This window comes from Rothia sp. HSID18069 (genome assembly GCF_003989155.1).
Lineage (GTDB): Bacteria > Actinomycetota > Actinomycetes > Actinomycetales > Micrococcaceae > Rothia > Rothia aeria.
In genome coordinates this window covers 1,153,433-1,268,775 of sequence record NZ_RBMG01000001.1, presented here as the reverse complement: position 1 = coordinate 1,268,775, position 115,343 = coordinate 1,153,433, and the positions used below count along the sequence as shown (strand labels likewise).

Here is a 115,343-nt window from a genome sequence, read left to right as displayed (position 1 = left end):
CCGAGCTTGCGGCGTGCACCTATGAGACCGGTGAACTGTATTCTCACAGAGCGTTCACTCACGGGTCTCGACCCGCAGGGCGTATCGCAGGGCTAGTGTGGCTTAGCGCCGCATCGGAGGAGAAGGAAGAGACCACAAACTAGCTGTCTCTTAGGGGCATCTTTGCAGGCTGCTAGAGGTATAGGTGCCTTCTGTAGGCTATCTTCGGCCTATCTATTTCGGGTCATTGGGGAGGAAATAATGAGCACTAATTCTCTAACATATACTGCCGATCGTGCGGAACAGCTTGCCAGCGGTTACCAGCGGGTGGTTGAACGTATTCGGGCAGCTGAGCAAGATACTAGCGGCGCCCGCTCCGCCCAGAGTGAAACGGTGCAATTGGTGACCGTGACAAAGTTCTTTCCGGCCTCCGACGTGATGGCCCTCTACGATGCTGGTGTGCGGCTTTTTGGGGAGAACCGCGATCAGGAGGCTGCACCAAAGGCGGCGCTGGTGAGCGAATCCGTCCCGTCCCATGACCCGGCTCGTTGGGCTTTTATTGGCCAGCTGCAGACCAATAAGGCGAAATCTGTGGTGCGGTACGCCCAGCAGGTGCAGTCAGTGGACCGCCCGTCGTTAGCGGATGCCTTAGCGAAAGCCTATGCGCGGCAGATAGAGCGCTTTGAGACTGAGCATGCTCCTGCCCCCGCAGCATATAAGGCTGGGAAACTGGAATGTCTTATTCAGGTGTCTCTGTCGCAGGGACAGGCTACGGCGGGTCACGCCTCAACCGGTGCCCGCGGCGGGGCTGACCCTGAGCAGGTGTTGGCATTGGCCGAACATATTGAAAACTATGAACAGCTACACTGTGCGGGAGTGATGGCCGTTGCGCCTTTAGGATCTGAGCCAGATATGGTATTTGAGAAACTATGGAATATTTCTCAGATACTTCGAGAGTCTTTTCCCCAGGCCACCCAGATTTCGGCGGGAATGAGCGGGGATTTAGAAGCGGCTATCCGCTGGGGGTCGACATGCGTTCGAGTGGGGTCTGACATTATGGGGCCACGCCCAAGCGCATAGTCCTGGTGACGCGTTCGTTACCAGCTGAGGGGCTTCCCGTACCAACTATTCAGGAACCATGGTTTTGAAGGTGTCTGAAGCCTGCAGCGAGGTGTTGTAGCGCGCATCACTGGAAAAAACCAAGGTCTGGGCGCAATTTATGCGTAAGATACGCAAATCTATAAGGTTTAGCGGCACATCCACTGATAGAATAGTGAACAGCAACGCACCCGCGTGACGGAGTGCTCACCCGGCATCCGCCTCCTGGATGTGTTTTAAACGGGATTATTTCCATCTGACTGACTGCGAAGCGAGATTTATAGTATGGCTAAACAGGGCGGCGGTATAGCCCGAATTACCTCGTTCTTTGGTGTTGCGGAGTATGAAGGTGCTCATGAACATCAGGGGAATAGCGAGGCTGAGGGAGCTGCTACTTCCGCCCAGCCTGAAGAGTCGTCGGCACGTCTGAACGCTCTGCCCACCCCGTTAGATGGAGGGCATAAACGTCGCTACGCGCGTCAGGAGTCTTCCGCGGCCGCGGATCGGGGGTATGATAATTCCGCAGATAACCACTGGGAGGATGATACGGTGCAGGACAACGCAGAGGTCGAGTACACGCAGGATCAGTACGGCTACGAAGACGGCGAGCTGGCCGAGGAGTATCCCGAGGACTACGGTGCTGACGATTACCCCAGTGAGGAAGAAGAGGACGAATTGCGCCGCATCACTACTATTCACCCCCGATCCTATAATGACGCCAAGATTATTGGTGAGGCATTCCGTGAGGATATCCCCGTCATTATGAACGTTGATGATATGCCGGATGCGGACGCGAAACGCTTGGTGGATTTTGCCTCGGGGCTGGTGTTCGCGCTTAACGGTCGTATTGAGCGGGTGACTGCCAAAGTCTTCCTGCTCACTCCTTCTGACCTAGAGGTTCTCGGTATTACCAGTAGTGATGATATGCCGCAGGCCTTTGACGATGAGGGACTAGTTCCCTTCGACCAGGGTTAGAGGATCTTGCCCGATGGGTTATCTTTTTGCGGTGCTGACAATCGCCCTGTACGTATTGTACATTGGGCTTCTGCTGCGCATGATGTTTGATTGGGTGCGTATTTTTTCCCCCACGTGGCGCCCACGCGGGCCAGTGTTGGTCGTGGCTTCTGCGGTGTACGGGGTGACTGACTGGCCAATGAACCTTCTGAGGAAGGTAGTGCCTCCGCTTCGGCTGGGGAACGTGGCCCTTGATATGGGTTTTTTGATTCTTATTATTGCGGTGAGTTTTTTGTTGAATGGGCTACAGTATCTGACGGCTATTACGTCGTAGGGGATACCAGTCCGATAGGGATCTTGAAATTTTGGACTTAAAACTCCTAAATCTTAAGGTGATATGCCTCTCTTTGACGGGTCAGTAAAAACCCTGGAATAGCGTCAAGTTTTGCTTTAGGTGTAAATGGTTTTCGCTTATCGGCCCGTTAAAGGCGATTTTGCCACCCAAAGGGGGGTAGAATAATTACGGTATACCGATTTCGTGCGGCCCATCCGTGCGGATTCATTGTTTAACTTCCGAGGAGAAACCCCAGTGGCTATTACCCCCGAAGACCTGATTAACAAGAGTTTCAAGGTCGTTAACGTTGGACCCAGCTACAGCATGAATGAGGTCGACGATTTTCTTGACGAACTGGTAGGCGAGCTGCGTCGTCTGAATGCTGAGAATAATTCACTCAGGCGCAAGCTTGAAGATTGTGAGTCGCGTAAGGGCGGCGCATCGACCTCCGAGACCACTGCAGCAGCGGCTGCCCCCGCCGGCGGTGGTTCTCAGGATGCTGCTGGCCTGCTGGCCATGGCTCAGAAGGTTCACGATGATTACGTGAGCCAGGGTGAGCGCACGAAGGCTGAACTGATCGCTGAGGCCGAGAAGAAAGCTAACCAGCTGGTAGTTGAGGCCGAGATTAAGCGTGAGAAAGCTCTGTCGGCTCTGAAGGAGGAGCAGGCAAATCTTAAGAGCAGCGTTGAGTCGCTACGTGGCTTTGAGTCCCGCTACCGTACTCAGCTCCAGGAGCACCTGAACAGGCAGCTAGACGATCTGCGTCACCTGAAGAGCATCGAGGCTGAAGCGAGGTACTAAAAGAAGAGGTACTGGTTACGGTACCTATGGTACCCGCGCCTCTTACTGTGACGCGTGGCGGCCGCCTGTGTTCCCTAACCGCCTTATGGCGGGCGAGTTTATGAATTGGGGATGCGGGCGGTCGGTTATATTCTGGTCAATGTTTTAAGCGGTTGAGCATTCTTTGTGCCGCACAATAGTGAATATTTTTTCGCCTGCTTCTATATGTAACCTTTATGTATACCTTAATCGTTGCTTAATGATACGTTCGAACGTTTTTAATGCACGATAATAAGAGAAAAGACTATTCTTAATAACCGTATTATATGCATTATGAGAATGCTGCTGGTGCCAGACCTTATTAATAGCTCGCAGGTCTATAAAGAATTAATAGGGGAGTAGCTATCTGCAGTTAGTATCTGTATTGCTGCTGCCCGGACCCCTGAACTCTATAGGTTACTGGTGCAGTAGTTAAGATGCGATAAGCTAGAGGGTGCGGGGCCACCCCCGTCAGTTACTGAACGAGGAGCCGCATGAAGGACGAGCACACACACGCCGCAACCACCTCCAAAGAACAAGCCGCAGAATCCGGCAGCGGATCTACCGGCAGCCCGCGACCGCACGTCATATCCCGCCGCGTTTTTAGTACACGTAGTGCTTGGACGCTGGCTCTTCTTCTAGCAGCTACCGTTTTTATTATCGACCAGGGGACCAAATATTTAGTGGTAACCCGCATGGAGATAGGGGAGCGTATCCCCGTTATTGAGGGGCTGCTGTGGTGGTACTCAATCCGTAATTCCGGTGCGGCATTCTCGTTCGGTGAAGGGGCCACCTGGGTGTTCACCCTTATTATGGCTATCGCAGCGGTAGTGGTGGTGTATACGCTTCGTAAAACCCGGGCTCTGGGGTGGGTACTGGCGCTGGGAGGCCTGCTCGGTGGGGTCCTGGGAAATCTTTTTGACCGTCTTTTCCGTGAGCCTGGTTTTGGAACCGGGCATGTAGTGGATTTTATCTCAGTACCAAACTTCGCCATTTTCAATATCGCTGACTCCGCGATATGCGTATGTATGGCATTGATCGTGCTTTTGAACTTTAGGGGGATGACCCTCGCCGGAACTCGTGCCGAAAGCCCTCAGCGCACCACACCGGAACGCCACACTGATGACACCCCCAGCGACCTGGAGGAAACGGCATGAGCGGTACAGGGCATATGCGAGAGAACGAAGAAGGCATTCACGCTGAATTTGAAGTGAGCGAACCCATCGCTGGAATGCGCCTAGATGCAGCGCTTGCGGGGGTCTTTGATGTTCCCCGCACCCGAGCCTCCGCATGGATCCGAGATGGGCATGTGCGCCTCACCCGGGCTCACCAGCCAGTTAAAATCGGCAAATCTCATAAATTGTCGGTGGGGGAACTGGTGAGCGTAAACGCTCCCGCACCGCGTGATTTAGCGGATATTCGCCCCGAAAAAGTAGACGGCTTCTCCATCATCTACTGCGACGACGACATTGTGGTAGTTGATAAACCCGCCGGGGTGGCGGCGCACCCTTCGCCGGGATGGCACGGGCCAACCGTACCGTCGGCCCTGCTGGGAGAAGGAATTAGCGTAACAACCTCCGGTGCCGCCGAGCGGCAGGGCATCGTACACCGGCTGGACGTGGGAACCAGCGGACTTATGGTACTCGCCCGCAGCGAGCGCGCCTACACCGAGCTTAAACGTGCCTTTAAAGAACGCACAGTGGAGAAGGTGTACCACACGCTAGTGCAGGGGCTGCCCGACCCGCTGCGAGGAACTATCGACGCCCCGATTGGGCGTCACCCAGGCAGTGAATGGCGGTTTGCTGTGGTAGAGGACGGGCGAGAATCCATCACCCACTACGAAACGCAAGAGGCATTCGGGCCAGCCACCCTGGTTGAGGTGCACCTTGAAACCGGACGCACCCACCAGATCCGTGTGCATTTTTCAGCGCTCCACCACCCCTGCTGCGGGGACCTCACCTACGGGGCAGACCCCACACTGAGCGCGGAGCTGGGGCTAACCCGCCAGTGGCTGCATGCCCACCGGCTGGGTTTTACGCACCCCGCCAGCGGTGAGAGAATGAGCTTTGAGAGCCCCTACCCGCGTGATTTGACCTACGCGTTAGAAGCGCTCCGTGAGGGGAATATTCGGCGAGGATAAGGCGACGAGTGCGGCACAGCCTCTGAGCCGCACGAACAACCAGTGACGTACTAGATAGCGAACGAACGGAGAGACCGTGGCGAAAAAAGGCTTCGCACACCTGCATGTGCACACTGAATACTCCATGCTGGATGGTGCCGCGCGACTGAGTGACCTCTTTACGCACACCCGTGAGCTCGGTATGGACTCCATCGCCACCAGTGATCACGGTTTCTTATTCGGCGCCTTCGACTTCTGGCGGCAGGCAAAAGCTAATGATGTGAAACCCATTATCGGGGTGGAAGCGTACCTGACTCCCGGAACGCATCGTAGTGACCGTTCCCGTGTGCGGTGGGGAGACGGCTCCCGCGATGATGTTTCTGGTGGTGGCGCATACACACACATGACCATGTGGGCGGAAACCACCGAGGGTATGCACAACCTATTCCGGGCTTCCTCTATCGCCTCCCTGGAAGGGCAGCTGTATAAGCCGCGCATGGACCGTGAGGTGCTGCAAACTTACTCCAAAGGTTTGATTGCCACCACCGGGTGCCCTTCAGGTGAGATTCAGACGCGTCTACGCCTGGGACAGTATCAGGAGGCGGTTGCTGCCGCCGCAGAATTCCGCGATATTTTCGGTAAGGGTAACTTCTATTGTGAAGTGATGGATCACGGCCTGTCTATTGAGAAAAATGTGGCTGCTGATCTGATGCGCCTCGCTAAAGAACTTGACCTGCCGTTTGTGGCAACTAACGATCTGCACTACACCAAACACGAAGACTACAATGCGCACGCGGCGCTGCTGTGCGTACAGTCAGGCTCAACCCTGGAAGACCCCAACCGCTTCAAATTTGATGCGGATAACTTCTACCTGCGCTCACCCGAGGAAATGTACTCCATCTTTGGCGATATTCCCGGGGCGTGCGAGAACACCCTCGAAATCGCTGAGCGGTGCAACGTTGAGTTCAACACCAAAGCGAACTATATGCCGAACTTCCCGGTGCCTGAGGGGGAGAGCGAAGAATCATGGTTCGTGAAAGAAGTTGAGGCGGGGCTGCATTACCGGTTCCCCAACGGCATCCCTGATGAGGTACGTAAACAGGCGAATTATGAGGTTGAGGTTATTACCTCAATGGGCTTCCCCGGCTACTTCTTGGTGGTGGCGGACTTCATTAACTGGGCGAAACGCAATAATATTCGTGTGGGTCCGGGGCGTGGCTCCGGTGCGGGGTCGATGGTTGCGTACGCTATGCGCATCACCGAGCTGAACCCGCTGCGGCACGAACTGATTTTTGAGCGGTTCCTGAACCCTGACCGCGTCTCAATGCCTGACTTCGACGTGGACTTTGATGATCGCCGCCGCCCCGAGGTGATCCACTATGTGACTGAGAAGTACGGTGAAGATAAGGTCGCGCAGATCGTCACCTTCGGCACCATTAAAGCGAAGCAGGCGCTCAAAGACGCCTCCCGAGTGATGGGGTACCCTTACTCGGTGGGGGAGCGGCTCACCAAGGCAATGCCGCCGGATGTGATGGGAAAGAACATTGCCCTAGCGAACGTCTACAACAAAGACGATAAACGCTACGCCGAAGCTGGAGATTTGCGTGAGCTCATCGAAACCGATGACGTTTCGGGCAAGGTTTTTAAAACCGCTCAGGGCCTTGAAGGCCTAAAACGCCAGTGGGGCGTGCACGCCGCCGGTGTGATTATGTCCTCGGAGGTACTCACCGAAGTCATCCCTGTGATGCGCCGTGAAGCAGATGGGCAGGTGATCACCCAGTTTGATTACCCCACCTGTGAGGGGCTGGGTCTGATTAAGATGGACTTTCTGGGGCTGCGTAACCTCACCATCATCTCGGACGCTATTGAAAACATTAAAGCTAACCGTAATTTTGACCTCGACTTAGAGACGCTTGAGCTGAGCGATAAAGCATCCTACGAGCTGCTGGCGCGCGGTGATACGCTGGGTGTGTTCCAGCTTGATGGCGGGCCGATGCGTTCGCTTCTGAAGCTTATGGAGCCTGAAGAGTTTGAGCATATTTCTGCTGTGCTTGCTCTCTACCGTCCCGGGCCGATGGGGGCGAACTCGCATACGAACTATGCGCTGCGCAAGAATGGTAAGCAGGAGATTACGGCTATCCATCCCGAGCTGGAGGAGCCTCTTTCCGATATTTTGGGTACCACGTACGGTTTGATCGTGTACCAGGAGCAGGTGATGGCGATCGCCCAGAAGGTGGCGAACTACACCCTTGGTGAGGCAGATCTTTTGCGCCGCGCAATGGGTAAGAAGAAAAAGGCTGAGCTGGATAAACAGTACGCCACGTTCCATGATGGCATGATTTCGAACGGATACTCTGAGGGTGCGGTAAAAGCCTTGTGGGATATTCTGCTGCCTTTCTCCGATTACGCGTTTAATAAGGCTCATACGGCTGCTTACGGGCTGGTTTCATACTGGACCGCATACTTGAAAGCGCACTACCCGCAGGAGTACATGGCTGCGCTGCTGACCAGTGTGGGCGATAACAAAGATAAGCTTGCTATGTACCTGAACGAGTGCCACCGTATGGGTATTACCGTGCTGCCGCCTGATGTGAATGAATCGGAGCTAACGTTCGCCCCGGTGGGTGACGATATCCGCTTCGGCATGGGCGCAGTCCGTAACGTGGGCGCGAACGTGGTGGATGGTATGATTACCGCCCGCAATGAGAAGGGCCGGTATGAGTCGTTCAGCGATTTCCTGCAAAAAGTGCCGTTGAGCGTGTGCAATAAGCGCACCATTGATTCGCTCATTAAAGCGGGTGCGTTTGACGATCTGGGGCATACCCGCCGTTCTCTTGCGCTCATGCATGAGGAGGCGATTGACGCGGCTGTCTCGGTGAAACGTAAGGAAGCCGCCGGGCAGTTTGACCTGTTCGGTTCCCTCGGGATGGGGGAGGAACTGGGCGAGGATCTGTCGGTATCGGTACCTGATGTTCCCGAGTGGGAACGGCGCGATAAGCTCAACTTTGAGCGTGACATGCTGGGGCTGTACGTCTCGGATCACCCGTTGCGCGGGCTGGAACGCGCCCTTTCTGATGCGTCCAGCACCTCGATTCACGACATTATGGAGGAAGAATCCCACATTAAAGACGGCGAGTTCGTCACAATCGCCGGGATGCTCACGGGCGTGTCACGGCGTATCGCTAAGTCAAGCGGTAACCAGTACGCCACTGCCGAGCTGGAAGACCCCTCAGGGGTGACGATCACCGTCATGTTCTTTGCCCGCACCTACGAGACGGTGGGCGGGGTACTCGCTGATGACCTGATCTGCTCAGTGCGTGGACGTGTACAACGTCGAGACGACGGCAGCGTGAATATTAGCGCCCAGGAGCTGACGATCCTGGAGCTTACCGAGGATGGGCGTACCGGACCGGTGACGATCGCTATCCCCGAGTATCGTGCCACCGAATCGAACCTGGTGCACCTGCGGGATGTGCTGCTTGATCATCGGGGTTCGACGGATGTGCGCCTGGCCCTGCGCGGTCGGGAGAAAGAACAATTGGTGCTGCTGGAAGCTAAGCTGCGGGTGGAACCAAACCCCAGCTTATTCGGTGAGATTAAGACGATTTTCGGCCCCGGGTGCATCCGCCGCTAGGCTGTTGAACCCTCATGAGGCAGCTGACGTGAGATGAGGTCGGCAGGGGCTTGGCTCTGCTCAAGCAGATGCGTTCAGGGCATATATACAGCAAACTATGCGGTTAGGGCCCCCTGTAGCGGGGTACACTGGGAATAAGTATGCTCACAGTGGGCGGTTATACCCCGTCCGACCGAGGAGGCTCCCTGTGTATTGCCCCTACTGCAAACACACCGATTCCCGAGTGGTTGACTCCCGCACCACCGATGACGGTGCCGCAATCCGCCGCCGCCGCCAGTGCACCGACTGCGGGCGCCGGTTTACCACGGTCGAAACAACCAGTATTTCTGTTATTAAACGCTCCGGGGTTACCGAGCCGTTCGACCGCGCTAAAATCGCCTCGGGTGTGCGTAAAGCCTGCCAGGGCAGGCCGGTCGGTGAGGATGACCTGGCGAAGCTCGCCCAGGAGGTAGAGGAACGTATCCGCGCCAAGGGGCTTGCCGAAATTAACGCGCATGAGGTGGGGCTGACTATTCTAGAGCCGCTATCGAAGCTGGATGCGGTGGCGTACCTGCGGTTCGCCAGTGTGTATCAGGCGTTTGAAAACCTTGAGGATTTTGAGGGGGCCATTGCTTTGCTCCGTAAAGATGCTGTGGGGGATGCACTGCCCGAGGCTGAAGCACCTGCACCGAAACCCCGCAAGGCCAAGACGGAGACGGCCAGCACCAAAAAACCTAAAGAAGCCCCTCTGCAGGACACCCTGTTATAGGGCCACTCTGCACCACGTATACTAATGTGCCCTACCGGTTGGAACTTGAACACCGGTAGGGCACACCTCTTTCTTATTGGCAGGTTTTCCCGGCGGGCTCTTTACGCCTCTCCACGGCGTTGACGTTCGGGCAGCATACCGCCAGCCCACAGTGCCGCCCCCACAATACCGGCATTATTGCGCAGGGTTGCCATGACCATGGGGGTGCGAATCTCGTCCTCAAAATAAGGCATGAACTTTTCGGGGTTCTTCGAGATACCACCGCCGATAATGAAAAGGTCAGGGGAGAACAGTGCCTCAACATGCTGGAAGTACCGGCGCAGACGTTTACTTGCGTACTTCTTCCAGGAGAGCTCATGGACTTCGCGTGCTCGGGCGGACGCGCGGGATTCTGCATCGTGCCCGTCAATTTCAAGGTGCCCAAGTTCGGTGTTCGGCACCAGCACACCGTTATTAATGAGGGCGGAACCAATACCGGTCCCCAGGGTGATAACGGCGATGAGCCCCATCTTGTCTCGCCCCTGCCCGTAGGTAGCTTCGGCAAGGCCAGCGGCATCGGCATCATTAATGCCGTAGACAGCTCTTGAATCCAGGGCGTCACTGATGAGCTGCTCAAGGTTAGTGTTAATCCAGGTCGGATCAACATTCGCGGCTGAGAACACCACACCGTTCTTCACCACAGCGGGGAAATCAACGCCAATAGCCGAGTGAGGCTCGGGAGCCAAGTCGCGGGATTGAAGCTCATCAACAATCTGGCGCGCCACCTGGGCAATGGCCTGCGGGGTTGCCGGTTGCGGGGTGGGGATGCGGAAACGCTCAGACACCAGGTTGCCGGTGCGCAGATCAACGATCCCGCCTTTCATCCCGGTGCCGCCAATATCAATACCGATCATTAGGTCTTTCGGCGTGGGCGCCGGGATATCGACATACTCTACTGACTCTTCGGCTGCGGAATTTGCCGCTGTACTCTCGCTCATGGGTTTCTCTTTCCTTGTTGTGTCTGCGTTATGGAGGGAATGCTGAATTAAGGCAGGGTGAGAACATCCACGCCGTCTGATGTGACAACCATGGTGTGCTCAAACTGGGCGGTACGTTTACGGTCACGGGTGACCACGGTCCAATTGTCGTCCCACAAATCCCACTCAATGGTGCCTAGGGTCAACATGGGCTCAATAGTGAAGATCATGCCTTCTTTAATCTCGGTATCGTAGGCGGGCGCCGCATCGTAGTGGGGAATAATAAGGCCTGAATGGAATTCGCGGCCCACACCGTGCCCGGTGTAGTCACGCACCACACCGTACCCAAAACGCGCCGCATATTTTTCAATCACGCGGCCAATAACGTTAATCTGACGGCCCGGTTTAACTGCTTTCATCGCACGGTTAAGGGCCTCTTCGGTGCGTTCAACCAACAGGCGGGACTCCTCATCAACGTTGCCCACCAGCAAAGTCTTATTGGTATCGCCGTGCATTCCGTCAAGGTAGGCGGTGACGTCAAGATTCAGAATGTCGCCATCCTCAAGCACCGTAGAATCGGGAATACCGTGGCAGATCACCTCATTCAGCGAGGTACACACCGACTTCGGGTAGCCGCGGTAGTCCACGGTGGAGGGGTAGGCGCCGTGATCACAAATATACTCATGAACCAGCACATCAATCTGGTCGGTTGTTGTCCCCGGGACGGCAATCTTCGCCGCTTCCACAATGGCACCGGCGGCGACCTTACCGGCTGCACGCACCCTCTCAACCTCTTCAGGGGTGTACATATTTGAATCGTTGCCCTCATTGGCGGTAGGTTTCCCCACGTACTCGGGACGAACAATGTCTGCCGGTACTTTACGCATGGGGGTGATGGTACCGGGGGCCAAGCACCCTACGGGTGCGGTACCCGGTTCTGCGGGAAGATTATGAGAAGTAGCCATACCTAATATTTTAGCGGCGCCCGCCCGCACTGGGACCGGGCAGACACCCAAATCCTGAACCTTTTGCCAACTGGTGTATTATTTTCCGCGCTGTTTTCAGCGGTGCGGGGGTAAACACATGCGAAGCGAGCACGGATAAGATACCGTGAAAGGTACATACCGTACATATAGATACACTCATGTGGTGTGAGACTAAGGAGAGACTGTGAGCCTGAAAAATGATATGACCCCCGGCCCCCACGAGACCGAATACTGGTACAACACCTCCACTGGGGAGGTTGAAGAAGGGCAGCAGAGCAAGATCACTCACCTGTGGGGCCCTTATAAGACCCGTGAAGAGGCGGAACACGCTATGGAAACCGCCCAGAAACGCAACGAAGAATGGGATAACCAGTGGAAGGACTAGATCCCACCAGCGGTAGGGGTGTCCCTCAATGATGCGTTAAATATTTCCGGCTGGCCCATACACATGATGCGTACGGAACCAGCCGGAAAAACATGCTGGCTGTGGGCTGGCCTTAGTTGAATGTGTGCTCATCGGCTGGGAATGAGCCAGCCCGCACCTCAGAACGGTAAGCACGGGCTGCATCCTCCAGCAGCTGCCCCACTTGGGCGAACTGCTTCACGAAGGTAGGCATCCGTCCTTGACGCACGCCCATGGCGTCCTGCCACACCAGAACCTGCCCATCAGCAGTATTACCCGCACCAATGCCGATGGTGGGTACCGCACCCACCGCCTGGTTAACACGTTCAGCGGTTTCTGCGGTTACCATCTCCATGAGGATGCAGAAAGCGCCAGCAGCGGCGAGTACCCGAGCGTCCTCAACTACCCGGTCGGCGGTACCGTGACGGCCCTGAACCCTGAAACCGCCCAGGGCGTGCTCAGCCTGCGGGGTGAACCCCACGTGCGCAACTACCGGGATGCCAGCGGTTACGAGAGCCTGCACCCAGTCGGCCATGCGTGCATCGGCCTCAATTTTTACGGCGTGCGCCCCGCCTTCTTTCATGAGGCGCGCCGCAGAAGCAACCGCCTGCTGCGGCGACTGCTCGTAGGTGCCAAACGGCAGATCGGCGACTACCATTGCCCGTTTCGCCCCGCGTGATACTGCGGCCACCATCGGGATTATCTCATCAAGGGTGATGGCTAGGGTGGAGTCGTAACCAAGCATCACATTCGCGGCCGAGTCACCAATAAGGAGCATCTCAATGCCTGCGCGGTCAAAAACCTGCGCTGTGGAAAAGTCGTAGCAGGTGAGCATTGAGAACTTCTCACCCTCAGCCTTAGCCCGCTCCAGGTGGATGGTGCGGATTTTTTTCACCGTATCAAGGCTAAAGGGCGTTTGGGCCATGCCGGGTGTCTCGGCAGTATTCGTTACAGTGGACGTTGCATAGGGTGCGTTTTCGTTCTCACTCATGCCTATAGTTTATCCTGCCTAACCCCTGGCACCGGTACCTGCGTTAGCGTTTAGTGAACGCCGCGCGTGCCGCCTCTAGGGCACTGGTAGAACGCTGGTATCGTTCTGCCAGCGGTTTCTTGTGTGTCGATAGAGGCTGAGTAGCTCTCTGGTACAGCCACTGAGCACGTTCCAAGCGGTTTGTTGAAGCAGGTTTTGTCTTCTGCTTATCTTGCACGGGTTGCGTTTTGGTGCTTATGCGCGCGCATGCGATATACTGCTCGGCCAGCGCCACATGTGCACCTATTAGGTTTTCCTGGGTTTTTGTGCGCGCCTTTGAACCGATGAGTTTCTGCTCCTGAGTCAGCAGGGAGGCGGTGTCCTCCAGAACGCGGGACATATAGTCTAGCGGCGCGAAATCTTCGGTTTCTAAACGGTCACGCAGGGTGCGGCGAAGCGCCGCCCGCTGTTGTTCGGCAACCGAAAAATTATGGGAAACTTCCTCAGATAAGAAAGCATCCAGCAGGGTATTTGCCGCCGTCTCACATTCGCGCACGGCCAGAGGCAGACGGCCCAAAACTTCCAGAGACTCAAAGAGAGAATCCAGAAGATCATTCGCCTCATCCACCCAAGAGCGTAGCTCTTTGAGCTTCTTCCGGGTCTTAGGGGTATTCACCGGCTGGTCGGTTGTGGAGGATGCTTCTGCCAATTCTGTGTGCTCACTGCTGGCACGTTTCAGCAGCTTTTCAGCACGGCTGTTTAGGGCCTGCAGATCGTTAAGCGGCAGGCCCCGGTACGCCAGCAGGGCACGTTCTATGAGCGCAGCAGCTTGGGAGCGGCGGTTGTGGGCTGCGGCAATAGCTGCGCCTAGGGTATCTACCTCATTCTTCACTACGGAATCTTTATGTGAGGGCTCACGCTTTGAGGGTGCTTTTGACGTATCCTCATGTTTTTGCGTCTTGTGTGTGCGCTGTTTTCTTCTCACCCAGAGGTAGCGGAAGATAATCCATGCGCCGTAAGGCCCAAACAGTATGGCTAGCGCGGTGAGGATAATCCCTACCTTCCAGGATTCGTTCCCAGAGGATTGTGAGGAAGTACCTGGTTTTACACCGATATCGGCTTCAGCCGATGCCTTGGCGGAGGCCTCTTGATCTCTCTGATAACGGGCGAGCTGGGGAGGCTCTTCCCTGCCGGGGGAACCAAAAAGAGTTGAAGCATTTATCCCTGCCTGCTCGATAGCATCACTATTTCTATGATGCTGTGCCCAATCAGCGGCAGATTTATCGATCTCCGCATACTTGTACAGGTATTGCGCATCCTCATCACTGAGCCACGAGGGGTCTTTAGCTACCAGAGAGATCTGATAGTTATCGGCGGTCGCTACCAGCAGTACTGCATGATCGGGGGCGTTATTACGCTGCAGAAAATCACGCCCCCACCGTATGCGTTCCGCCTGCAGCTCTTCATCACTGCGTTGCTGGCCGGACTGTTGTTTGGGGCTGCCGCCGTCAGTATTATCGATTACCACAATATACAGGTGACCGTTGTACTTGGCGGCAATTTTTTGCGTCATACTCTCAAGATATTTAAGGTCATTGTCGGTGAGAATAAGACCGGTGCGGTCAATAACTGCGTGCTGAGAATCCAGCGGAGTGGAGAAAACCTCTGTTGCCTGTGCAGCACCAGGGGACAACACACCAGCGGCTACAGTACAGGCGGCGCCTAAAAGTACTGTGAGCACGACAGAAAAGAGCAGACGCAATAACTTTAACCCTGTTCTTACCACGGGCACCTCACTATCAGGCTGCGGTTACAAAACCTACAAATACAAGACATAGACAAGGCCACCCGCACACTAATTTTTCGGGGTGTTGAGTGTGCGGGCGCGGCGGCGACGCATCCACATATAGCCAATAACCCCTGCCGCAACTACAGCGCCGAGAACCGCAAGAATCACTGCACCGTCTGGTGAATCTTGTGAAGAACTTCTCTGCGCCGCCTCAGCACTGGGGTTGGGGCTCCACTTACCGCCCGCGCCCGGGCCCTCCCCGAAACCCGGGTTATACGCGGGGCCGAACGCGTGCGGGGAGGGCCGTGCCGCAATAATGCGGTCGTACAGGCCGTCTTTCTGAAGTGCAGCTTCGAGGCTGGTAAGAGCGGCATCCCATTTGCCCTCATGTACAGTGCTTTCGATGGAGGGCACCCCGTCTGCCGGGTGCTCGGAGTATAGCTTTTGAGCTTCATCATTCTGCAAAGGACCGTGTGGAGAATGGTAGAGGCTCGCTCGATGGGTGTCCGTTTCTACTACCAACAGCACATCGCTGGATTCGAGATGATTCTTCTGAGTAAACTGATACGCCCACAGTAGCCGTTTCTTATCTTCCGGGGTTTGACCCGTAGGCTTCGGGGCGGCATCGGGGGATGCACTCGAGGGGGCCGAAGGAACCTCTGTAGGGGAAGCATCCGGCACCGCAGTTTTTACAAACACAATATAAAAACGGAACGGGCGTTTTGAATGAATATTTGTCAGCTTTTGTGAGGCCTCCTGTACCTGCTGCTGGCTCAGCACGTCCGCCTTATCAACAATAGGGTGCGAGGGGTCAAACCGGTGCTCGAAAACGCTTTCAGCATGGGCGGCAGGTGCGGCGGGAGAGGGGAGGAACAGCGGGGCACCTGAGCCACCCAGCCCAAGAGCCACAGCTAAGGCAATTTGAGTGATTCGCTGTGACCACTGGGAATGGCACGCGTTGCCTGCGCCCGCACGCGTACATGTGAGCGGGGCGTCCTGCAGACTGCGGTGGGAAGAATAGCGAGCAATAACCCTGTTCAATAAGCTACTCATTAAGACTGTATTTCTCCCAGTTTTCTATGGCCAACTTGTCGATATTCGGAATATTAGTGCGTGATTGGTCGAGATTGTTGCTATCTGCCAGCGTGTTATTTTTTGGTGCGCCAGCAAAAATGCGGGATAAGCCGCGATATACCTTAATAATAAAATTGCCGAACCCTATAATAGCGGCGCATATAAACGCGATAAAAAGACCAATAATTAAAAATACTAATACGGTATCTAAAAATCCTTTACTTTCTTTAGGGGCGGCTTTTGTCTTGGTGTCCAGCGATTCTTTTCTGATGCCTTCTAAGGCGGCTCTTATAATGCCCCCGAAATCGTTGTAGTTTAATTTCTCTTTAATGTAGTCATTATTAATCTTATGTAATGAGTCATCGCTAATGAAGCCGCTGTCATTAGTGGTTACCAAGCATTTCCGCGGATCATCACGTGTCCCGTCTCCCTGGCAGACAAGCACCGCAGTGCGTGCGGGGGCATTATTAACGCGTAAGAACTCTTTGCCCCACTCCTGTAAATCTGATGGGTTTTCTGGTTTGGCCAGCAGCACAACATACAGCTGGGCGTCGTTGTTTTTATTAAAACTTATAAGTTCGGGCCATAATTTCGGGTCGGCGAGTGAGTATGATGTGAGACTAAAGACTGGGTCTTCAGGATTAAGCTCTGTTTTCATAACAGACTGGCCCGCTGCTGTGGGCGAAGGTGTAGGTGATGGGGTGGGTGTGGATGTTTGCGGAGCGGGCTGAATATTATATGTATCTGGGTACCCTGTGCTATTGTCAAAAGCTTTAGCCATAGCTTGCGCTATACCTGTAAAATCACGTTTTTCAAGAAGTGGGTTTATTATTTTATTTCTTATTTCAGAGCCCTCAGTGGCACCCAGATAATGCATATTAAGAGAGTGGAAACTGGCTTCTGGGGTGGCGTTTTTATCACCAGTACCCTGCGGGTCTAGTTCTATGAGAAGCAGCGCAGTTTTATCATCGGGGCCTGCACCATTCTGCCGCAAAAATTTATGCCCCCAGTCACCCGCCCATTCAGGGGCGGCCCTGTCAATCACCACAACCTGCAACGAGACTCCTCGTCGTGCGGAAACATCCGCAAGAGGAACACTCATCTGTTGGATTTGTTCTGTACTGAGCGCACCTGTTTTATCAATGACTGGATGCGCGGGATCCAGCTGTGAGTCAAAAGTGCGGGTGCCTACTACAGCAGAAGATGCAGGCGGAACAATAACGCTGGTCACCGCAGTATTCCCAACACCTAACGCGGCAGCGAGCGCCATTGCCAGAAGGGTGCGGTGCGTCCTGCGGAATGTGCGGCGGATGCGCTCAGTGCACGTGCGGGTGGGGAAAGTATTCACTAGCGCCTGTTCCTCACAAAAGTTCGGAGAATAAATACTTTAAATAAGTATAAAGTACGTTGATTCTGCGTTGGTTGCGAGGGTTACCCCGTGCACGCTGTCTGCAAAGTGTAGTACTGGGTTTGCGGTGCAGCTCTGGTGGGCGGCACCTTCCCCGCTACCCCTAGAAGAAATGAGCGTGTGGCTATGCGGCGAAACCTTCTCGTGTGGCCTTGGAGAGCACATACTCCAGCTCTTGCAGGATCGTATGGTTCTTATACCCCAAATGAGGCAGCAGCTCCTGGCACCAGTCAAAGTGCTCCCAAATATCCGTATTTGCCTTGTCCCAGAAGAGCTGGTGCATGAACCGGATGGCCGCTGATTTGCGGATAGGAGCATATGTTAGGTTGTGTGAATCTAGATATTTCCAGATAAGCACCCGGGCGTTCTCAAGGGCTTGAGGTGATACGTTTCCTGCGTGCCAGTACCCTTCGGCAACCTCAAGATGTGCCCTGAGCTTTTCGGGGATTTTATGCTCGATTCGTGGGATAAAACGGAAGCAGAACTCAATGTAGATTCTGTATGCTTCCTGCTCCGTAAAGTTCTCTTCTAAGCCATCAATAATATCTAAGATACGCTGTTCATCAGCCACGGGTTCCCTCTTTTTCCCTCGTTTAGTGCGGGAGGTTAGTAGTGTATGGGCATGAGGATTTAGCGCATTTTCCAGACTGAGTTTTCCTAGAGCTCCGCGCACGTTCCGCATATTCTACAGGCCCTATTGTATGCGCATCAGAGAAGAAACCTGGGGCGGACTGTTGCACACGAATTGATGTGGCGGGAATTAGAAACGTGAACTGGTGGCTGTGGCTGCCTGCACAACGATGGGAACCTGCACACCGCAGAAGCAACACGGGCGCACAGAATTTACATAAACGAAACCTGCACCCTGGGCGTTCCGCCGCAGAACCCGATAGGCTAGAGAAGAGACAAACCGTGACAGCGCACGCGTGTGCGCCCGGTACCGCTCACCGCCGACTCAACGACCGCCCGGATCGAGGGAGAAACATATGGACCGTCAGCAGGAATTCGTGATGCGCACCATTGAGGAGCGTGACATCCGCTTTATTCGCCTCTGGTTCACCGATGTGGTTGGCACCCTCAAATCTGTGGCGCTCGCCCCCGCCGAGGTTGAAAGCGCCTTCGAGGAAGGGCTGGGGTTTGACGGTTCGTCCATTGAGGGCCTCTCCCGGGTGTACGAGTCAGACATGCTGCTGCAGCCTGACCCCTCAACATTCCAGATCCTGCCGTGGCGCGGCGCCGAATCCCACACCTCCCGCATGTTCTGCGACATCCTCACCCCAGATGGGGAAGCGAGCGCATCCGACACCCGCGGCGTTCTTAAACGCACCCTGAACCGTGCCGCCGAAATGGGGTTCACCTGCTACACCTCACCCGAGATCGAGTTCTACCTCCTTAAATCCACGGAGCTGGGGGCTGACGGGTTCCCCGTCCCGGTGGACTACGAGTCGTATTTCGACCACACACCCGGCGGGATTGTGCAGGATTTTCGCCGTAATGCGGTGACCATGCTGGAAGAGGTCGGTATTTCGGTGGAGTTCAGCCACCACGAAACCGGCCCCGGGCAGAACGAGATCGACCTGCGTCACGCCGACGCCCTGCAAACCGCCGATAATGTGATGACGTTCCGCACCGTCATTAAAGAGGTGGCGTTTACCCGAAACATGTACGCCACATTCATGCCCAAACCTTTCACCAAATATGCTGGCAGTGGGATGCACACCCATTTCTCCCTGTTTGAGGGGGACACCAACGCATTCTTCGAGGCGGGTGCCGAATACCGGCTCTCAAAAACGGGGCGGCATTTTATTGCCGGGGTACTCAAGCATGCCCCCGAATTCACGGCGGTCACCAACCAGTTCATTAACTCGTATAAGCGCCTGTGGGGCGGCGGGGAAGCACCCAGCTACGTTTCGTGGGGGCACAATAACCGGTCTGCGCTGGTGCGGGTTCCGCTGTATAAACCAAACAAGATGCAGTCGGCCCGCATTGAATACCGCGGCCTTGACTCGGCCTCTAACCCGTACCTGGCGTATGCGGTGATTCTTTCTGCCGGGCTGAAAGGCATTGAAAACGAGTATGAGCTGATGCCAGCGGTGACCGAAGATTTGGCGGCAATGACAACCGCTGAACGCCGCGCCATGGGGTACCACCCGCTGCCAGCGTCGCTGCGGGAAGCCATTAACCTGACCGAGGACTCCGAGTTCATGGCTGAGGTGCTGGGGGAGCAGGTGTTTGAGCATTTCCTGCGGAATAAGCGGGCTGACTGGGAAGACTACCGGGCACAGGTGACCCCGTACGAGCTTAAACACAACCTGGGCATCCTCTAACGCTGCTTGCGGGCAGGCTATGAGGGAAACGGCGGGTACTACGTACCGGGAAGGTGAGTATGAATCAAGCGGAACCAGGGCATACACCCCAGAACGGGCGGGAAACGCACCCCAGAGGCACCGCATCTGGCACCGAGAGCCACCTCACCAGTGCTGCCCATGCGGTGGGAACAGCAGATGCAGCCGACGCTGATGTATCTAAACCCGCTGATACCGAGCAGGCTGAGGAGCAGCGCCGCACCCGCACACGGTTACGGGCGCAAATGGTCAGCGCGGGTTTCTACGACTCCGGCAAAAGCGAACGCTGGCTAGAGGCCCCTGAGCTTGCCTCCGTGGACCGGGTAAACCTGTTCGCGGGGCTGCGGTACGCGCCTTCACCGGATACCGCCCTACCAGCGTTAGTGCGGCTGATTGAGAAACACCCGCCGGTTGCTGAACGGGCTAATTGCGGCGAAAAACAGATGGGCCTGTTCCGGCTGCTGGGCGCATCCCAGGCGGTGGGAGATTTTCTGTACCGCCACCCGCAGACGATCGACCCGCTCTTTGACACTGATACGGTGCGCGGCGAGACGGAGCTGGCGGCAACTGAACACCCGGAAACAGTACTAGATACCCCCGAAACAGACACGTCGAATAAAACACCGGAACAGGCACAGAAGAACCCCCTTCCCCAAAGCGCCCCGCTTAATACCCCGTATCGAACCCGTCTGCTGCACGCCGTCGGCGCCGACCCGGACGCTGAGCGCCCGCGCGCCCGCGCAGAACTCACCGGCAAAGACGGGTACGTGGCTTTACGCGTGGCCTACCGCGCGGAGCTGGCAAAAATAGCGCTGATTGACGTATGCTCACCCGACCCGGTGGAGCTCATGCCCACCATTGGGCGGCACCTTGCTGACCTGGCCGCAGCCGCCCTGGAGGGGGCGCTCGCTATCGCCCGCACCGAAGTCGCTGAAGGCGCTGGCGGGGGGCTGTGCGCCGCCCCCGCGCGTGGCGCATCCGTGGACGCCCTGGATCTGGCAATTATTGGCATGGGCAAGTGCGGGGCACGTGAACTGAACTATATTTCTGACGTGGACGTGGTGTACGTGATCGCCCCCGCACCCGCCAGCGACCTGCACGAGGGGGCTGAGCCGCTCACCGAGCAGGAGTGCGCGCAGATCGGCACGGAACTGGTGCACGCCCTCACGAAAGCAATCATGGCCCCAGCCCCGGAGCCGCCCCTGTGGGAGGTGGACGCAAACCTGCGCCCCGAAGGTAAGGACGGGCCGCTGGTGCGCACCGTCGAATCCTACGTGAGCTACTACAAGCGGTGGGCGGAGAACTGGGAGTTCCAGGCGCTGCTGAAAGCCCGCCCGGTTGCAGGTTCGGCGCACCTAGGGCGGCGTTTCGCCCACGCGATCGACCCGTTCGTGTGGGACTCAGCGGCGCGGGAATCCTTCGTTGAGTCGGTGCAGGCGATGCGCGCCCGCGTGACCAACAACATCCCCCCAGCACAGGTGGAACAGCAGATAAAGCTCGGCCCCGGCGGGCTGCGTGACATTGAGTTCACGGTTCAGCTGCTGCAGCTGGTGCACGGGCGCACCGACCCCACGGTACGCACCAAATCCACCATCGAATCTTTAGAGGCGCTGACCGGTTCAAGCTACATTAGCCGCGCCGACGCGCAGACATTCGCGCTCTACTACAAGAAACTGCGTCTGCTGGAGCACCGCATCCAGCTGTCCCAGCTGCGCCGCACCCACCTGATGCCCGCCAAAGAGCACGAGAGGCGTGCCCTGGCCCGTTCGCTTGTTTCCCCGGAGAGGCTGGGCACTCTCTCGGCGGAGCAAATGTATAAGGCGTGGCAGAAGCTCAAACGGAACGTGCGTTCCCTCCATGAGCGTGTCTTCTTCCGCCCGCTGCTGGCGGCGGTCTCAACCTTGAGCCGTGACGAAGTGGTGCTCACAGAATCAGCCGCCCAAGACCGCCTGGCTGCGCTCGGGTACCGCGACCCGCGCGGCGCTATGCGGCATATTCAGGCGCTCACCAGCGGGGTGAGCCGCCGCGCCGAAATTCAGCGGCACCTGATGCCTGTGCTCTTGGGGTGGTTCGCTGACGGGGTGGACGCGGACGCCGGGCTGCTGGGGTTCCGCATTGTTTCTGAGTCGCTGGGAACCACCAGCTGGTACCTGCGCATGCTGCGCGATTCACCTGCCGCTGCGGAGCGGCTGTGCCACATACTTTCAAGCTCCCGGTACATCACCGACCTGCTGGAGGATGCGCCCACCTCCATCACCTGGCTTGATAAGGTTGCCGACTTGCAGCCACTGGGTGCGGCTGCGCTCAAAGCCGAGATAGCCTCACTGCTGTCACGGCATGACGACTCTGCGGAGGCGATGCGTGCCGTGCGGTACCTGCGCCGCCGCGAAATTTTACGCATCGCCATGGGGGACGCCCTGAACCTGCTGGGCGTGCAGCAGGTGTGCACCGGGCTGGCGACCGTGGACGAGTGCACTATCGGTGCGGCGCTCGCCCTAGCTGAGCGTGAGGAAATAACGGCGAAAGAACGTGAAGAAGCCGCCGGGATTAGGGAAATCCCCGAGGAAGAACCAGAGAACCCGCTGCTGACTGAGATCACGGTAATTGCCATGGGCCGTTTAGGCGGCGCCGAGAACGGCTTCGGTTCCGACGCGGACGTGATGTTTGTGCACCGCCCCGTGGAAGGCGCCGGTGAGGAGGAAGCCCAGTCGCAGGCGAACCGTATTGTAAACCGGCTGATGCAGCTGATTAAACAGCCGGTACGCCCGGCGATCCGTGCCGAACGCCCGCTTGAGGTGGACGCGGATCTGCGCCCGGAAGGTAAGCAGGGGGCGATGGTGCGCTCGTTGGATTCATACCGAGCCTACTATGAGCGCTGGGCTGAGACCTGGGAGTTTCAGGCGCTTTTGCGGGCGCGCCCTATCGCCGGTTCTGAGGAGCTGGGGCGTGCGTTTATTGAGCTGATTGACCCGTACCGGTACCCGCGCGAGTTCACGGCTGAGCAGGCGCAGCAGGTGCGGCGCATGAAGGCGCGCGTGGAGCATGAGCGCATGCCGCACGGGGCAGACCGCACCCGGCAGCTGAAACTGGGGCGCGGCGGGCTCTCTGACGTGGAGTGGTTAGTGCAGCTGATTCAGCTGCAGCACGCCCATGAGGTGCAGGGACTGCGCACCACCTCAACCCTGGAAGCGCTGAACGCCGCCGTGGAAGCAAACCTAGTGGCTGCCGAGGACGCCGAGGTGCTGCGAGACGCGTGGCTGCTGGCGACCAAGATTCGCGGCGGCAACGTGCTGCGCGGCGTGCGCCAATCCGATCTGCTGCCTACCCTGCGCGATGCCCTGGAGGCGGTCGCCCGCTGGAGCGGCTACACCCCAGGCAACGCCCGCCAACTAGAAGAAGACTATCTACGGGTTACCCGAAATGCCAGGAAAGTTTATGAAAGGCTTTTCTTTGAGGGGTAACTATTTCTTAAGAAAATAATATAAATCACATTCAAATGAGTTTGACAAAATTTTTCGGGGGGGGGGGGTAGTCTGTGGTGTATGAGTATTGAAAATTATATAAAAAAGATTAAAGACTACTGGGTGTTAATCTCTGTTGGTTCTTTTGCTCTGATGATTGCACTTTTGGTTGGCGGGTACTCTTCTGTTTTCTCCGGAGATATTGGGGCTTCGATAGAGTATGTCCAAGCTTATATATCTTCAATGGGTATTACTAAGATTGCTGTAATCTTAGTGGTAGTTATGTTATCTTTTACCGTCTTATTCTTTGTACCAGCACATGCATCTCGATGGTGGTTTGAGGAAAAGTGGCAAGGGAAATCAATACTAAAGGGAATTCTCTGGGCGGGTGTTGTTTATGCTATATGTATAGTAGGTGCTCTTTTTGCTGGTCTTATATTCACTTTTCTATCAGGTGGGTATTCGACTGATCCACGTACAACAGCATATTATTTTATATTTTTTCTAATTTGGACATTTATTCTTGCAACTTTGTTTATTATTGCGACACCGATTTTATCGGGCTTCATGGAGATGTTTCATGTTAAAGAAAAAAGGCATCGCCGTTCCTGGACTACCACAATAGTTGTGGTTATTGCGATGGGTGGTTTTTTGTGGAATCCAGGAAATATATTGTCAGTCATTAATAGTGGTAATGATAAGGGATATATAGCGTGTGTATCTGGTGATAGGGATATTAACGGAAAATCTGAATTTTTTGCAAAAACTGTAATTCCTGTATCCTATGATAGTAGGGGAGTGCAAGTATTTGCGGGAGATTTTAATGATAAAACTAAAAATTGGACTAATATTCGGCGAGAGTATCTATATTTTAATGAAGGATACGAAGTAAAGCTTGGGGAAACGTGTCCTGGATGGGCTGAAGGTAAATAAAGAGCGGATAGCTATATAATCTAACTGGTCTTATTCAGAAAATTTATTTCCTGAATAAGGCCAGTTTTAGAATGCTTTTCTGATTATATGTTAATATGGGTATTCGTTAATACTGTTTTAAAATTATTCACCTAAAATTCAAGGATAAATCTATACTAAAAACTGGCATAAAGAATTTATTATCACTTGTGTCGGGAATGAGTCTGCTGTGATTCTCCCTTTTTGAGTATAAGCCGTTTCGTGAGACTATGTATCTAATGATTTCCCCGATGAACGCGCTTTTTATGGCTTCTGTCGCCCGCATTGAACCACAAAAGAGCTTAAAACAGTAGTTTCCTTAAAGACCTAGTTCAGGGTATTGCTAACAAAGTGGGCACAAGGGTACAAACAGTATTTCTCATCCATCAGGAACTCTGCCTCCCAGAGCTGAAGCTTCCTCTGCGTCTGCGTGCCGTATCCTTAATAGACACGTTCTGTGGCGCCGTCCATCCGTTGGGTTGCAGCCTCGAACATGCCTAAATTATTCACCAAATATGTTGATAGGAAGGCGCTGTTATGGATACGAACATTGAGCACATCATCAAAGTAGATGAGATTATCCACAGCATGGGCGCGTTACAGGCCCTCAAACGTAAACTCCAGGACGGGGAACGCGACCCCGAGAAGCTGGGGGAGGTGTGCGACCGTATCGTGGCCGCCACCCAGAAGGTTATTAGCGAGTCCGGGGACGAGGGGGAGGCTATCGCCGAGCTGCTGCGTGACTCCGTTTCAGACACCGTCTACTTCTTCCTGGAAGAGCACAACCTTGACGACGATTTCGATATCCACGCATTCGTCACAGACCGCAGCTGGTAGGCGGCCCGCCCCTCACAGAACCCGCGATGACCGATCCGGTTGCCTGCCGTCTTTGGTGCGTGGGATTATAAAGCTCAGCTCCGGTACACGCCGGGGCCACACCTCACAATTTTTGAAGGAAAAACTATGCTGAAAAACGATGACTACGTCTACGACATGCGCGACGACGACTATTACCCGCCCCACCTGGTGCAGAAAGTCGCTGACGAGCTGCGGAAATTTGATGAGCTTCTGGACGCGGGAGAGCGTGACCCGCAGAAAATCCAGGCCCGCGCCGACGAAGTCACCAAGAACATTAACACCCTCGCAGATGAGTTCGATGAGGCAGACAGCGAGATTGAGACCGTTGCACGCGAGTCTATCGCTGAGACCTTCTACCTCATCCTCAAAGAGTACGGGCTTGAGGAAGACTTCGATATTGAAGAGCTCATCGCAGAGCGTGACTGGTAAATTAGACCCGCTTTACACATAAAGCTTCGTCATCTCATGGATTCTATAGCTCGGCTTGAGTAGCATATATAAAAAACGGGAGTGGTTTCTTGATCTCAAGAGCAGCTCATACGCTCTTGGATCAAGAAACCACTCCTATACATTAGTGACAACCCTATGTCTACGTCTCTGCTGAACGTTACACCTGGTGTCCGCTTAGATTCTGACCGATGGGGTTCTCCGTGAGGTATTGCTGAGCGGCTGCTAGTGAAGCTTCTGGTGCTAACACCTGCTGATCTTCGGGGCTTGTGGGTGAAGGCCAGCGACCATTAATCTGACGGAAAACTAGCGTGCACATCACCCGCTCGCCCCTGAGAAAACGGGAGGTAAAAGCAATCTTGCGCTTATCCTGCGCTTTGAGAACCAACCATCCGCCGGGATGACTTGAACTATAGGCGTACGAGTCAATCTCATGGAAGGGTATACGGGTAACCTTGCCGTACCAGGTGCACTGCTCAATATAATCTAGACCGGTCTCAACATACTGGCGCTGACCCATGAGAATTGCCCAGATGCCAAATATTAGGCAGATCCCGATAATCCCAAACGCCATATATGGCGGCATCGGATTACTGCCTGAAAGTAGGGTAGGGGTGATGAGAGTGAAGAGTGCTCCCACCGCGACGAGGAAGTAGCCGCAAAATTTGTACCAGCCGGGCATTTTCGCCCTGATCGTCCCATCGGGTTGGGGCTTGATGCGGGCGGCATGTTTTCTGTAGAAGTAAGTGCTGATCGCACCAATGCACACCAGCAGAACGGCAGTAGTAATAAAAGTCATATACCCATCATACGTGTTCAAAAACTAAGAAAGGGGAGCCCAGATATTTGGGGATCGATCTTAGAATATTTGAAGATACGGTTTTCTTAATTGCTTTCCCGTCAAGTTTTCTGTACGGTATACTGTACAGAGAAGGAGAGCGCTTATGAAAACCATGTCTTACACTGAGTCTCGGGCTCGGTATGCTGAAGTACTTGATCACGTTGAAGACCACCGCGAAGAAGTTGTCATCACTCGATCCGGGCATGAGCCTGCAGTTATTCTCTCATTGTCTGAGTACGAATCTCTTCAAGAGACTGCTTACCTTATGCGTTCCCCGGCTAACGCACGTCGTCTTATGGAGTCTATTTCTCGTCTTGAAGCTGGTCTTGGAACTGAGCAGCAGCTGATTGAGGAATAGCCGTGAGAATCATATTTGATGATTCAGCATGGAGCGACTATCTCTGGTGGCAGGCTCAGGATCGGAAGGTTCTCAAACGTATTAATCTACTCATTAAAGATGTTGAGCGAAACGGTAACGAAGGCATAGGGAAGCCTGAAGCTCTCAGACACCAATTCTCAGGTTGGTGGTCACGCAGAATTACCGATGAACACCGTCTCGTATACAAGCTTACTGACGACTCTATCGTTATAGCTTCATGCCGATATCACTATGGAGCCTAGAAGGGCGTATTGTCACAAGATTCTGAACCTTGTGACAACATGCAATCCTTTTTAAGCACGAAACCCCAGATAGAGCCGCCGACAACCTACTTCTTCACCTGCTCCAGCGCCTCGCGCTGCGCCTTAGCGATGCGCTTCTCTGAGACCGTGTACGCCGTGCCGAGTTCCTGGGCGAAGAAGCTCACACGCAGCTCCTCAAGCATCCAGTTCACGCGGGCGAGCGCATCGGGAATAAGAGTCCCCTCGGGCAGCGACTTGATAGCGGAATCGTAGGAGTCCTCCAAATCCTGCACCGTGAGCATGAGCTGATTATCTCGGTTCAGGTTCGGTCCCAGCTTCGTCAGGCGTATCTGCGCGGCTTTCAGATAGCGCGGCAGGTGAACCAGCTGATCGTACCCGGTGCCCGCCACGAATCCGGGGTACACCAGGTTATCAAGCTGCCCCTTTACGTCTGAGACGGCGTGCATGGTGCTCAACGAGGTCGCCTTCTTAACGGCTTTGCGCAGCGCCGCCGCCTCTGAGAGGATTTCGGCAACCAGCTTGGTGACCTCAAAGACGGTATCGATCAGCTCGGCGCGCACATGCTCGAACAGCTCCCGGTATTCGGCGCGTGTGAACACGGGCGTGTGCGGCACCAGCTTGTCGAGCGCGGCAACCGTGCAGTCCCGAATCAGTTCGTCAATCGAGCCGTGCGGGTTCTGTGTGAACACAATCTTCTCTTTATTTGACAGGTGATCGCTCACGTACCGTTCGGGGGAGGGCACCTGCAGCTGCAGAAGACGAATAATACCGCGCCGCTGCGAATGTACCTGCTCGGCCTCGGTGGGGAAAATACGGATGCCCACGCTCGTTTTTTCGTCCACCAGCGCCGGGTATCCACTGACTGCCTGGGTCGCAATAATGCGCTGTACTTTGCGTGGAATCTCCTCGCCAGGAAAATCGGTCAGGCCCGTGGTTTCACGGATAGAATCTTGAGAATCTGCGCCCTGAGTGGCGGTTTTCCCGGGTTTTGCGCCCGAGCCCGCACTGTTTTTCTTCACGCCCTGCTGCGCCGAACCGGTTCGCGATGAGGTACCCTGGGCGGAGTTCCCACCTGCGAGCGCCGCCATCTTCGCCACCGTATCCTCCGAAGCGCCCAGCGAATCTGCCAGGGCTGAGCGAATCTGCGCATGGAGTTTTTGCTGCAGCTCACGAATATCTTTGCTTTCGCCCAGAATCTTATTGCGGGCATCGCGCACCTGGAACGTGAACTTCAGATGATCCGGCACGGAGTCCCAGTCGAAGGCATCCGGCTCAACCACCACGCCGCGCAGACGGCGCAGCACCAGCGCGAACGAGGGCAAAAGCTCGTCAGTCGCGGGGGAGTAGTCCGCCTCCAGAGACTCCAGCGCCATGCGTGCAACGTCCGGGGCGGGCACAAAATTACGGCGAATCGCCTTCGGAAGTGACTTAATGAGCGCCGTTAAAAGTTCGTGGCGCATCCCCGGAATCTGCCAGCGGAACGGCTCGGGGGTCAGCTGGTTCAAGAACAGAATCGGTACCTGAACCGCCACGCCGTCGCGTTTTGCCGCATCTGTGCGGGTACCGCCCACCCCCGCACCCGGGGCGTATTCGTACCGTAAATCCAGGGTGAGTTCGCCGCCGTCGGTACGCTGTACCCACTGGCGCGGGAACTGCGAATCGTCATAATCGGCGGCATCCTCATTAATAAGGTTTTCCGGGTTGAAATCGAGCAGGTTATCGTTTTCTAAACGCGCGTGCTTCCACCATTTATCGAAGGACCGAACGTCCGTCACATGCTCGGGGATGCGCGCATTATAGAACTCGAAAAGCACTGAGTCATCCACTCGCAGATCGCGGCGGCGCAGGCGGGCCTCAAGCTCCTCAACCTCAGCCAGGGCACGCAGGTTGCGCTTGTAGAACTTGTGCTGGGTGCGCCAGTCGCCCTCCACCAGGGCGGAACGAATAAAAATCTCACGTGCAGCGGCGGCATCTACCCGGGAATACTGCACAGCACGGTCGGCATAAATCGTCAGTCCGTACAGGGTACCTTTCGTATACGCCACGGCAGCACCCCGGCTTGCCGACCAATGCGGCTCGGAATACTGCTTTTTCAGCAGGTGCCCGCCCACTTCTTCAACCCACTGCGGCTCAATCGCGGCGTTTGTGCGCGCCCATAGCCGGGAAGTCTCCACAAGCTCGGCAGAGAGCACCCAGTCGGGGTTCTGTTTGAAAAGCCCGGAACCTGGGAAAATAGCGAATTTTGTGCCGCGCGCGCCCAGATATTCGCGCGGGCCACGCGGGGCTTTGCCGTAGGTTTTCTCACGCTCCTCTTTAGCGCCCACATGCGAGAGCAGACCCGAAAGCAGGCTCTTATGAATCTCAACCTCACGCCCCGACGCGTCAATATCGCGCCCGTTCGACACGCGGATATTCGCGGTGCGCCCCATCTCACGCAGCTGGGCGAAAAGATCCTGCCACTCACGAATACGCAGAAAGTTAATAAACTCGCGGTGGCACATCTTTCGCAGCTGTGAAGAGGAAAGCTCAGCCTGGCGCTCATTAATGTACTGCCACAGCAGCAGGAATGACGAAAAATCAGATGTATCGTCCGTGAAACGGGCATGCATCTCATCGGCGGTGCCACGCACCTCAGCCGGGCGTTCGCGCGGATCCTGAATCGTCAAAGCAGCGGCAAGAACCATCATCTCTTTAGCACAGTCACGGCGCGAACCCTCAATAATCATGCGTGCCAAGCGCGGATCGACCGGGAACGCACTCATTGCACGCCCCGTAGCAGTCAGCGTCGAGGCAGCACGATGATGCTTCCCCCTTTTATCCGTGCGCGCCGGTTTTTCAGAAAGCGCCCCAAGCTCACGCAGCAGATTCACGCCGTCATTAATCGCGCGCGATGCGGGCGGCTGCACAAACGGGAAACGCGCAATATCGCCGGGCTCACGCACCACGCCGATCGCAATCATCTGCAAAATAACAGCCGCCAGGTTCGTGCGCAGAATCTCCGGGTCGGTAAACTCGCTACGCGACGCGAAATCCTCCTCAGAATACAGCCGAATTGCAATACCATCGCTCACACGGCCGCACCGCCCCGAGCGCTGGTTCGCGCTTGCCTGCGAAATCCGCTCGATCGGCAGGCGCTGCACCTTCGTGCGCGCCGAATACCGCGAAATGCGGGCGGTACCGGTATCGATCACATACTTGATACCCGGCACCGTCAGCGAAGTTTCCGCAACGTTCGTCGCCAGCACGATGCGCGGCCGACTCCCCGGCGTAAACACACGATGCTGCTCCGCGAGAGACAGACGCGCATATAGCGGCAAAACCTCATAGTTCATACGTGGGGACTTGGCGACCAAAGACTCCAAAGCATCGTGAGCATCGCGAATTTCACGCTCGCCCGAGAAGAAAATCAGGATATCGCCAGGTGCTTCCTTCGACAGCTCCTCGACGGCGGCAAGGATTCCATCGGTTGGGTCACGGTCTTCGTCGCCTTCATCTTCATCAGCGTAGCCGTCCCCATCGAGCGGGCGGTAGCGAATCTCCACCGGGTAGGTGCGCCCCGAAACCTCAATAATCGGGGGAGCATCATCGGGAAGAATCTGCTCGGCAAGCTCACGTTCCTCATCGCTGAGAGAATCGTCTACCACACCCTTACCGGGCACGAAACTCGGTGCGAAATGCCGCGCGAACCGTTCAGGATCAATGGTTGCGGAGGTAATAATGACCTTCAAATCGGGGCGCTTCGGCAGAATCCGCTTCAGGTACCCCAGAATAAAATCAATATTTAGGCTGCGCTCATGTGCCTCGTCAATAATGAGCGTGGAGTACTTGCGCAGCAGCTTATCGTGCTGAATTTCGGCGAGCAGAATACCGTCGGTCATGAGTTTAATGGCGCTGTTCTCGCCCACCTCAGAGGTGAAACGCACCTGGTAGCCCACGGTCTCACCAATTTTCTGTCCCAGCTCTTCGGCGATGCGCTCCGCCACCGAACGTGCGGCAAGGCGTCGCGGCTGGGTGTGCCCAATCATTCCCTTTTCAGCAAGACCTAGTTCCAGGCACATCTTGGGCAGCTGCGTGGTCTTACCCGAGCCGGTCTCGCCAGCGACAATGATGACCTGATGATCACGAATAGCCGCCTTAATGTCTTCGCGGCGCTCGCTGACGGGCAGCTCTTCGGGATAGGTGATTACGGCGGGAATCAGCGGGTTATAGGGGCGCTGTTCGGCCCGGTCCCGGTGGTTCTTGCGGCGTTCGCGTTTTTGCGGGTTTTTGGGGCGTGAAGCGTTATTTTTACGCGAAGAATTTTTACGGGAAGTATCCCGCGTTGCACCTGACTCTGTTGTGGAAGTATCGCCGGGTTTCTCACCAGATGTTTGGGAAGCGCGCGCGGGCTTTTTGGGTGCGCGCATCGGCGCTGCATGAATAGCAGCCGCCATACTCGCCATACTGGGCGCGGTTCGAGCGGTCTTAGGAGTATCTGTGTGTTCGGTGGGTTTCTGCTCAGACATATCGTTACTAGTTTACTCTTCTGTATTTGGTACCCAAGAAACCCGTTTTTTCGGCGAAGTCTTGTGTAATCTTGGAGCAGATACTAATAACCTCAAACGCGGAGGAAGGTCATGAAAATAAAACTGCGGGCTTGGCGGGAAGATGATGCCGCAAGACTCTATGACATATACCGTGCAACGCCCGATCTTGTACATCAGATGCCAGCTCTCGGTGGTGTAGAAGATGCGCGAACTCTCATCTGCGAAGAGCTTCTTCCGTCTTCTGAACACATAGCATGGTGTCTGGAAGCTGATAACCAAGCTGCCGGGTGCGTAGGTTTCAGATGTATGGGGCGCCAGCCTTCTGGAACCTGGGATAGAGCTTGGGTTTATTACTGGATGTCGGCAGAAACCCGTGGGCTCGGTATAACACGTCGATGCGTGCGTGCGGCGTGCGACTGGGCACAGAATATAGACGCGTCGGATGATAGCGCTGTATCACCTGGAAAACCCGCAGAACAAGCCAAGATCAGCTACGATTTCTCAGCTCTTACATCCGCGAGGTCCCCACGTGTTCGCCGTTTAGAGCTTGGGTACCGTACCAATAACCCGGCATCAGCGGCAGTGGCGCGCCATACGGGGTTCGTGGTTGAAGGCGTAGAACGTGAAAAGTTCTGCTACAACGGCGTGCTCTATGATGCCGCCATAGCCGCGCGTCTTCACAGAGACGTGGACCATATGCTGGCAGCCACCTCATCGTCTGGAGCATCAGCAGCCCTATAAAGATTCAGGATCGTCTTCTTCCAGAGAACACGTGGAATCTAAGGAACAAGCACCACTTTGCCGCGCACATGACGGGAACCCACAAGTTCATGAGCCTTTGCCGCTTGCTCTAGCGGGAAAGTCTGATCCACGTGAACCTTCACGATCCCCAGCGACATGAGTCGAGCAATCTCACCCAGCTGATAACGGTCGGGATGCACCGTCAGCCACTCTGCCGTAAACCCGCGCTCGCGTGCAGTCTCTAAAGGATCGGGGCTTGTGAGGGTCACGATTCGACCGCCCGGAACCAGCACATCCAAAGAATCTATGAAGGTTTGTGCACCCGTAGAATTCAGTACCACATCAAGGGTAGAACCTAGAACCTGCCGGAAATCCTGGGTTGTATAGTCGATAAATTCTGCGCCCAAAGACTGTATAAAATCACGGTTTTTCTCAGAAGCCGTGGCGTAAACTGTAGCGCCAGCGTTGAGGGCAAGCTGAATCGCGAGATGACCAACACCGCCGGCGCCCGCATGGATCAGCACGCGCTCGCCTGCAGCAAGGCACGCCACCTCAAAAAGCGCCTGCGTCCTGGGGTTGTGACCGATGCCAAGGCGGCGTTTAGTTCCCTCGACTGGGCGTGTGCCGCCGGTGCCGACCCGCGATGCATCGCCATGTACGCCAACCACGACCCGGAGGTTGACCCCGGTACTCGGGTGCTGAGGTAATAGTGGACGCAGCATCTGCATAATAAATAGTGAAGGTATCATCCCATATTTCGAAAATTTCGAATATATGATAAGGTGGAGGCACAGAAATATCGTAAATTGGCGAGAGAGTGTGATCGTATGAGCACCAGAGGGCAGGGGCGATATTACGAAGAGGAGCCCGATCCAGCTGGCCAGCACAGCACACCCAGCGAACTATTCGACATGCTTTTAAACGCCCAGCGTAAACGGGACGCTGAGCACCACACAGAAGAAGCCGATACCCTCTACATTGCAAATAGCAAAGGGGAAAAAATACCCCTGAGCCCTGATATGTACGCGCCGCTAGAAACCATTCTGCGGGCACAGCTGGAACACAAAGCAGTCACGCTTGTGCAACAGGATAGAATGATGACCACCCAGGAAGCCGCCGATTATCTGGGAATGTCACGCCCCACGCTTGTTCGGCTTCTTGAAGACGGGAAAATCCCCTTCGAAAAACTGAAAAAACACCGCCGTGTAGCGTTTGCCGACGTAGAAACATACCGGGCGCACCGGATGAATAAAAAGTAGGGCATAACCCGGCTCGTACCTTAATTATTTCACCCGGTTAAGGCGGCTTACGCTGACTCCGTGGGACTATCGGTACTGTCTGTGGGCATGTGCTGTTGCAGAAACTCTAAAAATTGTGCGGTAATCCTCGGGCTGAAACAGTTCGGGTCCGCATGTTCCGCACCGGGAACTAACACCAGATCGGTGGGTATTCCGTGCGCCTTTAAAGCGTTAAAGACGCGCACCGACTGCTGATACGGCACACACGAGTCGGCTATGCCATGCGCCAAAAACAGGGGCACGCGCGGGCACCTCTGGCCTTCAGCCCGCACCATGTCAAGAGGATGCGCCCGCGCCCAGTTCACCCGGGCTGGCGCATCCGCCGCAGTATCAGCCGGAACCGGGTACACGCTGCCCAGCAGGCGCCACTCAGCGCCATCATCATCACGATGCGCCAGTCGGCACCCCGCCAACGGCCTATCGCTAAAAATCGTGCGCACATCACTGACCCCGTAGAACGACCCGGCGCACACCACCGACGCTGAAACATCAGGGTAGGTGCTAGAGCCAAAACCCAGATAATACTCGGCCAGCTCAGCGTCCAGAGAACCTGATGCGGCGCTATCGGCGGCGAACGCGCAGAGCATCGCCAAATGCCCGCCCGCACTGCCCCCAGCGATAGCGATACGCCCAGCATCCACCCCAAACTGGGCCGCATTCGCCCGGAAAAACCGAACCGCCTCAGCCACATCATGCAACGGGGCAGGGAACAAACCCTGATGCGAATACCGGTAATTCACCGAAGCAACCGCCCACCCCGCCCACTGAAACAGCGCCCTCATGGCACCCTGGGCGCGAGAAATATCGCGTAAACCATGGTTATCACCAAACCGCCAGGCACCGCCGTGCACCCACACCAAAAGGGCAGAGCGAGCGTCGGAAGCCGCGGGTGAGACAGCGGGAAAGAAATCGTAGGCAAACGCTTGCCGCTGCTCAAAAGGGAACGAATCCGGGCGGTAAAAACCAGTCACATAATCAGGCATACCACCATTAAACGGCCTCCAAGCCTTAACCACCCAACCGTTCACCCACACCGAAGCGTACAAGCACGAGCCGCAGCGCCTACGGAACGAGCACTAGCTTACCGCGCGCGTGCCGCTGCTCAATATACTCGTGGGCCGCCGCAGCCTCAGCCAGCGGAAACACCCGGTCAAGGTGAACCCGCAGCGTGCCCTCCTGCAGATAATGCGCGATCTTAGTAAGCTGCCCGGCATCAGGGTGCACCGTCAGCCACTGTGCCGTGAAACCGCGCTCCCGAGCCGTCTCCAAAGGGTCGGGGCTGGTGAGCGTCACAATACGCCCCGCCGGTGCGAAAATACGGTCGGCGGGGGCCAGCACATCCAACGAGTCCAGGAACGTCTGCGCGCCGGTTGAATTCAGCACCACATCAATATGCTCACCATCGTCGGCAAGAGCCTCACGAAAATCTCCCGAGGTGTAGTCAATACACACCGCACCCAGGGACTCCACAAATTCACGGTTCCGCGCAGATGCGGTGGCGTACACCTGCGCCCCGGCAGCTGCCGCCAGCTGAATCGCCATATGGCCCACCCCGCCAGCGCCAGCATGAATGAGGATGCGCTCGCCCGCAGCAAGGCGCGCCACCTCAAAAAGCGCCTGGTATGCGGTGAGGGCGGCAAGGGGAGCGGCCCCCAACTGCTCCATTGGAACATTATCTGGGGCGTGAGCCAGCTGGTAGGCGGGAACCAGGGCGTACTGTGCGTAGGCGTTCCCCAGAACCGGGAAATTCACCATCCCGAACACCCGATCACCCACTGCGAACCCGGTGTAGTCACCCGCAGCGGCGGTTACCACCCCGGCAATATCCCAGCCCAGAACTACCGGTTTGCTGGCATCTGCCAGCTGCGCGGCGGGGCCCAGCCCTTTACGGGTGGTGGTATCAATCGGGTTCACGCCCGCCGCCTGAACCCGTACCACCACATGCCCGCGCACCGGCTCGGGGACGGGAACCTCCGCAAGGTGCAGCACCTCAGGCCCACCCCACTCCACGAGCTGCACCTGCTGCATGGTATCTGTCACGGTTACCTCCCTAGATGTTCTGTTACTGAACCTATTACCCAATTCTCTCAGCGTCACAGCGGTAAGAGCCAGCAGAACCATGAGAAAAATAGATAAGAGCCGTGCCGCCGTCGCGTATTAAACGCTCGGATACAGGCAGCAATAATACGCCGACTAGGGGCTTTAGAAAGGGCTGTGATTAGTGGCAGCTAGCCCCGGCGCATCCGCAGCTAAAAGGCCGTACTATTGGTGTACAACAACCAACCACCAGGGAGCGAGAATTGCCTGAAAGACCATCTGAAACGGCGAATGCAACAGCTATGAGTGTTAAGGAACGCACCGCCGCGATCCGCATGATTCTCACCGGCTCAGATACCGAGAACTGGCATATGCTAGAGACCTACTTGATTGAGACAACGGAAAAAGACCGAACCGCTATCGCCCGCAGTCTTGGTGGGATGTACGGGCTGTATGAGGCCGAAGGCCCCACCCTGCGGATGCTCTACCTGTGGGCGGCACTGGCTTCCAACCCCGAGTATCTTGCCGGGGGCGGTTGGGCAGATACCCTGGACTACTGGGGGAAACAACGCAGAAAAACCGCCTACCCCGTATACACGCCCGCCGTCATGCGCGCCGATAAGCAAGCCCTCAACCGTGCGGTACACGCCTACACTGCGGGTCTTATATCGCGAGGGGACATTGCGAAACGATTAGAGACAATCTGCGCCTCTGTGTGGAACAGGCGCGAATGGGTGTGGCGGGTATGCCGCACGCTCGCCGGGCACCTCACCCCGGACCAGTACCCGCTGCCTTATTTGCGGATGGTGCGTAACTATATATCTGGTGACGGGCTGAACCTGCCGCCGCAGCCCATGACGGAGCGTATAGTGCGTATACTCACGGACGATGAGGCGCTGCGTAAGAAAGAATTCTGGGCGTTTTTTACCGTCGAAGGGATGGGCGATGAGCAGTCCCTAGAGCATCGCAACGATACGGCACTCATCTGGGATGCTGCGCGTGCGAAAGAAGCCCGAGAGAAGATTAAAAACGCCTACCTGTGTGCGTTTAGTGAGCTGTGTGAGCGTATTCCCGGGTTCCGTGACCGCCTGCTGGAGGCCACTCTCACGGGAACACTCAGCGACTTTTCGGCCCGCAACGTTGCGTGGTACGTAAATATTCACCGTTACCTAAAGCCCACCAGCACTGAGATTTCGGTGCGAGAACCACGCTACGCGGCGCTTCTTACTGTGCCCTCCGGGGCGGCTGTTGCCCTGGGGCAGAACGCCTATAAAACCCTCATGAAAACCGGGGAGCTGGGGGAGGTAAACGGGCTGATAGAAGCAAGCCGAACAGTACTTGCCCGCACCGATAAGAAAAGCGTTAAAGCGCAGCTGAGCCTGCTCCGCTCACTTAATAATTATGCAAAGAAAAATGGGCTTTCTGAGGTTCCCCAGAAAGTATCTGCACTAGTGAACGAGTTTCTGCCATCGTTTCCGGTAGATACGGTTGAGCCCGCTAAAAGACTCATCATAGCCGCCGATAATAGCCCCGCAGATAGCGAAACAGAGGCCCTCGACGCAGAGAATGCACCGGCTGAAGCCCCCATTGTTCCCGAACCACGTGCCGTACCGCTACCGGATAACTATGCGCCCGAAGCCCCTGTTACTGATGCTGCCGAACTCAACGAACTAATGATTGAGCATCTGCTTAATGTCGGCAACGGGGCAGATCTGCCGCGTATTCTCGACGCGATCATCACCTTAGGTATTGACGCAATAAGCGCACCAACTCTGACCCGCATTAAACGCCTAGCCCGGCAACAATGTAAGAACCAAGATAACTCCCACCATGCAGGAACCGGGCAGACAACAGGCCAGTGGGAGCTCGTCCCGTACGGAACGCTCCTAGCGTGCGCGCTCGCTACAGTGACCGTGAACGCTAGCGAACCTGAACACGCTAGCTGGGATGCTCTAATAGCTGCCATGACTTCAGGCCGGGGAAAGACACTAACCGCCACATCTCACCTGCCGAATCGTGCAGCAAGCACCCTGCTCATCCGCGAACTTGACCGGTTCACCCGTCAGGTTGCTGGCGGGCAGGCAACAGTACCGTTCATGCGGCCAGTTCCCCAGCAGCAGCGCCAATGGACGCGTAAACGGTATAAATTATCGTCACTGGCGCGTGCCTGGGAAGGGCACGGGTGGAAAGCCCCGCTGTGGTTTGCCCCGGCTATTAAAGCCGGAAAAAATATTAGCCCTGTGGAGTCCGCTCTTCTGGGTGGCCCGTTCACCCGCACCAACGGCAATTTTGGGGTGGCCGACTACGTTGATTTTAAAGGCGAGCAGCGGGTGTATGAGTGGATGGTGTGGGCCCTGAGTCATAACCTAGACACCCTCGCGGCGCACGCACATATGAGCCTCATCGCTGGGATGAACTACCCGCACCGCCCTGAGATTCGGGTTTTTCTGAATACTTTTGAACGCACCAGGTGCATACCGGGTGAGCCTGTATATTCGGCCTTGGGGTACGCCTGCCGGGCTAAAAACGATGCCGACTGTGCTGCTGCCGCGGAGGCGATTGCTGGGCTGTGCGCCTCGAACCTGCTTGACCCGCACGTGTTTGCCGAACAGCTCAAACTGCTCATGGCTGATGGGGCGATGATTGTGGGGCGCCTTGCCAAAACCCTCAACGATGCGGCGCAGCTGAACGAGCTGGCCGGGTATCGGGTGCTTCAAACTCTGCACGCTATGCTGCAGGAATCCACCGACGTGGTAAATGAGTACCCGCTGGTTGCTCTTCTGGCCCAGTTGTGCGTGCAGTACGGTGTGAGCGTGCCAATACCCGACCGTCTGATCCCGGCACCGAAAGCCCGCGGCACGGTGGCAACAGCGCTGCGTACCATTCTGGCTCTTGAACCGCACCCCACCGAACTATTGGCGAAAGCGGCGCAGCAAGCAGAGACAGCGAACAGGCTGCAATACGATGATGAGGACAAATAAATGACCGACCCTGTGCATCTGCCGCCGCATACCTCACAAGTAAAAAGCCTGGCCGAGATGATTCGTGCAATCCTTACTGCACCAGAGACCGGGAACTGGCAGAGACTAGACGAGATTCTGGTGGGGACGGGCGAGAAAGAACGCTCCGCTGTGCTGCGTACCCTAGGTGGTTTTACCGCAGTGTATGAGAGGGAAGGGCCAACCCCGCGTATGTTCTATCTGCGGGCGGCTTTGGCGGGGCGTAAGAAAGTGGGCGAAATATTCGTGTGGCCCTCCGCCAACGACCCATGCACTTCGTGGATTGCCCGGCACCCAGGCACTAATTACCCGGTGTACTCCGGGGAACAGCTATGCACAGATGCGTCGGTACGGGAAGCAGCGGCTGAAGCATTCGCTGTGGGTATTCTGCATCGTGGGGGCGCGTGGGTTCAGCGAGTAATGGACGATATGCTCGGTGTGAGAAACCTGTGGGCACTGCACATCATGCGCCTGCTCATGCGGGACGTACCAGCCGAACGGTACCACCCCAACTATTTACCAACAATCCGCGATTATCTGCGTCGCCCCTACTATGGGGAACCCAAAAAACGTGAGCCCCGCCCAGAACGTATCGCCCGCATCCTTACCTCAGATGAGCGGCTGTACCAGCGGGAATTTTGGGAATTTTTCTCCGTTGAAGGTATGGGAGATACGCGCCGGTTCGCAGAGATCGGTTCAGATGTTCGTGGTATGAACGCGCGAAAACGCGCCGAGGCGTGCAGCAGGGTCGAGCACGACTTCACCGCCGCATTCGATATTCTGTGCCGTCAGGTGTCGGGTTTCCGTGACCGTCTCTTAGATGCCGCGCTCGCCGGGATGCTCAGTGACTTCTCAGCGCGAAACATCACGTGGTACGTGAATATTCATCGGCACCTGCACCCCGATAGCCGTGAGCTTTCCCGTCGGGAAGGAAGCTATGCGGCGCTTTTAGCAGCACCGTCTGCGGTAACGGTGAGTGTGGGACAAAACGCCTATAAGAGCCTCATACAATCAGGGAGCCTAGAGACTATGAGCGGGCTCCTTACAGCGAGCGAAGCGGTACTGAGCCGAGTCGATAAAAAGAGCGTCACGACCCAGCTGAGTCTGCTCCACGCCCTGAATAGCTATGCAAAAAAGCACGGCTATGCAGAGGTGCCTGAGAAAGTCAGCACACTAGTGGCAGGACATCTGCCAACATTCCCCGTAGACCTCGCTGAGAAGGCACAAAAACTTATAACACTGGAGGGGACGCAGGGTGCAGGCATCACGGGTGCTATAAAAACAGATGCTGATTCGCTGGAAGTACCCGCCCCACGCGCCACACCAATACTGCATTATTATGCACAAAAGGTGTCTGTCCCATGCGTAACCGAGCTGAACGAGCTTATCGCTGAACACCTCATTGATGCCGGAAACGGGGCGGATCTGCCGCGCATCATTGACGGAGTTATTACGCACGGTATAGGCGCGGTAGATGCGCAGAATTTTGACCGTATTCGGCAGCTGGCCCGCCAAGAATACGTGGGCAGCTACCGTGAGCGCAACGACCGTACAGACGAAGGGGCCGAAGCTCACCTGTGGGATAACATTCCGTACAGCTCCCTAATGGCGCTTGCCTTCGCCAAAATCGCGGGGCTGCCTAAGCCAGCGGGTGCCGCATGGGATAGGCTCATAGCCCATATGACAGTCGGCGGGGATACCGGGTTGTTCCTGCCCAACCGCGCCCTCAGCACCGTGCTCATCCACGAACTCAACCGGTTCGTTGAATGCATCATCGCAGGCGAAGAAGGCGCCCCGTTAATGGTTGCGGTACCCCCGCAACAGCGGTCGTGGGAACGCAGGCGCTACCGGATCCCCTCACTGGGATACGGCAGGGATGAGAACCGTGAAGCCGCATGGTGGTTTGCCCCTGTACCGCAGGCCTACCGCAAAGACCCAGCCGTGAGTGCGCTCCTGGCGGGTACCGCAGATCGTATAGACGGTAACTTCGGGATCCACGACGCTATGGTTTTTAATGGCCGCCAGCGGGTGCGCGAATGGGCGGGGTGGATGCTTCAGCACAATAATGATACCTACGCGGCCCACGCCCACATGGAGCTGGCCCACGGTATGCAGCCGGTATTGTTTCTACGCTCTCTTGAACACACCGGACGGGTGCTGCAGGAGCCCGTTTATTCTGCATTAGCGCACGCCTGCGGGGCGGCGCAGGCCGAAGGAAGAGCCGCCGCTGCTGAGGCACTTGCCGGGCTGTGTGCTTCGAACCTGTTTGACCCGCAGTTTCTCGCGAAAGAGCTGATACTCCTTTTTGATGAGAAGGCGATTATTGCATCTCGTATCGCGAAAACCCTTGACGATACGGCGCAGCTGAGCGCCCTAGCCGGGTACCGGGTGCTTCAGACTCTAGCTGCGGTAGTAACGGGGGAAACCACGATTCCTAGAGGGCATCAGCTGACCGTTCTGCTGGCCCAATTGTGCGTGCAGTACGGTGTGAGCGTGCCAATACCTGATCGTCTGATTCCCGCGCCGAAAGCCCGCGGCACGGCTGCAGCGGCGCTGCGTACTATTCTGACTCTTGAACCGCACCCCACCGAACTATTGGCGGAGGCGGCGCAGCAAGCAGAGGCAGCGAACAAGCTATAACCAGCACCAGCCCAGCCCCAAGTACCACTGAATAAATATGAGGAAGATTATGGCCGGTAATACCACCGCAGAACCGGGTCTTGTCACCCCACCTAGCCAGAACCGCTTCGAGGCGTTACGCACTGCTCTAGCCCATAAAAACACCGAAGACTGGCACACGCTTGATAGCATCCTAGCTGACGCAGACGAAAAAGAACGCACCGCCATCATGCGCGCCCTAGGCGGGTTTGCTGCGGTGTACGAGGCTGAAGGGCCAACCCTGCGTATGGTTTATCTGCGTGCGGCCGTTGCACGCCGCGACCACGTGACATACCCGAAAGGGCTATTCGCGCACTCTACCGGGCAGGAAGACGCAGACGACCGTTGGGTGAAACACCACCCAGACCCCGGGTACCCGATCTACCCCCAGGAGAGCTTTCACACCGACGCAGCGGCACGGCAGAAAGCGGGTGAAGCGTTTGCGGCGGGGATTATGAGCCGCGGCGGAACCTGGGTTAATAAAGTTTTTGAGGACATTCACTGGTGCCACGATTTGTGGAGCCTGCACATTATGCGCCGCCTCATGCGGGATGTACCGCCCGAGCAGTACCACCCGGAGTATCTGCGTGAAATCAGGTACTACCTGTGCCGCCCCTACCAGGATGAGCCGTTCACCCGTGAATCACACGCGGAACGTATAGTGCGTATTCTCACGGAGGATGAGGGGCTGCGTGAGAAGGAATTCTGGGCATTCTTTACCGCCGAAGGGATGGGGGACACGCAGGCAATACTCACCTCTTCCACTGGCACCCGCGCCGGCGATGCGCAAGAAAACCAGCTGCTCGAAAGCCAGCTCATGGCTGCCTTCGATAGTCTCTGCGCGAGGCTGCCGGGGTTCCGTGACCGTCTCTTAGACGCCACACTGACGGGGATGCTCAGCGATTTCTCGGCGCGTCATATTGCCTGGTACCTGAATATTCAGAAGCATCTTGCCCCCACCGTGGGTGAGATACTTGCCCGTAAAGATCAGTACCTGAGCTTGCTCAGCACCGAGCCTGGCCCAGCTGTCGCTTGGGGCCAAGCCGCCTATAAAACCCTCCTAGCTGAGGGTACACTCGATAACCCGTATGAGCTGATAAACGCCAGTGGGGCCGTGCTGAGCCGTGCCGATAAGAAAAGCGTCAAAGCCCAGCTGAGTCTGCTCCGTGCCCTGAATAATTATGCTAATAAGCATGGTTACTTAGAGGTGCCTCAGAAAGTGTCTGAGCTGGTGCGGGAGTTTCTTCCGTCGTACCCAACGGATATTTCCCAGAGTGCCCAAAAACTCATACTTGAGAAGCCTTCGGGGGAGAGGATGCATCATACGCAGAGCAGCTGTGAGTCGGCACCACGGGGCGCTGAAATCCCCCTTATTCCTGCCCCGCGCACCGCACCGTTACCGGATAACTATGCCCCCGGTGAGCCTATTACAACCCCGGTGGAACTTAACCGGCTTCTTGCGGAGCACCTCAGTGAAGTATCCGGGGAAACACACGGCATGGGCGCAGGTGAAGAGCTGGCACGTATCCTTGACGGAATCATTACCCTGGGAACTGAGGCGATTGATAAGCAGAACCGGGAGCTCATGCGCCGCACAATACGTGAGATTCAGGGTATCCACACCCCAGAGGCGAACTGGAGTGTTAGCTCGTGGGGGTTTCTCTGCCGGTACAACGTGATTCTTGGGCTTGCCCTCGCCGAGCTGGCTGAGGTTAAAGATAATGACGGCGCCCTTTGGCAGGAGCTTATTGCTACTATTACCGGCGGCACCATGGCAATTACCCGAAATGCCCGCCTTGAAAACCGGCGGGTGAGCCTGCTGCTGATCTTTGAGATGATGCGTTTTATTGACGAAATGCGCTCAGGCTCCGCAGCCGCCCCGTTCATGCGCCCCATACCTGCACAGTCCCGTCCCTGGACGCGGATACACTACCCGCAGTCGCATCTGGGCATGTGGTGGGACTCAACGCGGGATGAACAGGAGCTGCCCATCTGGGAAGCCCCCATGATGACCGAAGAGCAGGGGGTAGGAGCCATGCAGTCGGCGGCCCTTGGCGGCCCGTGCACCCGCATTGACGGCAGCTGCGATACGCACGAGAGGGAAGAATGGACGCACACCCAGCACGTGCCTGAATGGTTCGCCTGGCTTATGCAGAATAACCCGGATACCTATGCCGCTCTCTCTCACATTCGTTTAATGCGCGCCCTGACCCAGAACCGGGTGCCAGAGGTTCAGCGAACCATGCGGCTGCTTGAAGCTAGCCGCCAAGTGCCAACGGCTCCGGTGTACTCCGCGTTGGCTCTTGCCAGCAGTGCGAAGAGCGCTGAAAACCGGGCGGCTGCGGCGGAGGCGATTGCGGGTTTATGCGCCTCGAACCTTTTTGACCCCGCCGGGTTTGCGCACCAGGTGCGGCTGCTGCTGGCGGAGAAGCTGCTGACGGCCGGGCGCCTCGCTCAAACCCTTGAGGATGCGGCGCACATGAGCGCCCTGAGCGGCTACCGGGTGCTGCACGTTTTAGCTGAACTGCTGAATGAGACAAAGCCCGCCCACCAGCTCCTTGACCTGCTGGGGAAGCTCTGCGTGTACTACGGGGTGGCGGTACCGGTTCCTGAGCATCTTACCCCCGCACCGAAAGCACGTGGTGTTGCAGCATCCGCCCTGCGTACTATTGCTGCCGTTGAGCCGCATGCTACGGATGCCCTCATAGCTGCCGCTGACGAGGCTGCTGCGGCAGAAGCATAGAAAACACAGAATAGGGTAACCGCCACGAAGCGGCACTAGCTGTGCTTCGTGGCGGTACAGCCACCTATTCCAAGGGGCCGCGCATATATGTATCGAGAGTGGGGCCAATGAGCCGCGCCGTCTGCTCAATAGAGAGCTCGGTCAGGGGCGGAATCTTCAAAATGTACCGGGTGTAAATCAGCCCAAAAATCTGGGTCCCTGCGAGGGCAAGTCGCGTTGTGGCGTTTTCCACCGGAAGCTGCGGGGCGAGGCGCTCTAAAAGTTCTTCGTTAATAAAACGAAGGAAAACCTTTTGTGATTCTTCGTGGGTGCCAAGGCAGCGCAGCAGCCCGGTGAAAGCTGACTCTACAGGGGAGGGAACCTAATAGCGGGGGAGCGCTTGCGCAACCAGAAAGAACGGTTAAGCGTATTACGCAATTTTTTGGATTAACGTTTCAATCTTTCCTGAGAGCCGGTAAAGCATCTGTAGGTTAATAAGAACCACAGCGCTCAAGACCACGGTCAAAATAACTAATGTGAGGTAATCGATATGCTGGGTGGCAAAGATAGCGTATAAGGTAATAGCGTTAAACGGCATGGTAAATACTGCGGTCCTGCTGCCTGGTGCCCATCCCGGGAAGATTATTGCCTCACGAATATGGATGATGAGATGCAACGTGTAGGCGATAAATATAGCTGCCACAACCTCAACGGATTCAAGGATAATCCCGGTACACAGGATGAGGCAGGCAACAACGAACTCTTCAGCGATCATGGCCGCAATAGTCGCGGTTGAGGGGTAATGATCTTGCCCAGCCACGAAAAGCTCGTCATGATATCGGTTATCGTCGGCATGTTTATCAATGTAACGGCGCACAAAAATAATCTCTTCAAATTCGTGCACCATAAACAGCACAAGGGTGATTAAAGCAAAACCGCTAATAGTCATTGCAGCCTCCCGAGTTTCCCGTGTAATTTCATGCTACAACCATGGGTGCACGGGGGAGAAGGGGACAGCGGGTGCTGCTCTGTGCCTCAAGCCGTGGTTTTACGTGTTGTCTTCTTTGCTGCTCTGATGGTGTGGGTATTATTGCGGGGGTACTTGGGCGATGGGAAAGGGCGGTTAACCCTTAAACAAGTGCGGTCTGTCTAAATTACTGTTTAGACAGACCGTTTTTGTGCCCTTGAAAGGATTCGAACCTTCGACTTCTTGCTCCGGAGGCAAGCGCTCTATCCACTGAGCTACAAGGGCTAACATATGAAATTTTAGACGCCCCCAGCAAAGTTGCAGATGATAAAAACCTTCGACTTCTCAGACTCACTAACGTTCGTCTGCTTCGGCACGAAATATAATTCCTTGTGCGCTCGGAATTTCGTGCCGCAGCGGAGAATCAAGTGCTCTATCCGCATCGGTTACAAGGGCGAACCTCATCTATCCTAGCAGAGTATTGCTAAACTATTAACTTATGACTCCAGAAGAACTCTCAGACGCTATCACTCACGTTCTTAAAGACACCATTGCCGCCGGTCAGCTGACCCTCGTTGATGGTGCCGACCTGCCACAGGTTCGTGTGGAGCGCCCCAAATCTCGCGAACACGGTGACTGGGCGACTAATATTGCGCTGCAGCTCGCCAAGAAAGTTGGCAAGAACCCTCGCGAAGTAGCAACCGTTCTTTCCGATAAAATTGCCTCAATTCCGGGGGTGTCAACGGTAGATATTGCTGGCCCTGGCTTCCTCAATATCACCCTGGATGCGGCAGCGGCAGGCACACTAGCCGCAACTATTGTAGAAGCAGGCGAATCTTACGGTACGAGCGATAAGTTCGCGGGGAAAACCATTAACCTCGAGTTCGTTTCGGCTAACCCCACCGGCCCCATCCACTTGGGCAGCACCCGCTGGGCGGCCGTGGGTGACGCGTTAGCGCGTATGCTCAACGCCGAAGGGGCGAACGTGGTGCGTGAATACTACTTCAACGACCATGGAACCCAAATTGACCGGTTCGTCAACTCACTATTGGCCGCCGCCAAGGGAGAGCCTACCCCTGAAGACGGCTACGCGGGCGACTATATTACCGATATTAAAGATCAGATTCTCGCCCAACGTCCAGACGCGCTTGATGCCGAGAATCCCGCAGAGATTTTCCGTGAAATCGGAACCGAGCTCATGTTCGCGCAGATTAAAGAGTCCCTGCACCGTTTCGGCACCGACTTTGATGTCTTCTTCCACGAAAACTCGGTATTTGAGTCTGGCGAGGCCGACCGTATCATTGAGCAGATGAAACAGGACGGTCAGCTTTTTGAAGCTGAAGGCGCCTGGTGGATGCGCACCACCGACTACGGTGACGACAAAGACCGTGTGGTCATTAAATCTGACGGCAACCACGCCTATGTGGCTGGCGATATCGCATACTATAAAAACAAAATGACCCGCTCCGAAAACCCCGCCGACGTGGCTATTTATATGCTTGGCGCAGACCATAGCGGCTATGTGGGGCGGCTGAAAGCTATCGCCCAGATCCTTGGGTACCAGCCCGAGCAGATTGAGGTCATGATTGGGCAGCTGGTGAACCTCGTTAAAGACGGTAAACCCGTGCGCATGTCAAAACGTGCCGGTAATGTCGTCACCCTCGAAGACCTGGTAGAGGCTGTGGGGGTGGATGCGGCACGCTATGAGCTCACCCGCTACTCAGTGGACAGCACTATCGACATTGACCTGGACCTGCTGGTGCAGAAAAGTAACGATAACCCGGTCTACTATGTGCAGTACGCGCACGCCCGCGCATGCGCCGTTGCACGTAACGCCGCCGACGCCGGGGTGGATACCGCAGCCGGGGTGGATACCGCGCTGCTGGATTCCCCTGCGGACACGGAACTGCTTGCAGCACTGGGGCAGTACCCGGCGGCCGTGCGCACCGCAGCCGAATTCTATGAGCCGCACCGTGTTAACCGTTATCTCGAAAACCTGGCAACCGCATACCACCGCTGGTACGGTATCTCACGGGTGGCCCCGAAGAGTGATGAGCCGGTGACCGATCTGCACCGCACCCGTTTGCTTCTCAACAATGCAGCCCGGCAGGTGCTTGCCAACGGATTGGGTCTGCTGGGAGTCACCGCCCCCGAACGTATGTAACGCTAACCGGCCCGAAGCCGCGTACCCCTCCCATCTTGGTGGGGTACGCGGCTTTTGTTGATCGGAGGCTCATCCGCTATCTGAACACCGCCCATCAGCAGCATCGTGGCGGCGCGGCGTTCCGATATAGTGGTGATGGCATCACGAATCTGTGACCGTGACACAAGACCCGAGGACTATGCATGAGCGACGCGCAATCTCTGTACGCCCCCAACTGGCTTACCCGCCCTGACCATCCCGCTGAGCTGAACCGCACCATCTGGACGGACTCATTTCAGCGTAATCACGGGGGAGAACTCACCATTGACGGCATTGCAGCGAGTGAGCTTGTCGAAGAGTTTGATACTCCGCAGTACGTATTTTCGGAAGACACATTCCGGGCTAGGGCACGCGGGTACCGCCGAGCATTCGAGGATGCCTTCGCCCGGTATGGGGCGCAGGCGAGTGTCTACTACGCGGGAAAGTCATTCCTGTGCACCGCCGTGGCGCGGTGGGCGCATGAAGAAGGATTGTGCCTTGATACGGCATCGGGCGGGGAACTGGCGATTGCCCTGCGGGCACAGGTTCCCGGGCAAAATATCGCGCTGCACGGTAATAACAAGTCGTATGACGAGATTAAGCGCGCCATCAAACACGGGGTAGGGCGCGTGGTGGTGGACTCCATTGATGAGCTTAAACTCATTACGGATGTGTATGCTGAGCTGTGCGCAGAAAGTGTCGCAGAGGGGCTGGAGCCGTATCCGGCGGTTCCCGTGCTCATCCGGATTACGCCCGGTGTGCACGCATCCACGCACGAATCTATTGCCACGGCGCATGAGGACCAGAAGTTTGGGATGTCGCTTCAGCCGGGAACTGCACGTCTTGCCGGGCTGGAGGCCGACGAACTTGAATATTGGTCAACCACCGAGGACGAATCCTACGCGATGCTCGCCGCCGGTATTCTTGCCGTCACGGATTCCCTGGAATTTAGGGGGATTCACTGCCATATAGGTTCGCAGATTTTTGAGGCTCAGGGCTTTGAACAGGCGGCAGATACTGCCCTCACTTTTATGCATGCCGTGAACCAGAAATACGGTCTTAGCCTGCTGGAGCTTGACCTGGGCGGCGGTTACGGCATTGGCTATACCGAGGCCGATACTCCGCGCAGTATTGAGCAGATTACTGTCTCGATTGCGGATGCGGTCGCGGCAACCTGTGAGCGTCTTGGCATGACGATTCCGCACATGTCTTTTGAGCCTGGCCGCTCGATTTCCGGCCCCTCGGGGGTGACGCTCTACACCGTCGGGACCATTAAAAACGTGAGTATTGAGGATGAGCACGGTCAGATTCGAGTGCGTCGGTATGTCTCGGTGGACGGCGGTATGAGTGATAATGCGCGCCCGGTGCTCTACGACGCCGACTACACGGTAACCCTGGCAAACCGCGCCCCGGTGGGGGAGCAGGTGCTTTCTCGTGTGGTAGGTAAACACTGCGAATCGGGTGATATTGTGGTGCGGTATTGCTATCTTCCCGCTGACCTTCAGGCGGGGGATATTCTCGCGGTGCCAGCCACCGGGGCGTACTGCTATGTGCTGGGGTCGAACTATAACTACCTGAGCCGCCCGCCGGTTATTGCTACGTCGGCGGGGGAGGCGGCGCATCCTATTATTCGTCGACAAAGCGAAGATGAGATGCTCGCTCTGGACACGGGCTTCTAGCGCGGGCGCCGCAAATCTTTTCCGTGCGATGACCCCGCAATCGCGAGTTCGGCCAGGAAGCCGCCCGTAATATAACGACACCCCCGTAAATGGCGGTAATGTTGGCGTCTTGACCGCGCCCAGGTGCCGCTCTCTTGATACAGTTGATGATGACGTTGCCCGTTTGTACAGGCGCGTTCACCACTCGGTCAAAATGTAGGAGATAACGTGACTGACACCATTAAGGTTGCTCTGCTCGGCGCTGGGAATGTGGGTTCCCAGGTAGCGCGTATTTTCAGTGAAGATAGCGCGGTTCTCAAAGAACGGATAGGTGCGCCTGTTGAGCTGATTGGTATTGCCGTGCGTGATACTGCGGCTAAACGCCACTGGGACGCTAACCCAGCACTGTACACTACCGATGCGGACGCCCTGATTGATGCCGCCGATGTGGTGATCGAGCTGACCGGCGGTATTGAGCCTGCACGAACCCGCATTCTGCGTGCCCTAGAGGCCGGTAAATCGGTGGTTTCGGGTAATAAAGCGCTTCTGGCAAAACACGGTGTTGAGCTTCAGGCTGCTGCCGATAAGTCCGGTGCACAGCTTTCTTATGAGGCGGCTGTCGCCGGTGCAATTCCGATTCTGCGCCCCCTGCGCGATTCTTTGGCAGGCGATACTGTCACACGTGTGCTGGGCATTATGAACGGCACCACCAACTACATTCTGGATCAGATGGATACCACCGGCGCAACCTTTGCCGATGCGCTCAAGGATGCCCAGGAACTCGGCTACGCCGAAGCAGACCCCACCGCCGACGTTGAAGGCCACGATGCCGCATCAAAGGCGGCTATTGTAGCCTCATTGGCGTTCCATTCTGATTTCACCATTGATGACGTTCACGTTGAGGGTATTACCGCTGTAAGCGCCGATGACGTTGCCGCCGCAGATGCCGACGGCTATGTGATTAAACTTCTGTCCGTTTGCGAACGCGATGGTGAGGGGGTCAATATCCGTGTGGCTCCTACGCTTATTCCGCGGCAGCATCCACTGGCGGGTGTTCATGGCGCGTTTAACGCCGTGTTTGTGCAGGCGCAGAACGCAGGCGAGCTGATGTTCTACGGCCCCGGCGCCGGTGGGGCGCCGACCGCTTCCGCCGTTCTGGGTGATTTTGTATCGTTAGCGCGCCGCCTGGTACTGGGCGGCCCCGGCGTGCCCGAGTCCTCTTACGCGCAGCTGCCCGCTACCGGATTGGGCGACATTATCTCCCGCTACTCGGTAGGCATGCTGGTTGACGACAAACTGGGCGTACTCGCAAATATTTCCCGTATTTTCGCCGAGCACGGCATTTCGGTGGATTCTTTGCGTCAATCTACTCCGCAGGACGGCGCCGCACAGATTCGCCTGGTGACACACTCCGCCAAAGACTCTGACCTGCGCCGCGCGATCGCGGTGATCGATGGCTTAGACACCGTGCGCGAGATTATTTCCGTGATTCGCGTCGAGTCCGGTAAATAACCCAAGAAGACTAGAATTTCAGCGCGGAAATTCTCAAGTCCGCGCGAGCAACACCACCAGCAGAAAGTAGGAGAATCCCATGGCACATGTGTGGCAGGGCGTCATTAACGAATACCGCGACCGTCTCCCGTTCGGGGACGACGTAAAACCGGTAACTCTAGGCGAAGGCGGAACCCCGCTAATTCACGCACCGGCGCTGTCAGCGCAAACCGGCAATACGGTATACCTCAAATTCGAGGGGATGAACCCCACCGGGTCCTTCAAAGACCGCGGCATGACGAGCGCTATTACCGCCGCTAAACACGAAGGTGCGAAGGCTGTTGTGTGCGCTTCGACCGGTAATACCTCAGCGTCGGCAGCGGCATATGCGCTTCAAGCGGGGATGCGCTGCGCGGTACTCGTGCCGGACGGCAAGATTTCAATGGGCAAACTCTCGCAGGCCATCGCCCACGGCGCCGATATTATTCAGATTGACGGAAACTTCGATAACTGCCTCGAAATTGCCCGTAAACTCAGCGAGAATTACCCGGTATTCTTGGTGAACTCGGTGAACCCCTACCGCATTGAGGGGCAGAAGACCGGCTCTTTTGAGGTCGTCGACACCCTGGGAGACGCCCCCGACTATCACCTGCTCCCGGTAGGTAATGCGGGCAATATTACCGCTTATTGGAAGGGATACAAGGAGTACTCAGAACCCTACACGAACCGTGACGGCAAGGTCCTGGAGCCGGTCGCCACCAAGCGACCCATCATGTGGGGTTTCCAGGCAGCCGGCGCGGCGCCGATTGTTGCAGGGCACCCGATTGACACTCCCGAAACGATTGCGACCGCGATCCGCATCGGCAACCCCGCCTCATGGGAGAAAGCTGAGGCGGCACGTGATGAATCTGGTGGTGTGATTGAGGCTGTCACCGATGAGGAGATTCTTGAGGCGCACCGCTGGCTCTCTTCCCGCGAGGGCGTTTTCGTTGAGCCCGCATCAGCCGCTGGCGTTGCAGGTCTGCTCAAGAAACACCGCGCGGGTGAGGCCCCCGAAGGCAAGACCATTGTTATTACGGTGACGGGTCATGGTTTGAAGGACCCGCAGTGGGCGCTGGAACCGGTCAACGGCGCGAAGGTTGAACCGACTAAGGCAGCCTTCGATGTTGTGGCTGTGGCAGATATTCTTGACCTGAATTAAGACCACCGCCCCCTTGAGGAAGGCGCCTCCAGTATCCGCATAGCGGATGCGGCGGGGCGCTTTTCTATACCGCATTACATGCAATGCTAGGATAAAATCCGTAATACACCACAATGTTTGTGTTCGGGGCAGAAACCCCTAACACACCCCACAACGCCCCGAGTACGAGGTCCCCATGTCACTCAATTCGATACCCCTTACTCTCACCGACATTCCGGTGGGTAAAACCGTGACCGTCAAGGTTCCCGCTTCAAGCGCCAATCTCGGCCCCGGGTACGACACCCTGGGACTTGCCTTAGGGTACTATGACGAACTGACGGTTGAGCGTATCGCCGAAGGGCTGGAATTCGAGCTGTCGGGCGAGGGCAGCGATACGGTGCCACGCAACGAAAACCATCTGGTGGTTCGGTCAATGCGCGTTGCCTTCGAAAAGGCCGGGCTGGGTGAGTTCCCTGCCCTTAGACTGACGGCGCACAACCGTATTCCGCACTCGCGCGGCATGGGATCATCCGCCTCCGCTATTGTTGCGGGCGTTGCGGCGGCCTCAGCGCTACTGCCGGAGTATGCTCGGTTAAGCCGCGACCAGATTTTCCAGATCGCCTCGGATGTAGAGGGGCACCCCGATAATGTTGCCCCGTCGGTGTACGGTTCGCTGTCAATATCCTGGGGTGAGCTGGGGGGCTGGCACTCACTGATCGTGCCGGTGCATCCCACCATTGTGCCTGTGGTTGCGGTGCCTGATTATGAGGTCTCCACCAAACTTGCGCGCTCGCTGATCCCCGCTGAGATTCCGCATGGGCAGGCGGCGGCCAACTCTGGTCGGGCGGCACTGCTGATTCAGTCGCTTGCGCAGGCGCCGGAGCATCTCATGGACGCGACTGTGGACTACCTGCACCAGGGGTACCGTGTGCCCGCGATGGAGCCGAGCGCGGCTCTGGTGGCGTATCTGCGTGAGCAGCAACTTCCTGCTGTCATCTCGGGTGCTGGGCCCACCGTTCTTACGTTTGCGCGCGGCGCCAAGGAGGCCAGCCGGGTGTGTGAATTCGTTGAGAAGTTCACGGCGGAACATCCCGGAAATATTTTTGAAAATCGTCATCTGTCATGGCGCGTCATGCCGCTTGAAATCGATGGCGAAGGTGTTATAGTTACACAGTAGGCACATACAGCCGAGTCACCGATTGGCGTGTCTAAAGCTTCCGGGATCTGTTTCAGTAGCGGCCTTGACCGCGTCGGAAGTGTCAAAAAATCACCGGTGGTTTCTCCACCAAAGCTCCGTGTTCTTCGTGGGTGCCGCTTGTGGTTTTTAGACGTAAAAATGGCGCCGTTCAGGGTTGTCGCTTCTTATCGTAGGGTTCTTCCTTTACGGCAAAATGCGGTAGCTTAGCGAACGAATGCTCCAAGAACTTTGAAAGGATTCCCCCGTAAAAGTACGCGTCGAACTCTACCCGAGTTCGGCGGGGGCCGCGCTCAATAGTGAGAAACCCGATCCTTAAGTTTCTGTAGGGATTTTCTGGGTGTTTTAAAACAAATATAAGGAAATATTTAGTGGCAAAAAATATTGTCGTGACTGAAGACGAAAACGCGTCGGGCACACTCGTAACGAGCTCGAAGCTTGGCGAGCTGAAAGTCGCTCAGCTACGCACCCTAGCCCAGCAGTTGGGCATTAAAGGGTACCTGCGTCTGAAGAAGGCGGATCTGGTTGAGGCTGTGGCGTCTCACCAGCGCGGAGGCGTGGTGGCTGAACGCGATGAGGCCGACGCTGAGAAAAAGAGCGAAAAGACCGAAAAAACTCCTTCCTCTAAGGCTGAAAAGTTCGAAAAGAGTGAGGGCGAGAAGGCCCCCGCAAAGCGAACCCGCACCACGCGTACCCGTAAAACGCAGGAGGCTAAGAAAGCCGAAAAGACCGCTAAGGCGGATGCGGACCTTCCTCCCCTGGACGTAAAGGCAGAGCTGGCTTCTGAGAAAATTCGTGAGCGCCGCGAACAGCGTGAACTCCCCGAGAACTCCGCCGATTTGAAGGCCGAAACCGCAGACGGGGCAACCAGCCTGGATTCCATTACCGCCGCCTTGGATATGACGTTCGGTACCGACCCGGAGAAGCCGGTGAAACGCACCCGCACCCGTGAACGCACCAATAACCGCCGTAAGAGCGAAGAGGCTGAAAGCACCGAGCAGAACGAGCGCACCTACCGCCGCACCAATAAACGTGAACGGTACGAAAAAAACGAGCGGTACGAGAAGAATAATGACCGCCAGGCCAAGGCCGAACGTTCTAACTCCAATGACGATGAGCGCCGTAACCGCCGCAATAAGCGCACTAATGAGCAGCGGGAGCGTCGCAATAACCGCGGGTTCGATAATAAAGTCAGTGAAAACGATGTGCTGGCACCGATCTCCGGTATCCTCGAAATCCTCGATAATTATGCATTTGTGCGCACCTCAGGCTATTTGCCGGGCCCGGATGATGTGTACGTGTCGCTGGCTCAGGTGAAGCATTTCCGCCTGCGTAAAGGCGACCATATTCTGGGTGCTATCCGGGTGCCGCGTGAAGGGGAGCAGAACTCCCGCCAGCGGTTCAACGCACTGGTTCAGATTGAGGCGATTAACGGTCAGAGCGTTGAAGACTCGACGCGCCGCCGCGAATTCTCAAAGCTCACCCCGCTGTACCCCAAGGAGCGTTTGCGCCTTGAGACCGATAAGAAGAAACTGGGCCCGCGCGTAGTGGACCTGGTGTCCCCGATCGGTAAGGGCCAGCGCGGCCTGATTGTTTCACCCCCGAAGGCGGGTAAGACTCTTATGCTCCAGTCGATCGCGAATGCGATCACGGAGAATAACCCCGAAGTGTACCTCATGATGGTGCTGGTGGATGAGCGCCCCGAAGAGGTGACCGATATGCAGCGCACGGTTAAGGGTGAGGTGATCGCCTCAACCTTCGACCGTCCCGCTGAGGACCACACCACGGTCGCGGAGCTCGCTATTGAGCGCGCGAAGCGTATGGTTGAGCTCGGCTACGACGTGGTGGTGCTGCTGGATTCGATGACCCGTCTGGGGCGTGCCTACAACCTGGCAGCGCCCGCATCCGGCCGTATCCTCTCCGGCGGTGTGGATTCTGCCGCGCTGTATCCTCCGAAGAAGTTCTTCGGTGCGGCCCGCAACATTGAAGAGGGCGGTTCGCTGACTATTCTGGCGACGGCTCTGGTGGAAACCGGCTCGAAGATGGACGAGGTGATCTTTGAGGAGTTCAAGGGCACCGGCAATATGGAGCTGCGCCTGTCGCGCCAGCTGGCGGATAAGCGTATCTTCCCCGCAGTCGATGTGACCGCCTCCGGTACCCGCCGTGAGGAGAACCTGCTCAGCGGCGAAGAGGTGAAGATCATGTGGGGTCTGCGCCGCGTGCTGGCTGGTATGGAGCCGGAGCAGGCGCTGAGCGTGCTGACGAACCAGCTGCGAAAGACTGAAACGAACGCCGAGTTCTTAATGACCGTGCAGAAGAACGGCCTTCGGATGAGCCCCAACTAGTCGCGGTGCTTCTATCGCCCGCCCCGTGCGTTTAATAGCGCAGCAGGGGCGGGCGATATTCGGCGTTTAGCGCCGGTAGCGTGGTGCGTTCTGCGGTTCGCACGGCATAATTGGCTTTGAGAGGATGCGCACCGGGTGGGTGCGTTCATGAATTGTAAGAGAGTAATAGACAATGTTTGAATCTATCCAGGTGCTACTGGATGAGCACGCTGATTTGCAGGCGCAGCTGGCGGATCCTGCGGTGCAGGCAAACCAGGGTAAGGCGCGCCGTGTGGGCCGTCGATACGCCGAGCTGACCGGTATCGTGAGTGCTTATAACAAATACAAGGGTTTCAGCGATGACCTTGAGGCGGCCCGTGAGATGGCGGCCGAAGACCCCGAGTTTGCCGCCGAAGTACCCGTTTTAGAGGCTGAACTTGAAGCGGCGGGGGAGAAACTGCGCCGCCTGCTCATCCCGCGTGACCCGGATGATGGCCGTAACGTGATTCTTGAGGTAAAAGCAGGCGCGGGCGGCGACGAGGCGGCGCTGTTTGCGGGCGACCTGCTGCGCATGTACATGCGGTACGCCGAGCATAAAGGCTGGAAAACCGAGATTATTTCCTCCACCAGCACCGATGTGGGCGGCTATAAAGATGCGCAGATTGCGATTAAAGGCACCTCTAATGAGCCCGCCGAAGGCGTGTGGGCGCACCTGAAATATGAGGGCGGTGTGCACCGTGTGCAGCGCGTTCCGGCAACCGAATCGCAGGGACGTATTCACACCTCCGCGGCGGGTGTGCTGGTTTTCCCTGAGGTGGATGAGCCCGAAGAGATTGAGATTAGCCAGAACGACTTAAAGATTGACGTCTACCGTTCCTCCGGCCCTGGCGGTCAGTCCGTGAACACGACTGACTCCGCCGTGCGCATCACCCACCTTCCAACGGGTATTGTGGTGGCGATGCAGAACGAAAAGTCGCAGCTGCAGAACCGTGAAGCCGCGATGCGTGTGCTGCGTGCGAGGCTGCTGGCGCATCAGCAGGAGCAGATTGAGGCGGAGAACGCTGCGCATCGTGCCTCTCAGGTGCGCACCATGGACCGGTCGGAACGTATCCGCACCTATAACTTCCCCGAGAACCGTATCGCTGATCACCGTACCGGCTACAAAGCGTATAACTTGGATGCAGTACTGGGCGGAGACCTTGAACCGGTGGTGCAGTCCGCCATTGAGATGGATGAGGCGCACCGCCTATCCCAGGTGGGTCAAGAGCAGAAATAACCGGTGCCACGGCAACGCCGGCAGGTGGACGCGATGACGCGGAACATGGACATGGCCGATACGACAGGAACATCCCTTACCCCGACGCAACGTGAAGGGGTGAGCCTTGCGCAGGCGCTGCGCCAAGGCGCCGCCACGCTGCGGCAGGCCGGGGTGCCGAGCCCGGTGGCTGATGCTGAGCTTTTAGCGGCGCATCTGCTGGGTACCGATGCCGAAGGTAACCAGCGCGGTACCGCCCGTGAGGGGTACACGCGCGGCGCGGTGCAGCAGCGGGCGCTTCTGGGGGACGCTCTCACCGCGCAGGATACGCAACGGTATGAGTCGCTTATCGCCCGCCGTGCCCGCCGCATACCCCTGCAGCATATTACGGGTGTGGCGGCGTTTCACCGTATCCAGGTGCGGGTTGGTCCGGGAGTGTTCGTGCCCCGGCCCGAGACGGAGCTGCTGGTGGAAGAGGCACTTAACGCACTCCGAGCGTACCCCCAGCGGCGCCTGCGGGTTGTTGATTTGTGTGCCGGTTCGGGCGCGATTGCAGCTGCAATAAAAAATGCCCTGCCGAATGATGCCCTGGTGACGGCGGTGGAGCTTTCGGAACATGCCGAGCCCTGGGCCCGTATTAACTGCGAAACATACGGCGTGAACTTCGTACACGGTGATGCGCTCAGCGCCCTTGAGGGATTGGGTGGGTACTTCGATGCAGTCGTGTCGAACCCGCCGTATATCCCGCAGGGGCGGGTGCCCGCAGAACCCGAGGCCGCACAGCACGACCCGGATATGGCGCTCTATGGGGGGTCAGCGGATGGGATGCGGATACCGGCTGCGGTTGCTGCCAGGGCCGCATACCTTGTGAAACCGGGCGGGTTTTTTATTATGGAACATGATGAAACCCAGCAGGAGGCGGTGGCCGAGGTGTTCAACGAGCTGGGGTTTGTGAGAGTGCGGTGCGTGCACGATTTAACTGGCAGGCCCCGCCATACGTGCGGTTACAGGCCAACCGTGTAGGCGGTAAGAAGGCCCGCAGCATTTTGTGGCCCTGGGCTGAACCAACGCAACCTAAAAACATGAGAGAATAGGGCACGTGAAAGCTAAGCTGTACCCCGTATCGAGTGAGACTGAGGTTTCGGAGGCCATTACGGCCGCCCGTGAAGCCTTGAACTCGCACGAGACTATCGTTATTCCCACCGACACCGTTTACGGCATCGCCTGCGACGCCTTTTCGCATGAGGGCGTGGCGAAGCTGCTCTCCGATAAGGGCCGTTCACGCACCATGCCGCCGCCGGTCATGATTTTTGATCAGGCGTCGCTATCCGGTGTGGCGGATGAGATTCCTGATGAGGTGTACGAGCTGGGTCGTAAATTCTGGCCGGGTGCACTCACCGTTATCTTGTACTCTTACCCGTCACTTAACTGGGATTTGGGGGATACCCAGGGCACGGTGGCCGTGCGTGTACCCAATGATGAGTTCGCGTTGAAGCTTCTGACGGAGCACGGCCCGCTGGCTGTTTCTTCGGCGAATAAAACGGGTCAGCAGGCGGCGGTGAACGCGCAGCAGGCAGCCGATCAGCTGGGTGAGAACGTGAGCCTGATCGTGGATGCTGGTGACCGGCCAGCACCTGCTGGCAGCACAAAAGAGTCCACGGCCGCCTCTGACAGTAAATCTCAAGCACCGGATACCGATGCGCCAGGCTCAGAGGACACAGAGACCGCAGATTCGGTGGCTGAGAGTGCCCCCGCCGCTGAAACCACCAAGGATACCCCCACCGAAACGGCGGAAGGTACCGGAAGTGATGACGCACCGGCACAGGCTCTGCCTTCAACAATCCTGGACTGCACCTGCACCCCGTTTGTGGTGGTGCGTGAGGGCGCTATTTCCGTAGAGGCGCTGCGTGAGGTGGTTCCCTCAATCGTGACCCGCGCCGAGCTGGATGAGCGTAACGAGCTAAAAGCGAAGGAACGTGCCGCTGAGGGTGAGACTCATGCCGCCGCCGGGCAGGAAGATTTAGACGAAGCATACGAGCAGTGGGATAAAGAACATTCGCAGGGTTCGGAGTCCGCTCGCCGTGCTGGCGCACCAGCTGAGGGGTCTATCGCCTCGGCACTCATGGGTGCGGTAGGGGTGCTGGGGGAGGTGTCTGCCTCAGCGGGTATCGATCAGCAGCGTACCCGACAGTACCGCAATAACACTCCGAAACCTGTTAAGCGGGATGAGGCTCAGGCGCAGCCGTTCTCCGCTCAGCAGGCCCGTGCTCTCGTTTTCGGTGAGCAGACGGAGAAGACAGAGAGCGCTTCCACAGATTAGCGGGGCGAGCTTTCTTCGCCTATAAGCCCCACAAGTACGAGTGCGCAGTTTCTGAGGCGTATGGCCGGTTTATCCCGGACCTCGCAGAAACTGCGGACTGTGTGCTTAAACGAGCTGTGTGTTCGTGCTAGCGGAATCGTTTGTCTTTTTTCTTACCCAGTGCCGTGTGGGCGTTGCGCAGCACCTCGCGCACGCGCGGCTCGGGCACCAGGTTATTGGCACGCGCCCACGAGTCGTCAAGCTCCTGACCGAACCACATGAGCTCCACTTTACGCACCGACCCCTGAAACTTATCGTTCAGCAGCTCCGAGACGGTGTAGCCAGCTTTAATAGCGCCACGGCACAACCACTCCGGTAGGTGTTTGGGGGCGCGGCGGCCCGCATCGGTCATGATTGAGTTAACCGTAGCTCCCTCCCAGGGCTGTAAGACAATAGGCGGCAGCTGACCCGGGAAACGGCCCAGTTTGACGGTAAATTCAGCTAGGGCGTATGAGCTGGAGACGGGCGATTTGCGGTTTCCTGCCCCCGCCACCGAGGCGAACGGGGAGGAAGCCATCTTTGCGAACAGCTCGGTGGTGCGGCGCCCACGCCCCTGTACGCTGGTGGCGCGTAGGATACACAGCTCAACCGCGTGATCGGGGGCTACATAGGCGGGAGCGTGGGAAGGCGCGGCGGGGTAGGGGGAATTTGCTGAACCGGGTGCCCGCCCCTGTGCCGCCGTTTCTTCTATTAAGTCGTATAGGTCAAGCAGGCACTCTTCACCGAGCGCTTTCGAGAACGAATAAGCACTGAATGGTTCAGTGTATTCGGTCGCATCCAGCACGGGTTTAGCACCCTGCACGGCGGCGGAGCTGAGGTGAATCATGCGGCGCACCCCGGTGCGCTGGGCGGCGATAGCAATGACGGCCGGTAAGAGGGCGTTCGCGCCCACAAGCGCTGGCAGGTCCTGCATATTGGGGGCTGCCAGCCCGGCGGCGTTGACGATCACGTGCGCCCCCGCGAATGCGTCGGCGAGAGAGTCGATAATACCTTCGAGACGGCGTGCCTCGTCAATGATGATTTCGGGGTCGGTTGCTCGGGTCGCCAAACGCGGCGCTTCGATGGGGTCTGCGCTGATACCCTCGGCGTTGAGTCGGGCTACGATGGAGGAGCCGACGAAGCCGCTGGCGCCGATTACTTTCCACTGGGGGTCGGACACGTCATTCACCTTTCTTATCCCCGAACCTTTACGGGGCTCACTCCAACTTTCGCACATGTGCACGGGTTTTGGAAACGAAACGCGCCTGTATATTCAGGCGGCTAAATATGGGGTGCGACATATTTACCGTGAGTGCCTTTTCTGGGGGTAAAATAGAGAGTCTGAATTCTAGTATTCTTTCGGTGAATCACGGTATTTTCTTTGAGCAATGTGGGAGGGAGCTGTTCGTGAACGCAGAGGATGCACGTACTATTGTGGCGCCCAATAATGCTCAACACTCCGATACGCTGTATCGCACGGTGGCGGTGGTGGTGACCTATAACCGTAAAGACCTGCTGCCGTTGACATTAGCCGGTATCGCTGGGGGAGAGGCCCAGCCAGCTGCGGTGGTTGTTGTCGATAACGCCTCCACTGACGGCACCGCGCAGTACCTTGCGGACCTTCACTACCCGCTCCCGCTGGATGTCATAACCCTGCCCCGCAATATGGGCGGAGCTGGCGGGTTCGCAGCTGGAATTGACCGGGCACTTGCGCAGTATGACCCGGATCTGGTGTGGGTCATGGACGATGATACTGAACCCACCGAAAACACCCTCTATGAGGCGGTAAAAGCCTGGGAGGGGTACTCGCCGGTACGGGCTTTACGCCCTGCCCTTGTCGCGTCCAAAGTTGTGTGGGACGACGGGCGGGATCACCCCATGAATACGATGCGCACCATGTTTGCGGCAGGCGCTGAGCGTCACGCCCGTGCCCAGTCGGTGGGTGCTCGGCCTATCCGCAGCGCCTCGTTCGTGTCAATTCTGATGGATGCACAGGTGATGCGTCAGAACGGCGGGCTGCCGCTGACGGAGTTTTTCATCTGGAATGATGATTTTGAGTTTTCTACACGTCTGGCACACCACCGTGACGCTATTGCGGTACCATCCTCGGTGGCGGTGCACCACACGAAAACCTTCGGTACCACCGATGCTAAACCAGGGCCGCGGTTTTACAATGATGTGCGCAATAAGCTGTGGGTTTTTACCCGGTGCCGCACTCTCAGCCCCCTGGAAAAGCTCCTCTACGGCGTATCCAGTGCCCGTCTGTGGGTTTCCACCGTGGTGCGTACCGATGAGAAAAGAACCTATTTCGTGTACTTTGTGAATGGTATAAGGGACGCAGTACGCCCGCCCCGACCTAATGCCGAGGTCATGGCGGGGGTGTATCCCCTGCATTTCCCGGGGCGTTACGGTTCGTCACAGGAACCTGTCATTGTGCCGGATACGGATAAAACCCCCGATTTTTCGGTTCTCATGAGCGTATACGCTGAGGAAATCCCCGAGTACCTGGACGCTGCGTTGGCTTCGAATGCGCGTGAACAGTCGCTTCGGCCAACTGAGCTGGTGCTGGTGCTGGATGGGCCGCTCACCCCAGAACTTAATACCGTGATTGAACGGTGGGTTGCAGAAGGGCAGGCGGGCCGGTGTGCACCTATTCGTACGGTGCCGCTGCCGCAGAACGCTGGCCTTGCCGCCGCTCTCAACGAGGGGCTGGCAGCGTGCACCCACGAGCTGGTGGCTCGCGCAGATTCCGACGATATTTCGGAACCCTCCCGGTTTGAGAGGCTTATCCCAGCACTGGCCGCTAGCGATTGTGCGGTACTTGGTTCGGCCATGCACGAGGTGGATGCGCAGAACACGGTGTGTGAAGCGAAGCGCTCCACCGTTCTGGGCGCGGAACGGGTTCAGGCAGCGATGCCGTCCCGGAACCCGCTGTACCACCCCACCGTGGCGTTCCGAAAAACCCCGGTGCAGCAGGTGGGCGGTTACGAATATGTGCCCGGGGCCGAGGACTGGTGGCTGTGGTCCCGGCTGGCTGCCGCTGGGTACAAGCTGGATAACCTTTCTGAGGCTCTGGTGCGGTACCGGGTGGGTGCGGGAGCCTACACCCGGCGCGGGGGTCTTGTAGCATGGAAACAGGATTGGGCGATTCAGCATCGTCTGTACACTGGGCACGCCATCACCAAGGCGGGGTGGGTGAAAAATATGGGGGTGCGCACCGTTTACCGGTTTATCCCCGAGTCCGTGCGCCGCACCGCTTTTAGGGCTCTTGTAGGTGCTAAAAGCATAAACCAACCACATACATCTCAGCGGCTCTTTAGCATCCGCTCACAGTTTCGAAAGGGGACTTAGTGACCTCTGAACCCACTAAGCGGTCTGAGACACAGACTGATATTCCAACATATTATGAACGTAAGCTCTCCTGGATGCTGGGGCGGATGTTCTTAGATTCCATCGCGTGGGCTTTAGCCCTCGTGGTGGCGTTCATGTTGCGTTACAGTGTGCTGCTGAATCAGCGTAGCGTGCTTGATGTGATTGACGCTCAAGCTCTGGCAATAAACATTGCGTTGGCGGCTGTCTTACAAGTGGGCTTTGGCCTGTGGTACAAGGTGTACCGTCGGGACCATGAGTACGGCTCATTTGAAGAGATCCTTCTAGCGGGCGCCGCCGTGGTGGCCACCGGGCTGGGGCTATTTGCCTGGAGCTACCTTGATGAGCTGCTGCACTGGCCGCATCTGCCGCATTCTGTGCCGCTGATCAGCATGGCGTTTGCCCTCATGCTGATGGCCGGTATGCGCATGGCTAAACGCACCTATGTTGAGTGGCGTCTGAAGAAGCGGCAGGACGGCGAACCTGTCATTATTTATGGTGCTGGTTTGGCGGGGCGTTTGGTGATTCAGTCGATGATACAAGACCGCCGTTCAAAGGTTTTCCCGGTAGCTATTATTGACGACAACCCGCGCCTATTAGGGGCGAAGGTGCACGGTATTCCGGTGCGCGGCAATATTGATAATCTGGATCAGCTTATTGATGAGCTGCACCCGAAGAAAGTGATTGTTGCGATCTCAAAGTACCCTAAAGACACCTTCGACGTGCTGTGGGAGCGGATGCGGGAGAGGGGTATCGAAGCCCGTCGCATTGCGAGCACCACCCAGCGCCTGGTGGGTGACGATACGGTGTATGAGACGGACGATAGCGAAATCATGCAGCTGGTGCGCGGCGAGATTAACTATGAGGTGGACGACCAGCTGCTTAGCTCGTATATTACGGGGAAACGCGTACTGGTCACCGGGGCCGGTGGTTCTATCGGTTCGGAATTGTGCCGTCAGATTCACCGTTTTAACCCGCAGCTGCTCATGATGCTTGACCGGGATGAGACCCTGCTGATGGACACTAAGCTGTCGATCACCGGCGAGTCGAGTCTGGATGATGAGCGCATTATTCTGGCTGATATCCGTGAGGGCGAGAACCTGCGCAAAATCTTTATGGAACGTAAACCCGATATTGTGTTCCACGCAGCTGCCCTGAAACACGTCTCAGCATTAGAGGCGTACCCCGAGGAGGCGTGGAAGACTAATACCCTGGGCACTCTTAACGTGCTGCGTGCCGCGGAAGCTTCGGGTGTTGGGACTCTAGTGAATGTCTCAACGGATAAAGCAGCTGACCCGACCACGGCTTTGGGGCAGTCGAAACGTGCGGCAGAGTGTCTGACCGCCTGGTTCGGGCACCAGACCGGACGGAAGTACGTTTCGGTGCGCTTCGGCAACGTGTTTGGTTCCCGCGGCTCCATTAAGCCGCTATTTACCCGCCAGATTGAGAGCGGCGGGCCTATTACGCTCACCCACAAGGATGCCACCCGCTACTTTATGCTGATCCCGGACGCTTGCCTGCTGGTGATGCTCGCCGGTAAAATCGGTCGACCGGGGGACGTGATGGTACTCGATATGGGCGACCCCGTGCATATTTATGATGTTGCACGGGAGATGCGTAAGGCATATGGCCGTTACGATGTGGAGATTGTACTCACCGGCCTGCGCAAGGGCGAGAAACTAGGTGAGGTGCTGTTTGGGCACGGGGAGCACTATGAGCGTAGCGCCGAGAACCGGTACATTTCGCACTCGACTGCCCCCGCCCTAGACCCGGATACGCTGGACTACGATACGTGGCTGCGTGACTATGAGGAACACCGCGGCTATGAGCGGCACGGCTTGGAGCGAGCACCTGATCTGGGTACAGCCCAACGTATTACACGTTAGGTGCGGTTACGAACAGAAGTAAAGGACACCCGATGCTACCGATAATCACTGTGGCCCTGACCGCTACCATCCTAGGCGGTGTGCTCCCGTTCCTGGTGCGTCCGCTATTGCACACGCTGAATATGGTGGATTTACCGAATGAGCGTTCCTCCCATACCACCCCCACCTACCGGGGGATGGGATTGGCGACCGCCTTGGCGGTGTGCGCAAGTTTTGGGGTGGCAACTGCTGCGGGGTGGACGGTGAATACCGGTATTTCGGTAACCCTATTGGCGGGTATGGCTGCCGCGCTGCTGCTGGGCTGGATTGAGGATGTAAGCGGCATTGGAATCGCTATACGGGCCGGGGTGCAGTTGCTGATTGGTGTGGGGGTTGCCGGGGTTTTGTCGGTGCTTATGAATGCGCCGATATTCTGGGCAGTACCGGCAGCTATTTTCGTGGCCGCGTACATTAACGTGGCGAATTTTATGGACGGTATTAACGGTATTTCCGGCTGCCACGGTTTGGCGGCTGGATTGTGCTACTCCTTCACGGGGTACCTGACGGAACTGCCGTGGCTGACCCTGGGCGGTCTGGCAATCGCGGGTGCGTTCGCGGCGTTTTTGCCGTGGAACGTACGCAGCGGTCGTAATGTTTTCTTAGGTGATGCCGGTTCGTACCTGCTGGGGGCGGGGCTGTCGATACTTGCGGTGGGCACCTGGTTTGCGAATGTGAATCCGCTGGTGGCTTTGGCCCCGCTGCTGGTGTACTTGGCTGATTCGGGTACCACCTTATTGCGTCGTATGGCTGCGGGGGAGCAGTGGTATAAGCCGCATCGGACGCATGTGTACCAGCGTTTGACTGATGTGGGCTTCACACATTTAGGGTCTGCAACGGTGGTGACTGGACTAACAGTGCTGGTGTGGGCTCTCATACTTAACGGCCTTAACTTTTGGAGTAGCGACCTTCCTATTCTGGGTGTGGTGTTGCTCGCATTTGCGGTGTTAGTTGTGCTGCTATATCTGTCTCTGCCCACGCTTATTGCGCGTCAGAAGACCGCAGCGCCGTCAGATAATAACATTGCGGCCCCCGAAGGCGGCACAGGGGGTAGTTTGGGGAGTTCACAGGCGTCCTTCCGCGGAGGTCAAAACCCTCATGATTCGGGAGAAGTTCAATGATTCTGCAGAGGGTTAAAAACCTGCTGTGGTATCCGCCATCAGAACGAAAAGGGCGGCCTCTGGGCTCCTATTCGCGCACCTTCCCGTGGAAGACTCTTTACTACCGGGTGAGTGTCTGCTCCGTCCCGCCATTATTGCTGGGTGTAACAGGCGCGTTAATTGTACGCGGACCCTCTGGTTTGGCGGGATTTATGCTCGGGTTTCTGATAGTCTATATATGTTTCACCTTAGGCGTATTAACGGTGTTGGGAGCCACCCGATTAAGGGTTGGAATACCCCAGGCCCTAGTATGTGCCTACGTGGTGAAAGCAAGCTTGATGGGGGTGGTGCTCCTGACGGTGCCTATCCCCGAAAATATAAAACACGGGTGGACACTCGCCGGAGCCATTATTGGGGCTGTACTCTGGCTGAGTATTGAGGCCATCACCATTAACAACATACGGATTCTATACTTTGACTCCGAACCATAAAAGCACACATTTTTGGTTTGGAGAAAAACGACAGGAAGATTTTTGGCCGAACCTGAGAAGAAATGGTGGCGTGGAGACAGGGAACTCCGAACCACCGGGGAACTGGTATCTGGCGGGGGCCTCTCCGGCGCCGTCATGACCATTCTTTATCTACTCATCGGCGCCGCCGTCTGGGGGCTTATCGGCTTTGGGCTCGATAGTCTTCTAGGCACCTCCTGGATCGTGTGGGTCGGCGTACTGGTAGGGGTCTGCGGAGGCTTATACCTTGTATATATCCACATGAGTCAGGAAAAATAACTAGGGTCGCAAGACCCCGCGCACACCAATCCCCCCATAGTTAGTTGAGTAAATGCTCGCCCGGCGGGCAGCCAACTAGCAGCAAGAAAGGACTTGCTTTGATCGAGAACGGGTCTGTACTCGCGGAAGGCTACGTGCCGCCGACCCCGGATGAAATGCACCTTCCCGACCTATTCGCTATTGGGTCTTTTGGCGTGGGCAAGCAGATGCTTCTGGTGCTTCTCTCCGTCGTCATTATCGCGGGCTTTTTCCTGTGGGCCGGGCGCAAACGCGCCATGGTCCCTTCCAGGACACAGTTCGTAGCTGAGTCGGGGTACCTTTTTGCCCGTAATTCACTGGCCAAGGAACTTATTGGTGCGCATCACTTCAAGCCCTTCATCCCTCTGCTGTTTGCCTCGTTCTATTTCGTGCTGGTGAACAACCTGTACGGTTCAATTCCGCTACTGCAGCTGCCTTCGTTCTCACACCCCGGCAGCGCCTACGCATTGGCAGCTATTGCCTACCTGAGCTGGGTAGGTGTCGGTATTAAGCGCAAAGGCTTGGGCGGCTTCTTTAAAGATTTGACAATGCCTTCGGGGGTTCCCGTTTGGGTGTACCCGATTCTAATCCCCATTGAGCTGCTCTCCAATATGGTGATTCGCCCCGTGACGCACTCCCTGCGTCTTTTCGCCACCATGTTCGGCGGGCACATGGCAATGATGGTTGCCGCATCTTTGGCGCAGTACATGATTGACTCAATGGGCGGGGTTGGTTATGCAGCTGCTATCGCCCCCGGGGCGCTCGGTATGTTCCTCTACTTCCTGGAGCTTATGATCCAGGTTATTCAGGCCTACGTGTTCGCGCTGCTACTGGCCGTGTACATGCAGGGCTCGGTCTCCGAAGGCCACTAAATAAGGTTTTCGTTCCCCTGCTTTGGGTAACGAATAAAGCAACCCGTTGCAAGCGGGCTTAGCACACTACAAAAGACTCTGTTCGGCGGAGGAAAGGTTCCTTCCCGGGCACTGTTGAAAGGAAAAATAATGGAAATTACCGGTTCGATCACCGCAGTTGGCTACGGTCTGGCAGCAATCGGCGGCGGTATCGGCGTGGGTCTGATCTTCGCGGCTTATATGACCAGCGTGGCACGTCAGCCTGAGTCTCGCAAAGCCCTGCAGCCGATGCTGTTCATGGGTTTCGCACTGGTTGAGGCGCTGGCCGTGCTGGGCCTGGTGCTTGCGTTCATTAAGTAACCGGCCCCGATACGTCCCGACGACCAACCCATAGAACAGGATTCCTTCCATGACTTATCTGGCAAATGATGGGGGTGCGGAGCACGCCGCGTCTAACCCCCTGATCCCCGCGACCGGGGAAGTCATCATGACCGCCATCGGATTCCTGATCCTCCTCTTCATTGTCATCAAGTACATCGCCCCGGCATTCGAGAAGATCTACCAGGATCGTAAGGAAGCCATTGAAGGCGGCCTCGCCAAAGCTAAGAAGGTTCAGGCAGAGGCGGCAGCGGCTCGCGAAGAGTACAGCCAGCAGCTCGATAGTGCTCGACTGGAGGCACAGCAGATTCGTGAGGAAGCCCGCGCTGAAGGCGAAGCGATTATCGCTAAAGCCCGTGAGCGTGCGACCGCCGAAGCCCAGCGTATCACTGAGAATGCGCAGAAAACCATTGAGGCTGAGCGCGCGGCAGCGGCTGTTTCGCTTCGTAGCGAGGTGGGCAGCCTGGCAACCGCTCTGGCCGGGAAGATTGTGGGCGAAGCTCTCACCGATGATGCACGATCGGCCCGTGTGGTAGATCGTTTTCTTGCTGACCTTGAAACCGAGCAGCAGAACGCAGGTGCAACTCGGTAATGGCAGGAGTATCTACTGAATCACTGAGCAAGGTGGAAGCGGCTCTCGACGCGAACGCGTCGCTCAACCCGCTGCACCTAGCGAGCGAGCTTTTCGCGGTGGTCGATGTTATTGACCGCGATGGTGGTCTGCGCCGTGGGCTGACTGACACCTCCCGGGTGGAGGCTGCGCGTCAGAACATTGCCAGCACCGTATTCGGCAGCAAAGTTTCGTCCCAGACCTTATCTGTACTGACTGTTGCTGTTTCTCAGCGCTGGTCTGCAGAACGAGATCTGGCGGACGCGCTTGAGAAGTGCGCCGTACTCGCCGCCATTGTGTCTACCCATTCACATGGTGGTGTTGAGGCACTCGATACCCTCATTAATGAACTTCTCACGTTCGTCCGAAACGTTGATGGCACCGCCCAAGCACAGACGGCACTGTCTAACAATCTGGCAAGCAAAGAAGCAAAGCAGAAACTCGCGGTAGCGTTGGGCGGCCCCGCCCGCAGCGCTGAAGGCGTGCTTCTGCTGGAACGGATCGGTAGCGAAACTCGCGGCATGCACGCTGCGCGTCTGGCCGACGAGTTCGTAGAAATCATCGTCAAGCGACAAAACCGCTACATTGCAAAGGTAACCTCAGCTGTAGCTCTTTCGCAGGCGCAGCTGAACCGCCTGGGGCACGCCCTCAGCAGGGTGTATAACCGCAAGTTAAAGCTGGACATTTCGGTGGATCCGACGGTTCTGGGCGGTCTGCGCGTTCAGGTTGGTGACGAGGTAATTGACGGTACTGTTATCGCTCGCCTCGACGAACTGGAACGTAACCTTGGCTAGGCCACCCCTAACCAGCGATTCGTCGCAACGGTGATTTAGAAGATACCCCGGGCGATGGGGTGGACACCCCGATTTTTCGCCTCGGACAACAAGTTTCGGTTAGCCCCTGAGGGGCCAGCCACAAGAAGGAGAGCAGGGACACAAGATGGCCGATTTGACCATCAATGCCGACGACGTCCGTAATGCGCTGAATGAGTTCGCGGCGTCTTACGAACCCGGCAATGCAGAACGTGTTGAGGTAGGCCGAGTGGTATCGGCCTCCGATGGTATTGCGCGTGTTGAGGGTCTTCCCTCAGTCATGGCGAATGAGCTGCTTCGTTTTGAAGACGGCACCCTCGGTCTTGCACAGAACCTAGATACCCGCGATATTGGTGTGATCATCCTGGGTGATTTTACCGGTATTGAAGAAGGCCAGCAGGTACACCGCACTGGTGAGGTGCTGTCGGTACCCGTTGGTGACAAGTACTTGGGCCGCGTCGTTGACCCCCTCGGTAACCCCATTGACGATCTGGGGCCTATTGAGGCTGAAGGCCGCCGCGCACTGGAGCTGCAAGCACCCGGTGTGACGCAGCGTAAGTCGGTGCATGAGCCGCTGCAGACCGGCCTGAAAGCTATTGACGCGATGATCCCGATTGGCCGTGGCCAGCGTCAGCTGATTATCGGTGACCGTCAGACCGGTAAAACCGCGATTGCGGTCGATACCATTCTGAACCAGAAGACGAACTGGGAGAGCGGTGACCCCTCCAAGCAGGTACGCTGCGTGTACGTTGCGGTCGGGCAGAAAGCCTCGACCATTGCGGCGGTGCGTCATACCTTGGAGACTAAGGGCGCACTGGAGTACACCACCATTGTTGCTGCTCCTGCATCGGATGCCGCAGGCTTTAAATACTTGGCACCGTACACTGGTTCAGCGATTGGCCAGCACTGGATGTACGGCGGCAAGCATGTGCTGATTATCTTTGATGACCTTTCAAAGCAGGCAGAAGCATACCGCGCCGTGTCGCTGTTGCTGCGCCGCCCGCCGGGACGTGAAGCATACCCCGGTGACGTCTTCTACCTGCACTCCCGCCTGCTGGAGCGTTGCGCTAAGCTCTCCGATGAGCTGGGCGCCGGGTCGATGACTGGGTTCCCCATTATTGAGACGAAGGCGAACGATGTGTCTGCCTTCATTCCCACCAACGTCATTTCGATTACCGACGGTCAGATCTTCCTGCAGTCCGACCTGTTCAACGCTAACCAGCGCCCCGCAGTGGACGTGGGTATTTCCGTCTCCCGCGTGGGCGGTGCGGCGCAGACTAAGGCGATGAAGAAGGTCTCCGGTACTTTGAAGCTGGAACTGGCGCAGTACCGCGCAATGGAAGCGTTCGCAATGTTCGCATCCGACCTGGATGAGGCTTCGAAGGCGCAGCTGACCCGCGGCGCCCGCCTGACCGAGCTGCTGCGCCAGCCGCAGTACACCCCGTACGCGGTGGAGGAGCAGGTTGTCTCTATCTGGTGCGGTACTAACGGGTACCTGGATGACCTTGAAGTTTCTGACATTCTTCGTTTCGAAGCTGAGTTCATTGATTATCTGCGTCACCGCACCTCAGTACTGACTGATATCGCTGCCTCGGGGAAGCTGGAGGACGATGTTGTGGAAGCTCTGAAGTCTGCTGTGACAGAGTTCAAGAAGGGTTTCCGCTCTGAGGGCACCAGCCACCTTGTTGATGCCGGTCATGAGGAGTATCAAGCTGCCAAGGACCAGGACATCACCCAGGAAACCATCGGTTAGCGATTATTCCTAGCCCGCTTTCAGCCGTGCACCCTACACCGGGTGCACGGTGGGGGAGAAGGGCAGGAGAAAGGAAGCTCTATGGGAGCCCAGATTAGGGTTTACCGACAGAAGATTGCTTCGACATCGTCTATGAAGAAAATCTTCAAGGCGATGGAGATGATCGCGACCTCCCGCATTAATAAGGCACGCCGTAGCGCACAGGCGGCAGGCCCGTACGCGAACGCACTCACCCGCGTGGTGACGGCCCTGGCAACCCAGCAGAGCGTGCAGCATCCGCTGATCCACGGCCCAGGGGCGATTGGGAAAAGCAAACATAAGCGTTCGGCGGTGCTGGTAGTTACTAGCGACCGTGGTTTGGCGGGCTCGTACTCTTCATCGGTTTTGAAGAAAACCGAGTCGCTGATCGAAAAGTTGCGCGGCGAAGGCCGTGAAGTGAACCTGTACCTCGTGGGGCGTAAGGCGAAATCTTATTTCGAGTTCCGTGAACGTCCTTACATTCGGGCCTGGGAGGGGCATACTGACAGCCCGCGCATCGATACTGCGGTTGAGATTCGGGACGTGTTTTTGGAAGCGTACTCTAAGCCTTTTGAAGAAGGCGGGGTGGACGACCTTCACGTGGTCTACACCGAGTTCAAATCTATGGTCACCCAGGAGACCAAGATTCTGCGGCTGCTGCCCATTCATGTGGCTGAGGCCCAGCATCTTGGGGAGGAAATCGTGCCCGATGAGGAACTCACCCAAGCTGACTACGTACAGCCAGCAGTGTTTGAGTTTGAGCCTTCCCCGCAGGAGGTTCTGGATGCGCTGCTACCGCGCTATATTGCCTCCCGTCTGTTTGCCTGCCTGCTTCAGGCGGCCGCCAGCGAGCTTGCCTCGCGCCAGCGGGCCATGAAGACTGCGGGCGATAACGCCGAGACGCTCATTAATAAGTACACCCGCTTGATGAATAACGCTCGCCAGGCGGAGATTACGCAGGAGCTTTCAGAGATTGTGGGCGGCGCTGACGCCCTCGCCTCGTCGTAGCCTGACGCTACAGCATCGAAACCGCCTACTGTTCCAAACTTTTTATAGGTAAGTGAGAGAATATGACTGCCACCTACAACGAATCGGTCTCAGCACCGACTCAGGGCGCAACGGGCCGTATTGCCCGCGTGATTGGCCCCGTGGTCGACGTTGAGTTCCCCGCCGGCCAGGTACCGGATATTTATAACGCGCTGACCACCGAACTCACCCTCGACGGTCGCACCCGTACTATCACCTTCGAGACCGCCCAGCACCTCGGCGACTCCCTTGTGCGCGCTATTTCGCTGCAGCAGACCGACGGGCTGGTGCGCGGCCAAGCCGTGATTGACACCGGCGCACCCATCTCTGTGCCTGTGGGCGATGGCGTGAAGGGTCACCTGTTTAACGTGCTTGGTGACGCGCTGGATGTGCCTAACTCCGAGATTACTGCGGATGCATACTGGCCCATTCACCGTGCCGCCCCCGGCTTCGCGGAGCTGGAGGGGTCGACCGAGATGCTGGAGACCGGTATTAAGTCGATTGACCTGCTCACCCCCTACATTAAGGGCGGTAAGATCGGCCTGTTCGGTGGCGCTGGTGTTGGTAAGACCGTGCTGATTCAGGAAATGATTACCCGTGTGGCACGCAACTTCGGCGGTACCTCGGTATTCACCGGTGTTGGTGAGCGCACCCGTGAGGGTAACGACCTGTGGGTTGAGATGGAAGAAGCAGGGGTTCTGAAGGACACCGCCCTTGTCTTTGGCCAGATGGATGAGCCCCCGGGAACCCGTCTGCGTGTGGCCCTGACCGGTTTGACCATGGCGGAGTACTTCCGTGATGTGAAGAACCAGGACGTGCTGCTCTTTATCGATAATATTTTCCGTTTTACCCAGGCTGGTTCTGAAGTTTCGACTCTGCTGGGCCGTATGCCCTCTGCTGTGGGCTACCAGCCTAACCTGGCGGATGAGATGGGTCTGCTGCAGGAGCGTATTACCTCAACTCGCGGTCACTCCATTACCTCGATGCAGGCGATTTATGTTCCTGCGGATGACTACACCGACCCCGCACCGGCAACGACCTTCGCGCACCTGGATGCAACCACTGAGCTTTCGCGTGAGATCGCATCGCGTGGCCTGTACCCGGCAATCGACCCGCTGACCTCCACCTCCCGTATTCTTGACCCGCAGTATATTGGCCAGGAACACTACGACACGGCTATCCGTGTGAAGGCTATTCTGCAGGAGAACAAGGAGCTGCAGGATATTATCGCAATTCTGGGTGTGGACGAGCTGTCCGAGGAGCAGAAGGTTGTTGTCTCGCGCGCCCGCCGTATCGAGCAGTTCCTCTCACAGAACACCTACACCGCGAAGCAGTTCACCGGTGTTGAGGGGTCCACCGTTCCGTTGAAGGACACTATCGAGTCCTTCCAGATGATCTGCAACGGCGACGTGGACCACATCCCGGAGCAGGCGTTCTATAACATCGGCGGTATGGACGATGTGATGCGCCAGTACGAGGAAATCAAGGCACAGACTGGAGCCAAGTAATTATGGCACTAACGGTTGAAGTTGTTTCCCGCGAACGCGTGGTGTGGACCGGTGAGGCATCCTACGTGCGTGTGCGTACCGTTGAGGGCGATCTGGGTATCTCACCCGGGCTTATCCCCACGTGCGCGCTGCTGGCGGAGGACGGCGAAATGCTGCTGCGCCCGGTGGGCGGGCAGGATTTGAAGACCCGCCTGCATCAGGGGTTTGTGACTGTCTCGAATGATAAGGTCACAATCGCGGCTAAACACGCGGACTTCACAGTTCCCGTCACATAGCGCGGCCTGTAATAACAACGAACCGGCGTGTCCTCTTTACGGGGACGCGCCGGTTCGTGCGTGTTTATATTGGTTCTCGTGCAGGTTCACCGGGTGGTACTTGGGATAGGGGCGTGAGCGCCTCCGCCAGAAGCACGGGGGAGCGCAGGCCGGCTGGAGAGAGGCGTAAAACTAACGCGGCAGAGAGCTAGAAAAGCCTGTCTGCGGCGTCGTCTACGCCGCGCATTGCATCGTAGTCAAGGGCGATGCACCTAATACCGCGGTCTTGGGCGAGTGTGCGGGCCTGCGGCTTGATTTTTTGGGCCGCGAATACTCCTTTGACAGGCGCTAGCAGCGGGTCTCGGTTCAGCAGCTCCAAGTAGCGGGTGAGCTGCTCCACGCCGTCAATGTCGCCTACTCGTTTAAGCTCCACGGCAACGCTTGCCCCGTTGGGGTCTTTTGCCATAATATCCACCGGGCCGATAGCGGTTGGATATTCACGGCGCACCAGCGAGTATCCTGAGCCCAGCGTCTCAATTTGTTCGGCAAGCAGACGCTGCAGGTCGGCTTCCACACCATCCTTAATGAGCCCCGGGTCGGTGCCAAGCGAATGCTCATGCTCGTGGATGACCTCAAAAACTTTAATGAGCAGCCGGTCGTCACTTTTAGCGGCCTGCACCGTCCACAGCTGCTGCACTTCCTCTTCCAGCTCTTCTAGGGCGGCGGCGGGGATATCATCACGTGCGGCCACAGCCAGGGTGCAGGGCGGGCTCATCCAGTTCAGCGGCTTATAGGAGCCGCCATCGGAGTGAATCAGCACCGAACCGTCCCCTTTAACCATGAGCAGACGGGTGGCGCGGGGCAGGTGAGCCCGTAGGCGGCCTTCGTAATCGACGGAACATTCAGCTATAACAACTCGCACCCATCCACTCTACCAGCAGCGGGTCATTGTGCACACGCCATCTGCGGGTTGGTTATTTATAGTCTCTCCCATGTGTAGGGCAGGCCCACGTGGGAGATACGCCCAGTCTTGAAATACTGTACCGCACACTCAAAAGCCTGCTCTTGAGTCACTAATTCGTGTTCCGTGAAGAGACTCAGCTGCCCACCCACCAGTATCTTAACTGTTGCTGTGTCACTCATCTGCGGGTTTCTGACGTTTAGAATGGTGCCCTCTTCACACCCGGTGAGCACATACCGTTGGGGCCCTCCACCGATCATGAGGTGGTTGTTATCGGGGTCTTTACTGGGGTGATACAGGCTGAGCAGGGTGTGGTGGTTGGTGCCGAGACGTTTCAGCAAGGCCAGCAGTTCCCCCGTTGATACGATGGTGTGCTCTGTATCCTCGCTGCGGTTTCCAACCCAGTGATCAAGAATAGCTTTCATGCGGCATTCTCCTAGGTGCGCTCATCATGATGTGGGTGATACACGAGTGTATTTTATAGTGTATGCGGGGGTAGCGTTGTTTCTTGGCCGCTGATAGCCCGGTGAGAAAAACCAAATACATGAAACAATAAGAAAGTGCAGGCTGTGAAAGATTTTGCGTATGGTCAGCCATTAGAAGCGACTGAGGCGGAAAAAGTAGTGCAGCGTCTTATCCGTGTATTATTCAGAGGACATATGCTCTGCTCAACACCTAATAACTCAAACGAAAATACAGTGAGTTTCTCGTATAAGCGACCATTCGGGTGCGAAAGCGGCCAGCCTCAGCTGGTTCGCCCCCACCGGCTGGGTGAGCTTTTTCCTCACCAAATGCTTTATGTGCTGCGGCATTATGTGTATGACGGTCTTCAGCTGCCTGTCTTCACTGCCCTCAGCGGCGAGATCCAGCACGATTTAGAAGACGTGGATTCTATCGATTTCTACGAGCACGCCTATATTTTTGATAAAAATTTTTTGCGCTGTTTTTACGTTATGGATTCTTGCAATCTTCACGGCAATACGTATGAGGCTATCCTCACCGAGTATGCTCCTTTAGAAGAGACCCCGGTATAACCTTTAAAACTGGAATGGGTAGTAGCTAGGGATAAAATAGTGAGCATGGCACGTAAGAATCACCCCGGTAAACGCCCTTCGGGCACCACCTCCAGCAAATGGTTACGCACCACCGCAGGTGACGGGCGTGATATTTCACGTATTCTTGACCCGGCGCCAACCGTTGAGAGCGACCGGTACGGAGACTGGTTCGTGCAGTATATCCCGGCTGTTAATGCCAGAAAAACTTACACCTGCCCCGAATGTTACCGTCCCATACCGCCCGGAACTGCGCACCTGGTGGTGTGGCAAGAAAGCCACGTGCTGGGCAGAGAACGTGCCATTGATGAACGCCGCCACTGGCACCGGCACTGTTGGCGCAGCCGCCGAAAATAACAGCAGAATCCTATGCGCATCACCCCCATTTTTGGGCTTGAGATACACCTACCCCGATTGAAAGACACACTATGAGCGAAGAAACCCGCACAGAATTCGACCCGTCCCGCTATATCTTTACCGACCCCGGGGTGCCAACCGCGATCCGCTCCCGCACGGTGCTTCCTGCGCGTCGTGAGAACTTTGAGGTCACGACAGCCGATGGAAAACGCCTCGTGGGTGAACTGGCGCTTCCTGAGGGGGACGTTAAAGCGACTCTCGTAACTTTTCATCCGCTTCCAACGCATGGCGGGTATATGGATTCGCACGTGTACAAGAAAGCGTCGTTCCGTCTGCCCGCGCTTGCCAATATAGCCGTACTTCGCTTCAATACCCGCGGCACCTCCTCCATTCGAGGCACCAGCGATGGGGTCTTCGACGGCGGATTTGCTGAGAAGAAAGATTTCGATGCGATTCTTGACTACGTCTTAGGGCGTGCTCTGCCTAACCCGTGGCTTATTGGCTGGTCATTCGGTACAGAGCTGGTGCTCAAATATGGACCCGCGCGCGCCAACGAATTCACCGGTGCGGTCCTCCTTTCCCCGCCGCTTCACCGGGTACACCCGGCGGAGATGGCTGAATGGAACACGATCAGCAACCCCCTGTACGCACTCATCCCCGAACACGACGACTACTTACAGCCCGCTCAGGCGCGTGAACGGTTTAGTGCCATTAACCGTGCCCAGGTAATCCCCTTTGAGGGATGTAAGCACCTGTGGGTGGGCGAGAAGTCTGTGAATGCGGTGCTGAACTCTATAGCAAGTATTGTGCTGGGGGAGCAGACCGTGCTGCCGAGCGAGTATAGCGGTCCGGTCGCAGAAGAGATTACTGAGCTCTAAAGCCCTCTCTGGCACCACCGGGTAAATTATTTCAGACAGCAATCGGCGGCTACATCACCGTATGGGGTGCAGCCGCCGATTAGTGTATGACCAGGTGCCGTAAACCTTCCGGTTCGTCGCAGGCTACTTTGTGTCTTGGTAAGGGATAAATACTTCTTTCACCAGAATGAGCAGGGAAGCCGCCACCGGTATGGCGATAAGCGCACCCAACACGCCCCACAGGGCACCACCTGCGGCCACCGCAATAATTGCCACGCCACCGGGCACTGAAACCGCCCGGGACATAATGCGCGGCGAGATAATGTACGCCTCAACCTGCAGGTAAATGAAGTACACGATGGCGAAGGTGAGCGCCATCTGCCACCCCGAAATCAGCAGGATGAGCGACACTACTACGAGCGCCACCACGCCGCCGACCAATGGGATAAACGCCAGGATCAGCACGAATAGCGCCAGCAGTTGAGGGAACGAAAACCCCAGGATACTCATCGTAATCAGGGCAAAGGTGGCGTTAAGAATAGCCACTAGCGCCTGCCCCATCACATAACTGCCAACCGATCCGGTGATACGTTCCACCAAGTAGGAGACACGCTCACGCTGGGACGCTGGCGCTAGGCGCACCCCCCACGCCTTAATCGTGTTCATAGACGAGAGGAAGTACAAGGACAAGAACAACACAATCACGGTGCCGGTGAGCACCTGAGCGATTGTGGATCCTGCTGTAACCAAGTTCCCCATGAACCCGCTAATCGCGTTGCTGGATGTAATAGACTCAATGAACGCGGGCACATTCTTATCGACCCAGTCGCGGATGTGCACCATATCGTCAAAGTTTTTGAACGCCTCTGACTCCAGGAAATCCTGAAAAATGGCGGGGGAGCGGTAGATAAAACTATTCGCCTGTTCACTAATAATGGGCACAATCCACAGGGTGAGGCCGGTAACCGTACCAGCAAATACAGTTACTACCAGCAGCACACCAACGCCTCGGCGGATACCCCACTTCTCCAGGCGCCGCACGGCGGGGTCAAGGCCCAGCGCAATGAACACGGCCCCGGTCACCCACCCCGCGAGTGCCCCAACGTTCGTAAACGCATAGTAGGCCAGCAGCGCCAACCCCACACCCACGGTACCTAAGAAACCGAGTTTTACCGGGTTGGTCACAAGCGAGACTTTCTGAACATCGCTGTTCTCCGGGGACTCAACCGGGGGCACCACATCGGTGGGGGCGGTTGGGGGAGGCATTGACGCCTGTTTCCGTTTATCGCGGGCCTGTAGAACCGATCCGCTGAATTCGGTAATTGTTTCGGTGAGGTGCTCAGTGAATGGGCGCCGCGCCCCTCGCGACTCGTGGGCTTCTCTGGGTGAGGCGCCGCTTTCATCCGGTTGGGGGCGGGCGGAAGAGTCCTGCTGCGGCTGCGTATGAGCGTTGGAACGCCGAGGCCTAGGCGGCGTCGGCTGGGCAGGGGGGCGGTGATCGGTCATGTAACTGCCTTTCGACGAAGCATTTACTTTTTAGTCTACCGGGCGGTTGGGGGATAACGCCGGTGCAGGCGTATTGGTGGTGCTACGCCAGCAGTAAAATAGCGGCCGATGCGGCGCACCTCGGGTGAAAAAACCCCGGGGAGTTGAGATAATCAAGGGGAACTATCAGCCTGAGCAGGAGAGGGCGCATGTCAGAGAACAGTCATGAACTACAGTGGGGCAACCCGGCAGCGGCAGGGAAGCAGCCGGAGGCTGCGCAGATTCCAGCTTCGGTACGGAATGTCCCCGATTTGGGGAGTTTAGCGGCATCTGCTGGTGTGCCGCCGCAGCCGGGCAACACTGACCCTCATGCTGCTGCCCAGGGCACCCCTACGTGGCGTGTTGAGGTAAACACACCCGAGGATTTCCAGAAATATGTGCAGGAATCCAGCCGGGGTGCTGTTATTTTTGCGCTCTATGCTGAGCACTCTCCCTCGTCGGTGCAGATGGTCGATGCGGTGCAGAAACTGGTTGATTCCGCCGCTGGGAGTCTGCTGTTGGCAGCGGTAGATATCGCGAAACTTCCTGAGGCCGCACAGGCTTTTGGGGTGAGCGGTGTGCCCGCTGGGGTGGCGGTGCTTGCGGGTCGGCCCGCACCTATTTACAACGGTACTGTGGGTGAGCAGGAACTTGCCGATGTGCTCGGGCAGCTTATACAACTGGCGGCGCAGTACCAGCTGCCGGGAGGTTTTGAGCCCATCTACGCGGAGGAAGAGAAACCGGTACCTCCGCTGCATGCTAAGGCCGTTGAGGCACTGGACGCTGGGGACTATGAGGGCGCTCGCGCCGCCTACAAGCAGGCTATTTCTGATAACCCGGGCGATAAAGAGGCCAAACTTGGCTTGGAACAGGTGGAGCTTTTGGCGCGCGTGAAGAACCTTGATATGGCTGCCGAGCGTGCCGCTGCGGCGGCTGATCCGCTGAATATTGAGGCGGCCTTTAACGTGGCTGATTTGGACGTGGTTGGTGGGCACGTGGAAGATGCGTACGCCCGTTTGCTGCGCTTGTTTAAGGCCGTGCCTGCGGATGAGAAAACTCGTGTGCGTGAGCGTCTTGTTCAGCTTTTTGATGTGGTGGGTACTGCTGATGCGCGCACTGTAAAGGCCCGCGCGGAGCTGACGGTGGCGCTTTTCTAAAGGCATGTTTCTGCAGGAACCTGTGTAAAGCTAAGAAATAAAATACAGAATATTTATTCTTTATGTGTTCCCCATGCGGTGTTATTGCCGTCACGGGGAACACGTATCTTATAGTTATGCTTAGGGGTGAGTAAAAGCTCCGCGAACGGGGCAAAAATAAGGGCATACTATGCTCATACTTGTTACCGTTAATCTATGGAAGATAAAAACTCTCTCAATAACTCGTATCCCTCACCACCTGTCCCCGGGGCAGAAGCAGAGCAACCGAAGCCGGAAGTTCACCTGCCCACCTCGGTGCAGCAGAACATAGCCCCGCAACGGGGGGCCGCAACCACCAGAAACGCGATTGAAGTTCGCGGGCTCACCAAAGCTTTTGGGCAGACCGTGGCCGTGGATCGTATTAATTTAGGCATCCCAACCGGCTCATTTTATGGGCTGGTGGGGCGTAATGGTGCCGGTAAGACCACCACCATTTCGATGGTCTCAGGTATGCTGCAACCCACCGAAGGTATGGCGTTTATTAACGGGGTAGACATGTGGCAGGCCCCCCTAGAAGCCAAGAAACACCTGGGGGTGCTCCCTGACGGAGTGCATCTTTTTGATAGGCTCACGGGTGAACAGCTCATCACATACTCCGGGTACCTGCATGGGCTTGATAAGGCAACTGTTGCCGAACGCACCGCCGATCTGCTGCGCGCTATGGACCTCACCGAGGCAGCGGGGCGAACTGTTGCCGACTACTCCGCCGGTATGACGAAGAAAATCGCGCTTGCTGCCGCGCTCATCCACGCCCCTTCTGTGCTTATCCTTGATGAGCCGTTTGAGGCTGTTGACCCAGTCTCAGCGGCGAATATTCAGGACATTCTTAAAGGATTCGTCGGCTCGGGGGGAACCGTCGTGCTCTCATCCCACGTGATGGACTTGGTGCAGCGTTTGTGTGACCACGTGGCCATTATGAACGAAGGCCATATTCTTGCCGCCGGAACCGTCTCTGAGGTACGCGGAAACACCAGCCTAGAAGAACGTTTCGTGCAGCTCGTGGGTGGGCGCACCAGCTCGGAAGGATTGTCATGGTTGGGCACCTCGTCTCACTAAAATGGCGGTATGTGATTGCCTCACTCAAACGGAGCGTGTGGGCCCTGATTGGGATAATCCTCGGTCTTCTATACCTGGTGGGGATTCTGATAGGGTTGGGATTCCTCTACAGTTTTCTGGCTTTTGAATCCCCTGAGGGGGCGGCCTCGCTTGCCCTGCTGATAGGGACGCTGCTGTGTCTGGGGTGGATGCTGGTACCTATCTTCGTCAGCGGCCTTGACGGAACCCTGGATGAGAGCCGTTTCGTGCTTTTCCCCATAGAACCAAAAACCCTGCAGAAGGGCCAATTTCTTGGTGGGTTTATTGGCATACCCGGTATCGCAACCATAACTATGGTGCTGATCGGTGCCCTTGGCTACCTTACTAACCCGTTGGGGCTTCTCCTGTATCTTCTCTGCGCCCTGCTGGGGTTGGCCACCCTCATGTGCATAGCTCGTATCGGTAATCAGGTCGGTGTGTACCTGAACGCTAACCCGCGCATTAACCTCATCCTCATGCTCACTGCGGGGATCCTGCTCATGAGCTCCGGTTTTATTTTTGCGGGTGCAACAGCTTACATTGGAGAGAACTTTGAGCAAATAGCGCCCTACGTTGTATGGCTTGGGTATACCCCGTTTGGTGCTGCGTTTGCTGTTCCCCTGCATGCTGCGGCGGGTAACTGGATTCTTGCGGCAACGTGCCTGGTGCTTGCACTTGTTTACCTGGCGGGCACCTGGTGGCTGTGGGGGCGTCAGCTGGAACGCTCCATCCGTAACGTGAGTGGGCAGACTCAGCGCGGGACAGCTAAGGCATTGTCCGTTGGTAATATTGGGGTGTTCGCTAAATTCCCCAGCACCCCGGTCGGTGCGGTAGCGGCACGCACCCTTCACAGCTACCTGAAAGATGCGCGCATGAGTGTATCGGCGGCCACGTTAGCCATGATGTACGTGCTGCTGGGAATATTTTTACCGATGGCCAATAGCGGGTTTTTTAGGACCGGTAGGATTCAGCTTGGTATGGATACCAGCACCGCTGGTATTGAGGCGGCCTTTAGCTTCTGGGTGTACTTCAGCACCATCTCTGCGGGGTACTACATTATGTACTCGGTCTCATACGATAACACCGCCTTTAGCCTGCACGTGCTCTCGCCGCTGCGCGGGCGTGATGACAGGCTGGGCCGTGCCCTGGGGTACTCTGTTTTGATGGTGCCTGTGGTGGTTATTATGACCTTCGCTGTGTGTCTTATTCATGGTGTTGTGGGGATGTACCCGGCGGTGCTCCTGCACCAGTTGGGCACCTATGCGGCGGCTCTGGGCGTGGGCCTGTATGCCGATACCCTGCTATCTCCACCGGCTCCGGCACCCGGGTCGAACCCGCTCAAAACCCCGAAACAAACGGACGGCATGGCCAAGAACCTCTTGACGATGGTGGTGATGCTGATTTGCATGGCTGCAACGATCCCGGCATTTATCTGTGTACTTATTTATATGTTCAGCTCCCATGAACCCATGCTCCTATGGGTGGGGGGAATCATCCAACTGGTTGTGGGCGGCATTCTTCTGGCCCTTGGCGTTGTGATTGGCGGTAAGTCTTACGACCGTAATAGCCACGCCATGCTTCAGCGAGTGGCTAAGTTCACCGCAGCCTAACCTACCAGACAACCACAGCGCACAGAGGCGGCGGATCAGAATACGATCTGTATGAGATATTCTGCTCCGCCGCTTTTTGCTGTGCTTTTACTGCTGCCTGGTTTCGGTGAACGGGACAATACCCGGTACCCGCCACTACAATGGGAAGAGTTATCTACACAACCGCAGAATGCCCATGCGGCATTGTCTAAGGAGAGAACTATGAGCTCCATTGAAGGTATTGAGGACCCGTTTGGCACCAAACCCGCAGGTGGCACCAGCCTGCTGGAGCGTGAGGAAACTCAGCTTTCTGAGCCCGGTGACCACGAACGCTTCTCGCACTATGTGCGGAAAGAAAAGATTATGGAGTCCGCGCTGACCGGTGAGCCGGTTCGCGCCCTGTGCGGTAAAGTCTGGACTCCCGGGCGTGACCCGCAGAAGTTCCCGGTCTGCCCCACCTGCAAAGAAATTTATGAGGGTCTTAAGCCCGGTAAAGACGGTGGCGATAATAGCGGCGACAACTAGCCGCAGCTGACTGGCAGGCCTCAGCAGGCCCACGGCAGCCAACACCAGCAGACAGGGCGCATCCGAATAAGTATGCATAGTACTGGATGCGCCCTTCTTTCGCGTTCGGCGTATCCACCGTACAGTACTGGGGGTACCGTTGAGCCAGGCAGCGTGCAAGGCGGTACACTCTTAAGGCGTCCGCACCGCACCGGCCACTTACGCCCGTGCGAGCTGCAGCGGGGGCATGACGTATAGAAATGATTAAGGGGTAGGGGAAGAATGAGCGAACACGAAGAACCCACACTGTTTGAAGGCGCCATTAAGCCGAAACTTTCCCCGGCCTACCCCGGCCGTGCCCCGTGGGGAACCTCCGTCAGTTTACGTGCTTGGCAGACGGAGGCTATGAAAAAATATTTTGAAACCAACCCGCGTGACTTTATGGCGGTGGCAACCCCGGGTGCTGGCAAAACCACTTTTGCCCTCACCCTGGCTCGTGAACTTTTTAGCCGCGGTGTGGTGCGTAAGCTCACCGTGGTAGCGCCCACCGACCACCTGAAAAAGCAGTGGGCGGATGCCGCCGCTAAGGTAGGCATACCGATCGACCCGAATTTTAAAAATGCCGACATTCATGTGGGCCGCCAGTACAAAGGGGTGGCACTTACCTACTCCCAGGTGGCGAATAAGCCGCAGCTGCACGCCCGTAACACTGAGAACGACAAAACCCTGGTTATTTTTGACGAGATTCATCACGCCGGTGACGCGCTCTCGTGGGGAGACGGACTGCGGGAGGCTTTCGACGACGCCACTCGACGCCTCGCCTTGACCGGCACCCCGTTCCGCTCCGATGCAGCACCTATCCCGTTTGTCAACTACGAAGAAGACCACGAAGGGATCCGCCGATCCCGCGCCGACTATTCTTATGGATATGGTCCCGCTCTCAAAGACCATGTGGTGCGGCCGGTAATTTTCATGGCGTACTCGGGGCAGATGCGGTGGCGTACCTCCGCCGGGGAGGAAATGGCGGCAAATCTGGGGGAGGGATTCACCAAGGATGTGACCGCCCAGGCGTGGCGCACCGCCCTTGATGCGAACGGTGAATGGATACCCACTGTTTTGGCTGCTGCCGATAAGCGCCTCACCGAGGTGCGCCGTACCGTACCTGATGCCGGGGCGCTCGTGATCGCCACCGACCACGCTGACGCTAAAGCATACGCCGAAAAACTGCATGCTATCACGGGAGAGAAGCCAACTGTGGTGCTCTCAGATGACCGCGAAGCCTCCGCAAAAATTGACGAATTCCGTGAGAGTAAAAAGCGGTGGATGGTGGCGGTCCGCATGGTCTCTGAGGGCGTGGATGTGCCGCGCCTTGCGGTGGGTGTGTACGCCACCAGCACCAGCACACCTCTCTTTTTTGCTCAGGCAATCGGGCGTTTTGTGCGGGCCCGCAAGCGTGGGGAGACCGCCTCCGTGTTCCTGCCGTCGGTTCCGCAGCTGATGATGCTCGCTAACGATATGGAGCTAGAACGCGATCACGCCCTCGACCGCGGCGCCACCCAGGAAGAGATCGACCCCATGGTTGAGGGGCTGGATGATGCGGCGCTTGAAGAAGCAAACCGTGAAGAGCGAGCCTCGGAGCAGCTGGCTCGCGGTAAATTTGAGGCAATAGGCTCGCAGGCCTCTTTCCACGGGGTGCTTTTTGATGGGGCGGAGTTCGCGTCGGGCGGGCTGGAAGTCGGTTCGGAAGAGGAACAGGATTTTCTGGGCATCCCAGGCCTGCTTGACGCTGAACAGGTCGGTACTTTGCTGCGGGCCCGTCAGCAGGAACATGCTGCCCGCCGCCCGGCCACTGCAGCCCCGGCGGTGGTGGACCACCGCCAGCTCAAAGAAATGCGTAATAAGCTGGCGAAAAACGTGTCGGCCTATTCGCTGAAAAGCGGCAAACCGCACGGGGTGATCCATAATGAGCTGCGTAAAATCTGCGGCGGCCCGGCGGTGGCTCAAGCATCAGCGGAGCAGATTCAGGCACGCCTTGATAAGCTCGCGGACTGGTTTGTTGGCAGGAGGTAATGGCCCGGCTCGGTCTGTGAACGGTTAGGGGATGGCAAAAAATCCGGTGTTCGTCACGAGCGGGAAGTCAACCGCCGTGCCATTCCATTTAACCTCAACGCCGTGGCCTTCGAGCACCGGGATAATGCGGTTTTGGATAATCGCGCAGTCTGCATCGTGAATCTCTTGATCGCTTACTTCCCCAGTATTGCTGAAGGTGCCGCAGTGCAGTTGGGCGGCGTCGTAGAGCAGTAGGGCCTCCGCGCTTTCTGCACTGAGCGATACATACCCGTATCGGGTGGCACCGTCTTCGGGCCCTTCCTCAGGGATGCCGCACCAGTTACCGTCCGGGTAAGCAATAATCCCCGTTCGTTCCAGCGCTTCGAAGGCACACACCAGGTTGCCTCGGCACCCTTCAATACCGATCTCTTTAGCATAGGCACGGCGGGAGGCAAGGAGCGCCTGAGCGTACTCTTCTAGCTTTTGGGGCGGGATAAGAATATGCCCTTCACCGTCGTCAAGGAACGGTTCAAAAACCTCCGTGTAGCACGCAATATCTGATTCGCCGACCAGCAGGCATGCCATGAGCCTGCGTTCTACGGTGGGCCGATCCATCTCTGGGATTGGCCAGCTGCGGGGTATAGGTGGGTCAATACGCGGTGCGCGCCATAGTTTTAGCTGTTCTGCAGTCACGTGAGGGCTACTCATGCTCCCAGTGTAACCGGGATACACAACCATCATCCACGCATGGAAGGAATAATATTGTGCATAAAAGGCTGATTTATGGGGGCAATTATGCAAATTTATGCTATGGGGGTATGTCGGTACTGGGCAAGCGTATGGTACCCGCAAGACCATTGTGCAGCCTGTTAGGGGATAGCAATGTATTTTATGTTCATGACATTAGGACAATAGGTAGTATCGCCGCCCCACCGTACCTGCAGTCCGTGACGTTCAAGTACCGGAATAACGCGCTCTTGCAGAAATTGCTCCGTAACCCGGCGATGAGCTGCACTGCGTTCCTCTTGACTCATTGACTCCCACTGCTGCTCAGAATACTGTTGGCGCAATGCTGGCGGGAAAACGCCGTGTTGAAGGTACACGCTTGCTGTTTCTGAAATATCAGCTGCACACTGCTCGCTGAAAAATACATACCCGTACCAGTCGCGGGAGTCATCTACCTCGTCGTAAATACTCCATGAACCGCACCTGCTGCAGCAGGAGAACGCCTCACGCGCTACAACACCCTGACGATTGAGCTCTTTAAAAGCGAGAGAGATATTGCCCCAGCACTTTTCGATCCCCAGTTCCTGGGCATAGGCACGGCGGGAGGCGATGAGAGCACGGGCGTAATCGTCGAATTCCTCCATATGTTTCTCATCGCAATCCCACTTATCGCTCTCAGCTATAGTGCTGTCGTTCAAAATATCAACATAGGAAAATGGATCACTGTCACCCCTGAAAAGCGTACCCCACAGAACCTCACCCACGAATTCACTCACCTCATCAGGCATGCCCCAGTGGGCCGGAAGGGGTGGAGCAATGCGCTGGGTGTACCAAAGTTTGAGCTGCTCATCAGTAATGCTAGGTGTAGTCATGGGGTTAACCTTAGACCACAAATGCATACATGTCGTTGCACGCGGTCAGTCACAAAACCGGTGATCCGCAGACCTTATAAGGGAGGAAAAGACAGCACAACACCCGCACGGGGGCAACGCCCGTGCTATAGGTGCATTACGAATAAGGATGGGCAGGCGCTCTACCTACCACGGGGGCTAAGGTGCAGCGAAAAACTCCGCGTTTTTCAGCACGGGAAGCTCAATGTACGTGCCGTCCCAATCTATCTCAACACCGTGGCGCTCAAAAACCGGGAGGATGTGCTGGCGGATCACAGCACTATTAATGCGGTTATACTCCGCATCACTCATCTCTTCGAGCTCTTCGCCCGTTACAAAAGCCCCGCAGCTGAGACGGGTCTCGCCATTTTTAATGAGTTCTTCGGCCTCTTCGGGGCCGAGCGACACATACCCGTACCAGGTATGCCCATCCTGCGGAGCCTCATGCGGTATGCCGCAACACCCGAAATCGGGGTTCATCTTAACACCCTGACGTTCGAGCTCAGCAAGTGAAAGGTTCAGGGGAGTGCCCGGCACCCCGCCTAAGGCGGCAATATAGGCACGGCGGGAATCAATGAGCTGCCTAATATAGGCGCGAACTTCCCCGTCCCAGTCAGCGGAACCATAGGCATCCCTGAGCGAGGGAGTCTCCCAGAAGTAATACTCATAACGGGCCGTATCAGACTCACCGGTGCTGAGCAGGCGCCAGAGGGCATCTTCTAAGGTGCCACGCTCTTCACCGGTCACAGGCCAGTGCGCCGGGATAGGCGGATCGATACGCGGTGCGTACCAGCTGTCACGGAATTCTGTGGTGATGATATCGGTGGTCATAGTTTCAGTGTAACCGGATATTTAATGCATGAAAAGCGTATATTTCTATAGAAACTTTAGCTAAATAAAAACTTTTTACAGAAATAAATGCTTCTCGAACCAAAAGAGGTCTTTAAAACTATAGACGGTTATTCATTGAGGATATCCTGCCACCAGATTATGAGCCAACATTTTGCGGCTGCAGCGCTGACATCTGCTGGTATTGCTCTTCCGCTAACGCTGGTGGAGCGCATCGTGCCGCTCTTGCCGAATAGATGCTGTAATATCCAGTGTGATAAAATCCTGTTATTTTCTCAGCCAGTCCGTGGTGTTTTCCTGATGAGAGGGCGTCCAGTACAACGATAGGGTACCGAGCTGGTCTTTGACTAGTCATATAATGACGTTTGTTCGCTGTAATTTTGTTCCGGTAAAATTGCAGCAAATAAACATTATTATAATTTTTGTAGGAGATGAAATATGAGCGATCAAAATAATATAAAATACTACGAAAAAATTATTATACTGGAAGATGAAATATACGATTCTGATGCCCTGGATAACTATGATGCTTTTATTTTAAAATGTATAAAATTCGCCGAGAAAAATATTATTCCATTAAGCCAGTACAGGAAAGAACTGGAAGGTGTAATTAAACAATGCACAGACTTTTTGGAAGGCAAGATTGGTAGATCTGAACTGGAAAAATATTATATCCAACTAGGCAGAAAGATTCGCTTGTCAGGAAGCTTAGATAAAAAAGAAAAAGAAATACATATTTTTATGTCTATTTTTCTTGACTCCAATTTCTTGCAAAATACGGCACCCGAGGAACAGCAAGATAGCGATATTTGTTATCTGTTATGTAACCTGTATAGGATAAAAGATGATCTTGAATTATGCAATACATTCTATAGCAGTCTTTGTTCGGTAGGGGCAGATGATGCATAAGTAAATATGTAACTATCGGTATCTATAGGGGAAACCAGTGCCCAACTGACGCAATAATCGGATCTGCTCGCCAGCACACCTGCGCCCTATTCTACTGAGGGATAAAATGCCTGCCGGTCGTAACGTAATCCATGGGGGTGAAATGTGTGGGAAGCTCCGCATTTTCAATAGCAAAAATATAGTTTCGATAAAATAGGCTATGCACTGAACGGTTATCTATTTTTAAAATATCTTCTTCAAAGTTTCTGGCAAGTTTCAACCGTGCGTTTTCCTTGTCAATACCCTTCCCAAGAGCGTAAAACAAGACCGATAATAATAAACAATAGCAGCACCTAAATTGGTGCAATGATGAGTTTATAAACAGTGGTTCTTGAATATCTGAATAATGAAATGGGATAAGCCATACTTCTTTGTTTTTATTGACAGTAAAGAAGCCATTGCTATTCTTTCCAAAAACAATAAATTTATCTTTATTGCTGTTTTCGAAAATAACTTCTTCGTCTTTGAACTTTATGAATTCAAATTTATCTTTATAGTAATTCTCCAACCTTGAATATTCGTTGCTTGCCATATCATTTAACAACTCGGAAAATGAATAAATTTGCTTATTGAAACTTTTTGAAATCTTATAGTCCGTACCTTTTAAATCACTCTCATTAATAATCATCAAATATTCCTTATTGGGCAGATTCCTTCTGCAGATTTGCGGCTCATATCTGGTAAATTGCTACGGGATATGGCTAAACTGCGATGAGAATACCTGTGGCCGTACAGAATAAGAGCCTTCCCAATCTACCCATAATCCGTGCTGCTCGAACACCGGAAGTACCTTTTCGCGCAATAGTTTTACACTCAAACTCTCGTACTGCTGCTCTTGGGTTTGGGCATCAAGTGCGTCCCATTGCTGCTCGGTAAAATATGCATCCAGAAAAACCCCATAATTGAGGCATACTGATCCGCTCTCGTATGCGGATTCAGCATCCTGTTCGTGGTAGAAAACGTACCCGTACCAAGTGCGTGAATCGTCTCTCTCATCCCAGATTTCGGCTGAACCACACGAACCGCAACAGGTAAAACACTCCCGTGCCACCACGCCCTCATGCGCTAAAGCGTCAAATGCCAACGTTAAATCATTATTCCGAGGCTCCAGTCCAATAGCTGCAGCATAGGCGCGGCGTGCGTTAATAAGCTGCTGGGCGTACTCTGTTATCTCTTCCCTGTATTTTTCACCCAAGCCAGTGTTCTCATCGGGCAAAATATAATCAAATACTTCCACATACGCTTCCGGGGTAGATGCGCCGTGCAGAAGCATCTCCCACAGAAGCTCTTCAAGCTCGGTGCGGCTCTGGTCGTTGAGCCCCCAATGTTCTGGGAGAGGCGGGTCAAGACGCGGGGTATACCAAAGACTGAGCTGATGATCGTCACACTGCTTATTCATACCCATATATTAGCTGTTGAGCCGGGGTGCTACACTGCTAGGTCCAGCAGCACTGGCAGCACCTGGTGACAATGCGGGGTACTCCGGTCCGTACTGCACGCCATTCGAACATGCAGATATGTACCACCAGCTCCCCTAGCGTAGCTATTGAGCCGGGCGGCAGGTAGCACTGGGAGAGATTTTACTGTTAGCTTTCGTATGATGTATAATTTTCGTCAGATAGATGTATCTATATATATTCACTCAAGTTTTGAAAGGCTAATGATGGTCTTTGCGTTAATCAGTGATAAAAAGTTAAGTATTAGAAAGCTAGTTTCTGTAACTACTTTAGGATTTTTTTGTTTGGGACGTCATATGTGCCTGCTCTTAGTTTTGAGTCATCTAGTGCCAGTAGCTCACTAACAAATATCAAGTACAGTTTTTCTGACTCATCACAGGGTTTATATAACCAATTTATTGTGACGTTTTCACATGGCTTTGTTGCCCAGCATGCTCCTAATGCGGATACGTTGCTAAGCAACGTTGAGTCTAATAATATGGTGGATGCAATTAAGTATAATTTTGCCGATAAATTTGGCTACACTGTTTCCTATAGTCATACGATTGCTATAAAAAACTCTGTAGTAATTAATATATCAAATTATATTAGTTCAGACAATATTGATTCTTTTATAGAATCAGCTAAAGATATCTCTGGTGTTGAAGATATTTTTCCAGACTATAATATAGATTATCAGGGAATCTCTGACCCTGAGATGAACGAGTCTTCTCAGAATCAACAAGAAGATACTCCTGTACCTGATCTTTCTGCATATTCAAAAAACTATGTCACTCCAAATGATGAATACTTTGATAAGCAATGGGATTTACATGGTGAATATGGAATTAATGTAAAGTCCGCATGGCAACGCTCCCTGGGTGATAACGTTACAGTTGCAGTTATCGATACTGGTGTCAATCATCATCCTGATCTGGTTAATAATATTGTTCCGGGTTACGACTTTTTATCTGATGCTATACAAGCAGACGATGGTGATGGGCGCGACTCAGATCCTTCGGATAGTGCGATGGTGCCTAAAAATGGAATCTGTTCTAATGGGCGAAAAGCAGAAAGTTATATGCGTTGGCATGGTACTCATATTGCGGGTACTATCGCAGCTTCAGCAAATAATAAAATTGGTATGTCTGGGATTTCTCCCAATGCGAAGATTCTGCCTGTACGTGCTTTTGGGCCTTGTGGAACTAGGTTCTCGGATGTTACTGATGCGATAAAATGGGCTGGGGGTCTGAAGGTGCAAGATACTCCAGAAAATAGGTATCCTGCTCAAGTTATTAACCTGTCGTTTGGCTCATATTTAAATTCTGGCAGTAAATGTTTTAAAGGATATCAGGACATATTTGATGAATTGCATGCTAAGGGTATCGTGGTTGTAGCATCTGCTGGTAATAAGAACCTTGACGTCAAATATTTTACCCCTGCAAATTGTAATCATGTTATTTCTGTGAGTTCTACTACTCGAATGGGTGAGCGGCCTGTTGCCTCATACGGTTCTAGCGTTAGCATAAGTGCTCCTGGAGGGACTCATGCTCCTAATCAAGGTATATTTTCTACTTTTAATACAGGAATGATTTCTGTTGGAGAGCATAACTACAGCGAGAACGCGGGTACTTCTATGGCTGCTCCTCATATTAGTGCTATTGCTGCTTTGGCTAAATCAGTCAACCCAGATGCTACTCCTGATCGTATACTTTCTGCGATGCAGAAAAGTGCTCAAAACCGTCCTATACAAAACTGTGATCAGTATAGCTGTGGTCCTGGTATTGTAGATGCGGGCAAGACACTGGAATATCTGGACAATCCTGTAAAGAACCCTGATCCATGGAATAATGGTCCAATATTTTACGATATACATAAAAACATGCCATTTTATCAAGAGATTCAGTGGATAGGAGCGCAGGGTATTACTACTGGATACCCTGATGGCACGTTCCGCCCAGCAGATAATGTAGAACGTGGCGCAATGGCAGCGTTTTTCTACCGATATGCAGGACAGCCAGAGTATGTGATGCCAAGCACTTCTCCATTCAGGGATGTTTCGGTTGGCAGCAGTTTCTATCGAGAGATTACCTGGTTGCATTCTACTGGTATAGCTAATGGGTGGCAGGATGGGACGTACCGTCCTGTAGACCCCATCCGCCGTGATGCAATGGCAGCTTTTATTTATCGCTACGCTCACAAGAAGTAAATACGCAGTGTGCGCGGTGTATCTAAAGGTCAAAATACGTTAGGGGTGTGCCGCACGCTCTATGGTGAAAGAGATAACAATGAAAAAAGTAACTACTCGTAGAACCTCTCAGGCAGTAGGTACTGCCATGTGCGCTGTTGCACTGGGAGCTACGTTGCTAGGCCCAGCAGCACTGGCAGCACCTGGTGACAATGCGGGGTACTCCGGTCCGTACTGTGCGCCATTCGAACATGCAGATATGTACTACCAGCTTTTCCCCATCACGTTCACCGCTGCGGCTATTGAGGATGCGAAAGCCCAAACCGAGCATCGTGGGTGGAACAATGAGCAGATACACCAGTACTTGGTGGCCCAGCTGAGTCAGAAACTCACCGAGGATAACTATCCTGTGAATATCCAGTACTACAGCTACATACAATCTGGAGACAGAAACTATGCTGAAGTAGAAGTATCCCACTTTGTCACCGCCGCGCAGGGCAAGGGACTTCTGCAGAAACTGCTCTCATACCCCACCGTTCAAGAAGCTCAGGTGCAGCCCGTCCCACACCCAACCGTTGACGGCCCCTGCCGATTTAGTGATGTGCCCCAAAATCATCCGTTCTACGAAGAAATCACGTGGCTAGAGTACCGAAATATCACCACCGGCTGGGCCGATGGTACCTACCGACCGCTGAATAATATTGAGCGCGGGGCGGTTGCTGCTTTCTTCTACCGGCTGGCGGGTTCGCCGGAGGTTACCTTGCCCGCCGCCTCACCTTTTACCGATGTGAACCCCTCGCACCAGTTTTACCATGAGATTGTGTGGATGCATCAGCAGGGTCTTACTACCGGCTGGGCCGATGGCACCTACCGACCGCAAGACGCGGTTACTCGCGAGGCAATGGCCGCATTCTTCTACCGTTACGCTGGTAAACCTGACTATGTAGTGGTTGGGCCAGTTTTTAAGGACGTGCCTCATGATGGCGCATTCTACCGCGAAATTAACTGGCTACGTTCAAGCGGCATTACTACCGGCTGGGCCGATGGCACCTACCGCCCTAGTGAGCCGATTCACCGTGACGCAATGGCTGCGTTTATCTACCGCTACGCGCATCTTGACACCTAAATCATCCGCATATTACACGTGCAGAGGCGACATTCTTACCGGGGCATACTACAGGGAACCCACTAAGAATGTCGCCTCGTACTCTAAAAGCGCTCACGATGAGCGGGACGCGCTTACAGCGCCTGCTTGACCGTAATGCCCTCGTCCTCCATCTCGGCGATTACTTCGTCGAGCTTATCCTCGTGCACGGGGGCTGTCAGATCGATCAGCACACGGGTCTCATACCCAGCATCCACCGCGTCCTTAGCGGTTGCCAGCACACAGTAGTCGGTGGCGATACCCACAATGTCGACATCCTGTATCTCGTGTTCATCCAGCCAGTCCGCCAGCGGGGTTTTCGGGCCTTCGTCATCCAGCGTGGCACCCGGCTCATGCTCACCGGTCATGACCGACTCCTCGGGGGCCTGCAGCCCCTCGAACCCTGAATACGCAGCCTCATACCGGCCCTTACGGAAATACGCTTCGATGTAGTCGGTATCAAGATTCGGGTGAATCTCGGCTCCTTCGGTATTCGCCACACAGTGCACCGGCCAGGAATCCACAAAATCCGGGGTGTCAGAGAAATGCGCGCCCGGGTCAATATGCCAGTCCTGGGTGGCCACAACCGCCTCGTACCGGTGGTGGTTATCCTCAACGTATTCGCTAATGAGCGAGGCGACCTTGGCTCCTCGGTCGGTTGCCAACGCCCCACCGGCGCAGAAATCGTTCTGAACATCAACAATAATGAGTGCTTTTGCCATGAGACTATCCTAGAAAATCCTTGGGGCTCAGTGAAAGGGGGACAGTTGCTAAAGAACTATATGAACTCGGTGGGGATCACTGGCTCACCCTCCGAGAGACGGCGGGCCGCCTCGGGGAGCTCTGCCAGTGAACGCTGATGCCGTGCGGCGGCGGCACGTACCGCATCCTCGCCCGTAAAACCGGGCAGATGTTCACCATCCACCACAAAATCCACCATGAGCGGGCGGGTATTCTCGATCTGTGCCGGATCCTCGGTGACGCTCAGCAGCTCTGCACTGGCTATTCCCATAGGGGAAAGCTTACGCGCGGCGCGTTTAGCACCGCCCACCGATGCCTTACCGGCGGAGGCCTTTGCCACAGGCTCCATCTCGCCCGCCGAGTTCTCGCGCGCCACCACCTTATACACCATGGAAGAGGTCGGTGCCCCGGAGCCGGTCACCAGTTTGGTCCCCACCCCGTATGAATCCACGGGGGCCGCCGCGAGGGAGGCGATAGCGTACTCGTCAAGGTCGCTGGTGACCGTAATCTTTGTGTGCTCGTTCCCTAAAGAATCGAGCAGCTCACGCACTCGCTGCGCGGTTGCCACCAGGTCACCAGAATCCAGGCGTACCCCGCCCAGCTCCTCACCCGCTAGTTCAACCGCGGTGCGTACCGCATTATCCACATCGTAAGTATCGACCAGCAAGGTAGTGCGTGCACCCAGCGAACGCAGCTGAGCTTCGAACGCTTCCCGTTCCGAGTCGTGAAGCAGGGTAAAGGCGTGGGCGCTGGTACCGACGGTTTCAAGCCCGTACCGGCGGCCTGCCTCAAGGTTGGAGGTTGCGGCAAATCCCGCAATAGCGGCGGCGCGGGCAGCAGATACTGCGGCGCGTTCATGGGCCCGTCGCGAACCCATCTCAATGCAGGGGCGGGTTCCGGCGGCGGCGCTCATGCGCGAAGCGGCAGAAGCGACCGCTGAGTCGTAATTTAGGATCGACAGCAGATAGGTTTCAAGGACACACGCCTGCGCGAACGTTGCCTCAACCTGCAGCACGGGGGAGTGAGGGAAGAATAACTCGCCCTCAGCGTAGCCACGTACTGTGCCGGTGAACTCAAAATTTTCGAGATATTTCAGGGTTTGGGTGTTCACAATATTGCGGGCCGCCAAGAACGATAGCTCTTCGTCATCGAAACGGAACTTATCGAGTCCTTCAAGAAAACGCCCTGTTCCAGCGAGCACCCCGTAGCGGCGGCCTGCTGGCAGTCGCCGGGTGAACACTTCGAAGGTGCACATGCGGTGAGCCGCCCCTGAGGCGAGCGCGGCCTGCAGCATAGTTAATTCATAATGGTCGGTGAGCAGTGAGGTTGTTGCCATACACCTCATTCTAGAGGGGTGGGTGGCTCAAAACAGCATTGTGAAGGTGTGTTGTCCATGACATACGGTAAAAATGACCATAAGAGTTCGCTGTGAACCGAAACCCATAAAAAATAAGGGAAGCAGGCAGATTATGCGGTACAATCGGCCCATGAGTAGCACGCCCGCCCACACCATCATCACCCCGCCAGTGCTGTCTGCACACACACTCGGTGAAACCGATCTTGATACCCACTTGAGTGACTCACTTGAACTCAATACGCCGTGGCAAGTGATCGTGTGGAACGACCCCGTGAACCTCATGACCTATGTGTCCTATGTTTTCCGTTCACACTTTGGGTTCAGCCGTGCTCGCGCTGAAGAACTTATGCTCCAGGTGCACCATAACGGTAAAGCCATAGTATTTACCGGCAGCCGTGAAGAAGCCGAAAAACACACCCACGCCATGCACGGCTGGGGACTGCAGGCAACCTTCGAGAAAGTTGATAACTAATGGCGCGCGGCTTCAAAAACACCCCGCGCGGGTACACTGCGTACTTCGAAAAACCCGAGCTGCTTCTCATCCGCGACCTCGCTGAAGACATTGTTGCCCTGCTGCAGCCCGAAACCGGGCAAGACGCCGACCCGCTGGATGCACTTATCGGTATCACCGACAACCCGCAGGTGCCCACCGACCCCGCCGTATCCCGTCTGCTGCCGGTCGGCAGCAGCGACGAAGAAGCAGCCGCAGAATACCGCCGCTACACCGAACGCGACCTGCGTGAACGTAAAATCGCGAACCTTTCGATGCTCGCCTTCGATATCGAATCCGCCGACCTGCTCCTTGACGAAGAACACGCACGCGCTTGGGCATCGGCCCTCTCCGATATCCGCCTGGTGCTGGCCACCCGCCTCGACATTACCGACGACGCGCGAGCTGAAGAAATCCACCGGTACGTCGACTGGTCACAGATAGAAACCGAAGACGAATACCTGGCGATGGTGTACAACTTCATTAGTTGGGTGCAGGAATCGCTCATGAGCGCGCTGATGGACGGGCTGCACACCCCCTAACCCGGTGCACCCCGGGCCGGTGCTGCCCCGTTGTGCAACGCCACAGGTGAACACGGCGCCCGCAGGTAGAAAAACGGGGAAAACACCCCGTAATATCCGTAATATAAAACCGCGCACCCGAGCGGAATACGTTTTAAGGCACCCAAACCGTAGAATGGGTTACGGCGCCTAAAACGGTACAACCACACAAAACCCCAAAACTCGATCTGGCCCTCAAACCATATGTTTGAAGGCAACAACAAAAGTGCAGGTAAAACCACAGTGAGCGAAAGCCACAATACGACCGAGCAAACCCACGCTCGCACCCCCTGGGGAACTCTCGCCCCCATCACCCCGAGTGCTTCCGCCCCTATCGGCGTCTTCGACTCCGGTGTGGGTGGGCTCACCGTGGCCCGCGCCATTATGGACCAGCTGCCGTATGAACGCATTATCTATGTGGGAGACACCGCCCACGGACCCTACGGGCCCCTCAAAATAGCGCAAGTGCGGGCCAACGCCCTACGCATTATGGACGAGCTCGTGGACTCCGGCGTGAAAATGCTCGTCATTGCCTGCAACACCGCCTCGGCAGCCGTGCTCAGAGACGCCCGTGAACGGTACACCCGTCAATATAATATCCCCGTGATTGAGGTGATTCAGCCCGCCGCGCGCCGCGCGCTCGCAGCAACCCGCAACCGCACCATCGGGGTAATCGCAACAGAAGCAACCGTCACCTCCCGCGCCTATGAAGACACCTTCGCCATCGCCCCCAACCTGCGCGTGCACTCGGTGGCCTGCCCCCGCTTCGTCGAATTCGTAGAACGCGGCATCACCTCCGGACCCGAACTGCTGCAAACCGCCCAAGACTACTTACAGCCCCTCAAAGATGCGGGAGTAGACACCCTGGTGCTTGGGTGCACCCACTACCCGCTGCTGACCGGCGTCATCTCGTACATTATGGGTGAAGACGTCACCCTCGTCTCCTCCGCCGATGAAACCGCCAAAGACGTATACCGTGAACTGCTCACCGGCGGGCTCGAAACCCCGGTACTGAACAACCAGTTTGAACACGAATTCCTCGCAACCGGCCAATCAGAAACCTTCGAACACCTAGCCCGCAGGTTCCTCGGCCCTGAAGTCACCAACGTGCGCCACACCTCCTCCGTCGCTGAACGGTTCCCCACCGGCTCACTCACCGCCCTCACCCCCGACATGATGAACACCCACACCCGTATCGACCCGCAACTTACCCCCACGAAGGACTAACCCCATGCGCCTGACCGTCATCGGATGCACCGGCTCGTTCCCGGGACCAAACTCCCCGGCGAGCTGCTACCTGCTGACTGCAACCGACCGCCACGGCCGCACCTGGCGGGTACTCATGGACATGGGCAACGGAGCGCTCGGGGTGCTGCAGCGGCATATAAACCTCGCCGATATTGACGCGATCCTCATCTCCCACCTGCACCCCGACCACTGCATCGACCTCTCCGGGCTGCACGTGGCCGTCAAATGGGACCCGCGCGGCTGGCCCGCCGGGCGCATCCCCCTCTACGGTCCAGCGGATATTAACGAATACCTCTCAGCCACCCACGGGCTCGACCCCGACCCCGGCATGAGCACCGAATTTGAATACCACACCTGGACCGAAGGGCAGAAAGTGCGCATTGGTCCCTTCACCGTAGAACCGTTCCGGGTGATACACCCTGCCAAAGACCCCTACGCCCTACGCATTGAATGCAACACCGCCACAGAAAATATTCTGTTCGCCTACTCCGGCGACACCGACCTGTGCGACGGACTCATTGAGGCGGCACGCGGCGCCGATCTGTTCCTCTGCGAAGCCGCCTACCAGGAAGGGCGTGACGACGCGCTGCGCGGCATTCACCTGACCGGCAAACGTGCCGGGCAGGCGGCCCAAGCTGCGGGGGTGCGCAACCTGCTGTTAACCCACCTGCCCGTCTGGAACGACCCAGATATTGCCCGTGCTGAAGCGAAAAGCGTGTTCACCGGATCCGTGGGGGTCGCCGAAGTCGCGGCAAGCTACCGCATCCATCCCCGGCCGAAACCCACCAACCCGCCCACCAGCACCCTGAACGTCATCGAGCGGTTCGACTCGCACACCTCAAATATTGAGCTGCCACCCACCATGGACGACAACTAAACACCCCGCCCCACCGTACAATACAGCGAAGGAGACACCATGAGCGAAAACACCCGTGAAGACGGCCGTGCCTGCAACGAGCTGCGCCCCATCACCATAACCCGCGGCTGGTCACTTAACGCTGAAGGGTCAGCCCTGATCGAATTCGGCAACACCCGGGTGCTGTGCACCGCATCCTTCACCGAAGGCGTGCCTCGCTGGCTCAAAGGTGAAGGCAAAGGGTGGGTGAGCGCCGAGTACGCCATGCTGCCGCGCGCCACCGGGACCCGCTCATCCCGTGAATCCGTCAAAGGTAAAATCGGTGGGCGCACCCACGAAATTTCCCGTCTTATTGGACGCTCCCTCCGCGCCGTTATTGATATGGATGCCCTTGGAGAAAACACCATTGTGCTTGACTGTGACGTACTCCAGGCAGATGGGGGCACCCGCACCGCCTCCATTACCGGGGCATATGTGGCGCTCGCTGACGCCATTGGGTGGGCTAAAAAGAACGGCCTGATCGCATCCGGTGCGAATCCTCTCACCGACTCCGTCTCGGCGATCTCGGTCGGTATTATCGACGGCACCCCCATGCTTGACTTGCCGTACACCGAAGATGTTCGCGCTGAAACCGACATGAATGTGGTGGTCACCGGATCGGGTAAATTTGTTGAGGTCCAGGGCACCGCCGAAGGTGCCCCGTTCGACCGGGACGAGCTGAACGCGCTCCTTGACTTGGCGTTGGAAGGCACCGCCGAGCTTGCACAGATTCAGCGTGAAGTGCTTGGTACCGCATAAACTAGCTCACACCATTCTGCAACTAACAAGGGGAGAAGAGGTATGGCAAAAATCGTTCTAGCAAGCCATAACCAGGGTAAACTGCGTGAGCTGCGCGAGATCCTGCGCGGGCGGATCGACGGGCTTAACGTAGAGACGGACGTGGTAGACGCCTCGGCTGTGCATGCCCCCGACGTACCTGAAACCGGGGTGAGCTTCGCAGAGAACTCCCTCATAAAGGCCCGCGCTATTGCAGAAGCAACCGGGCTCATCGCCGTAGCCGACGACTCTGGGCTGAGCGTGGACGTGCTGGGCGGGGCACCCGGTATTTTCTCGGCGCGCTGGTCTGGGGCGCACGGGGACGACACCGCGAACCTTAACCTGCTGCTGCGCCAGTTAAGCGATATTGCCGATGAGCACCGATCCGCGAAATTCTGCTGCGCCGCTTCCTTGGCCGTGCCGGAAGCTGACGGCGGGTATGAGGCCGTCGAATACGGGGAACTGCCCGGGGTGCTCCTGCACGCCCCGCAGGGTGACGGCGGGTTCGGGTACGACCCGATCCTGCAGCCTACAGAACTTAACGGCGATAACGCCCTCTACGGCGGCGACTATGCCGGGCAATCGTGCGCACAAATACCGGCCGAGATTAAAAACTCCATAAGCCACCGGGCTCGCGCATTTGCCGCGCTCGTACCACACCTTGAAAAAGCCCTCACACACAAGACCGTCTAGCCTTGTGCACTGCCCACAGCGCGGTAATATACCACCCGCACCAATAATTCGCGCAATGCTATGGTTTTCATGCGAAACGGGCCGAAAAGGCGCACAATAGGTAGTACAAGCCAACCACTCAACCTCCCTAAGGGCATTGATGATTGTACTGCTCATACTCATGCTTCTGCTGCTTGCGCCCGCCCTGTGGGCCTACATCTACATTTGGCGCGGGCTCAACCGGCGGGTTATAGCCGCCGTAAAAGTCGTTGACCCCATCATCACCCTGGGACCCTACGCGATGGGGGCGTGGGCGGCGCTGAGCACGTGCGTGGCAGTCAATATATGGTGTGAAGGGCCAGCCCGTCTTATCGGTAATATCATCACCCTCACCATCGCGGTAGGCTGTGCCCTGTGGGCCGGGTTCTGGCTTCTCATGCACTGCCTCGGCGGGCAGACCCCCGGCAAACGACCCACCTGGTGGCGTGAGGCGGTGGCCGCAAAATTCGCTTGGCGCAACCTAGAGTCCATGCCCGCCTACCTGGGGGCGCGCACCAGTATCCTGCCGGTGGCAAACCCGCGCATCGTCAAACCCTACAGCGGCTCCTGGACGCGCCCGATCGGGGCCACCATGGAAGGGTACCTGCCGGATGGCTCCCACACCGAAGGTTTCGACGAGCACGGGCGTAAAATGCCACGCATCTACCCGGTAGGCCCCGAACCGACAGCATTCGAGGTGGCACGCTGGGGAAAATCCGTCAGCTCCGACCTGCTGCTGCACACTTTCCTCCCCACAGCCCCATTTGAGCGGCTGCGCATGGCCGGGACCATCACCGGGCCCTTCACATTCGCCGGTGCCGTACCGCACGGGGCCGTCACCAAATGGCCGCGACGCTCCGGGGCAAACCGGGCATTCGGCAACTACGCGCGGCTCGGCGACATTACGCAGCGGCGCGTCGAACTGCTCGTAGACTACCGGCTAGTTGCCGCGTTACAGACCACCCGCGAAAGCTACGAGAGGCGACACAGCTGGGTGCTGGCCTTTACCGATATCACCGCGGATGACCTCACCTTCGACACCAGCGACAACGGTAAACTGCAAATAGTGTTCGGGCAGGCCGGGGAAGACTACCCCACCCCCTGGGTGTTTACCGCCACCGTGAATGACACCCCCAGGCTGCGCCGAAAAATTATGCGCGCCATGCGTGAACGTAAAATCCTCAAACAAACCAGTGCCGAACTCATGGACTGGCATTTCCGGCCAAAACTTAGCGAATTCCCGCACGGGCCCATCCAGAATGAACTGCCTGAAGAGTTCTACTTTAAATCAAACCGGCTGATTGTGAGCCACCGCGAAACCTCCGCAAAAGGCGAAGGAGAGGCGCACTGACCCCGTGCGGTAGCTTCCGCTGGGTAGAATAAACGGTATGGCTGAATTCACCCGAACCCCCGATGCATCCAGCGAAAAATACCCGCTCGCGGTGCGCACCGCCCTGCTATGCGCCGCTATGGGGGATGCCCTGGGGTACCCACTGGAGCTGCTGAGCGCCAAAGAGATCGCAGCCCGCGGCCCCCTAACGGGTGAGAACGAACTCATCTTCAGCGACGACACGCAGCTAAGCTGCTACACCCTTGATGCGCTCACCGAAGTTCTGGAGTGGAATAATCAAGGCACCCCCGCCGACGAACTGGCGTGCCTGTGGCTGGCGTATCTGCGCTGGTACCGGGGGATGGGGTTCACACCCGCAGCGCACGCACCGTTTTCCCTTGACCGCGAAATCGACACGAGTGCGCCCCTGACAGCCCGCGAAGGGCCGGGGCAAGCGACTCTGAGGGCTTTAGAGAGCGGCGAAATGCAGACGGTGGCACAAAATATTAACCCTGATGCGCTTGGGACGGGGGCGCTGGTGCGTTCCTGCGCTTTCGGTTTCCTGCCGGTAGCCCCCGAACGCACCGTAGTGTTACTGGCGGCGCGGGCGGCGGCATTGACCCACGGGCACCCGGAGGCCCTGGCATCAGCGGCGGCCTATGCGTTACTGACCCGTGATGTTCTAGCGGGCGCCTGCGGGTCTGAACAGGGCAAAAAGAACAGCATAGCCGATTCGGTGCGGCGCGTCATCGACTGGTGCGGCAGCATCCCCGCGGAGGAGGCTTTCCCCGCCGATGCGGCGCACACTCGCGAGGCGCTGGTGAAGGCGCTCGCCCTGCAGGACACCGAACCAACACCCGAAGCAGTCGCAGAGCACTTCGGTACCGACTGGTTATGCTACACAGTGTTGGGTATTGCGGTGTGGAACACTCTGTACTGTTCAGCCCGCATAAGCGCCCCCGGGGAAGGGCTTCAGGCGGGTCTTATGCGGGCGGTCTCGGCAGATTCCGACTCCGACTCGATTGGTGCCATTACCGGCACCCTGCTGGGCGCACACGTGGGTACGCTCGGGGACACGCAGCCGCTACTTGAGAAGCTGCGCGGGGCCGCGGATGTGCGGGCGGTTGCCGACCGCTATATCGCGCAGCTGGGGCAGACACCTTAAAACGGACGTATGAGACACGCGCGCCTGGTGACCGTGCAAGATGCGTACCTATTGCTGCCGGTGCGATACTGGGAGGCATGAAAATACTGCACACCTCCGACTGGCATTTGGGCCGTACGTTCCACGGCACCTCGCTGCATGATGTGAGTGAGCGGTTCATTGATGAGCTGATCGCCACCGTAACCGAAGAAAACATCGATGCTGTGCTCATTAGCGGAGACGTGTACGATAACGCCACCCCCTCCACGGAAACTATTCAGCTGCTCAACCGGGCACTCACCGGCCTGGTGGCTGCCGGGGCACAGGTTATTTTCAGCAGCGGCAACCACGACTCACCGCGCCGCCTGGGATTCGGGGCTGAACTGTTTGCCACAGCCGGGGTGCATATTATGACCCGGTGTGAGCAGGCCTGGCAGCACCCGGTGATCCTCAGCAAAGACGGGGCGCGTGTGGGCGTATACGCCATCCCATACCTGAACCCGCGCTATCACGGCCCTGTTCTTGGGGTGGAACCCACGCACGCGGGAGTGCTGGGCGCCGTGACTGAGCGCATCCGTGAAAATATTGCTGAACTCCGTAAGGAGGGCAACTTAGACTACAGTATTGCGCTCGCCCACGCCTTTATAACCCGCGCCCCCGCCGCCCGGGAGCAAGAGGACACCGGTGGGGAGCAGACCGCCCTAACGGAGCCAGCCCGCTCTGATTCGGAGCGGGATATTAGCATCGGCGGGGTGGACGCGGCACCCGCCAGCCTTTTTGACGGTATAGACTACACGGCGCTGGGGCACCTGCACAGGCGGCAGCGGGTCAGCGACACTATACGCTACAGCGGCTCACCGCTGGCGTTTTCCTTCTCGGAAGAGAACCATGTTAAGGGTGCCTGGCTGCTCACCCTCACCCGCGACGCCGGTGGGGTCAGCGCCAGTATCGACCCCATCAACTGGGATACCACGCTACACCTAAAAACCCTGCGCGGAACCCTCACCGAGCTTTTGAACAACCCCGCGTTTGAGCCCTATGAGGACGCTTTCTGCCGCATCTACCTGGAACAGGAGAACCGGCCGCTGAACCCTGTTGAGCAGCTTCGCAAACGGTTCCCGCATATTGCGTCCTTCGAATTTCGCAGCACCGTCGAACAGGTACAGCGCAGCCCCTACCACCGCACCCGTGAAAATATTACCCCGCAGGTGATGTGCCGCGAGTTCTACGCCTACGTGCGTGGGGCTCCTTTGAGCGAGCGTGAAGAAGAAATACTCACCGCAATCATTGAAGAAGCCACCGAACCCGGCGGTGACGCCGCAGACAGTAAGGCATCCGCATGCTCATCCACCGACTAGAGTTCCGCGCCTTCATGGCGTACCCCCACCACGAAAAAATCGATTTTGAGCGGCTTAACGACGCCGGTATATTCCTGCTGAACGGCCCCACCGGCGCCGGTAAAACCACGGTGCTGGACGCCATCTGTTATGCGATCTACGGCACTGTCTCGTCTCAACGGGCCGAAAGCGAGCTGCGTTCCATTTTCGCTGACCGTGATGTGGCGCCTTTTGTGGAGCTGGAACTGACGGTGCAGGGGCGGCGGTTACGTATTCACCGCACCCCCGCCTGGATGCGCCCCAAAAAACGCGGCACCGGGCTAACACAGGAGAAAGCCACCCACCATGTGAGCAGGCTGCGCCCCGGGGCAGACCCGCTGGAGGCCGCCAGCTGGGAGGAAGTCGGCAACCGCCACCGTGAAAGCGCGGAGTACGTGCAGACCCTGATCGGGCTCACCCGTGAACAATTTCTGAAGGTTATGCTGCTGCCGCAGGGGGACTTCTCGAAGTTTCTGCGCACCGTGGGGCGAGAACGCCAAGAACTACTCAAGAAACTGTTCCCCATCGAAACGTATGAACATATTGTGGAGCGCTTGAATGAGCTTGCGCGTCAGGCACACGACCGGGCCCATGACGCCGCCCAGGCGCTGGATACGTTACGGGATGAGGGGGTGAACTCTCTAGCACGTTTAAAACAGCAGCTACCGCCGCTTGACGAAGAACCCGCAGCCGCACCCGAGGAAGAAGCAGTCCGGACGGTAACGGACGGTCATAAGCCGCACGAGCAGGGGCAAGAGCCGCCCGCGATTGACCCGCTGCAGCTTCCCGCCGCAGAGTTTACGGACTGGGTGCGGCACCAGCTGAAACTCACCCTGCGGGGTGGGGAGGCGGAAGATACCCGCCGCGCCAGCATTGAACAGCGTATTGCTGCACAGCGTGAGAAACTGCATGAACTAACGGCTCTGAGCCGTGACTGGGCGGAATATGAGAGCCTCACCGCCGATAAGGAACGCCTCGAAGAGCAGAAACAGGACCGCCACACCGATAAAACTACTCTTGAGACAGCCCGTGCCGCAGAGCCCGTGCACAGCGCCCTCACCCGCGCTGAAGCCGATCAGGCAGCGAACGAGCAGGAGCTCACCGGCGCCGTCGAAAAACACCGTGCGGCACATGAAATCGCCGAAACCCAACTGGGGATCCTAAAGCCTGGCCCCGGCGGGAAGGAGCCCTTAGAGGCCCGCGCCTACCGGCTCACCGCAGCAGCGAGGCAGCCCCACAACGTGGAATATGAGGAACTAGCCACGCTCATTAGCTCCTGCCTGTCGGAGCTCAAAGGGTACCGTAAAGACGACCAGGCGCTCACCGCGGCCCGCGCTGAACAGCGCAGCGCCGAAGAGACGTACACCACCGCCTGCGCGGCCGTCACTACGCTGACCGAAGAGACGCATCAGGCGGTTACCGCAAAGGAGAAGGCCGGGCAAGATCTTGACGCCTTCGCCGGGGTGGAGGAAGCCCTAGCCCAGGCACAAACCGCCGCCGCTGCTGCGCGGGAAACGCTGGAACAGGCGCAGCGGCACGCCCAGTGCCTTGCCGAGGCGTCAGCGGAGGTGCAGCGCACAGAAACCCTGTACGCAGCCGCCCATGCTGCCGCTAATACGGCACGTCAGCGCGTTACCGAGCTCAGCAGTGCACGCATGAGCCAGGCGGCGCTGAGCTTGGCGAAGAACCTGCAGCAGGGTCAGGAGTGTATGGTGTGCGGTTCGCGCCAGCACCCCAACCCCGCCACCGGTGCCCCCAACGAAACCCTTATCGAACAGGCTGATATTGATGCGGCCTGTGAGGCGTCGGATGCGGCGAACACAGCCGAATCCGCCGCGCACTCGGCGCATACTAAGGCGCGCACAGTGCTGGAGCAGCTTACCGAAACCCGCGCCGTAACCCCTCAGGCTGCTGCTACACGCCTGAGCGAGGCGGAGCACGCCCTCACCTCCGCCGAACAGACGCACACCGCAAAACAGGCTGCGCAGCAAAAACTCAAGGCCTTAGAACAGCAGCTTGAGGTGCTCGCTGAGAAAAATACTGAGGCTGCCCGGACGCAAGCCGCAGCCCGCGCTCAGGCTGAGGCCGCCCAGGAGCGTGTTACGGCGCTGGAAGCATCCCTGGAACCGGTGCGTGCCCGGGTAGATTTCACCCAACGCATTGAGGCCCTCGAACGCTACTTTAGCGCCGTGCGGGCAGCCGAAACTGCTGTCACCCGTGCGGAAGAAGCCGCTAAACGCGCCGCGCAGAGCACCGCTGGGGCACAGGCCGCACTGGAAGATTCCCCCTTTGACACTGCTGAGGCTGTGTGTGCTGCCGTGCTGTCGGGTACCGAGCAGAAGGCTATTCAGGAGCGCCTTACCGAGTATGAGCGGCAGCTGACCCGAGTCTTTTCGGCTCTTGAGCGTGAGGCTATGCGCGATATTGCGCGGCGTGTTGCCGCCGGGCAGAGCGTCCCCGAAGCGGCAGAACGTGAGAAAGTGAGCGAGCGTATTAGCGGTTTGGAGAAAACCCGTGATGAGCTGCTGGCTCGCCACACGCTGCGTGAGAGTGGTGAAGAGCATCTTAAGGAGTTCATTGTACGGTTTGAGAAGCAGCATACCCGCAGCGCCCAGGCTATTGCACGTCATGAGCTGTACGGTTCGCTGGCGGCGGTGGCGAGCGCATCCTCTGCGAATAATACCCGCCGGATCGACTTGGTGAATTATGTGCTTGCGGGCGAGTTTCAGGCGGTGGTGCGGGCTGCTTCGGCGCATTTGAAGCAGATGAGTGGCGGCAGGTTTACCTTGGTGCATAGCGAAGATAAGGAAGCTAAAGAGCGAACCAGCCTGGGGCTGGGGGTGCGTGTTTTTGATACGTGGCAGGGTACCGACCGCCGCACCGCCTCACTCTCGGGGGGTGAGACGTTCATGGCCTCGCTCGCTCTTGCGTTGGGGCTGGCCGAGATTGTGCAGGAAAATAATGGCGGGGTTGAGATTGACACTCTGTTTATTGACGAAGGTTTTGGTACTCTTGACGGTGAAACCCTAGAGCAAGTGATGTCCACTATTGATGGTTTACGTGAGAATGGCCGCACTATCGGGCTGATTTCGCATGTTGAAGAGATGAAGAATCGTATCCAGGCGCAGGTTGTGGTGAGTAAGGGGCAGGGCGGCTCAACTTTACGGGTAGACTTCTAGTAGCGGTTTTTCCGCTCTGTCCTACTGCACGGAAGGCATCCTATGCATAATTTTTCTGGCCCGGAACTCGGCAAGAGCGCCGGTGTTCTTCGGTCCTATTCCAGACCGAGTTTTACGGAGCCTGTCGATTTTGTATTAGATGATTATCCGCGTAGTTCAATGATGTGGGGCAGTATCCGTTTTACACTGCGTAAGCAGTGGCGGAATTTTCGCCGTAGTCACCGTGTGGGCAGGGCGCTTCTGTGGCGGCAGCTGCGGTCGGACGGTTTTGCGAGACTCCTGCTTGATGTGCTCATGCACCTGCCCGTTGTGCTGGTCGGTATTTCTCTTTTTATTATTGTCACTAATCATAGTTTTAGCGTTCACCTGAGTGGCTACTCGGTGGGCGCAGCTGTTTTTGCTTTTGCGTGCACTAGCCTCTTGACCTCGGTCATGACGCGGTTTATTGGTATCCGCTGGCTGCTGGGCATGTATGCGGTGGTTAATATTCCTGCGCTCGTGTACCTGTCACATTTGTCGGGGGGTGGGGGGAGTGTCGGCACCACCGAGTATGCGCTCATGTGTTTGGCGGTGGGGGTTACGATACCGCCGTGGTCGGTGCTGAGCCAGCGGCACCGTGCGCATAACACCGAGTTTGCGGGTAATGGGCCGGTGGTGATGGCCTGGTCAAATATGCTGAACCTGTCGATGTACCCTCTGGCTGCGCTTTTAACTCTTCCCGCAATGTACTATGGCGGCGGCCGTGCTGGCCTGTGGGTTACCGCCGCTTTGGATGTGCTTCTGATCGCTGCAGTGCTTTTCACCCCGTCGCTGCTGCCGGGGTCCCGGCCCCGAACAGCCGCCACCGCCGCGCCGACTCCTTCGGCGGCTTCGGCGCTGCTGCAGCACCCTGAGACTCAGCTCCCGCATACCGGGCGGGGTGTGCATGTTAATGTGCTGAAGCTGCTGCTGGTGCTGGGCACGGCGATGCTTGGGGCGTGCCTGGGGTCGGCGGCCACTGGCCTTCTGGGTATGGTGATGTCCTATGATTCGCTGTACCTGTACCCGGTCATGATTGCGGTGGGTACGGGCGTTATAGTGGTGGTGGCTGTGCCTATTCTGCTGGGCGGGTTTAGGATTGTGCCGTGGCAGGGCTGGCTGGTAAGTGGCGTGACACTGGTTTTCGCGGCGATGCTGCTGCCTGCCTCCAGCAGTATTGAGGGCACTACTGGGGCGCTGGTGCTATTTGGTGCGGCGTTGGGGGCGTCGCTGGCGGGGCAGTCGTTGAGTCTGTCGATGCTTATGGGGCATTCGCCCGATTCTCAGGTTAGTTTTATTGCCCGGTCAATGTCTGCGGTGGGTATTACGATGGGCAGCATGTGGGGCGGTTTCTTGGGTGATTCGCCGTACTACCGTAATGCTTTTATGGTGCCGATTATCGCGGCGTGCCTATACCTGGTGCTTGGGCACGTGTTTGGGTATGTGTGGCGTCTTGACTATGAGGAGCATTTGGAGCCGCTGCCTGAGGCTGATTAGTGCCCGCAACCGGCTGGTTTACGTCAAATGTTTGTTCCCCGCTCACCCGCAATATGCGGTGTGGCGGGGAACAAACTGTGTGAGGGGGGCGCTGTCCAGCGGCGCTTTGGTTTTACAGTTTCTTACACTGCCAGCGTTGTTTTAGTGCCCGCGTTTCTTCCAGGCGTCGAGGTCGGGTGCCTCCACGCCGATGCCTGTGGAATCTCCGTGACCGGTGAGAACCGCAGTGGATTCGGGCAGGGTGAGCAGCTTCGACTCGATGGAGTCGATAATGGTGTCGAAGTCGCTGTAGGAACGCCCCGTCGCTCCAGGGCCGCCCTTGAAGAGGGTATCACCCGAGAAGAGTACGCCTTCGCTGTTTTCCCAGCTGAGTTCAGGTGCATAGAAGCAGACCGAGCCGGGGGAGTGCCCGGGGGTGGCGAGCACCTGCAGCTCGGTAGCGCCAACACTGATTTTCTGCCCGTCGTGCAGGGGCTGGTCGAAGTCCCAGGAGGGGTACACCATCTCCCAGAGCACCCGATCCTCAGGGTTCAGGTAGACGGGTGCTTTGAAGCGCTCGGCGGCTTCCTTCGCGGAACGAATATGGTCGTCGTGAGCATGGGTCAGCAGAATTTTTTCGACCGTGCGCCCGGCAACCTTTTTTGCGATTTTATCGACATCATGCGCGGGGTCAATGATTGTCGCACGCTGGTCATCACCAATAATCCACACATTATTATCGACTTCCCAGGTGCCGCCGTCGAGTGAGAACGTCCCGTGGGTAACAACCCGTTCAATAGCTTCAGTCATTAGGGGTTCCTTTCCCGGTTTTAAAGTTCCACCACGGAGCGCAGCACGCGACCGGTTTTCATGGTTTCAAAGGCATCATTGACGTCTTCCAGCTTAATACGCTCGGAGACAAAGCCGTCCAGATCGAGGCGGCCGAGCAGGTACTGGTCCACGAACTCGGGGAAGTCGCGTGAAGGCAAGGTGTCACCATACCAGGCGCTCTTAATGGAGCCGCCGCGCCCGAAAACCTCATCCAGCGGAATATCCCAGGTGGTGCCAGGCTCAGGGACCCCCACAAGTACCACGCGCCCGGCAAGATCGCGTGCTTCGAAAGCCTGTTTGAAGGTGGGGGCGATACCTACCGCGTCTATCACCAAGTCTGCACCAAACCCGCCGGTCAGCTCCCGGATAGCCTCGATTGGGTCTACCTTGGCGGAGTTCACGGTGTGCGTTGCGCCCTGCTGACGTGCGCGTTCAAGTTTATCGTCATCAATATCAACGGCGATAATGGTCGTTGCCCCGCCCAGCTGCGCCCCGGCAATTGCAGCGGTACCCACACCGCCGCACCCAATAACGGCTACAGACTCTCCGCGCTTGAGCGCACCCGTATTGAGAACGGCGCCCAGGCCTGCGGTCACACCGCACCCGAGCAGTCCAATAGCGGCATACTGTTCGGGGGAAATGTCGGCGGTGATCTTCGTGCACTGGCCCGCAGCGACCAGGGTTTTTTCGGCGAAAGAGCCAACGCCTAGAGCAGGAGTGAGCTCGGTGCCGTCCTCCAGAGTCATCTTCTGGGTAGCGTTATGGGTCGCAAAACAGTACTGCGGCTCGCCCTTACGGCATGCACGGCATTCACCGCAGACCGCACGCCAGTTCAGGATAACTAAGTCTCCGGGAGCAATATTGGTGACATCTTCTCCCACTGCCTCTACAACAGCGGCAGATTCATGCCCCAGCAGGTAGGGAAATTCATCGCCCACACCACCGGCAACATAGTGATGATCTGTCTGGCACACGCCGCAGGTAAGAACCTTCACGAGGGCCTCGCCCTGACCGGGGTCTGGCACGTTAATGGTGGTTACGGTGACGGGTTCGTTCTTAGCGAGCGCTACAACTGCTTTAACTTTGTGCATGTTGTTCCTTAGGGGGTGGGCTTCTACCACAACGGCAGATAAAAGAATGTTTATACGTTTATTCTAAGGTCTGTGCCCTCGCCGCAACAGGTAGACTCGCATTCGGCGAACACATTTGTTTGGGCTCTTCCTCAGATCGGGGAGGACTATACCTTGGCGGCTGCTTCCGCTTCTTGTGAGAACGCCAGGGCCGCCCGGCGGAAAACACCGGCAGTGAGAGCGTTCACGTGGTCCCTTCCGGGTAAGAGAAGCAGCTCGTTTCGGGGGTTGTCGGATGCAACCATATCGTAGAGTTCGTGGGCGTCTGCAGCCACGCTGTCTTCGGTACCTACGGCCATGAGAATGGGGCAGCGTGGGCGTTGTCCGCCCCGTATGGCGTCCGGGTCGAAGGGGGCGAAGGAGAGAGCCACAAATCGGTGGAGCGCCTCCTGGCGGATGGGGGAGGAACTAATGATGCTGGTGAACGCCTGCAGCGTTTCGGTGTCATCAATGGTGCCGCCGTCAAAGAGCACCTTTAAGTCCTGAAGATGGTCGCACAGCGGCAGCCCGCCCAGCACGAGGGAAGCTACCAGCTGCGGGTGAGCGACCGCTAGATCCCACCCCAGGTGCGCCCCGAAGGAGAATCCCACCACGTGCACGGGGTGCCGTTGTGAGGTGGTGTTGCCGCTTTCTTGGAGGCCATCCAGCAGACGGGTGAGCGCTTCGACGAGCGCTCCCATCGCATCGGTGGTGTCTGCCCCATCAGGTGCAGGGGCCAGGGTTCCCACCTGCACGGCTGTTCTAGGCGGCAGTTTGGCCGCTACGGAGAACGAGGGGTCTTTGAGCCAGCCCCGGCCGTGGTACGGCAGATCAACGGCGATCACGGTGTACCCTGCACGCAGGTATTGGCGCACCCACCCGGTACCGCCCCAGAGCTGGTCGCCGCGGGTGGCGAACCCGTGAATCATGAGCACCAGCGCCTGCTGCGTGGGGTGCTCGGGCGCGTAGACGGTGTATTCAAAGTTGGGGATCGTGTGGGTCATAATCCCTATTTTCGCATTCTTTGGGACAGCCCATGGTCACCCCTGTAGTGGCTTCCAGAAACCCGTTATGGGTGTGTCGGCAGCAGAATTCACAGGCGCCAGGCCACCGGTTTGTGACTGCCCCGTGTACGTCCCAGGGCCTGGGGGTATTTACGCGGCATATGAATCCGTCCGTCCCCCAGACCCTGTACCGGAAGCGGACACTAGAAAAGCGTGGGCTGGTTGTCCGGGTTTTCATCGGGTCCGTCGGGGTCATCTGCCCGGGTGTCTGCTTCGGATAATGTGGCAGAGTTGGAGGGTTGGCTGGTGTTTTGGGAATTATCAAACATGCCGCGCACCTGGTCTGCTTTGTCCTGCACCTGTTCGAATGTTGCGGTGACTTTCTGTGATACCTGCTGGGCTAGTGACGGTTCTTTGGGCTTGGGCATGATTTGCTGTCCCCCGGACTTGCGCTGCAGCATATTGGCCTGAGATATGAGCGTCTCGTTCTTATGATCTAGTATTTTGAGGGCGCGGTCATCACGCACCTCTACTCGAATAATGTCTTCTGAGCGCTCTCCGGCAACTAACTGCCGCATCCGCTCAATTTCGGCGTCTAGGTGCGCGCCGTAGAGGAGCATATTGTTCATAATCCAGGTGAAGAGCAGCATGACGATCACACCACCGATCAGGCCATAGGTGGCGTTATATTTACTGAAATTATTGGTGTAGAGGGTAAAACCGAAGCCGCCTAGGGCCATACCAATCAGAGCTACGAACGCCCCGGGACTCATCCGGCGCATTTTTTCGTGGCGAATATTTGGGGTGGCCGTGTACAGCATGGCGATAAGCCCCACAGCCGCCAGGAAGATGAGTATCCAGCGCCCATTGAGCCAGAGCACTTTCACCAGTTCTATATCAACGTGAGGCGGCAGGTGAGAGCCAATAATGTTCAGCACATCCACCCCCAGCAGCAGCATGAGCATCATCAGCACCGCCAGTACCACTACGGCCGTGGTGATGAGTATATTGAACGGTATAAGAACCCACACGGGGCGGCCTTCACGCACCCCGTAGATGCGGTTAATGGCGCGGCCGAAGGAACTAATATAGCCCGAGGCAGACCAGAGGGCGCTCAGAATACCGATAAGAAGCGCAATACCCGCGCCCTGGCCGTTGGTGAGCTGCCGGATGGGGTTTTCGACGATACTGTACATCTGCTGCGGCGCGTTTTCTTGCAGAAATTCCAGGATGACCGTGGCGCTTTCCTGGCCCTGCCCGACAATACCGAGAAGAGAGACGAAGGCCAGCAGCCCCGGGAAGATAGACAGCACCGTGAAGTAGGTGAGTGCGGCCGCCGAATCGGTTCCGTTGCTGCTCAGAAAATTAAAACCTGCACGTCGAAAAATGTGGCTGATGCTTCCCCGGGGGAAATCTTTCAGACGCACCTGCGCGGTTTTTGCCGGGTTCTGGTCAAACTCTAAAGCTGTTTCTGTATTCGTACCGTTATCCATAACGGAAGGGGCCCTTCGTGTGTGCGGGTTCGTTTCCCACATCATACCTGAGAGCAGGCCCCTCTGTGGCAGCCGTACCCTTGGTGTCTGGGTGGGCGCAGTAGGTAAGTAAGCCCCCAGGGGAACAGGTTCACCCTGTCCTCCGGGGGCGTGCGCGGTAGTTAGCGGAATCTAGTTGTAGATGCCCAGAACCTTCGCAGTGTATCCCATGAGCTCATCGGCTAGGGACGGGTTATCATTGAGCTTCATACCGTACCCGGGCACCAGCTCACGGATACGCGGCTCCCATGCGGCCATACGGGAGGGGAAGCAGCGGTTGAGCAGGTTCAGCATAATCGGTGCCGCAGTCGATGCGCCTGGGGAAGCACCCAGCAGTGCCGCCAGTGAACCGTCGGAAGCTGAAACAACCTCGGTACCGAACTGCAGCACGCCGCCTTTCTTCGCGTCACGCTTCATAATCTGCACACGCTGACCGGCGGTAATGAGCTCCCAGTCGTCCCCCACGGCTTCGGGGTAGTAGCGGTGCAGCGCACCCAGCCGTGCCTCACGGCTCTTGAACAGTTCAGTGACCAGGTACTTCACCAACGAAGTGTTCGCGGCACCGGCGCGGGTCATGGGGTACACATTATTCAGCCGTACCGACAGCGGCAGGTCGAAGTATGAGCCCTGCTTGAGGAAGTTCGGTTTGAATCCCGCGTAGGGCCCGAACAGGAGGGAGCGTTTGCCGTCCACGTAGCGGGTATCAAGGTGCGGCACTGACATGGGCGGCGCACCTACCGACGCCTGACCGTACACCTTCGCATTGTGCTGGGAGGCGGTTGCCTCGTTGGTGCTGCGCAGGAACAGGCCAGAGACCGGGAAGCCGCCGTACCCTTTGCCTTCTTCAATCCCAGACTTCTGAAGCAGGTGCAGGGCGCCGCCACCGGCACCGAGGAACACGAACTTCGTGTGAACCGTCAGCGGCTCTTCCTTATTGATGCGGTTCTTAGCCTGAATAGTCCACGAACCATCGGATTCGCGGGACACATCAGTCACCTGGTAGCCGTAGCGCACCTCAACACCGTGGGTTTGCAGGTAGTCCACCATGCTCTTGGTGAGGGCCCCGAAATCAACATCGGTGCCTTCGGGCGCCCACGTGGCGGCGATCGGTTCGTCTGCGGCTCGGCCCGCAACGGTCAGCGGCGCCCATTCAGCGATCTTGTCCCGCTCGGTTGAGAATTCCATCCGTTCAAAGAGTTTCTGGGTGCGGAACGCCTCATAACGGGCCGCCAGGTACTTTGAGTGCTCATCCCCGAATACCAGCGACATGTGCGGCACCGGGTTAATGAACGAGTTATCCGGCAGGATGCCCTCGTTCACCAGGGAGGCCCAGAACTGGCGGGACACCTGGAACTGCTCGTTAATGCCCAGCGCCTTAGTGGGGTTTACGGTGCCGTCGGGTCCTGCGGGTGCGTAGTTCAGCTCGCACAGGGCGGAGTGGCCGGTACCCGCGTTATTCCAGGGGTTTGTTGACTCCTGCGCCACTTTATCTAGACGCTCAAGAAGAATGATGTTCCAGGAAGGCTCAAGTTCCTTCAAAAAAACGCCCAAAGTGGCGCTCATAATACCGCCGCCTACGAGGACGACATCGGTGCGTTCAGTACGTGCTCCCACAGATACTCCCAAATCTCGGTGTTTCCCACCGTCAGTGGTGGTTAACAAGCGCTTGCCAATACTTCTAGGGTACTCCTCTTTCACCATTTAGCGGCTACCGGCAAGAACCATGAAGTAGTGATACAGCTCTCGTGCAAGCCGTGAGGTAGACACGGAAGGGTCGCCTCTAGGCCACCGTAATCTTCGTAAAATACTCAATGGCGTTCTGCTCGGTCACATACCCCTGCACGTCACGGCTAAGAGCCACGTTCGAGGTCACATTCATGAGTGGAACCCCCGGCATGTACTGAGCCAGTAGCGTGCTCACCTGCCGATACCTGGAGCGCTGATCTTCCACGTTCTCCGCAGAATCAGCATCTCGAATATCGCGCATAATCTGCTCAAGTGAGGGGGCCGGGTCAATATGCGCGGGCTTAACCGTTGGCGTTGGTGATGGGGTCGGTGAGGGCTGCCCCTGCTCACCTTCGGCAGGTGATGCACTGGGGCTCGCCGACTCGCTCTCAGAGGCGGAGGGGGAAGCCGATGCACTCGCTGAGGCCGAAGGCTGCGGGCTTGCAGAAGCTGTAGCGGAAGAGACAGGGTTTTGCGCGGTCTGGGGGAGAGACTTAGCCCGGTTGGGGTCTTTTTCGTTGAGCCACTGTGCTACCAGCAGGGGCGCGAGCACGGGCCCCAGAAAAGCGTACGGGTCGCGGTAGGCACCGTAGAAACCGCCCAGAACCATACCGCGTTCGGCCCCGTTGCTGCGGGCCTTCTCACAGTATTCTGCCCACCCAAGCGGAACGGGTTTAATGTTCAGACCCACCTCAATGAGCGAGCCGATCAGCTGCGAATAGATCACCTGCGGGGTGCTCATCCACGGCAGTGAAACATCCACCGGGTAATAGCATTCGATCGCCTCGTTTTTGTAGTTTGCGGCGGCCAGCAGCGATTGGGCGGTACCGGTATCACGGCGGTAGTAGGGGTTCAACAAGTCTTCGTCGCGGGTGCGGAATAGTGCGGGGAGGTACCCCAGAGCATCACTGGTGCCTTGTAGATAGTAGGGGACAATGGTGCCGCGCTCTACGGCTCGGGCAATAGCGCGGCGCACCGAAATGTTTTTGAGCACCGGGTGTTCAAGGTTGAAATCAAAATACACCAGCGAGAACGGGTCACGGGTGGGGGTCAGGTACCCCTCACGCACCAGCGGTGCCAAGTCGTTCCTGCTCACCTGATCGCAGGCATCGATTTTACTGGCAACCAGCGAGTAGTAGCGTTTGTCAGATGATGAGAGCGTATGGAACTGTATTTCGTCCAGCTCAACCTTGGTGTTATCTCGTTTAAAGTGTTCGTTACGCACCAGCACGGTACGCGCCTGTTCGAAGGACTGCACCTTAAAAGCGCCAGTGCCTACAGGGTGGTCTTTAATCCGTGAATTCTCGTCCAGGCAGTTGGGGGAGAGGATACCGAAGGCGGGCTGGGTGAGCATCCGCAAAAATGCGAGAGAGGGACGGCTGAGCGTCATGACGATTTTGCCCTCACGCTCCTCAACTGACTGCAGCAGCGGCTGGTGGCGGTATGTGGCGTGTTCTTTCTGCGTCGAGTCGTGAGGTGCCGCCCCGGAGGCGCTGGCGCTCGGCTCGGCGGATGCGCTCGCTGTGGGGTCTGCGGTGGGCTGCGGGGATTCGGCGGGGGAGGCGCTGCCTGTTGCCGTGGGCGTTGGTGTGGCAGAGGGGCTTTGTTGTTTCGTCTCTACCTTTTCAGCGGTCCCAAAACCCCACCCGTAGAGCGGAAAAAGCGGTACGCACAGGTGTGCGGTGTCGGTATTAGTGGCTAG

General features: G+C 56.7%; 97 protein-coding genes, 1 tRNA gene and 1 pseudogene (2 of these 99 running past the window's edge). 67 read left to right on the top strand and 32 right to left on the bottom strand.

Annotated elements, in window-relative coordinates; genetic code table 11:
• The 9 genes from D8M41_RS05525 to nrdR all read left to right on the top strand — a co-directional run.
• Window positions 1-143: the end of a polyphenol oxidase family protein gene (locus tag D8M41_RS05525; protein ID WP_006888881.1), read on the top strand. The gene continues 718 nt to the left of window position 1, outside the view; 143 of the gene's 861 nt are visible here — the last part of the coding sequence; its start codon lies off the left edge, out of view; it ends in the stop codon at window positions 141-143.
• Between the two features lie 97 nt (window positions 144-240).
• The gene (locus tag D8M41_RS05520) at window positions 241-1,059 is read left to right on the top strand and encodes a YggS family pyridoxal phosphate-dependent enzyme (protein ID WP_006888908.1); all 819 of its coding nucleotides are present in this window, start codon (window positions 241-243) and stop codon (window positions 1,057-1,059) included.
• 303 nt (window positions 1,060-1,362) lie between these two features.
• Complete coding sequence (locus D8M41_RS05515) at window positions 1,363-2,052, top strand: cell division protein SepF (RefSeq protein ID WP_006888949.1); 690 nt, start codon at window positions 1,363-1,365, stop codon at window positions 2,050-2,052.
• 13 nt (window positions 2,053-2,065) lie between these two features.
• Window positions 2,066-2,365: a YggT family protein gene (locus D8M41_RS05510; protein ID WP_006888913.1), complete on the top strand. Its 300-nt coding sequence runs from the start codon at window positions 2,066-2,068 to the stop codon at window positions 2,363-2,365.
• Between the two features lie 255 nt (window positions 2,366-2,620).
• Complete coding sequence (locus D8M41_RS05505; protein WP_006888900.1) at window positions 2,621-3,166, top strand: DivIVA domain-containing protein; 546 nt, start codon at window positions 2,621-2,623, stop codon at window positions 3,164-3,166.
• 512 nt (window positions 3,167-3,678) lie between these two features.
• On the top strand, window positions 3,679-4,341 hold the full coding sequence (lspA, locus tag D8M41_RS05500; protein ID WP_126926536.1) for a signal peptidase II: 663 nt from the start codon (window positions 3,679-3,681) through the stop codon (window positions 4,339-4,341).
• Window positions 4,338-5,324 (top strand): RluA family pseudouridine synthase, encoded by a 987-nt coding sequence (locus D8M41_RS05495; protein WP_006888916.1) that lies wholly within the window; start codon window positions 4,338-4,340, stop codon window positions 5,322-5,324. The genes lspA and D8M41_RS05495 overlap by 4 nt, the downstream gene beginning before the upstream one ends.
• A gap of 76 nt (window positions 5,325-5,400) precedes the next feature.
• Window positions 5,401-8,937 carry a DNA polymerase III subunit alpha gene (dnaE, locus tag D8M41_RS05490; RefSeq protein ID WP_006888870.1) on the top strand — a complete coding sequence of 1,179 codons (3,537 nt, stop codon included), beginning with the start codon at window positions 5,401-5,403 and terminating at the stop codon, window positions 8,935-8,937.
• A 187-nt stretch (window positions 8,938-9,124) separates the two neighbouring features.
• Window positions 9,125-9,685 (top strand): transcriptional regulator NrdR, encoded by a 561-nt coding sequence (nrdR, locus tag D8M41_RS05485; protein ID WP_006888882.1) that lies wholly within the window; start codon window positions 9,125-9,127, stop codon window positions 9,683-9,685.
• A gap of 101 nt (window positions 9,686-9,786) precedes the next feature.
• Here the strand turns inward: nrdR and ppgK are convergent, their stop codons facing one another.
• Window positions 9,787-10,578: a polyphosphate--glucose phosphotransferase gene (ppgK, locus tag D8M41_RS05480; RefSeq protein ID WP_006888834.1), complete on the bottom strand. Its 792-nt coding sequence runs from the start codon at window positions 10,576-10,578 to the stop codon at window positions 9,787-9,789.
• A gap of 131 nt (window positions 10,579-10,709) precedes the next feature.
• Window positions 10,710-11,606 (bottom strand): type I methionyl aminopeptidase, encoded by an 897-nt coding sequence (gene map, locus D8M41_RS05475; RefSeq protein ID WP_037235648.1) that lies wholly within the window; start codon window positions 11,604-11,606, stop codon window positions 10,710-10,712.
• A 223-nt stretch (window positions 11,607-11,829) separates the two neighbouring features.
• On the opposite strand from map, the gene D8M41_RS05470 reads away from it, so the two are divergent.
• Window positions 11,830-12,012: a hypothetical protein gene (locus tag D8M41_RS05470; RefSeq protein WP_023134599.1), complete on the top strand. Its 183-nt coding sequence runs from the start codon at window positions 11,830-11,832 to the stop codon at window positions 12,010-12,012.
• 112 nt (window positions 12,013-12,124) lie between these two features.
• On the opposite strand, the gene panB is transcribed toward D8M41_RS05470, so the two are convergent.
• The 5 genes from panB to D8M41_RS05445 form a co-directional block, all read right to left on the bottom strand.
• Window positions 12,125-13,021, bottom strand: a complete 897-nt coding sequence (gene panB / locus D8M41_RS05465; protein WP_126926535.1) for a 3-methyl-2-oxobutanoate hydroxymethyltransferase — start codon at window positions 13,019-13,021, stop codon at window positions 12,125-12,127.
• A gap of 43 nt (window positions 13,022-13,064) precedes the next feature.
• Window positions 13,065-14,696 carry a TPM domain-containing protein gene (locus tag D8M41_RS05460; protein ID WP_126926534.1) on the bottom strand — a complete coding sequence of 544 codons (1,632 nt, stop codon included), beginning with the start codon at window positions 14,694-14,696 and terminating at the stop codon, window positions 13,065-13,067.
• Between the two features lie 159 nt (window positions 14,697-14,855).
• Window positions 14,856-15,842 carry a TPM domain-containing protein gene (locus D8M41_RS05455; RefSeq protein WP_126926533.1) on the bottom strand — a complete coding sequence of 329 codons (987 nt, stop codon included), beginning with the start codon at window positions 15,840-15,842 and terminating at the stop codon, window positions 14,856-14,858.
• Window positions 15,835-17,211, bottom strand: a complete 1,377-nt coding sequence (locus D8M41_RS05450) for a TPM domain-containing protein (RefSeq protein WP_126926532.1) — start codon at window positions 17,209-17,211, stop codon at window positions 15,835-15,837. Before D8M41_RS05450 ends, D8M41_RS05455 begins: the two co-directional genes overlap by 8 nt.
• Window positions 17,212-17,395: 184 nt before the next feature.
• Window positions 17,396-17,842, bottom strand: coding sequence for a hypothetical protein (locus D8M41_RS05445; protein ID WP_126926531.1), 447 nt, complete (start codon window positions 17,840-17,842; stop codon window positions 17,396-17,398).
• A gap of 415 nt (window positions 17,843-18,257) precedes the next feature.
• Between D8M41_RS05445 and D8M41_RS05440 the strand changes: the two genes are divergently transcribed.
• The 5 genes from D8M41_RS05440 to D8M41_RS05420 all read left to right on the top strand — a co-directional run bounded on the left by D8M41_RS05440 (window position 18,258) and on the right by D8M41_RS05420 (window position 25,315).
• Window positions 18,258-19,598: a glutamine synthetase family protein gene (locus tag D8M41_RS05440; RefSeq protein ID WP_006888867.1), complete on the top strand. Its 1,341-nt coding sequence runs from the start codon at window positions 18,258-18,260 to the stop codon at window positions 19,596-19,598.
• 59 nt (window positions 19,599-19,657) lie between these two features.
• Window positions 19,658-23,077: a bifunctional [glutamine synthetase] adenylyltransferase/[glutamine synthetase]-adenylyl-L-tyrosine phosphorylase gene (locus D8M41_RS05435; RefSeq protein WP_238693473.1), complete on the top strand. Its 3,420-nt coding sequence runs from the start codon at window positions 19,658-19,660 to the stop codon at window positions 23,075-23,077.
• A gap of 81 nt (window positions 23,078-23,158) precedes the next feature.
• Complete coding sequence (locus D8M41_RS05430; RefSeq protein WP_126926530.1) at window positions 23,159-24,010, top strand: hypothetical protein; 852 nt, start codon at window positions 23,159-23,161, stop codon at window positions 24,008-24,010.
• Between the two features lie 555 nt (window positions 24,011-24,565).
• Entirely contained in the window at window positions 24,566-24,865 is a 300-nt protein-coding gene (locus D8M41_RS05425; RefSeq protein ID WP_126926529.1) for a hypothetical protein, read from the top strand.
• A gap of 126 nt (window positions 24,866-24,991) precedes the next feature.
• Complete coding sequence (locus D8M41_RS05420; RefSeq protein WP_094758003.1) at window positions 24,992-25,315, top strand: DUF5713 family protein; 324 nt, start codon at window positions 24,992-24,994, stop codon at window positions 25,313-25,315.
• A gap of 178 nt (window positions 25,316-25,493) precedes the next feature.
• Here the strand turns inward: D8M41_RS05420 and D8M41_RS05415 are convergent, their stop codons facing one another.
• The gene (locus D8M41_RS05415; protein ID WP_037235621.1) at window positions 25,494-26,132 is read right to left on the bottom strand and encodes a hypothetical protein; all 639 of its coding nucleotides are present in this window, start codon (window positions 26,130-26,132) and stop codon (window positions 25,494-25,496) included.
• Window positions 26,133-26,277: 145 nt separating this feature from the next.
• Here D8M41_RS05415 and D8M41_RS05410 point away from each other — a divergent pair, with 145 nt between their 5' ends.
• Together D8M41_RS05410 and D8M41_RS05405 are read left to right on the top strand one after the other, a co-directional pair.
• On the top strand, window positions 26,278-26,532 hold the full coding sequence (locus tag D8M41_RS05410) for a type II toxin-antitoxin system Phd/YefM family antitoxin (protein ID WP_037235618.1): 255 nt from the start codon (window positions 26,278-26,280) through the stop codon (window positions 26,530-26,532).
• Between the two features lie 2 nt (window positions 26,533-26,534).
• A complete protein-coding gene (locus D8M41_RS05405; protein WP_094758004.1) occupies window positions 26,535-26,795 on the top strand; it encodes a Txe/YoeB family addiction module toxin in 261 nt (86 codons plus the stop codon).
• An 86-nt stretch (window positions 26,796-26,881) separates the two neighbouring features.
• Here the strand turns inward: D8M41_RS05405 and hrpA are convergent, their stop codons facing one another.
• Entirely contained in the window at window positions 26,882-31,321 is a 4,440-nt protein-coding gene (hrpA, locus tag D8M41_RS05400; RefSeq protein ID WP_126926528.1) for an ATP-dependent RNA helicase HrpA, read from the bottom strand.
• A 111-nt stretch (window positions 31,322-31,432) separates the two neighbouring features.
• Here hrpA and D8M41_RS05395 point away from each other — a divergent pair, with 111 nt between their 5' ends.
• Window positions 31,433-32,083 carry a GNAT family N-acetyltransferase gene (locus D8M41_RS05395; RefSeq protein WP_006888840.1) on the top strand — a complete coding sequence of 217 codons (651 nt, stop codon included), beginning with the start codon at window positions 31,433-31,435 and terminating at the stop codon, window positions 32,081-32,083.
• Between the two features lie 38 nt (window positions 32,084-32,121).
• Here the strand turns inward: D8M41_RS05395 and D8M41_RS05390 are convergent, their stop codons facing one another.
• Complete coding sequence (locus tag D8M41_RS05390; RefSeq protein ID WP_006888934.1) at window positions 32,122-32,607, bottom strand: NADP-dependent oxidoreductase; 486 nt, start codon at window positions 32,605-32,607, stop codon at window positions 32,122-32,124.
• Between D8M41_RS05390 and D8M41_RS11920 the strand changes: the two genes are divergently transcribed.
• A complete protein-coding gene (locus D8M41_RS11920; protein WP_165575990.1) occupies window positions 32,572-32,790 on the top strand; it encodes a hypothetical protein in 219 nt (72 codons plus the stop codon). The two genes, D8M41_RS05390 and D8M41_RS11920, sit on opposite strands and share 36 nt — an antisense overlap.
• Window positions 32,791-32,910: 120 nt before the next feature.
• Window positions 32,911-33,342, top strand: a complete 432-nt coding sequence (locus D8M41_RS05385; protein ID WP_023134609.1) for a helix-turn-helix domain-containing protein — start codon at window positions 32,911-32,913, stop codon at window positions 33,340-33,342.
• Window positions 33,343-33,389: 47 nt separating this feature from the next.
• Here D8M41_RS05385 and D8M41_RS05380 read toward each other — a convergent pair whose 3' ends face one another.
• Together D8M41_RS05380 and D8M41_RS05375 are read right to left on the bottom strand one after the other, a co-directional pair.
• On the bottom strand, window positions 33,390-34,364 hold the full coding sequence (locus tag D8M41_RS05380) for an alpha/beta hydrolase (RefSeq protein ID WP_006888856.1): 975 nt from the start codon (window positions 34,362-34,364) through the stop codon (window positions 33,390-33,392).
• A 79-nt stretch (window positions 34,365-34,443) separates the two neighbouring features.
• Entirely contained in the window at window positions 34,444-35,421 is a 978-nt protein-coding gene (locus tag D8M41_RS05375) for an NADP-dependent oxidoreductase (protein WP_006888869.1), read from the bottom strand.
• Between the two features lie 299 nt (window positions 35,422-35,720).
• Here D8M41_RS05375 and D8M41_RS05370 point away from each other — a divergent pair, with 299 nt between their 5' ends.
• From D8M41_RS05370 to D8M41_RS05360, 3 genes are read left to right on the top strand one after another with little or no spacing between them, the layout of a single operon-like run.
• Entirely contained in the window at window positions 35,721-38,399 is a 2,679-nt protein-coding gene (locus tag D8M41_RS05370; protein WP_006888850.1) for a DUF6493 family protein, read from the top strand.
• On the top strand, window positions 38,400-41,057 hold the full coding sequence (locus D8M41_RS05365; protein ID WP_006888880.1) for a DUF6493 family protein: 2,658 nt from the start codon (window positions 38,400-38,402) through the stop codon (window positions 41,055-41,057). It abuts the gene before it with no gap.
• Between the two features lie 49 nt (window positions 41,058-41,106).
• The gene (locus D8M41_RS05360; RefSeq protein WP_006888860.1) at window positions 41,107-43,818 is read left to right on the top strand and encodes a DUF6493 family protein; all 2,712 of its coding nucleotides are present in this window, start codon (window positions 41,107-41,109) and stop codon (window positions 43,816-43,818) included.
• Between the two features lie 64 nt (window positions 43,819-43,882).
• Here D8M41_RS05360 and D8M41_RS11650 read toward each other — a convergent pair.
• From D8M41_RS11650 to D8M41_RS05350, 3 genes and pseudogenes are all read right to left on the bottom strand, one after another.
• Window positions 43,883-44,155: pseudogene (locus tag D8M41_RS11650) on the bottom strand (TetR/AcrR family transcriptional regulator); the annotation flags it as partial.
• A 72-nt stretch (window positions 44,156-44,227) separates the two neighbouring features.
• Complete coding sequence (locus tag D8M41_RS05355; RefSeq protein ID WP_006888904.1) at window positions 44,228-44,746, bottom strand: HXXEE domain-containing protein; 519 nt, start codon at window positions 44,744-44,746, stop codon at window positions 44,228-44,230.
• Between the two features lie 230 nt (window positions 44,747-44,976).
• Window positions 44,977-45,049, bottom strand: a tRNA-Arg gene (locus D8M41_RS05350).
• Window positions 45,050-45,263: 214 nt separating this feature from the next.
• Between D8M41_RS05350 and argS the strand changes: the two genes are divergently transcribed.
• The 9 genes from argS (at window position 45,264) to D8M41_RS05305 (ending at window position 58,369) form a co-directional block, all read left to right on the top strand.
• On the top strand, window positions 45,264-46,928 hold the full coding sequence (argS, locus tag D8M41_RS05345; RefSeq protein ID WP_006888909.1) for an arginine--tRNA ligase: 1,665 nt from the start codon (window positions 45,264-45,266) through the stop codon (window positions 46,926-46,928).
• Window positions 46,929-47,110: 182 nt separating this feature from the next.
• Window positions 47,111-48,625 carry a diaminopimelate decarboxylase gene (lysA, locus tag D8M41_RS05340; protein WP_006888902.1) on the top strand — a complete coding sequence of 505 codons (1,515 nt, stop codon included), beginning with the start codon at window positions 47,111-47,113 and terminating at the stop codon, window positions 48,623-48,625.
• 207 nt (window positions 48,626-48,832) lie between these two features.
• Window positions 48,833-50,116, top strand: a complete 1,284-nt coding sequence (locus D8M41_RS05335) for a homoserine dehydrogenase (RefSeq protein WP_006888912.1) — start codon at window positions 48,833-48,835, stop codon at window positions 50,114-50,116.
• 79 nt (window positions 50,117-50,195) lie between these two features.
• Window positions 50,196-51,296, top strand: coding sequence for a threonine synthase (thrC, locus tag D8M41_RS05330; RefSeq protein ID WP_006888917.1), 1,101 nt, complete (start codon window positions 50,196-50,198; stop codon window positions 51,294-51,296).
• A gap of 175 nt (window positions 51,297-51,471) precedes the next feature.
• Window positions 51,472-52,452: a homoserine kinase gene (thrB, locus tag D8M41_RS05325; protein WP_006888838.1), complete on the top strand. Its 981-nt coding sequence runs from the start codon at window positions 51,472-51,474 to the stop codon at window positions 52,450-52,452.
• 389 nt (window positions 52,453-52,841) lie between these two features.
• Window positions 52,842-54,815 (top strand): transcription termination factor Rho, encoded by a 1,974-nt coding sequence (gene rho, locus D8M41_RS05320; RefSeq protein ID WP_006888868.1) that lies wholly within the window; start codon window positions 52,842-52,844, stop codon window positions 54,813-54,815.
• Between the two features lie 172 nt (window positions 54,816-54,987).
• Window positions 54,988-56,070, top strand: coding sequence for a peptide chain release factor 1 (gene prfA, locus D8M41_RS05315; protein ID WP_006888877.1), 1,083 nt, complete (start codon window positions 54,988-54,990; stop codon window positions 56,068-56,070).
• A gap of 51 nt (window positions 56,071-56,121) precedes the next feature.
• Window positions 56,122-57,072, top strand: a complete 951-nt coding sequence (prmC, locus tag D8M41_RS05310) for a peptide chain release factor N(5)-glutamine methyltransferase (protein ID WP_126926580.1) — start codon at window positions 56,122-56,124, stop codon at window positions 57,070-57,072.
• Window positions 57,073-57,148: 76 nt separating this feature from the next.
• Window positions 57,149-58,369 (top strand): L-threonylcarbamoyladenylate synthase, encoded by a 1,221-nt coding sequence (locus D8M41_RS05305; protein WP_126926527.1) that lies wholly within the window; start codon window positions 57,149-57,151, stop codon window positions 58,367-58,369.
• A gap of 127 nt (window positions 58,370-58,496) precedes the next feature.
• Here the strand turns inward: D8M41_RS05305 and D8M41_RS05300 are convergent, their stop codons facing one another.
• Window positions 58,497-59,567 carry an NAD-dependent epimerase/dehydratase family protein gene (locus tag D8M41_RS05300; RefSeq protein WP_006888890.1) on the bottom strand — a complete coding sequence of 357 codons (1,071 nt, stop codon included), beginning with the start codon at window positions 59,565-59,567 and terminating at the stop codon, window positions 58,497-58,499.
• A 227-nt stretch (window positions 59,568-59,794) separates the two neighbouring features.
• On the opposite strand from D8M41_RS05300, the gene D8M41_RS05295 reads away from it, so the two are divergent.
• The 13 genes from D8M41_RS05295 (at window position 59,795) to D8M41_RS05240 (ending at window position 72,815) form a co-directional block, all read left to right on the top strand.
• Window positions 59,795-61,738, top strand: coding sequence for a glycosyltransferase (locus D8M41_RS05295; protein ID WP_126926526.1), 1,944 nt, complete (start codon window positions 59,795-59,797; stop codon window positions 61,736-61,738).
• Window positions 61,738-63,642, top strand: coding sequence for a polysaccharide biosynthesis protein (locus tag D8M41_RS05290; protein WP_037288052.1), 1,905 nt, complete (start codon window positions 61,738-61,740; stop codon window positions 63,640-63,642). Before D8M41_RS05295 ends, D8M41_RS05290 begins: the two co-directional genes overlap by 1 nt.
• A gap of 32 nt (window positions 63,643-63,674) precedes the next feature.
• Window positions 63,675-64,799: an MraY family glycosyltransferase gene (locus D8M41_RS05285; RefSeq protein WP_126926525.1), complete on the top strand. Its 1,125-nt coding sequence runs from the start codon at window positions 63,675-63,677 to the stop codon at window positions 64,797-64,799.
• Window positions 64,800-65,098: 299 nt separating this feature from the next.
• Complete coding sequence (locus D8M41_RS11565; RefSeq protein WP_153269372.1) at window positions 65,099-65,269, top strand: hypothetical protein; 171 nt, start codon at window positions 65,099-65,101, stop codon at window positions 65,267-65,269.
• 42 nt (window positions 65,270-65,311) lie between these two features.
• Window positions 65,312-65,566, top strand: coding sequence for a hypothetical protein (locus tag D8M41_RS05280; protein WP_006888914.1), 255 nt, complete (start codon window positions 65,312-65,314; stop codon window positions 65,564-65,566).
• 98 nt (window positions 65,567-65,664) lie between these two features.
• The gene (gene atpB / locus D8M41_RS05275) at window positions 65,665-66,456 is read left to right on the top strand and encodes a F0F1 ATP synthase subunit A (RefSeq protein WP_006888864.1); all 792 of its coding nucleotides are present in this window, start codon (window positions 65,665-65,667) and stop codon (window positions 66,454-66,456) included.
• Between the two features lie 129 nt (window positions 66,457-66,585).
• On the top strand, window positions 66,586-66,795 hold the full coding sequence (gene atpE, locus D8M41_RS05270) for an ATP synthase F0 subunit C (protein WP_006888883.1): 210 nt from the start codon (window positions 66,586-66,588) through the stop codon (window positions 66,793-66,795).
• A gap of 49 nt (window positions 66,796-66,844) precedes the next feature.
• Entirely contained in the window at window positions 66,845-67,405 is a 561-nt protein-coding gene (locus D8M41_RS05265; protein WP_023134631.1) for a F0F1 ATP synthase subunit B, read from the top strand.
• A complete protein-coding gene (locus D8M41_RS05260; protein WP_126926524.1) occupies window positions 67,405-68,217 on the top strand; it encodes a F0F1 ATP synthase subunit delta in 813 nt (270 codons plus the stop codon). Before D8M41_RS05265 ends, D8M41_RS05260 begins: the two co-directional genes overlap by 1 nt.
• Before the next feature lie 145 nt (window positions 68,218-68,362).
• Complete coding sequence (atpA, locus tag D8M41_RS05255; protein WP_037288058.1) at window positions 68,363-69,988, top strand: F0F1 ATP synthase subunit alpha; 1,626 nt, start codon at window positions 68,363-68,365, stop codon at window positions 69,986-69,988.
• Between the two features lie 81 nt (window positions 69,989-70,069).
• Window positions 70,070-71,014: a F0F1 ATP synthase subunit gamma gene (locus tag D8M41_RS05250; RefSeq protein WP_037288061.1), complete on the top strand. Its 945-nt coding sequence runs from the start codon at window positions 70,070-70,072 to the stop codon at window positions 71,012-71,014.
• A gap of 62 nt (window positions 71,015-71,076) precedes the next feature.
• Window positions 71,077-72,540, top strand: coding sequence for a F0F1 ATP synthase subunit beta (atpD, locus tag D8M41_RS05245; RefSeq protein WP_006888876.1), 1,464 nt, complete (start codon window positions 71,077-71,079; stop codon window positions 72,538-72,540).
• A gap of 2 nt (window positions 72,541-72,542) precedes the next feature.
• Entirely contained in the window at window positions 72,543-72,815 is a 273-nt protein-coding gene (locus D8M41_RS05240; protein WP_126926523.1) for a F0F1 ATP synthase subunit epsilon, read from the top strand.
• A 187-nt stretch (window positions 72,816-73,002) separates the two neighbouring features.
• Here the strand turns inward: D8M41_RS05240 and nucS are convergent, their stop codons facing one another.
• Window positions 73,003-73,716 (bottom strand): endonuclease NucS, encoded by a 714-nt coding sequence (gene nucS, locus D8M41_RS05235; RefSeq protein WP_037235557.1) that lies wholly within the window; start codon window positions 73,714-73,716, stop codon window positions 73,003-73,005.
• 56 nt (window positions 73,717-73,772) lie between these two features.
• Entirely contained in the window at window positions 73,773-74,180 is a 408-nt protein-coding gene (locus D8M41_RS05230; protein WP_126926522.1) for a hypothetical protein, read from the bottom strand.
• Between the two features lie 144 nt (window positions 74,181-74,324).
• On the opposite strand from D8M41_RS05230, the gene D8M41_RS05225 reads away from it, so the two are divergent.
• The 3 genes from D8M41_RS05225 to D8M41_RS05215 all read left to right on the top strand — a co-directional run bounded on the left by D8M41_RS05225 (window position 74,325) and on the right by D8M41_RS05215 (window position 76,042).
• Window positions 74,325-74,789, top strand: a complete 465-nt coding sequence (locus D8M41_RS05225; protein WP_126926521.1) for a hypothetical protein — start codon at window positions 74,325-74,327, stop codon at window positions 74,787-74,789.
• A gap of 45 nt (window positions 74,790-74,834) precedes the next feature.
• Window positions 74,835-75,164 carry an ATP/GTP-binding protein gene (locus D8M41_RS05220; RefSeq protein WP_126926520.1) on the top strand — a complete coding sequence of 110 codons (330 nt, stop codon included), beginning with the start codon at window positions 74,835-74,837 and terminating at the stop codon, window positions 75,162-75,164.
• A 71-nt stretch (window positions 75,165-75,235) separates the two neighbouring features.
• On the top strand, window positions 75,236-76,042 hold the full coding sequence (locus tag D8M41_RS05215; protein WP_126853833.1) for an alpha/beta hydrolase: 807 nt from the start codon (window positions 75,236-75,238) through the stop codon (window positions 76,040-76,042).
• Between the two features lie 123 nt (window positions 76,043-76,165).
• On the opposite strand, the gene D8M41_RS05210 is transcribed toward D8M41_RS05215, so the two are convergent.
• Window positions 76,166-77,527, bottom strand: a complete 1,362-nt coding sequence (locus tag D8M41_RS05210) for an AI-2E family transporter (protein ID WP_037288076.1) — start codon at window positions 77,525-77,527, stop codon at window positions 76,166-76,168.
• A gap of 188 nt (window positions 77,528-77,715) precedes the next feature.
• On the opposite strand from D8M41_RS05210, the gene D8M41_RS05205 reads away from it, so the two are divergent.
• The 5 genes from D8M41_RS05205 to D8M41_RS05185 all read left to right on the top strand — a co-directional run bounded on the left by D8M41_RS05205 (window position 77,716) and on the right by D8M41_RS05185 (window position 83,978).
• The gene (locus tag D8M41_RS05205; protein WP_126926519.1) at window positions 77,716-78,702 is read left to right on the top strand and encodes a tetratricopeptide repeat protein; all 987 of its coding nucleotides are present in this window, start codon (window positions 77,716-77,718) and stop codon (window positions 78,700-78,702) included.
• A 195-nt stretch (window positions 78,703-78,897) separates the two neighbouring features.
• A complete protein-coding gene (locus tag D8M41_RS05200; RefSeq protein WP_006888844.1) occupies window positions 78,898-79,797 on the top strand; it encodes an ABC transporter ATP-binding protein in 900 nt (299 codons plus the stop codon).
• Entirely contained in the window at window positions 79,773-81,425 is a 1,653-nt protein-coding gene (locus D8M41_RS05195) for a transporter (protein ID WP_126926518.1), read from the top strand. The genes D8M41_RS05200 and D8M41_RS05195 overlap by 25 nt, the downstream gene beginning before the upstream one ends.
• Before the next feature lie 201 nt (window positions 81,426-81,626).
• Entirely contained in the window at window positions 81,627-81,929 is a 303-nt protein-coding gene (locus D8M41_RS05190) for a DUF3039 domain-containing protein (RefSeq protein WP_006888875.1), read from the top strand.
• A 261-nt stretch (window positions 81,930-82,190) separates the two neighbouring features.
• The gene (locus D8M41_RS05185) at window positions 82,191-83,978 is read left to right on the top strand and encodes a DEAD/DEAH box helicase (protein ID WP_126926517.1); all 1,788 of its coding nucleotides are present in this window, start codon (window positions 82,191-82,193) and stop codon (window positions 83,976-83,978) included.
• A gap of 24 nt (window positions 83,979-84,002) precedes the next feature.
• On the opposite strand, the gene D8M41_RS05180 is transcribed toward D8M41_RS05185, so the two are convergent.
• The 3 genes from D8M41_RS05180 to D8M41_RS05170 form a co-directional block, all read right to left on the bottom strand.
• The gene (locus D8M41_RS05180; RefSeq protein WP_126926516.1) at window positions 84,003-84,650 is read right to left on the bottom strand and encodes a hypothetical protein; all 648 of its coding nucleotides are present in this window, start codon (window positions 84,648-84,650) and stop codon (window positions 84,003-84,005) included.
• A 176-nt stretch (window positions 84,651-84,826) separates the two neighbouring features.
• Window positions 84,827-85,555, bottom strand: a complete 729-nt coding sequence (locus D8M41_RS05175) for a DUF6891 domain-containing protein (protein WP_006888827.1) — start codon at window positions 85,553-85,555, stop codon at window positions 84,827-84,829.
• Window positions 85,556-85,732: 177 nt separating this feature from the next.
• A complete protein-coding gene (locus tag D8M41_RS05170) occupies window positions 85,733-86,404 on the bottom strand; it encodes a hypothetical protein (protein ID WP_006888887.1) in 672 nt (223 codons plus the stop codon).
• 456 nt (window positions 86,405-86,860) lie between these two features.
• On the opposite strand from D8M41_RS05170, the gene D8M41_RS05165 reads away from it, so the two are divergent.
• Window positions 86,861-87,331: a hypothetical protein gene (locus D8M41_RS05165; protein WP_006888848.1), complete on the top strand. Its 471-nt coding sequence runs from the start codon at window positions 86,861-86,863 to the stop codon at window positions 87,329-87,331.
• A gap of 91 nt (window positions 87,332-87,422) precedes the next feature.
• On the opposite strand, the gene D8M41_RS05160 is transcribed toward D8M41_RS05165, so the two are convergent.
• Window positions 87,423-87,998, bottom strand: a complete 576-nt coding sequence (locus tag D8M41_RS05160; protein ID WP_126926515.1) for a hypothetical protein — start codon at window positions 87,996-87,998, stop codon at window positions 87,423-87,425.
• 60 nt (window positions 87,999-88,058) lie between these two features.
• Window positions 88,059-88,769 (bottom strand): DUF6891 domain-containing protein, encoded by a 711-nt coding sequence (locus D8M41_RS05155; RefSeq protein ID WP_126926514.1) that lies wholly within the window; start codon window positions 88,767-88,769, stop codon window positions 88,059-88,061.
• Between the two features lie 356 nt (window positions 88,770-89,125).
• On the opposite strand from D8M41_RS05155, the gene D8M41_RS11915 reads away from it, so the two are divergent.
• On the top strand, window positions 89,126-91,015 hold the full coding sequence (locus D8M41_RS11915; protein WP_238693470.1) for a S8 family serine peptidase: 1,890 nt from the start codon (window positions 89,126-89,128) through the stop codon (window positions 91,013-91,015).
• 79 nt (window positions 91,016-91,094) lie between these two features.
• Window positions 91,095-92,120 carry an S-layer homology domain-containing protein gene (locus tag D8M41_RS05145; protein WP_238693469.1) on the top strand — a complete coding sequence of 342 codons (1,026 nt, stop codon included), beginning with the start codon at window positions 91,095-91,097 and terminating at the stop codon, window positions 92,118-92,120.
• A 113-nt stretch (window positions 92,121-92,233) separates the two neighbouring features.
• Here the strand turns inward: D8M41_RS05145 and D8M41_RS05140 are convergent, their stop codons facing one another.
• Window positions 92,234-92,860: an isochorismatase family protein gene (locus D8M41_RS05140; protein ID WP_006888918.1), complete on the bottom strand. Its 627-nt coding sequence runs from the start codon at window positions 92,858-92,860 to the stop codon at window positions 92,234-92,236.
• A 56-nt stretch (window positions 92,861-92,916) separates the two neighbouring features.
• Window positions 92,917-94,215 carry a nicotinate phosphoribosyltransferase gene (locus tag D8M41_RS05135; protein WP_006888928.1) on the bottom strand — a complete coding sequence of 433 codons (1,299 nt, stop codon included), beginning with the start codon at window positions 94,213-94,215 and terminating at the stop codon, window positions 92,917-92,919.
• Between the two features lie 151 nt (window positions 94,216-94,366).
• Here D8M41_RS05135 and clpS point away from each other — a divergent pair, with 151 nt between their 5' ends.
• From clpS to D8M41_RS05080, 11 genes are all read left to right on the top strand, one after another.
• Window positions 94,367-94,708 carry an ATP-dependent Clp protease adapter ClpS gene (gene clpS, locus D8M41_RS05130; RefSeq protein WP_023134645.1) on the top strand — a complete coding sequence of 114 codons (342 nt, stop codon included), beginning with the start codon at window positions 94,367-94,369 and terminating at the stop codon, window positions 94,706-94,708.
• Window positions 94,708-95,268: a DUF2017 domain-containing protein gene (locus D8M41_RS05125; RefSeq protein WP_006888872.1), complete on the top strand. Its 561-nt coding sequence runs from the start codon at window positions 94,708-94,710 to the stop codon at window positions 95,266-95,268. Before clpS ends, D8M41_RS05125 begins: the two co-directional genes overlap by 1 nt.
• Window positions 95,269-95,490: 222 nt before the next feature.
• A complete protein-coding gene (gene murI, locus D8M41_RS05120) occupies window positions 95,491-96,513 on the top strand; it encodes a glutamate racemase (protein ID WP_006888885.1) in 1,023 nt (340 codons plus the stop codon).
• A 4-nt stretch (window positions 96,514-96,517) separates the two neighbouring features.
• Window positions 96,518-97,411, top strand: coding sequence for an MBL fold metallo-hydrolase (locus D8M41_RS05115; protein ID WP_006888911.1), 894 nt, complete (start codon window positions 96,518-96,520; stop codon window positions 97,409-97,411).
• Between the two features lie 39 nt (window positions 97,412-97,450).
• The gene (gene rph, locus D8M41_RS05110) at window positions 97,451-98,188 is read left to right on the top strand and encodes a ribonuclease PH (RefSeq protein ID WP_006888939.1); all 738 of its coding nucleotides are present in this window, start codon (window positions 97,451-97,453) and stop codon (window positions 98,186-98,188) included.
• Window positions 98,189-98,230: 42 nt separating this feature from the next.
• Entirely contained in the window at window positions 98,231-98,899 is a 669-nt protein-coding gene (locus D8M41_RS05105; protein ID WP_006888852.1) for a non-canonical purine NTP pyrophosphatase, read from the top strand.
• Window positions 98,900-99,038: 139 nt separating this feature from the next.
• Complete coding sequence (locus D8M41_RS05100; RefSeq protein ID WP_006888858.1) at window positions 99,039-100,268, top strand: hypothetical protein; 1,230 nt, start codon at window positions 99,039-99,041, stop codon at window positions 100,266-100,268.
• A 37-nt stretch (window positions 100,269-100,305) separates the two neighbouring features.
• Window positions 100,306-101,412: an ADP-ribosylglycohydrolase family protein gene (locus D8M41_RS05095; RefSeq protein WP_006888922.1), complete on the top strand. Its 1,107-nt coding sequence runs from the start codon at window positions 100,306-100,308 to the stop codon at window positions 101,410-101,412.
• Window positions 101,413-101,489: 77 nt separating this feature from the next.
• Complete coding sequence (locus D8M41_RS05090) at window positions 101,490-102,749, top strand: exonuclease SbcCD subunit D (protein ID WP_006888832.1); 1,260 nt, start codon at window positions 101,490-101,492, stop codon at window positions 102,747-102,749.
• Entirely contained in the window at window positions 102,731-105,946 is a 3,216-nt protein-coding gene (locus tag D8M41_RS05085) for an AAA family ATPase (RefSeq protein WP_006888871.1), read from the top strand. The genes D8M41_RS05090 and D8M41_RS05085 overlap by 19 nt, the downstream gene beginning before the upstream one ends.
• Before the next feature lie 42 nt (window positions 105,947-105,988).
• Entirely contained in the window at window positions 105,989-107,461 is a 1,473-nt protein-coding gene (locus D8M41_RS05080) for a hypothetical protein (protein ID WP_006888899.1), read from the top strand.
• A 141-nt stretch (window positions 107,462-107,602) separates the two neighbouring features.
• Here D8M41_RS05080 and D8M41_RS05075 read toward each other — a convergent pair whose 3' ends face one another.
• The 6 genes from D8M41_RS05075 to D8M41_RS05050 form a co-directional block, all read right to left on the bottom strand.
• Window positions 107,603-108,250 (bottom strand): MBL fold metallo-hydrolase, encoded by a 648-nt coding sequence (locus D8M41_RS05075; RefSeq protein WP_006888933.1) that lies wholly within the window; start codon window positions 108,248-108,250, stop codon window positions 107,603-107,605.
• A gap of 20 nt (window positions 108,251-108,270) precedes the next feature.
• Complete coding sequence (locus D8M41_RS05070; RefSeq protein WP_006888829.1) at window positions 108,271-109,362, bottom strand: S-(hydroxymethyl)mycothiol dehydrogenase; 1,092 nt, start codon at window positions 109,360-109,362, stop codon at window positions 108,271-108,273.
• Between the two features lie 146 nt (window positions 109,363-109,508).
• On the bottom strand, window positions 109,509-110,384 hold the full coding sequence (locus D8M41_RS05065) for an alpha/beta fold hydrolase (protein ID WP_006888935.1): 876 nt from the start codon (window positions 110,382-110,384) through the stop codon (window positions 109,509-109,511).
• Between the two features lie 203 nt (window positions 110,385-110,587).
• The gene (locus D8M41_RS05060; protein WP_006888951.1) at window positions 110,588-111,877 is read right to left on the bottom strand and encodes a YihY/virulence factor BrkB family protein; all 1,290 of its coding nucleotides are present in this window, start codon (window positions 111,875-111,877) and stop codon (window positions 110,588-110,590) included.
• A 171-nt stretch (window positions 111,878-112,048) separates the two neighbouring features.
• Window positions 112,049-113,530: a malate:quinone oxidoreductase gene (locus D8M41_RS05055; RefSeq protein ID WP_006888947.1), complete on the bottom strand. Its 1,482-nt coding sequence runs from the start codon at window positions 113,528-113,530 to the stop codon at window positions 112,049-112,051.
• Between the two features lie 166 nt (window positions 113,531-113,696).
• Window positions 113,697-115,343 carry the 3' portion of an ABC transporter substrate-binding protein gene (locus D8M41_RS05050; protein ID WP_006888835.1) on the bottom strand. The gene runs 411 nt beyond the window's last position, so the window shows 1,647 of its 2,058 coding nt (coding positions 412-2,058); its start codon lies off the right edge, out of view — the gene reads right to left on this strand; it ends in the stop codon at window positions 113,697-113,699.

Coding starts and splice junctions, on each gene's coding strand:
- D8M41_RS05105 (WP_006888852.1), top strand. CDS start 98,231: ATGGCAAAAATCGTTCTAGCAAGCCATAACCAGGGTAAACTGCGTGAG.
- prfA (WP_006888877.1), top strand. CDS start 54,988: ATGTTTGAATCTATCCAGGTGCTACTGGATGAGCACGCTGATTTGCAG.
- D8M41_RS05435 (WP_238693473.1), top strand. CDS start 19,658: ATGAATCAAGCGGAACCAGGGCATACACCCCAGAACGGGCGGGAAACG.
- D8M41_RS05440 (WP_006888867.1), top strand. CDS start 18,258: ATGGACCGTCAGCAGGAATTCGTGATGCGCACCATTGAGGAGCGTGAC.
- D8M41_RS05175 (WP_006888827.1), bottom strand. CDS start 85,555: ATGACTACACCTAGCATTACTGATGAGCAGCTCAAACTTTGGTACACC.
- D8M41_RS05520 (WP_006888908.1), top strand. CDS start 241: ATGAGCACTAATTCTCTAACATATACTGCCGATCGTGCGGAACAGCTT.
- D8M41_RS05380 (WP_006888856.1), bottom strand. CDS start 34,364: ATGCCTGATTATGTGACTGGTTTTTACCGCCCGGATTCGTTCCCTTTT.
- D8M41_RS05230 (WP_126926522.1), bottom strand. CDS start 74,180: ATGAAAGCTATTCTTGATCACTGGGTTGGAAACCGCAGCGAGGATACA.
- D8M41_RS05510 (WP_006888913.1), top strand. CDS start 2,066: ATGGGTTATCTTTTTGCGGTGCTGACAATCGCCCTGTACGTATTGTAC.
- D8M41_RS05265 (WP_023134631.1), top strand. CDS start 66,845: ATGACTTATCTGGCAAATGATGGGGGTGCGGAGCACGCCGCGTCTAAC.
- D8M41_RS05160 (WP_126926515.1), bottom strand. CDS start 87,998: ATGATTATTAATGAGAGTGATTTAAAAGGTACGGACTATAAGATTTCA.
- D8M41_RS05420 (WP_094758003.1), top strand. CDS start 24,992: ATGCTGAAAAACGATGACTACGTCTACGACATGCGCGACGACGACTAT.
- D8M41_RS05070 (WP_006888829.1), bottom strand. CDS start 109,362: ATGCACAAAGTTAAAGCAGTTGTAGCGCTCGCTAAGAACGAACCCGTC.
- D8M41_RS05215 (WP_126853833.1), top strand. CDS start 75,236: ATGAGCGAAGAAACCCGCACAGAATTCGACCCGTCCCGCTATATCTTT.
- ppgK (WP_006888834.1), bottom strand. CDS start 10,578: ATGATCGGTATTGATATTGGCGGCACCGGGATGAAAGGCGGGATCGTT.
- lysA (WP_006888902.1), top strand. CDS start 47,111: ATGAGCGACGCGCAATCTCTGTACGCCCCCAACTGGCTTACCCGCCCT.
- atpE (WP_006888883.1), top strand. CDS start 66,586: ATGGAAATTACCGGTTCGATCACCGCAGTTGGCTACGGTCTGGCAGCA.
- D8M41_RS05095 (WP_006888922.1), top strand. CDS start 100,306: ATGGCTGAATTCACCCGAACCCCCGATGCATCCAGCGAAAAATACCCG.
- panB (WP_126926535.1), bottom strand. CDS start 13,021: ATGAGTGAGAACGAAAACGCACCCTATGCAACGTCCACTGTAACGAAT.
- D8M41_RS05285 (WP_126926525.1), top strand. CDS start 63,675: ATGCTACCGATAATCACTGTGGCCCTGACCGCTACCATCCTAGGCGGT.
- D8M41_RS05100 (WP_006888858.1), top strand. CDS start 99,039: ATGATTGTACTGCTCATACTCATGCTTCTGCTGCTTGCGCCCGCCCTG.
- D8M41_RS05185 (WP_126926517.1), top strand. CDS start 82,191: ATGAGCGAACACGAAGAACCCACACTGTTTGAAGGCGCCATTAAGCCG.
- D8M41_RS05455 (WP_126926533.1), bottom strand. CDS start 15,842: ATGAGTAGCTTATTGAACAGGGTTATTGCTCGCTATTCTTCCCACCGC.
- D8M41_RS05395 (WP_006888840.1), top strand. CDS start 31,433: ATGAAAATAAAACTGCGGGCTTGGCGGGAAGATGATGCCGCAAGACTC.
- D8M41_RS05250 (WP_037288061.1), top strand. CDS start 70,070: ATGGGAGCCCAGATTAGGGTTTACCGACAGAAGATTGCTTCGACATCG.
- D8M41_RS05170 (WP_006888887.1), bottom strand. CDS start 86,404: ATGACCACCGATATCATCACCACAGAATTCCGTGACAGCTGGTACGCA.
- D8M41_RS05075 (WP_006888933.1), bottom strand. CDS start 108,250: ATGACTGAAGCTATTGAACGGGTTGTTACCCACGGGACGTTCTCACTC.
- D8M41_RS05155 (WP_126926514.1), bottom strand. CDS start 88,769: ATGAATAAGCAGTGTGACGATCATCAGCTCAGTCTTTGGTATACCCCG.
- hrpA (WP_126926528.1), bottom strand. CDS start 31,321: ATGTCTGAGCAGAAACCCACCGAACACACAGATACTCCTAAGACCGCT.
- D8M41_RS05425 (WP_126926529.1), top strand. CDS start 24,566: ATGGATACGAACATTGAGCACATCATCAAAGTAGATGAGATTATCCAC.
- D8M41_RS05260 (WP_126926524.1), top strand. CDS start 67,405: ATGGCAGGAGTATCTACTGAATCACTGAGCAAGGTGGAAGCGGCTCTC.
- atpD (WP_006888876.1), top strand. CDS start 71,077: ATGACTGCCACCTACAACGAATCGGTCTCAGCACCGACTCAGGGCGCA.
- map (WP_037235648.1), bottom strand. CDS start 11,606: ATGGCTACTTCTCATAATCTTCCCGCAGAACCGGGTACCGCACCCGTA.
- thrB (WP_006888838.1), top strand. CDS start 51,472: ATGTCACTCAATTCGATACCCCTTACTCTCACCGACATTCCGGTGGGT.
- D8M41_RS05090 (WP_006888832.1), top strand. CDS start 101,490: ATGAAAATACTGCACACCTCCGACTGGCATTTGGGCCGTACGTTCCAC.
- D8M41_RS05410 (WP_037235618.1), top strand. CDS start 26,278: ATGAAAACCATGTCTTACACTGAGTCTCGGGCTCGGTATGCTGAAGTA.
- D8M41_RS05220 (WP_126926520.1), top strand. CDS start 74,835: ATGGCACGTAAGAATCACCCCGGTAAACGCCCTTCGGGCACCACCTCC.
- D8M41_RS05385 (WP_023134609.1), top strand. CDS start 32,911: ATGAGCACCAGAGGGCAGGGGCGATATTACGAAGAGGAGCCCGATCCA.
- D8M41_RS05190 (WP_006888875.1), top strand. CDS start 81,627: ATGAGCTCCATTGAAGGTATTGAGGACCCGTTTGGCACCAAACCCGCA.
- D8M41_RS05240 (WP_126926523.1), top strand. CDS start 72,543: ATGGCACTAACGGTTGAAGTTGTTTCCCGCGAACGCGTGGTGTGGACC.
- D8M41_RS05060 (WP_006888951.1), bottom strand. CDS start 111,877: ATGGATAACGGTACGAATACAGAAACAGCTTTAGAGTTTGACCAGAAC.
- D8M41_RS05080 (WP_006888899.1), top strand. CDS start 105,989: ATGCATAATTTTTCTGGCCCGGAACTCGGCAAGAGCGCCGGTGTTCTT.
- D8M41_RS05370 (WP_006888850.1), top strand. CDS start 35,721: ATGAGTGTTAAGGAACGCACCGCCGCGATCCGCATGATTCTCACCGGC.
- D8M41_RS05145 (WP_238693469.1), top strand. CDS start 91,095: ATGAAAAAAGTAACTACTCGTAGAACCTCTCAGGCAGTAGGTACTGCC.
- D8M41_RS05210 (WP_037288076.1), bottom strand. CDS start 77,527: ATGACCGATCACCGCCCCCCTGCCCAGCCGACGCCGCCTAGGCCTCGG.
- D8M41_RS05205 (WP_126926519.1), top strand. CDS start 77,716: ATGTCAGAGAACAGTCATGAACTACAGTGGGGCAACCCGGCAGCGGCA.
- murI (WP_006888885.1), top strand. CDS start 95,491: ATGTTTGAAGGCAACAACAAAAGTGCAGGTAAAACCACAGTGAGCGAA.
- lspA (WP_126926536.1), top strand. CDS start 3,679: ATGAAGGACGAGCACACACACGCCGCAACCACCTCCAAAGAACAAGCC.
- D8M41_RS05140 (WP_006888918.1), bottom strand. CDS start 92,860: ATGGCAAAAGCACTCATTATTGTTGATGTTCAGAACGATTTCTGCGCC.
- rph (WP_006888939.1), top strand. CDS start 97,451: ATGAGCGAAAACACCCGTGAAGACGGCCGTGCCTGCAACGAGCTGCGC.
- D8M41_RS05515 (WP_006888949.1), top strand. CDS start 1,363: ATGGCTAAACAGGGCGGCGGTATAGCCCGAATTACCTCGTTCTTTGGT.
- D8M41_RS05200 (WP_006888844.1), top strand. CDS start 78,898: ATGGAAGATAAAAACTCTCTCAATAACTCGTATCCCTCACCACCTGTC.
- atpA (WP_037288058.1), top strand. CDS start 68,363: ATGGCCGATTTGACCATCAATGCCGACGACGTCCGTAATGCGCTGAAT.
- prmC (WP_126926580.1), top strand. CDS start 56,122: ATGGCCGATACGACAGGAACATCCCTTACCCCGACGCAACGTGAAGGG.
- D8M41_RS05135 (WP_006888928.1), bottom strand. CDS start 94,215: ATGGCAACAACCTCACTGCTCACCGACCATTATGAATTAACTATGCTG.
- D8M41_RS05165 (WP_006888848.1), top strand. CDS start 86,861: ATGAGCGATCAAAATAATATAAAATACTACGAAAAAATTATTATACTG.
- D8M41_RS11920 (WP_165575990.1), top strand. CDS start 32,572: ATGACCAACACCGCCGGCGCCCGCATGGATCAGCACGCGCTCGCCTGC.
- D8M41_RS05470 (WP_023134599.1), top strand. CDS start 11,830: ATGACCCCCGGCCCCCACGAGACCGAATACTGGTACAACACCTCCACT.
- D8M41_RS05360 (WP_006888860.1), top strand. CDS start 41,107: ATGGCCGGTAATACCACCGCAGAACCGGGTCTTGTCACCCCACCTAGC.
- clpS (WP_023134645.1), top strand. CDS start 94,367: ATGAGTAGCACGCCCGCCCACACCATCATCACCCCGCCAGTGCTGTCT.
- D8M41_RS05495 (WP_006888916.1), top strand. CDS start 4,338: ATGAGCGGTACAGGGCATATGCGAGAGAACGAAGAAGGCATTCACGCT.
- D8M41_RS05415 (WP_037235621.1), bottom strand. CDS start 26,132: ATGACTTTTATTACTACTGCCGTTCTGCTGGTGTGCATTGGTGCGATC.
- D8M41_RS05195 (WP_126926518.1), top strand. CDS start 79,773: ATGGTTGGGCACCTCGTCTCACTAAAATGGCGGTATGTGATTGCCTCA.
- D8M41_RS05115 (WP_006888911.1), top strand. CDS start 96,518: ATGCGCCTGACCGTCATCGGATGCACCGGCTCGTTCCCGGGACCAAAC.
- D8M41_RS05085 (WP_006888871.1), top strand. CDS start 102,731: ATGCTCATCCACCGACTAGAGTTCCGCGCCTTCATGGCGTACCCCCAC.
- D8M41_RS05065 (WP_006888935.1), bottom strand. CDS start 110,384: ATGACCCACACGATCCCCAACTTTGAATACACCGTCTACGCGCCCGAG.
- D8M41_RS05125 (WP_006888872.1), top strand. CDS start 94,708: ATGGCGCGCGGCTTCAAAAACACCCCGCGCGGGTACACTGCGTACTTC.
- D8M41_RS05430 (WP_126926530.1), top strand. CDS start 23,159: ATGAGTATTGAAAATTATATAAAAAAGATTAAAGACTACTGGGTGTTA.
- D8M41_RS05365 (WP_006888880.1), top strand. CDS start 38,400: ATGACCGACCCTGTGCATCTGCCGCCGCATACCTCACAAGTAAAAAGC.
- argS (WP_006888909.1), top strand. CDS start 45,264: ATGACTCCAGAAGAACTCTCAGACGCTATCACTCACGTTCTTAAAGAC.
- D8M41_RS05355 (WP_006888904.1), bottom strand. CDS start 44,746: ATGACTATTAGCGGTTTTGCTTTAATCACCCTTGTGCTGTTTATGGTG.
- thrC (WP_006888917.1), top strand. CDS start 50,196: ATGGCACATGTGTGGCAGGGCGTCATTAACGAATACCGCGACCGTCTC.